General features: G+C 61.0%; 111 protein-coding genes, 1 other RNA gene and 5 pseudogenes (2 of these 117 cut by a window edge). 69 read left to right on the top strand and 48 right to left on the bottom strand.

Annotated elements, in window-relative coordinates; translation table 11 throughout:
- Together tolQ and ybgC are read right to left on the bottom strand one after the other, a co-directional pair.
- Positions 1 to 138: the start of a protein TolQ gene (gene tolQ / locus ACS4RR_RS06755; RefSeq protein ID WP_162118847.1), read on the bottom strand. The gene continues 582 nt to the left of window position 1, outside the view; only the first 138 of its 720 coding nucleotides appear in the window; the start codon lies at positions 136 to 138; its stop codon lies off the left edge, out of view.
- A 375-nt stretch (positions 139 to 513) separates the two neighbouring features.
- The gene (gene ybgC, locus ACS4RR_RS06750; protein WP_017968104.1) at positions 514 to 969 is read right to left on the bottom strand and encodes a tol-pal system-associated acyl-CoA thioesterase; all 456 of its coding nucleotides are present in this window, start codon (positions 967 to 969) and stop codon (positions 514 to 516) included.
- A gap of 119 nt (positions 970 to 1,088) precedes the next feature.
- On the opposite strand from ybgC, the gene ACS4RR_RS06745 reads away from it, so the two are divergent.
- The 7 genes from ACS4RR_RS06745 (at position 1,089) to ACS4RR_RS06715 (ending at position 7,747) form a co-directional block, all read left to right on the top strand.
- The gene (locus ACS4RR_RS06745) at positions 1,089 to 2,309 is read left to right on the top strand and encodes an NAD-dependent epimerase/dehydratase family protein (protein ID WP_260109376.1); all 1,221 of its coding nucleotides are present in this window, start codon (positions 1,089 to 1,091) and stop codon (positions 2,307 to 2,309) included.
- Positions 2,310 to 2,695: 386 nt separating this feature from the next.
- On the top strand, positions 2,696 to 3,520 hold the full coding sequence (locus ACS4RR_RS06740; protein ID WP_260109377.1) for a glycosyltransferase: 825 nt from the start codon (positions 2,696 to 2,698) through the stop codon (positions 3,518 to 3,520).
- A complete protein-coding gene (locus ACS4RR_RS06735) occupies positions 3,517 to 4,434 on the top strand; it encodes an NAD-dependent epimerase/dehydratase family protein (protein WP_170277151.1) in 918 nt (305 codons plus the stop codon). Before ACS4RR_RS06740 ends, ACS4RR_RS06735 begins: the two co-directional genes overlap by 4 nt.
- Positions 4,435 to 4,494: 60 nt before the next feature.
- Entirely contained in the window at positions 4,495 to 5,205 is a 711-nt protein-coding gene (locus ACS4RR_RS06730) for a hypothetical protein (protein ID WP_456189874.1), read from the top strand.
- A 117-nt stretch (positions 5,206 to 5,322) separates the two neighbouring features.
- Entirely contained in the window at positions 5,323 to 5,910 is a 588-nt protein-coding gene (locus tag ACS4RR_RS06725) for a 5-formyltetrahydrofolate cyclo-ligase (RefSeq protein WP_017968109.1), read from the top strand.
- Positions 5,911 to 5,913: 3 nt separating this feature from the next.
- Entirely contained in the window at positions 5,914 to 6,738 is an 825-nt protein-coding gene (locus tag ACS4RR_RS06720; RefSeq protein WP_011653409.1) for a TIGR00282 family metallophosphoesterase, read from the top strand.
- 163 nt (positions 6,739 to 6,901) lie between these two features.
- Complete coding sequence (locus tag ACS4RR_RS06715; RefSeq protein ID WP_260109379.1) at positions 6,902 to 7,747, top strand: MBL fold metallo-hydrolase; 846 nt, start codon at positions 6,902 to 6,904, stop codon at positions 7,745 to 7,747.
- A 136-nt stretch (positions 7,748 to 7,883) separates the two neighbouring features.
- Here the strand turns inward: ACS4RR_RS06715 and ACS4RR_RS06710 are convergent, their stop codons facing one another.
- Entirely contained in the window at positions 7,884 to 8,387 is a 504-nt protein-coding gene (locus ACS4RR_RS06710; RefSeq protein ID WP_017968112.1) for a pyridoxamine 5'-phosphate oxidase family protein, read from the bottom strand.
- A 139-nt stretch (positions 8,388 to 8,526) separates the two neighbouring features.
- On the opposite strand from ACS4RR_RS06710, the gene ACS4RR_RS06705 reads away from it, so the two are divergent.
- Positions 8,527 to 8,961 (top strand): DUF6636 domain-containing protein, encoded by a 435-nt coding sequence (locus ACS4RR_RS06705; RefSeq protein ID WP_456189873.1) that lies wholly within the window; start codon positions 8,527 to 8,529, stop codon positions 8,959 to 8,961.
- A gap of 116 nt (positions 8,962 to 9,077) precedes the next feature.
- The gene (locus tag ACS4RR_RS06700) at positions 9,078 to 9,824 is read left to right on the top strand and encodes a YebC/PmpR family DNA-binding transcriptional regulator (protein ID WP_017968114.1); all 747 of its coding nucleotides are present in this window, start codon (positions 9,078 to 9,080) and stop codon (positions 9,822 to 9,824) included.
- A 103-nt stretch (positions 9,825 to 9,927) separates the two neighbouring features.
- Here ACS4RR_RS06700 and ACS4RR_RS06695 read toward each other — a convergent pair whose 3' ends face one another.
- Positions 9,928 to 10,929, bottom strand: a complete 1,002-nt coding sequence (locus tag ACS4RR_RS06695; RefSeq protein WP_260109381.1) for an LLM class flavin-dependent oxidoreductase — start codon at positions 10,927 to 10,929, stop codon at positions 9,928 to 9,930.
- 125 nt (positions 10,930 to 11,054) lie between these two features.
- The gene (locus ACS4RR_RS06690) at positions 11,055 to 13,370 is read right to left on the bottom strand and encodes a methyl-accepting chemotaxis protein (RefSeq protein WP_260109382.1); all 2,316 of its coding nucleotides are present in this window, start codon (positions 13,368 to 13,370) and stop codon (positions 11,055 to 11,057) included.
- A gap of 245 nt (positions 13,371 to 13,615) precedes the next feature.
- On the opposite strand from ACS4RR_RS06690, the gene ruvC reads away from it, so the two are divergent.
- The 10 genes and pseudogenes from ruvC (at position 13,616) to ACS4RR_RS06640 (ending at position 19,299) form a co-directional block, all read left to right on the top strand.
- Positions 13,616 to 14,125, top strand: a complete 510-nt coding sequence (ruvC, locus tag ACS4RR_RS06685; RefSeq protein WP_260109383.1) for a crossover junction endodeoxyribonuclease RuvC — start codon at positions 13,616 to 13,618, stop codon at positions 14,123 to 14,125.
- Between the two features lie 57 nt (positions 14,126 to 14,182).
- Positions 14,183 to 14,434 carry an AbrB/MazE/SpoVT family DNA-binding domain-containing protein gene (locus ACS4RR_RS06680; protein WP_017961997.1) on the top strand — a complete coding sequence of 84 codons (252 nt, stop codon included), beginning with the start codon at positions 14,183 to 14,185 and terminating at the stop codon, positions 14,432 to 14,434.
- The gene (locus ACS4RR_RS06675; RefSeq protein WP_260109384.1) at positions 14,434 to 14,847 is read left to right on the top strand and encodes a type II toxin-antitoxin system VapC family toxin; all 414 of its coding nucleotides are present in this window, start codon (positions 14,434 to 14,436) and stop codon (positions 14,845 to 14,847) included. The genes ACS4RR_RS06680 and ACS4RR_RS06675 overlap by 1 nt, the downstream gene beginning before the upstream one ends.
- 13 nt (positions 14,848 to 14,860) lie before the next feature.
- The gene (ruvA, locus tag ACS4RR_RS06670; protein ID WP_017968118.1) at positions 14,861 to 15,475 is read left to right on the top strand and encodes a Holliday junction branch migration protein RuvA; all 615 of its coding nucleotides are present in this window, start codon (positions 14,861 to 14,863) and stop codon (positions 15,473 to 15,475) included.
- 54 nt (positions 15,476 to 15,529) lie between these two features.
- Entirely contained in the window at positions 15,530 to 15,790 is a 261-nt protein-coding gene (locus ACS4RR_RS06665; RefSeq protein ID WP_222384610.1) for an AbrB/MazE/SpoVT family DNA-binding domain-containing protein, read from the top strand.
- On the top strand, positions 15,787 to 16,185 hold the full coding sequence (locus ACS4RR_RS06660) for a type II toxin-antitoxin system VapC family toxin (protein ID WP_017968120.1): 399 nt from the start codon (positions 15,787 to 15,789) through the stop codon (positions 16,183 to 16,185). The genes ACS4RR_RS06665 and ACS4RR_RS06660 overlap by 4 nt, the downstream gene beginning before the upstream one ends.
- On the top strand, positions 16,182 to 17,222 hold the full coding sequence (gene ruvB / locus ACS4RR_RS06655) for a Holliday junction branch migration DNA helicase RuvB (protein ID WP_017968121.1): 1,041 nt from the start codon (positions 16,182 to 16,184) through the stop codon (positions 17,220 to 17,222). The genes ACS4RR_RS06660 and ruvB overlap by 4 nt, the downstream gene beginning before the upstream one ends.
- Positions 17,223 to 18,124: pseudogene (locus ACS4RR_RS06650) on the top strand (metallophosphoesterase). It abuts the gene before it with no gap.
- Positions 18,125 to 18,131: 7 nt separating this feature from the next.
- Positions 18,132 to 18,644: an NUDIX hydrolase gene (locus tag ACS4RR_RS06645; RefSeq protein ID WP_260109386.1), complete on the top strand. Its 513-nt coding sequence runs from the start codon at positions 18,132 to 18,134 to the stop codon at positions 18,642 to 18,644.
- A gap of 91 nt (positions 18,645 to 18,735) precedes the next feature.
- Positions 18,736 to 19,299: a DinB family protein gene (locus ACS4RR_RS06640; RefSeq protein ID WP_222384607.1), complete on the top strand. Its 564-nt coding sequence runs from the start codon at positions 18,736 to 18,738 to the stop codon at positions 19,297 to 19,299.
- A gap of 89 nt (positions 19,300 to 19,388) precedes the next feature.
- Here the strand turns inward: ACS4RR_RS06640 and ACS4RR_RS06635 are convergent, their stop codons facing one another.
- Both ACS4RR_RS06635 and mprF read right to left on the bottom strand, forming a co-directional pair.
- On the bottom strand, positions 19,389 to 20,771 hold the full coding sequence (locus ACS4RR_RS06635) for a virulence factor family protein (protein ID WP_456189872.1): 1,383 nt from the start codon (positions 20,769 to 20,771) through the stop codon (positions 19,389 to 19,391).
- Positions 20,768 to 23,371 carry a bifunctional lysylphosphatidylglycerol flippase/synthetase MprF gene (mprF, locus tag ACS4RR_RS06630; protein WP_456189871.1) on the bottom strand — a complete coding sequence of 868 codons (2,604 nt, stop codon included), beginning with the start codon at positions 23,369 to 23,371 and terminating at the stop codon, positions 20,768 to 20,770. Before mprF ends, ACS4RR_RS06635 begins: the two co-directional genes overlap by 4 nt.
- Positions 23,372 to 23,608: 237 nt before the next feature.
- Here mprF and ACS4RR_RS06625 point away from each other — a divergent pair, with 237 nt between their 5' ends.
- Entirely contained in the window at positions 23,609 to 23,986 is a 378-nt protein-coding gene (locus tag ACS4RR_RS06625) for a DoxX family protein (protein ID WP_456189870.1), read from the top strand.
- 6 nt (positions 23,987 to 23,992) lie between these two features.
- Here the strand turns inward: ACS4RR_RS06625 and ACS4RR_RS06620 are convergent, their stop codons facing one another.
- The 3 genes from ACS4RR_RS06620 to ACS4RR_RS06610 form a co-directional block, all read right to left on the bottom strand.
- Positions 23,993 to 26,101: a mechanosensitive ion channel family protein gene (locus tag ACS4RR_RS06620; RefSeq protein WP_456189869.1), complete on the bottom strand. Its 2,109-nt coding sequence runs from the start codon at positions 26,099 to 26,101 to the stop codon at positions 23,993 to 23,995.
- 279 nt (positions 26,102 to 26,380) lie between these two features.
- Positions 26,381 to 27,412, bottom strand: coding sequence for a phosphogluconate dehydrogenase (NAD(+)-dependent, decarboxylating) (gene gnd / locus ACS4RR_RS06615; protein WP_260109388.1), 1,032 nt, complete (start codon positions 27,410 to 27,412; stop codon positions 26,381 to 26,383).
- Positions 27,413 to 27,547: 135 nt separating this feature from the next.
- A complete protein-coding gene (locus ACS4RR_RS06610; RefSeq protein WP_260109389.1) occupies positions 27,548 to 28,030 on the bottom strand; it encodes an SRPBCC domain-containing protein in 483 nt (160 codons plus the stop codon).
- Positions 28,031 to 28,085: 55 nt separating this feature from the next.
- Here ACS4RR_RS06610 and ACS4RR_RS06605 point away from each other — a divergent pair, with 55 nt between their 5' ends.
- From ACS4RR_RS06605 to ACS4RR_RS06590, 4 genes are all read left to right on the top strand, one after another.
- The gene (locus ACS4RR_RS06605) at positions 28,086 to 28,418 is read left to right on the top strand and encodes an ArsR/SmtB family transcription factor (protein ID WP_164563985.1); all 333 of its coding nucleotides are present in this window, start codon (positions 28,086 to 28,088) and stop codon (positions 28,416 to 28,418) included.
- 76 nt (positions 28,419 to 28,494) lie between these two features.
- Positions 28,495 to 29,031 (top strand): helix-turn-helix transcriptional regulator, encoded by a 537-nt coding sequence (locus ACS4RR_RS06600; RefSeq protein ID WP_260109390.1) that lies wholly within the window; start codon positions 28,495 to 28,497, stop codon positions 29,029 to 29,031.
- 97 nt (positions 29,032 to 29,128) lie between these two features.
- Entirely contained in the window at positions 29,129 to 30,112 is a 984-nt protein-coding gene (locus ACS4RR_RS06595; protein ID WP_260109391.1) for an NAD-dependent epimerase/dehydratase family protein, read from the top strand.
- A 247-nt stretch (positions 30,113 to 30,359) separates the two neighbouring features.
- On the top strand, positions 30,360 to 31,847 hold the full coding sequence (locus ACS4RR_RS06590) for an esterase-like activity of phytase family protein (protein WP_456189868.1): 1,488 nt from the start codon (positions 30,360 to 30,362) through the stop codon (positions 31,845 to 31,847).
- 184 nt (positions 31,848 to 32,031) lie between these two features.
- Here ACS4RR_RS06590 and ssrS read toward each other — a convergent pair.
- The 3 genes from ssrS to ACS4RR_RS06575 form a co-directional block, all read right to left on the bottom strand.
- Positions 32,032 to 32,190, bottom strand: a non-coding RNA gene (ssrS, locus tag ACS4RR_RS06585) — 6S RNA.
- 69 nt (positions 32,191 to 32,259) lie between these two features.
- Positions 32,260 to 32,637 carry a cell division protein ZapA gene (locus ACS4RR_RS06580; protein WP_018072888.1) on the bottom strand — a complete coding sequence of 126 codons (378 nt, stop codon included), beginning with the start codon at positions 32,635 to 32,637 and terminating at the stop codon, positions 32,260 to 32,262.
- 15 nt (positions 32,638 to 32,652) lie between these two features.
- The gene (locus ACS4RR_RS06575; RefSeq protein WP_012758879.1) at positions 32,653 to 32,928 is read right to left on the bottom strand and encodes a DUF4164 domain-containing protein; all 276 of its coding nucleotides are present in this window, start codon (positions 32,926 to 32,928) and stop codon (positions 32,653 to 32,655) included.
- A gap of 333 nt (positions 32,929 to 33,261) precedes the next feature.
- Here ACS4RR_RS06575 and tkt point away from each other — a divergent pair, with 333 nt between their 5' ends.
- The 8 genes from tkt to ACS4RR_RS06535 all read left to right on the top strand — a co-directional run bounded on the left by tkt (position 33,262) and on the right by ACS4RR_RS06535 (position 43,292).
- Positions 33,262 to 35,235, top strand: coding sequence for a transketolase (tkt, locus tag ACS4RR_RS06570; RefSeq protein WP_456189867.1), 1,974 nt, complete (start codon positions 33,262 to 33,264; stop codon positions 35,233 to 35,235).
- Positions 35,236 to 35,316: 81 nt separating this feature from the next.
- Positions 35,317 to 36,327 (top strand): type I glyceraldehyde-3-phosphate dehydrogenase, encoded by a 1,011-nt coding sequence (gene gap, locus ACS4RR_RS06565; RefSeq protein WP_024323244.1) that lies wholly within the window; start codon positions 35,317 to 35,319, stop codon positions 36,325 to 36,327.
- 250 nt (positions 36,328 to 36,577) lie between these two features.
- Positions 36,578 to 36,895: a hypothetical protein gene (locus ACS4RR_RS06560; RefSeq protein ID WP_017968139.1), complete on the top strand. Its 318-nt coding sequence runs from the start codon at positions 36,578 to 36,580 to the stop codon at positions 36,893 to 36,895.
- Positions 36,896 to 37,153: 258 nt separating this feature from the next.
- The gene (locus tag ACS4RR_RS06555; protein ID WP_162119434.1) at positions 37,154 to 37,333 is read left to right on the top strand and encodes a hypothetical protein; all 180 of its coding nucleotides are present in this window, start codon (positions 37,154 to 37,156) and stop codon (positions 37,331 to 37,333) included.
- Between the two features lie 487 nt (positions 37,334 to 37,820).
- Positions 37,821 to 39,695, top strand: coding sequence for a potassium/proton antiporter (locus tag ACS4RR_RS06550; protein WP_026154567.1), 1,875 nt, complete (start codon positions 37,821 to 37,823; stop codon positions 39,693 to 39,695).
- Between the two features lie 70 nt (positions 39,696 to 39,765).
- Positions 39,766 to 40,968, top strand: a complete 1,203-nt coding sequence (locus tag ACS4RR_RS06545; protein WP_026154568.1) for a phosphoglycerate kinase — start codon at positions 39,766 to 39,768, stop codon at positions 40,966 to 40,968.
- Between the two features lie 224 nt (positions 40,969 to 41,192).
- Positions 41,193 to 42,218: a class I fructose-bisphosphate aldolase gene (locus ACS4RR_RS06540; RefSeq protein WP_260109394.1), complete on the top strand. Its 1,026-nt coding sequence runs from the start codon at positions 41,193 to 41,195 to the stop codon at positions 42,216 to 42,218.
- Positions 42,219 to 42,368: 150 nt separating this feature from the next.
- Positions 42,369 to 43,292, top strand: coding sequence for a PhzF family protein (locus ACS4RR_RS06535; protein WP_456189866.1), 924 nt, complete (start codon positions 42,369 to 42,371; stop codon positions 43,290 to 43,292).
- 47 nt (positions 43,293 to 43,339) lie between these two features.
- Here the strand turns inward: ACS4RR_RS06535 and ACS4RR_RS06530 are convergent, their stop codons facing one another.
- Positions 43,340 to 43,504 carry a hypothetical protein gene (locus ACS4RR_RS06530; RefSeq protein WP_003542801.1) on the bottom strand — a complete coding sequence of 55 codons (165 nt, stop codon included), beginning with the start codon at positions 43,502 to 43,504 and terminating at the stop codon, positions 43,340 to 43,342.
- 172 nt (positions 43,505 to 43,676) lie between these two features.
- Here ACS4RR_RS06530 and ACS4RR_RS06525 point away from each other — a divergent pair, with 172 nt between their 5' ends.
- From ACS4RR_RS06525 to rcdA, 3 genes are all read left to right on the top strand, one after another.
- Positions 43,677 to 44,975 carry an MFS transporter gene (locus ACS4RR_RS06525; protein WP_017968146.1) on the top strand — a complete coding sequence of 433 codons (1,299 nt, stop codon included), beginning with the start codon at positions 43,677 to 43,679 and terminating at the stop codon, positions 44,973 to 44,975.
- A gap of 191 nt (positions 44,976 to 45,166) precedes the next feature.
- Positions 45,167 to 45,358 (top strand): DUF1192 domain-containing protein, encoded by a 192-nt coding sequence (locus ACS4RR_RS06520; RefSeq protein WP_222280434.1) that lies wholly within the window; start codon positions 45,167 to 45,169, stop codon positions 45,356 to 45,358.
- Positions 45,359 to 45,748: 390 nt separating this feature from the next.
- Complete coding sequence (gene rcdA, locus ACS4RR_RS06515) at positions 45,749 to 46,264, top strand: protease adaptor protein RcdA (protein WP_003542804.1); 516 nt, start codon at positions 45,749 to 45,751, stop codon at positions 46,262 to 46,264.
- 188 nt (positions 46,265 to 46,452) lie between these two features.
- Here rcdA and rpmE read toward each other — a convergent pair whose 3' ends face one another.
- Positions 46,453 to 46,674 carry a 50S ribosomal protein L31 gene (gene rpmE, locus ACS4RR_RS06510; protein ID WP_003542805.1) on the bottom strand — a complete coding sequence of 74 codons (222 nt, stop codon included), beginning with the start codon at positions 46,672 to 46,674 and terminating at the stop codon, positions 46,453 to 46,455.
- A gap of 193 nt (positions 46,675 to 46,867) precedes the next feature.
- On the opposite strand from rpmE, the gene ACS4RR_RS06505 reads away from it, so the two are divergent.
- The 5 genes from ACS4RR_RS06505 (at position 46,868) to ACS4RR_RS06485 (ending at position 52,029) form a co-directional block, all read left to right on the top strand.
- The gene (locus ACS4RR_RS06505; protein ID WP_017968148.1) at positions 46,868 to 48,670 is read left to right on the top strand and encodes an ABC transporter transmembrane domain-containing protein; all 1,803 of its coding nucleotides are present in this window, start codon (positions 46,868 to 46,870) and stop codon (positions 48,668 to 48,670) included.
- Between the two features lie 142 nt (positions 48,671 to 48,812).
- Complete coding sequence (locus ACS4RR_RS06500; RefSeq protein ID WP_017968149.1) at positions 48,813 to 49,805, top strand: Bug family tripartite tricarboxylate transporter substrate binding protein; 993 nt, start codon at positions 48,813 to 48,815, stop codon at positions 49,803 to 49,805.
- A gap of 174 nt (positions 49,806 to 49,979) precedes the next feature.
- On the top strand, positions 49,980 to 50,168 hold the full coding sequence (locus ACS4RR_RS06495) for a YegP family protein (RefSeq protein WP_017968150.1): 189 nt from the start codon (positions 49,980 to 49,982) through the stop codon (positions 50,166 to 50,168).
- A 276-nt stretch (positions 50,169 to 50,444) separates the two neighbouring features.
- Complete coding sequence (locus ACS4RR_RS06490) at positions 50,445 to 50,783, top strand: YciI family protein (RefSeq protein WP_222384593.1); 339 nt, start codon at positions 50,445 to 50,447, stop codon at positions 50,781 to 50,783.
- A 7-nt stretch (positions 50,784 to 50,790) separates the two neighbouring features.
- Positions 50,791 to 52,029 carry an RNA polymerase sigma factor gene (locus ACS4RR_RS06485; protein WP_456189865.1) on the top strand — a complete coding sequence of 413 codons (1,239 nt, stop codon included), beginning with the start codon at positions 50,791 to 50,793 and terminating at the stop codon, positions 52,027 to 52,029.
- A gap of 110 nt (positions 52,030 to 52,139) precedes the next feature.
- On the opposite strand, the gene ACS4RR_RS06480 is transcribed toward ACS4RR_RS06485, so the two are convergent.
- The 11 genes from ACS4RR_RS06480 to ACS4RR_RS06430 form a co-directional block, all read right to left on the bottom strand.
- The gene (locus ACS4RR_RS06480; RefSeq protein ID WP_017968153.1) at positions 52,140 to 53,171 is read right to left on the bottom strand and encodes a peptidoglycan -binding protein; all 1,032 of its coding nucleotides are present in this window, start codon (positions 53,169 to 53,171) and stop codon (positions 52,140 to 52,142) included.
- A 3-nt stretch (positions 53,172 to 53,174) separates the two neighbouring features.
- Positions 53,175 to 54,278 (bottom strand): MotA/TolQ/ExbB proton channel family protein, encoded by a 1,104-nt coding sequence (locus ACS4RR_RS06475; protein ID WP_162117010.1) that lies wholly within the window; start codon positions 54,276 to 54,278, stop codon positions 53,175 to 53,177.
- A 111-nt stretch (positions 54,279 to 54,389) separates the two neighbouring features.
- Positions 54,390 to 55,190 carry an inositol monophosphatase family protein gene (locus ACS4RR_RS06470; RefSeq protein WP_017968155.1) on the bottom strand — a complete coding sequence of 267 codons (801 nt, stop codon included), beginning with the start codon at positions 55,188 to 55,190 and terminating at the stop codon, positions 54,390 to 54,392.
- A gap of 201 nt (positions 55,191 to 55,391) precedes the next feature.
- Entirely contained in the window at positions 55,392 to 56,489 is a 1,098-nt protein-coding gene (locus tag ACS4RR_RS06465; protein ID WP_456189864.1) for a protein-glutamate methylesterase/protein-glutamine glutaminase, read from the bottom strand.
- Between the two features lie 61 nt (positions 56,490 to 56,550).
- Positions 56,551 to 57,417, bottom strand: coding sequence for a CheR family methyltransferase (locus tag ACS4RR_RS06460; RefSeq protein WP_456190135.1), 867 nt, complete (start codon positions 57,415 to 57,417; stop codon positions 56,551 to 56,553).
- 20 nt (positions 57,418 to 57,437) lie between these two features.
- Positions 57,438 to 57,920, bottom strand: coding sequence for a chemotaxis protein CheW (locus tag ACS4RR_RS06455; protein ID WP_456189863.1), 483 nt, complete (start codon positions 57,918 to 57,920; stop codon positions 57,438 to 57,440).
- Complete coding sequence (locus ACS4RR_RS06450; protein WP_260109400.1) at positions 57,917 to 59,605, bottom strand: methyl-accepting chemotaxis protein; 1,689 nt, start codon at positions 59,603 to 59,605, stop codon at positions 57,917 to 57,919. Before ACS4RR_RS06450 ends, ACS4RR_RS06455 begins: the two co-directional genes overlap by 4 nt.
- A 31-nt stretch (positions 59,606 to 59,636) precedes the next feature.
- Entirely contained in the window at positions 59,637 to 60,149 is a 513-nt protein-coding gene (locus ACS4RR_RS06445) for a chemotaxis protein CheW (protein ID WP_456189862.1), read from the bottom strand.
- Entirely contained in the window at positions 60,146 to 62,191 is a 2,046-nt protein-coding gene (locus tag ACS4RR_RS06440) for a chemotaxis protein CheA (protein ID WP_456189861.1), read from the bottom strand. Before ACS4RR_RS06440 ends, ACS4RR_RS06445 begins: the two co-directional genes overlap by 4 nt.
- Complete coding sequence (locus ACS4RR_RS06435) at positions 62,188 to 62,556, bottom strand: response regulator (RefSeq protein ID WP_456189860.1); 369 nt, start codon at positions 62,554 to 62,556, stop codon at positions 62,188 to 62,190. The genes ACS4RR_RS06440 and ACS4RR_RS06435 overlap by 4 nt, the downstream gene beginning before the upstream one ends.
- Positions 62,553 to 62,882: an STAS domain-containing protein gene (locus tag ACS4RR_RS06430; RefSeq protein WP_456189859.1), complete on the bottom strand. Its 330-nt coding sequence runs from the start codon at positions 62,880 to 62,882 to the stop codon at positions 62,553 to 62,555. The genes ACS4RR_RS06435 and ACS4RR_RS06430 overlap by 4 nt, the downstream gene beginning before the upstream one ends.
- Before the next feature lie 340 nt (positions 62,883 to 63,222).
- On the opposite strand from ACS4RR_RS06430, the gene ACS4RR_RS06425 reads away from it, so the two are divergent.
- Positions 63,223 to 64,965: a methyl-accepting chemotaxis protein gene (locus ACS4RR_RS06425; RefSeq protein ID WP_456189858.1), complete on the top strand. Its 1,743-nt coding sequence runs from the start codon at positions 63,223 to 63,225 to the stop codon at positions 64,963 to 64,965.
- A gap of 60 nt (positions 64,966 to 65,025) precedes the next feature.
- Here ACS4RR_RS06425 and ACS4RR_RS06420 read toward each other — a convergent pair whose 3' ends face one another.
- Together ACS4RR_RS06420 and ACS4RR_RS06415 are read right to left on the bottom strand one after the other, a co-directional pair.
- A complete protein-coding gene (locus ACS4RR_RS06420) occupies positions 65,026 to 66,108 on the bottom strand; it encodes a tetratricopeptide repeat protein (RefSeq protein WP_162117002.1) in 1,083 nt (360 codons plus the stop codon).
- Between the two features lie 10 nt (positions 66,109 to 66,118).
- Positions 66,119 to 66,772 carry a thiamine phosphate synthase gene (locus ACS4RR_RS06415; RefSeq protein ID WP_260109406.1) on the bottom strand — a complete coding sequence of 218 codons (654 nt, stop codon included), beginning with the start codon at positions 66,770 to 66,772 and terminating at the stop codon, positions 66,119 to 66,121.
- A 107-nt stretch (positions 66,773 to 66,879) separates the two neighbouring features.
- Between ACS4RR_RS06415 and ACS4RR_RS06410 the strand changes: the two genes are divergently transcribed.
- Both ACS4RR_RS06410 and ACS4RR_RS06405 read left to right on the top strand, forming a co-directional pair.
- On the top strand, positions 66,880 to 67,644 hold the full coding sequence (locus ACS4RR_RS06410) for a sulfite exporter TauE/SafE family protein (protein ID WP_456189857.1): 765 nt from the start codon (positions 66,880 to 66,882) through the stop codon (positions 67,642 to 67,644).
- 139 nt (positions 67,645 to 67,783) lie between these two features.
- Positions 67,784 to 68,044 (top strand): ArsR/SmtB family transcription factor, encoded by a 261-nt coding sequence (locus tag ACS4RR_RS06405; RefSeq protein WP_003542830.1) that lies wholly within the window; start codon positions 67,784 to 67,786, stop codon positions 68,042 to 68,044.
- A gap of 206 nt (positions 68,045 to 68,250) precedes the next feature.
- Here the strand turns inward: ACS4RR_RS06405 and ACS4RR_RS06400 are convergent, their stop codons facing one another.
- Complete coding sequence (locus tag ACS4RR_RS06400) at positions 68,251 to 68,424, bottom strand: YdcH family protein (protein WP_003542831.1); 174 nt, start codon at positions 68,422 to 68,424, stop codon at positions 68,251 to 68,253.
- Positions 68,425 to 68,651: 227 nt separating this feature from the next.
- Between ACS4RR_RS06400 and ACS4RR_RS06395 the strand changes: the two genes are divergently transcribed.
- The 6 genes from ACS4RR_RS06395 to ACS4RR_RS06370 all read left to right on the top strand — a co-directional run bounded on the left by ACS4RR_RS06395 (position 68,652) and on the right by ACS4RR_RS06370 (position 72,670).
- Complete coding sequence (locus ACS4RR_RS06395) at positions 68,652 to 68,855, top strand: YdcH family protein (protein WP_003542832.1); 204 nt, start codon at positions 68,652 to 68,654, stop codon at positions 68,853 to 68,855.
- Between the two features lie 18 nt (positions 68,856 to 68,873).
- A complete protein-coding gene (gene purE / locus ACS4RR_RS06390) occupies positions 68,874 to 69,368 on the top strand; it encodes a 5-(carboxyamino)imidazole ribonucleotide mutase (protein ID WP_017968169.1) in 495 nt (164 codons plus the stop codon).
- The gene (locus ACS4RR_RS06385; RefSeq protein ID WP_456189856.1) at positions 69,365 to 70,441 is read left to right on the top strand and encodes a 5-(carboxyamino)imidazole ribonucleotide synthase; all 1,077 of its coding nucleotides are present in this window, start codon (positions 69,365 to 69,367) and stop codon (positions 70,439 to 70,441) included. The genes purE and ACS4RR_RS06385 overlap by 4 nt, the downstream gene beginning before the upstream one ends.
- A gap of 164 nt (positions 70,442 to 70,605) precedes the next feature.
- The gene (ykgO, locus tag ACS4RR_RS06380; protein WP_003566454.1) at positions 70,606 to 70,731 is read left to right on the top strand and encodes a type B 50S ribosomal protein L36; all 126 of its coding nucleotides are present in this window, start codon (positions 70,606 to 70,608) and stop codon (positions 70,729 to 70,731) included.
- 112 nt (positions 70,732 to 70,843) lie between these two features.
- Complete coding sequence (locus ACS4RR_RS06375) at positions 70,844 to 71,479, top strand: tetratricopeptide repeat protein (RefSeq protein ID WP_026154569.1); 636 nt, start codon at positions 70,844 to 70,846, stop codon at positions 71,477 to 71,479.
- Between the two features lie 114 nt (positions 71,480 to 71,593).
- A complete protein-coding gene (locus ACS4RR_RS06370; protein ID WP_456190134.1) occupies positions 71,594 to 72,670 on the top strand; it encodes an alpha/beta hydrolase in 1,077 nt (358 codons plus the stop codon).
- 50 nt (positions 72,671 to 72,720) lie between these two features.
- On the opposite strand, the gene ACS4RR_RS06365 is transcribed toward ACS4RR_RS06370, so the two are convergent.
- Positions 72,721 to 73,437: an SDR family oxidoreductase gene (locus ACS4RR_RS06365; RefSeq protein WP_456189855.1), complete on the bottom strand. Its 717-nt coding sequence runs from the start codon at positions 73,435 to 73,437 to the stop codon at positions 72,721 to 72,723.
- A gap of 116 nt (positions 73,438 to 73,553) precedes the next feature.
- Here ACS4RR_RS06365 and ACS4RR_RS06360 point away from each other — a divergent pair, with 116 nt between their 5' ends.
- The 3 genes from ACS4RR_RS06360 to ACS4RR_RS06350 all read left to right on the top strand — a co-directional run bounded on the left by ACS4RR_RS06360 (position 73,554) and on the right by ACS4RR_RS06350 (position 77,350).
- Positions 73,554 to 74,408: a helix-turn-helix transcriptional regulator gene (locus ACS4RR_RS06360; protein WP_170277115.1), complete on the top strand. Its 855-nt coding sequence runs from the start codon at positions 73,554 to 73,556 to the stop codon at positions 74,406 to 74,408.
- Positions 74,409 to 74,483: 75 nt separating this feature from the next.
- The gene (gene ggt / locus ACS4RR_RS06355) at positions 74,484 to 76,220 is read left to right on the top strand and encodes a gamma-glutamyltransferase (RefSeq protein WP_260056712.1); all 1,737 of its coding nucleotides are present in this window, start codon (positions 74,484 to 74,486) and stop codon (positions 76,218 to 76,220) included.
- Positions 76,221 to 76,375: 155 nt separating this feature from the next.
- A complete protein-coding gene (locus ACS4RR_RS06350) occupies positions 76,376 to 77,350 on the top strand; it encodes a threonine ammonia-lyase (protein ID WP_456189854.1) in 975 nt (324 codons plus the stop codon).
- A 63-nt stretch (positions 77,351 to 77,413) separates the two neighbouring features.
- Here the strand turns inward: ACS4RR_RS06350 and ACS4RR_RS06345 are convergent, their stop codons facing one another.
- Both ACS4RR_RS06345 and ACS4RR_RS06340 read right to left on the bottom strand, forming a co-directional pair.
- Positions 77,414 to 78,226, bottom strand: a complete 813-nt coding sequence (locus tag ACS4RR_RS06345) for a phytanoyl-CoA dioxygenase family protein (protein ID WP_456189853.1) — start codon at positions 78,224 to 78,226, stop codon at positions 77,414 to 77,416.
- 196 nt (positions 78,227 to 78,422) lie between these two features.
- Positions 78,423 to 79,355, bottom strand: coding sequence for a LysR substrate-binding domain-containing protein (locus tag ACS4RR_RS06340; protein WP_456189852.1), 933 nt, complete (start codon positions 79,353 to 79,355; stop codon positions 78,423 to 78,425).
- Between the two features lie 117 nt (positions 79,356 to 79,472).
- Here ACS4RR_RS06340 and ACS4RR_RS06335 point away from each other — a divergent pair, with 117 nt between their 5' ends.
- The 3 genes and pseudogenes from ACS4RR_RS06335 to ACS4RR_RS06325 all read left to right on the top strand — a co-directional run bounded on the left by ACS4RR_RS06335 (position 79,473) and on the right by ACS4RR_RS06325 (position 80,845).
- A complete protein-coding gene (locus ACS4RR_RS06335; protein WP_456189851.1) occupies positions 79,473 to 79,892 on the top strand; it encodes a tautomerase family protein in 420 nt (139 codons plus the stop codon).
- A pseudogene (locus tag ACS4RR_RS06330) lies at positions 79,889 to 80,284 on the top strand (cupin domain-containing protein); the annotation flags it as partial. The gene ACS4RR_RS06335 and the pseudogene ACS4RR_RS06330, both read left to right, overlap by 4 nt.
- A gap of 3 nt (positions 80,285 to 80,287) precedes the next feature.
- Positions 80,288 to 80,845, top strand: coding sequence for a DUF4865 family protein (locus tag ACS4RR_RS06325; RefSeq protein ID WP_456190133.1), 558 nt, complete (start codon positions 80,288 to 80,290; stop codon positions 80,843 to 80,845).
- Positions 80,846 to 80,847: 2 nt separating this feature from the next.
- On the opposite strand, the gene ACS4RR_RS06320 is transcribed toward ACS4RR_RS06325, so the two are convergent.
- From ACS4RR_RS06320 to ACS4RR_RS06310, 3 genes are all read right to left on the bottom strand, one after another.
- Entirely contained in the window at positions 80,848 to 81,483 is a 636-nt protein-coding gene (locus tag ACS4RR_RS06320; protein ID WP_456189850.1) for a LysE family translocator, read from the bottom strand.
- Positions 81,484 to 81,606: 123 nt separating this feature from the next.
- Positions 81,607 to 83,046: a pyruvate kinase gene (pyk, locus tag ACS4RR_RS06315; RefSeq protein WP_162116990.1), complete on the bottom strand. Its 1,440-nt coding sequence runs from the start codon at positions 83,044 to 83,046 to the stop codon at positions 81,607 to 81,609.
- On the bottom strand, positions 83,046 to 83,531 hold the full coding sequence (locus ACS4RR_RS06310) for a DUF1036 domain-containing protein (RefSeq protein ID WP_222384573.1): 486 nt from the start codon (positions 83,529 to 83,531) through the stop codon (positions 83,046 to 83,048). The genes pyk and ACS4RR_RS06310 overlap by 1 nt, the downstream gene beginning before the upstream one ends.
- Before the next feature lie 201 nt (positions 83,532 to 83,732).
- On the opposite strand from ACS4RR_RS06310, the gene ACS4RR_RS06305 reads away from it, so the two are divergent.
- From ACS4RR_RS06305 to ACS4RR_RS06290, 4 genes and pseudogenes are all read left to right on the top strand, one after another.
- The gene (locus ACS4RR_RS06305) at positions 83,733 to 84,521 is read left to right on the top strand and encodes an N-formylglutamate amidohydrolase (RefSeq protein WP_456190132.1); all 789 of its coding nucleotides are present in this window, start codon (positions 83,733 to 83,735) and stop codon (positions 84,519 to 84,521) included.
- A gap of 32 nt (positions 84,522 to 84,553) precedes the next feature.
- Positions 84,554 to 84,859: a DUF1244 domain-containing protein gene (locus tag ACS4RR_RS06300; RefSeq protein ID WP_003582233.1), complete on the top strand. Its 306-nt coding sequence runs from the start codon at positions 84,554 to 84,556 to the stop codon at positions 84,857 to 84,859.
- 91 nt (positions 84,860 to 84,950) lie between these two features.
- Positions 84,951 to 85,085: pseudogene (locus ACS4RR_RS06295) on the top strand (GapR family DNA-binding domain-containing protein); the annotation flags it as partial.
- 112 nt (positions 85,086 to 85,197) lie between these two features.
- The gene (locus ACS4RR_RS06290; RefSeq protein WP_456190131.1) at positions 85,198 to 85,461 is read left to right on the top strand and encodes a DUF2312 domain-containing protein; all 264 of its coding nucleotides are present in this window, start codon (positions 85,198 to 85,200) and stop codon (positions 85,459 to 85,461) included.
- Positions 85,462 to 85,472: 11 nt separating this feature from the next.
- On the opposite strand, the gene ACS4RR_RS06285 is transcribed toward ACS4RR_RS06290, so the two are convergent.
- Genes ACS4RR_RS06285 through ACS4RR_RS06275 form a run of 3 tightly spaced genes read right to left on the bottom strand, consistent with a single transcriptional unit; the run spans position 85,473 to position 91,106 of the window.
- Positions 85,473 to 86,252, bottom strand: a complete 780-nt coding sequence (locus ACS4RR_RS06285; RefSeq protein WP_456189849.1) for a hypothetical protein — start codon at positions 86,250 to 86,252, stop codon at positions 85,473 to 85,475.
- A gap of 26 nt (positions 86,253 to 86,278) precedes the next feature.
- Positions 86,279 to 89,635, bottom strand: coding sequence for a VPA1269 family protein (locus ACS4RR_RS06280; RefSeq protein WP_456189848.1), 3,357 nt, complete (start codon positions 89,633 to 89,635; stop codon positions 86,279 to 86,281).
- A 1-nt stretch (position 89,636) separates the two neighbouring features.
- Positions 89,637 to 91,106 carry a hypothetical protein gene (locus tag ACS4RR_RS06275; protein ID WP_456189847.1) on the bottom strand — a complete coding sequence of 490 codons (1,470 nt, stop codon included), beginning with the start codon at positions 91,104 to 91,106 and terminating at the stop codon, positions 89,637 to 89,639.
- 1,094 nt (positions 91,107 to 92,200) lie between these two features.
- Between ACS4RR_RS06275 and ACS4RR_RS06270 the strand changes: the two genes are divergently transcribed.
- Genes ACS4RR_RS06270 through ACS4RR_RS06260 form a run of 3 tightly spaced genes read left to right on the top strand, consistent with a single transcriptional unit; the run spans position 92,201 to position 94,301 of the window.
- On the top strand, positions 92,201 to 93,259 hold the full coding sequence (locus tag ACS4RR_RS06270) for a hypothetical protein (RefSeq protein WP_456189846.1): 1,059 nt from the start codon (positions 92,201 to 92,203) through the stop codon (positions 93,257 to 93,259).
- 15 nt (positions 93,260 to 93,274) lie between these two features.
- Positions 93,275 to 93,688: a hypothetical protein gene (locus ACS4RR_RS06265; RefSeq protein WP_130732031.1), complete on the top strand. Its 414-nt coding sequence runs from the start codon at positions 93,275 to 93,277 to the stop codon at positions 93,686 to 93,688.
- A complete protein-coding gene (locus tag ACS4RR_RS06260; protein WP_130732033.1) occupies positions 93,681 to 94,301 on the top strand; it encodes a hypothetical protein in 621 nt (206 codons plus the stop codon). The genes ACS4RR_RS06265 and ACS4RR_RS06260 overlap by 8 nt, the downstream gene beginning before the upstream one ends.
- Before the next feature lie 71 nt (positions 94,302 to 94,372).
- Here ACS4RR_RS06260 and ACS4RR_RS06255 read toward each other — a convergent pair whose 3' ends face one another.
- The 5 genes from ACS4RR_RS06255 to ACS4RR_RS06235 all read right to left on the bottom strand — a co-directional run bounded on the left by ACS4RR_RS06255 (position 94,373) and on the right by ACS4RR_RS06235 (position 102,764).
- Positions 94,373 to 97,912: an HsdR family type I site-specific deoxyribonuclease gene (locus ACS4RR_RS06255; RefSeq protein WP_456189845.1), complete on the bottom strand. Its 3,540-nt coding sequence runs from the start codon at positions 97,910 to 97,912 to the stop codon at positions 94,373 to 94,375.
- 128 nt (positions 97,913 to 98,040) lie between these two features.
- The gene (locus tag ACS4RR_RS06250) at positions 98,041 to 99,204 is read right to left on the bottom strand and encodes a restriction endonuclease subunit S (RefSeq protein ID WP_456189844.1); all 1,164 of its coding nucleotides are present in this window, start codon (positions 99,202 to 99,204) and stop codon (positions 98,041 to 98,043) included.
- Positions 99,197 to 100,660 (bottom strand): type I restriction-modification system subunit M, encoded by a 1,464-nt coding sequence (locus ACS4RR_RS06245; RefSeq protein ID WP_456189843.1) that lies wholly within the window; start codon positions 100,658 to 100,660, stop codon positions 99,197 to 99,199. The genes ACS4RR_RS06250 and ACS4RR_RS06245 overlap by 8 nt, the downstream gene beginning before the upstream one ends.
- Before the next feature lie 37 nt (positions 100,661 to 100,697).
- Complete coding sequence (locus tag ACS4RR_RS06240) at positions 100,698 to 102,191, bottom strand: type I restriction-modification system subunit M (RefSeq protein WP_456189842.1); 1,494 nt, start codon at positions 102,189 to 102,191, stop codon at positions 100,698 to 100,700.
- A 192-nt stretch (positions 102,192 to 102,383) separates the two neighbouring features.
- The gene (locus tag ACS4RR_RS06235; RefSeq protein ID WP_456189841.1) at positions 102,384 to 102,764 is read right to left on the bottom strand and encodes a hypothetical protein; all 381 of its coding nucleotides are present in this window, start codon (positions 102,762 to 102,764) and stop codon (positions 102,384 to 102,386) included.
- Between the two features lie 59 nt (positions 102,765 to 102,823).
- Between ACS4RR_RS06235 and ACS4RR_RS06230 the strand changes: the two genes are divergently transcribed.
- Positions 102,824 to 102,991 carry a DUF6894 family protein gene (locus ACS4RR_RS06230; RefSeq protein ID WP_456189840.1) on the top strand — a complete coding sequence of 56 codons (168 nt, stop codon included), beginning with the start codon at positions 102,824 to 102,826 and terminating at the stop codon, positions 102,989 to 102,991.
- A gap of 211 nt (positions 102,992 to 103,202) precedes the next feature.
- Here the strand turns inward: ACS4RR_RS06230 and ACS4RR_RS06225 are convergent, their stop codons facing one another.
- Positions 103,203 to 104,912 carry an ATP-binding protein gene (locus ACS4RR_RS06225; RefSeq protein WP_456189839.1) on the bottom strand — a complete coding sequence of 570 codons (1,710 nt, stop codon included), beginning with the start codon at positions 104,910 to 104,912 and terminating at the stop codon, positions 103,203 to 103,205.
- Positions 104,905 to 106,056 carry an SIR2 family protein gene (locus ACS4RR_RS06220; RefSeq protein ID WP_456189838.1) on the bottom strand — a complete coding sequence of 384 codons (1,152 nt, stop codon included), beginning with the start codon at positions 106,054 to 106,056 and terminating at the stop codon, positions 104,905 to 104,907. The genes ACS4RR_RS06225 and ACS4RR_RS06220 overlap by 8 nt, the downstream gene beginning before the upstream one ends.
- Positions 106,057 to 106,268: 212 nt before the next feature.
- Here ACS4RR_RS06220 and ACS4RR_RS06215 point away from each other — a divergent pair.
- A pseudogene (locus ACS4RR_RS06215) lies at positions 106,269 to 106,409 on the top strand (CopG family transcriptional regulator); the annotation flags it as partial.
- Positions 106,410 to 106,454: 45 nt separating this feature from the next.
- A complete protein-coding gene (locus ACS4RR_RS06210; RefSeq protein WP_456189837.1) occupies positions 106,455 to 106,649 on the top strand; it encodes a hypothetical protein in 195 nt (64 codons plus the stop codon).
- Between the two features lie 29 nt (positions 106,650 to 106,678).
- On the opposite strand, the gene ACS4RR_RS06205 is transcribed toward ACS4RR_RS06210, so the two are convergent.
- Complete coding sequence (locus tag ACS4RR_RS06205; protein WP_456189836.1) at positions 106,679 to 107,677, bottom strand: DUF4268 domain-containing protein; 999 nt, start codon at positions 107,675 to 107,677, stop codon at positions 106,679 to 106,681.
- A gap of 222 nt (positions 107,678 to 107,899) precedes the next feature.
- The gene (gene ligD, locus ACS4RR_RS06200; protein ID WP_456189835.1) at positions 107,900 to 108,958 is read right to left on the bottom strand and encodes a non-homologous end-joining DNA ligase; all 1,059 of its coding nucleotides are present in this window, start codon (positions 108,956 to 108,958) and stop codon (positions 107,900 to 107,902) included.
- A gap of 58 nt (positions 108,959 to 109,016) precedes the next feature.
- On the opposite strand from ligD, the gene ACS4RR_RS06195 reads away from it, so the two are divergent.
- The 4 genes and pseudogenes from ACS4RR_RS06195 (at position 109,017) to ACS4RR_RS06180 (ending at position 110,835) form a co-directional block, all read left to right on the top strand.
- Positions 109,017 to 109,316, top strand: coding sequence for a hypothetical protein (locus ACS4RR_RS06195; protein ID WP_456189834.1), 300 nt, complete (start codon positions 109,017 to 109,019; stop codon positions 109,314 to 109,316).
- 169 nt (positions 109,317 to 109,485) lie between these two features.
- A pseudogene (locus tag ACS4RR_RS06190) lies at positions 109,486 to 109,791 on the top strand (Crp/Fnr family transcriptional regulator); the annotation flags it as partial.
- A 51-nt stretch (positions 109,792 to 109,842) separates the two neighbouring features.
- The gene (locus tag ACS4RR_RS06185; protein WP_456189833.1) at positions 109,843 to 110,064 is read left to right on the top strand and encodes a hypothetical protein; all 222 of its coding nucleotides are present in this window, start codon (positions 109,843 to 109,845) and stop codon (positions 110,062 to 110,064) included.
- A 477-nt stretch (positions 110,065 to 110,541) separates the two neighbouring features.
- Positions 110,542 to 110,835, top strand: a complete 294-nt coding sequence (locus tag ACS4RR_RS06180; RefSeq protein WP_456189832.1) for a hypothetical protein — start codon at positions 110,542 to 110,544, stop codon at positions 110,833 to 110,835.
- Positions 110,836 to 110,841: 6 nt separating this feature from the next.
- On the opposite strand, the gene ACS4RR_RS06175 is transcribed toward ACS4RR_RS06180, so the two are convergent.
- Positions 110,842 to 111,077, bottom strand: partial view of an alpha/beta hydrolase gene (locus ACS4RR_RS06175; RefSeq protein ID WP_456189831.1) — the end only. Its footprint extends 361 nt past the window's final position; 236 of the gene's 597 nt are visible here — the last part of the coding sequence; the start codon falls outside the window, past its right edge — the gene reads right to left on this strand; it ends in the stop codon at positions 110,842 to 110,844.

Genomic DNA, 111,077 nt, shown 5'->3' with positions numbered 1-111,077 from the left:
GTCGATGACGATCGCCCACGTCCACACCGAGGCTGCGATAAGCCCGAGCATGACGAGCTTGACGACGATGCCGGCCTGCATGAAAAGCGACCAGAGGCTGACGTCCGTCGCTGCTGCTGCCAATCCTACTTGTTCCATTGGTCCAAAATCCCCGAATCCAAACGCCCGGTGCTGGACCGGGCGGCACAAACTGATCTCGCAAGAAGTGTCCGGCGGCCGCCGCCCAAAGCCCTGGTCAAACTTCCAAGCTCATCTTCCGCCTTCTTGCCGTCAAATTTGGTCAAAGGAAGGCGTGCACCGCACAAACTCCGACTTTCCCAGTAAGACACTATTATGGTTAATAGATCGTTAGTGCCGGACTGTGACAGTAAGCCTGTATTTGGAAGATTTCGTTCCATGGATTACTTGACCGGAGCAAAGTCCGGCTGCCGAAAGAGCGCTCATCCTGCGGCGCGGGAATTCCTTCACATAAAGTTCAAGTTTTGACAAGGTCCGATTTTTCGGCAATTCGGACTATAGCGGCGTGCTGCCTTCCAGGAATTTCGCTGCCAGTGTTTCCGGCAACCGCCTCGGCCGCCCTCGAGCGTTGATGACGGCGATGATCACCCTGGCGGCGATCAGCAGCGTCTCGCCCGAGCGGATCTGCTGATTGAGCACCATCTTGGCGCCGCCGGCTTTTTCCGTATGCGTCAGGATCGTCAGGACATCGTCCATGCGCGCCGGGCTCTTGAAGTCGATCTCCATGCGGTGGACGACGAAGACGAGGCCCTCCTCGTCGGCGGTGACGAGCTCGCGCTGCTCGACGCCGAGGCAGCGCAGATAATCGGTGCGGCCGCGCTCCAGGAAATGCAGGTAGCGGGCGTGATAGACCAGGCCTGAGAAGTCCGTATCTTCATAATAGACCCGCTGGACGAGGCGGTGTCCGGCCTCCGTCAGCTCTCCCGAAATGGAAAAAGGGCGTTCCGTCATAATTTTCTCCAAACTGAGGTGCCCTCTTTGGCGCAACGCTTCCAGACAGGCAAGCATTGAATAACTGTCACAATTCCTAACTATTCCCGACAACGAGCGACCAATCAGGAGACGATGCGATGAAGATTGCGGTTATGGGCGGAGACGGTTTCATCGGTTGGCCAACATCGCTGCATCTCTCCGATGCCGGTCACGACGTCCATATCCTCGACAATCTCTCGCGCCGCTGGATCGACACCGAACTCGGCGTGCAGTCGCTGACGCCGATGGATTCGATCCAGGAGCGAACCCGCATCTGGCATGCCGAAACCGGACGCCGCATCCACTTCAACCTGATCGATCTCGCCAAGGATTACGAACTCCTGAAGAACTGGCTTTCCGAACATCGCCCGGATGCCGTCATCCATTTCGCCGAACAGCGGGCCGCGCCCTATTCGATGAAGAGCGACCGCCACAAAAACTACACGGTCAACAACAATGTCAGCGCCACGCACAACCTGCTGAACGCGTTGACGGAGCTCAATCTCGATACCCATCTCATCCATCTCGGCACTATGGGCGTCTACGGCTATTCGACGGTCGGCGCGGCGATCCCAGAGGGTTACCTGCCGGTCGGCATCGAAACCGCAGGCGGCGAGACGGTCAACCAGGAGATCCTCTACCCCTCCAATCCCGGCTCGATCTACCATATGACCAAATGCCTGGATCAGCTTCTCTTCCAGTTCTACGCGAGGAATGATGGTCTCAGGATCACCGATCTGCACCAGGGCATCGTCTGGGGCACGCATACCGAGCAGACGCGCCGCCACACGCAGCTGATCAACCGTTTCGACTACGACGGCGATTATGGCACGGTGCTGAACCGCTTCCTCATCCAGGCGGCGATCGGCTATCCGCTGACGGTGCACGGCACCGGCGGCCAGACCCGCGCCTTCATCCATATCCAGGATTCGGTGCGCTGCATCGAGCTGGCGCTGAAAAATCCGCCGGCTCGCGGCGCCCGCGTCGAGATCTTCAACCAGATGACGGAAACCCACCGGGTGCGCGACCTTGCCGAGATGATCGCGGGGATAAGCGGCGCCAAAATTGCCTGGCTGCCCAACCCGCGCAAGGAAGCCGCCGAGAACGAGCTGATCGTCCGGAACGAAAAATTCCGCGATCTCGGCCTCGACCCGATCACGCTCGAAGCAGGCCTGCTCGGCGAAATCGTCGACGTCGCCAAGAAATTCGCCTATCGCGTCGACCGCGCACGCGTGCCGGCCGTCTCCGCCTGGACCAAGGACATCGCCGCGACAATCAATCACGATCCGGAAGGCAAGCGGCTGAAGTCGGTTTCATGAGTGCGGCATTATGACGAGCGCCAGGCAGCCTGCGGCCAACCCACAAACTCACCCTCATTACGTCAGCTCAATCACGGGCGGGCACCTCATTCGAGCTCGCCAAAGCGGGAAGGTCGCGGCTTGCTCCCTCTTCTCCCCAGCGGGGTCCGAAGGACGGGTCGAGACCCGTGGCTCGACCCCGGTCGGTGGCCCGAAGGGTCGGATGAGGGGGCCACACGGCACGCCATTCATTGCCCTTCGCTTACGCTCAGCGCATTCACTCCTAACGTCGCTCACCCCCTCAACCGCCTGCCGGCACCTTCTCCCCGCCGGGGAGAAGAGACGTGTAGCAACGCCTTGCCGTCTCTGCTTCGCCGGAGCAAGATATATCGGGGAAGCGGAACCCGATGAACCGCTCGTCCGCCTTCGCCTACGTCACCCTTGTCACCAATGCCGACTACGCCATGGGCGCGACCGCGCTAGCCCGCTCCCTGTGCCGAACCGGCACTGGGGCCGACATCGTTATTCTCCACACCGGCGGCGTCGATGCACGCGCCCTCGCGCCCCTGAAAGCGCTCGACTGCCGCCTGATCGAGGTCGAGCACCTGCCGCTCTCTGCCGCCTTCAACGAGCGTCACGCCCGCGGTCAGCTCCATTCGACAGCTCCTTTCACCAAGGGCCGCAAGCCGGATTTTCATTCGCCGCTCGACAATTTCTGCAAGCTCAGGCTCTGGCAACTCGTCGAATATCAGCGCTGCGTCTTCATCGACGCCGACGCTCTCGTATTGAAAAACGTCGACAGCCTCTTCCTCTATCCGGAATTTTCCGCCGCCCCCAATGTCTACGAAAGCCTCGCCGACTTCCGCCGCATGAATTCCGGCGTCTTCGTCGCCACGCCCTCGCATGACACATTCCGGCACATGCTCGAAAGGCTTGACAGGCTGGACGCCTTCTGGCGGCGAACCGATCAGACCTTTCTGGAGACGTTCTTCCCGCATTGGCACGGCCTGCCGGTTTATTTCAACATGCTGCAATATGTATGGTTCACCATGCCGGAGCTTTGGGACTGGAAGAGCATTTCGATCCTGCATTACCAGTACGAAAAACCGTGGGAAAAGGATCATCCCAAAGCAGCGCGGCTACAACCCTTGATCGATCTGTGGCATCGTTTCTACAATGGCGGCGATGTGCCTGAGGTGACGGCGCTGGACAATCCGGAAGGGGCAGCATGAAAGTACTGGTATCGGGTGGAACAGGTCTCGTCGGCCAGTATGTGGTCGAGGAACTGCTGGCCGCCGGATATCAGGTGATCGTCGGTGGGCGTCGCGCGCCGCTGCCCCGCCTCTTCTCCCGCCCGGTCGAGTTCGCAGCGCTTTCGCTCGATCCCGACAAAGATCAGATCGACGTCTTCGACGACGCCTATTTCTTCGTCCACGCCGCTTTCAGCCATGTCCCGGGCAAATATCGCGGCGGCGAGGGCAATGATCCGAAGACCTTCCATAGGTTGAACCTCGACGGCACCGTCCGGCTTTTCGAAGCCGCCAAACGCGCCGGCACGCGCCGCTGCGTCTTCCTGTCCAGCCGCGCCGCCTATGGCGAACACCCGCCAGGAACCGAACTGACGGAGACGATGCTGGCCAAGCCCGAAACACTCTACGGCCAGGTCAAGCTCGATGCCGAACGGGCGCTTGCCCATCTCTCGACGCCGGGTTTTGCCGGCGTGAGCCTGAGGCCGACCGGCGTCTATGGCGATCTCTCGCCGAACAAATGGGACGGCCTCATCGCCGACTACCTCGCCGGCCACACGGTTGTTGGCCGCGTGGGAACCGAGGTTCACGGCCGCGATCTCGGGCGGGCGGTACGGCTGATGTTGGAGACGGAAAGCACCCGCATCTCCGGCGAGGTCTTCAACGTCTCGGACATGTCGGTCGACACGCGCGATATCCTTTCACGCATCCGCCGAGAGACGGGCTGTCGGCACGCGCTGCCGGCCGCTGCCGATAGTGCCGCGCTCAACCCCATGAACACTACGAAAATCCGCGCGCTCGGCTGGGCGCCCGGCGGAGTGCCTCTGTTCGAGGAGACGATGCAGCGGCTGGCCGCTGCGCTTCCCGAATCCCCAAGACACAGTTCCACGCAAGTCTGACGTTGCAGAATGCGCCCGAATTGCAATCGGGGGCCCGAATTAAAGATCGGGGAATTGTCCATGCAGATCGCAACCACGTCTGCCTCCATCATCTTGCGCGGCACGTCTTCGGCGGCAGCCATTTCAGCCGCCGGAACCGAGACCGATCAAGGCGTGCTGAAGCTGCAGCGCGCCACCCAGGCGCTGCAGCAGATGCGCCAGACCTTGGCGAACTCGGGAGACGAGGCCAAGACGAAAGCGCAACGCAAGCTCGAAGAGGCAAAGCAGCAATTGGAGATACTGCGCAGCTCCAACATGGCTCGTGAGGTGGTCGCCCGGCTGGCCGCCGAACTGGCACGCAAGGTCGGCACCGCCGCCTCCGAATTCGCATCATCAGTCGCGACCGGCAGCCCGGCAACGGCTGTTCCACTGGATGCAACAACCACGGATGCGACGGCAATCGCAACCAGCGGGGCCGCCGCTGCGCTGACGGATACTTCCGGAGAAACTGCCGCCGGCGAGACCGGCTCCCAGGAACCGGACGCCGCCACCAACGCCCGTAACGCCTATGCCAGCGTCGCCAAGGATGCCCCGAAATTCTCGGGCATCTCGGCCGATGATCGCGAAACGATGGAAGAATTCAAGGCGGTGGTGCGCGAACTCAAGCAAGTGCTCGAAAAGGCGATGCGCGAGTTGCGGCTGCAAGACCGGCAGGCCGGAGCCAATGCCGTTCCTGATATGGCAGGCTTCTCCATCGCCGCGGCGACAATACCGACAAGCATCATCGTCTGACGATCGCTGCCGTCGGCGGCCGAGGCATGAAACGCGCGTGATACCGTCGCATCCGGCATTTGCATCGGACATCCCGCCGTCTATGCTCGGGTAAATCTCTCAGAACCGGCAGATCCAATGACCGCGAAAGAATTGAAAGCGCAGTTGCGCAACGAGCGGCTGTCCGCCCGCGACGCTATCCCCGCCGAGAAACGCGCCTCCAAAAGCCTCGCAATGGCCGAACATGCCGGCGAGGCCGTCGGTTTTGCACTGGGTACGATCATCTCCGGCTTTCTGCCGATCCGTTCGGAGGCCGATCTCAGGCCGCTGATGGCGCGCTTTGCCGTGCGCGGTGCGCGGCTCTGCGTGCCGGCGATCCTCGATCGGCAGACCATCGTCTTTCGCGAGCTGGCCGAAGGTGCACCCCTCATCGATACTGGCTTCGGCACGGTCGGCCCCGGCACAGATGCCGCCATTCTTGATCCCGAGATCATGCTGGTGCCGCTTTCGGCCTTCGATATCAGAGGCCACCGCATTGGCTACGGCGCCGGCCACTACGACCGCGCCATCAGCCGGCTAAGGCAAAAAGGCCTGCATCCGAAGCTGATCGGCATTGCATTCGACTGCCAGGAAGTGGCACATGTGCCCGCTGAGCCGCACGACATAAGCCTGGATGCCATCCTGACAGAAAGCGGCCTTCGCTTTTTTGCCTCTTGGATTGGATAGGGAATGCGGCTGCTTTTTCTGGGTGACATGGTCGGCAAGACGGGACGCACGGCGGTCTGGGACCGTCTTCCCGGCCTGGTTTCCGACCTCAAACTCGATTTCGTCATCGTCAACGGCGAGAACGCCGCTGGCGGCTTCGGTATCACCGAGGACATCTTTCTGGAAACGATCAATGCCGGTGCCGATGTGGTAACGACAGGCAATCACGTCTGGGACCAGAAGGAAGCCGTCGCTTTTGCCGGCCGGCACGATCAGTTCCTGCGTCCTGCCAACTATCCGCAAGGCACGCCTGGCCGCGGCTCCGGCCTTTTCTACGCCAGGAACGGCGCGCGGGTGCTTGTCGCCAACGTCATGGGCCGGGTCTTCATGCATCCGGAACTCGACGACCCTTTCAAATCGGCGGAAGTCATCCTCGACGCCTGCCCGCTGAAGGAACAGGCCGACGCGATCATCTTCGATTTCCATGCCGAGGCGACAAGCGAGAAGCAGTGCTTCGGCCATTTCGTCGACGGCCGCGCCAGTTTCGTCGTCGGCACCCACACACATGTACCGACCGCCGACGCACAGATCCTGAACGGCGGCACCGCCTATATGTCGGATGCCGGCATGTGCGGCGACTACGACTCCTCCCTCGGCATGGACAAGGAGGAGCCGCTCAACCGCTTCATCTCCAAAATGCCGAAGGGCCGCATGGAGGCCGCGAACGGCCCCGCGACGATCTGCGGCGTCGGCGTGGAGATCTCGGATACGACGGGACTTGCCGAAAAGATCGCGCCGCTCCGGCTCGGACCGCGGCTGGCGGAGACGGTGCCTGAGTTCTGGCGGTAGCAGGCTGCGGGCGCCATCCAACACGCAATTGTGAGCACCCTCCGTCTGGACCCCTGCGGCCTCATGCCGCATCCTCCCGCCATTCGCGCATAACCCCGAAAATCGGAATCGATTTTCGGGGTTATGCGCCGATCAAAGGGTGATAGAGCGCCGGAGGTGTGGCATGAAGCCGCGATATCTTGTCCTCGCTATCGCATGCCTTGCGGCCTTCGCCGCGCCGAATCTTGCCGGGGCACAAGAGCAGCGGCCACCGGCCAGCCAGTGCCAGGCGATCGCGCAAACCATCCCCGAGGTGACCTTCGCAAGCTTTTCCGGCGCTCCGCTGCTGATGCCTGCCGTCTCCGAGGGCGAGGACGTCAAACTCACCTTCCTCGGCCACTCCACCTTCGAGATCGAAACGCCCGCAGGCATCGTCATCGCGACAGATTATAATGGCTGGTACAGGCCGCCGACGATGCCCGACGTCGTGACCATGAACAAGGCCCATTCGACCCACTTCACCTTGACGCCCGATCCCGGCATCAAGCATGTGCTGCATGGGTGGAGCGATATTCCGGGCGAAAAGGCGAATATTAATCTCGTCGTCGGCGATGCTTATATCCGCAACGTCACGACGGATATCCGCTTCAGCTATGGCTTCGGCGGTGCGCACGAGAACGGCAACTCCGTCTTCATTTTCGAAATCGCCGGCCTCTGCATCGGTCATCTCGGCCACCTGCACTACGAACTGACGGATGCCCATTATACCGAGATCGGCCGCCTCGACGTCGTCATGGTCCCCGTCGACGGTGGCCTGACCATGGGCGCTGACAGCATGAGCCGCGTCATCAAGCGGCTACGCTCGTCGCTGATCCTGCCGATGCACCGCCGCGGCCCGCCGGTCGAAGCCTTCGTCTCGATGTTCGGCAAGGATTTCGACGTCGTCAATGCGCCCGATGACAGTATCACCGTCTCGATGCGCACGTTGCCGAAAAAACCGCTGATCTATGTGCTGAAGGGTGTGCAGTAAAAGGCCCGGCGGTTTTCCTTCTACAGCGCCGCGCGTCTTTTTAGACGCGCAAAGGACGCTGTAGCACCTTGAATTGCTGCATAATTCTATCCCCAAATCGATTCCGAATTAAGGAATTATCCAGGAGCCTCGCACATCAGGCGAACTGCAGATGGCGCTTGATGCCGACATCCGGCATCTTGTCGTCGTCGAGATTGGCTTTGGCGATCTCCCAGCCGAATTTCAGCGTGTTGCCTGTGGAAACCCAGATCTCGGCATCGTCGACATGGAGGGACAGCATGGTAAGCTTGGGGTCCTTCTTGCCGCCGTCATACCAGGCCGCGACGATCGAACTCCAGTATTCCTCGATCTTGGAAGGGTCAGGGCGCACGTCGATCACGCCGGCAAGGCAGGCGTGATAGTCGTGATCCTTGCCGATGACGCAGAAATGCGCGCGGCTGCCGGGCTTGATGGCGCGTACGATGTCGGCATCGGTCTTGGTGTAGAACCAGATGGTGTTGGTGGTAGGATCGGCATGCGGTGCCATCGGCTGCATGTGCATGTCCAGTCCGGAAATTCCGAGCATGCCGGCATGAACATCGTTGACCTGATCCCAGAGCTGACGTGCTGGATGTTCCTGCGCCTCGCTGAGACTTGCCATGACCGTTCCTTTCCGTTGTATGGAGTTCGGTTGAAACGTCATCCCATCGCCTTTGTTCCGTTCGGCAGCAGCGGACGGTGCCCTCTTTTCCGCGCAGGGGAATATGCGATAGTGCGCGCCTGACCGGGAGGCGATCACAATGGGAACAGGACATTCGATTCTGGCTTTGATCTTTTGCGCAGCCTTTGCGCCCACAGGCCTTGCGGCGGAAAGGACGTTCAAGCCCGACGGGAACGGTCAGGTTGTCTTCGTCACGCCCACAAGAAATATCGGCTGTGTCTATACGCCAAACGGCGGCGTCGAAATGTATGTTCCCGAAGACGGCGGTCCGGAGCTTGCCTGCAATCGCATCGAGCCGCTCTACGTCCGCCTCATCCTGCCGGCGAGCGGCAAGGCCTATATCTTCAAGATGGTCGGCGACGCCGCCTGCTGCAGCGAAGAGCATGTGCTCGACTATGGCGAGAGCTGGAGGGGCGGGTCCTATTCCTGCACCTCCAGCACGGAAGGGTTGCGCTGCCGACGCCGGGACGGACATGGTTTCTTCGCTAGCCGCAAGCGGCTGACGGTTGACTGAGACAGGCGACAGACCCGTGCATCATGCGGCAAATCTACCGCTTTTTCCTTGAACGGGTGCCGTTTCGCTCTTATAAGGCGGCCCATTCCGAACAATGAGACGTGAACAGGGGTGCCATGGCTGGCCATTCACAGTTTAAAAACATCATGCACCGCAAAGGCCGTCAGGATGCCGTGCGGTCGAAAATGTTCTCCAAGCTTGCGCGCGAAATCACCGTTGCCGCCAAGGCCGGCCTGCCCGACCCGACGATGAACGCCCGCCTTCGGCTGGCGATCCAGAACGCCAAGGCCCAGTCCATGCCGAAGGACAATATCGACCGCGCCATCAAGAAGGCAGCCGGCGCCGACGGCGAGAATTACGATGAAGTCCGCTATGAGGGCTACGGCCCCGGCGGCACGGCGATCATCGTCGAGGCCCTGACCGACAACCGCAACCGTACCGCCTCCAACGTGCGCTCGAGCTTCACCAAGGCTGGCGGCGCTCTTGGCGAAACCGGCTCGGTTTCCTTCTCCTTCGACCATGTCGGCGAAATCACCTACAAGCTTTCCGTCGGCGATGGCGACAAGGTGATGGAAGCCGCGATCGAAGCCGGCGCCGACGACGTCGAAACCGACGAAGACGGCCACTACATCACCTGCGCCTTCGAAGCCCTCGGCGAAGTGGCGAAAGCGCTGGAATCGAGCCTCGGCGAAGCCGAAACCGTCAAGGCCGTCTGGCGTGCCCAGAACAACGTCCCGGTAGACGAGGAAAAAGCCCAGTCGCTGCTGAAACTCATCGACAGCCTGGAAGACGATGACGACGTGCAGAACGTCTATTCCAACTTCGAAGTCTCGGAGGAAGTCCTGGCGAAGCTCTCGGCCTGATCTCCCCAGGCAGGTGTCAAATAAAAACCCGGATGCAACGCCGGGTTTCCTCTTGCCGTAAAGGATTCAGATTTTAGGCCGACCGGCCTAAAATCATCCTGTTCTAAGCGGCGGCTCGCATGAAATTTCCCAGCCCGGCGAATAGTTCCACCGATGTCAGCCGCGCCTCGATGTCGTGGATCGGCATCGAGATGATCACCTCGTCGGCCTGCGTTTCCTGTAGGAACTCCGTCAGTTTCGCCTCCGCCGTCTTCTGCGAGCCGACCACGGCATAACGCAGGGTGTGTTCGACATTCATCTTTTCCATCGGCGACCAGAAGTCCCCCATATCGGCCACCGGACGCGGGAACGGGCCGCGGACGTTGCGGCGCAGATTGACGAATTGCTGCTGGGCGGAGGTGAAATGATAGCGTGCCTCCTCGTCCGTCGCCGCCACCGCACCCATCACGCCGACCATCACATGGGGCTTGTCGAGCGTCGCCGAAGGCTGGAAGCGGTCGCGATAGATCGCAATCGCATCGAGCAGCATGTCGGGCGCGAAATGCGAGGCGAAGGCATAGGGAAGCCCCAGCATGCCGGCGAGCTGGGCGCTGTAGAGACTGGAGCCGAGCAGCCAGATCGGGATATGTGAGCCATTGCCGGGAACTGCGAGGATCGCCTGGTTCTCGACCGGCGTATCGAGGAGTTGCTGCAGCTCCACCACGTCGTTGGGGAAACTGTTTGCACCGGCCTCCAGGTTGCGCCGCAGCGCTTGTGCCGTGCGCATATCCGTTCCCGGTGCACGCCCGAGGCCGAGATCGATGCGGCCGGGGAAGAGCGCCTCCAGCGTGCCGAACTGCTCGGCGATGACGAGCGGCGAATGATTGGGCAGCATGATGCCGCCGGAGCCGATGCGGATGCGCTTTGTCGCAGCCCCGACATGGCCGATGACGACTGATGTGGCAGCGCTGGCGATCCCCGGCATGCCGTGATGTTCGGCGAGCCAGAAGCGCTTGTAACCGAACTCCTCGGCCTTCACAGCCATCCGCGCCGAGCCATCGAGGGACTGGCGCACGGTGCTGCCTTCGGCAACGGGGGAAAGGTCGAGTATGGAGAAGGGAACCATGGGAAACCTGCCGGGCGGTTGGACGATGCCGTCTATGTAGGTTCGCGCCCACACCATTCCAAACCATGCGCGCAACAAAAAAGGCCGCGCGAGCGCGGCCCCTATGCAATATTGAAAGCGCTGAGTCACCGGTGCCGGCGCAGCACGTGCACCTCGGCGCTCGGTTGATGGTGGCCGGGCGGCAGCGTGAAATTGCCGAGCTGGCGGTCCATTTCAAGGGCTTCCGTCGCCAGCCGGTGGATCGCCGCCGTCGTCTCCTCGACCATCGAGGCATTCTGCTGCGTCATCGCGTCGAGTTCGGCGACGGCGCTATTGATCTCGCGCAGCGTATTCGCTTCCTCGCGGGTCGCACCCATGATGTCGTTGATCTGCCCGTTGATCGCCTCGACATGGGCGCCGATGCCCGTCAACGCAACGCCCGCTTTTTCCACAAGCGCAACGCCGCTTTCGACCTCATGCGTCGATTTCTGCAGCAGGCTGGAGATCTCCTTGGCCGCGCTCGACGAGCGCTGGGCGAGTTCGCGCACTTCCATGGCGACGACCGCGAAGCCCTTGCCGGATTCACCGGCGCGCGCTGCCTCGACACCGGCATTGAGCGCCAGGAGGTTGGTCTGGAAGGCAATGTCGTCGATGACGGAGATGATCGTGTTGATCTGGCGCGACGAGGCCTGGATTGCCTCCATCGCCGCGATCGTCTCGCGCATGATCTGGCCTGAGCCGGTCGTCTCCTTCTTGGCGTCGCGGGCGATGCGCTCGGCCTGTTCGGCCCGCTCGATCTGCCGGCGGACCGACTGGGTGATGGCACTGATCGCATTCGCCGTCTCGGTGATCGAGCCGGCCTGGCGCTCGGTGCGCCCGGCAAGTTCGTCGGCGCCGGTGCGCATCTCCTCTGAGCCGGCGCGCACCGCCATCGAATTACCGCCGATTGCCGTCATGGTTTCGCTGAGCGTCGCCAGCGCCTCGTTGAAATTGACGCGTAGGCTTTCGAGCTCGTTCGGGAAGCGGGTATCGATCTGATAGGCGAGATCGCCGTTCGCCAGATGATGCAGGCCCTCGTCAATCGCCTCGACCACCTGCTGCAGCGTCTTCGCCTCGGCGTCGCGCTCGGCCAGATTCTGCTGGCGGTCTTGCTCCGCCTGCAGGCGCGTCTCTTCGCTAGCGGCTTCGAGCTCGCGGCTTTCGATCAGCGAGTGGCGGAAACGGTCGAGCGCGTTGGCCATCGTGCCGATCTCGTCCTTGCGGTTCAGGCTGCCGATCTCGCTGTCGAGCTTGCCGTCGGCGACATCGCGGGTGACGCCGGCAAGCCGCGCAAGCGGCGAAAACAGCAAATTGGTGACGAGCCCGGTCGCAATCGCCATGACGACGAGTACGCCGATGCCGATCATCGTCAGCAGCGTGGCGATCTCGATCGAGCCAGCATTGAGCTCGCTCAAAAGGACGCTTTCGACCACGAGGAAGCGATCGCCGCGATAGTCGATACCGCGGACATAGGCGCGAGCCGCACCATCCGCTCGGCTGAAATCGGCAACGGTCATCGCCGAACTGGCAAGCGCGCTCTTGATGAAGGTGAAGGGCGTCGCTTCAAGCGTCGCAAGCTTGCCGCTTCCGTCGAGCCCAACGGCGGAGCCATCTCCGGAGACGATCGCCGCCCGCGCCGTGCTGCCCTGGACGATGCCCTTAGCGAGGATGCCGGTGACGATCTCATCCCGCACCTTGAAGAGGATGATGCCCTTGGCCGCCCCAAGCTTGACGATCGGCACGGCATAGAAGATCGCCGACTTGCCGCTGCCGGCATCGACGCGAAGACCGGAGAAGCCGGTCGGCGCGGCGTCATCGGTCGCCTTGGCGGTATTCTCGATCGCCTTGGCGAAAGCAATGCCGGCGCCGGTCGCCTTCCAGGCGTCCGACTTCAGATTTTCGGCGAAATCGTCTTGCTTCTTATAGGAATAGAGCACGGTACCCTCGAGGTCGACGATCAGCAGATCGCTGAAGGCGGTATCCTCGAGATCGCGGGCGACTTCGCCCTGCGTCTTCTCGTGGCTCGAATAGTAAAAGCCGCTTGGCCCCTCCGGTTTGATCAGCTTCTCCCGCTGGTCGGCGGGATTGGGGTTGCCTGCTATGAAAACTTTCTTCAGCTCGGCCCGGGCATCGCCCGCGGTCTTCTCGATGGTCTTCCAGCCGCTCTTCAGATTGGTGATCGACATCTGCAGCGCCTCGATGCGCGCGATGGAATTGGCCTGGTTTTCAAGCTGCGTCAGTTGGTCCTGCAGCATGTCGCCGCGAAAGATCAGCACGCTTTCCTTGGCCTTCAGCGCCTGCTCGTCGGAAATGCGGCTGCTGGCGAAATAGGCAAGCACATCGATGACCGCGATCGACAGCACGGTCAGCAGAATGAATGTGACGATGACCTTGAAGGACAGGGATTGAAATCTCCGAGCCATGTACGACGAACCCCTTCTGAACGCACCTGCCAAGCGCGGGCACGCTGCGCATGCCTGATCAACTGACCTATAAACAGAACATCGGGGGCTTAAATCTTCGCGAAGAGAAGCCCCTCTCGTATTCGATGACTAGAATTCAGGCATCTGTTTTAATTCGCGGTAAATGACAGGGCCGAAATCCGGGAATGTTTTTGTTTTGTTCACATATCGATGGCAGTTATTTCGCAATCGCTATAGGTTGAACCATGCAAAACACGATTCGCATCGTCGGCATCGATCCTGGGCTTCGACGCACCGGCTGGGGAATCATCGAGACATCAGGCAATTCCCTGCGGTTTGTGGCGTCCGGAACCGTGACCTCCGATGGCGACATGGACCTTGCCTCCCGCCTTTGCCAATTGCACGACGGCCTGGCGGAGATCGTCCACAGTTACAAGCCGGACGAGGCCGCCGTCGAACAGACCTTCGTCAACAAGGATGCGGTGGCGACCCTGAAGCTTGGTCAGGCCCGCGGCATTGCCATGCTGGTACCGGCGCGCGCCGGGCTGCCGGTCTCCGAATATGCCCCGAACGCCGTGAAGAAGGCCGTCATCGGCGTCGGCCATGGCGAAAAGCAGCAGATCCACATGATGTTGAAGATCCTGATGCCGAAGGTCGAATTCAAGGGCAACGACGCCGCCGACGCCCTGGCGATCGCCATCTGCCACGCGCATAATCGTAGCAGCAACCGAATGCGGCAGGCATTGGCCGGATAGCTTGTTCTTGACTTGTTCCATTGGTAAGGATAATTCTTACTATGAAGGAGCAACAAGATGCGAGTTACGTCCAAAGGGCAGGTCACCATTCCTCGTGATCTCAGGGAACTTGTCGGCATCGAGGCCAATAGCGAGGTCATTTTCTCGATAGAGGGCGGCAAGCTCGTTCTCTCGCCAAAGAACGGCAAGCAGGAGATCGAGGATCGGGGTCGCCTGGATCGTTTCATACAGACGATCCGTCGCCTCGAGGGCACTGGCGATCAGGAGATCGATGCCGAAGACCTTATGTCGATGACCCGTGATCGCTGATGGCCACACTGATCGATACGAATATACTTGTCGATCTGGCCGTGGTCGGTTCGGACTGGCACGGTTGGTCGCGTCGAAGGATGCTTGACGTCTTCAAAGACGGTCCTGTCCTCATAAACCCGATCGTCTATTCCGAATTTTCCGTTCGGTACGACGACGTGGACGAAGTCGATCGACTGCTGCCGCAGGATGAATTCCGCCGCGAGAATCTGCCTTGGCCGGCTGCATTCGCCGCTGCTGCGGCCTTCCGGCTTTACCGTCGCGCCGGCGGTGGGCGCGAACGGATCTTGCCCGATTTCTTCATCGGCGCGCATGCGGCAATAAGGGGCTACAGAATTTTGACCCGCGATCCCAGCGGATACCGCTCCTATTTCCCCTCCGTTGACCTTATAACCCCCGAAACGCATCCTTGAGAGACCGCGACCCATGATCGGCAAGCTGAAAGGCACCATAGACGAGATCGGCGAAGACTATGTGCTCGTCGACGTGCACGGCGTTTGCTACGTCGCCCATTGCTCGGCCCGCACCCTGTCCAAGCTCGGCTCGGCCGGCGAGGCCTGCGTGCTCTTCATCGAGACCTATGTGCGCGAGGACCAGTTGAAGCTCTTCGGTTTCATGACGGCGCTGGAGCGGGAATGGTTCAACCTGCTCCAGAGCGTCCAGGGCGTCGGCGCCAAGGTGGCGCTCGCCGTGCTCTCGACGCTGACGCCAGGCGAACTTGCCAATGCAATCGCCCTGCAGGACCGCGCCGCGGTCTCGCGTGCGCCGGGCGTCGGCCCGAAAGTGGCGATGCGCCTCGTCACCGAGCTCAAGAATCGGGCGCCGGCCTTTGCCGGCGAAGCGATCAATATCGCCCTCAAGCAGGAACTCGGCGAAGGGGTCGCGGCCGCGCCTGTCGCCGACGCGGTTTCCGCGCTGACCAACCTCGGCTACAGCAGAGACCAGGCGGCGAATGCGATTGCCGCAGCAATGAAGACTGCAGGCGACGGCGCCGACAGCGCCAAGCTGATCAGGCTGGGATTGAAGGAGTTGGCGCGTTGATCTCCTTGAATATATCGCAATTCCTTACTAAACTCGAATGGTAAGGAGATGCGCATGAATATCTACTACGGTACGATGACATCGAAGGGCCAGACTACAATTCCGGCTGAAGTTCGTGAATTGCTGAATCTGAAGTCCGGCGACAGGATCCGCTACATCAACCGCGATGGCGAAATCATCATGAAAGCCAAGAACAAACGCGCCATCGACCTGGCAGGCAAGTTTCACGATCCGAACCGACCGACGATTACTTTGACGCAAATGGACGAGGCGGTTGGGGAAGCCATCGCCGATCACGTGACCAGTGCAAGATGATTGGCCTCGACACCAATATTATGCTGCGCTTCCTCCTGAAGGACGATGTCGTCCAGACGGAGAAGGTCACAACCCTCTTCGCGAGCCTGTCCGATACGGCACCCGGCTATATCAGTTGCATCACGCTGATGGAATGCGCGTGGTTCTTGAGACAACGGATCAAGCTGAAGAGAGAACAGATCATGGAGGCGATTTCGGACTTGTTGGACTCGGCCGACCTGATCCTTGAAGATGAAAGAGTAGTCGAGGAGACGCTCGCAATCATGGTGCGGACGAATGCAGAATTCGCAGATGTCTTCATCGCCCTTCGTAATCGTGATGCGGGTTGCGTGACAACCAGGACATTCGATGCCCAAGCCGCAAAAACCATACCTGGAATGGAACTTTTGACATGAGCGAATCCGCCCGCCTGATTTCGCCCGAAAAGCGGGGCGAAGACCTTGATATCACGTTGCGCCCGCAATCGCTGGACGAGTTCACCGGCCAGGCGGAGGCGCGCGCCAATCTCAAGGTCTTCATCGAGGCGGCGAAAAACCGCGGCGAAGCGCTGGACCATGTGCTCTTCGTCGGCCCGCCCGGCCTCGGCAAGACCACGCTGGCGCAGATCATGGCCAAAGAACTCGGCGTCAACTTTCGCTCGACCTCCGGCCCTGTTATCGCCAAGGCCGGCGATCTCGCTGCCCTGCTCACCAATCTCGAGGAGCGTGATGTGCTCTTCATCGACGAGATCCATCGCCTCAACCCCGCCGTCGAGGAAATCCTCTATCCGGCCATGGAAGATTTCCAGCTCGACCTGATCATCGGGGAAGGCCCTGCCGCTCGCTCGGTGAAGATCGACCTGTCGAAATTCACGCTGGTGGCGGCCACCACCCGCCTCGGCCTGTTGACGACGCCGTTGCGCGACCGTTTCGGCATTCCGGTGCGCCTGAGCTTCTACACCGTCGAGGAGCTGGAACTGATCGTGCGCCGTGGCGCGCGGCTGATGAACCTGCCGATCACCGAGGAGGGCGCCCGCGAGATTGCAAGACGCGCCCGCGGCACTCCGCGCATCGCCGGCCGGCTTCTGCGGCGCGTGCGCGACTTTGCCGAGGTGGCAAGGGCAGAAGCCGTCACCCGCGAGATCGCCGACGAAGCGCTGACCCGCCTGCTGGTCGACAATGTCGGCTTCGACCAGCTCGACAAACGTTACCTCAACATGATCGCCGTCAATTTCGGCGGTGGCCCGGTCGGCATCGAAACCATCGCCGCCGGCCTTTCCGAGCCGCGCGACGCGATCGAGGACATCATCGAGCCCTATATGATCCAACAGGGTTTTATTCAGCGCACGCCACGCGGCCGTGTTCTGACCGCAATCGCGTGGAAACATCTGGGAATGCAACCGCCCAAGGATATGGAGGCTGCGCAGTTCCGGCTGTTCCAGGAGGACAACTGAGTGATCACCCGCCGCGGATTTTTCAAGGTTCTGGGCGGCGGTATCGCAGGCGTCATGTCGCTCGGTGGTTATGCCTTCGCCTATGAACCGCTCGCGCGGCTCGCCATCACCCGCTACCGGCTGACGCCGCCCGGATGGACGCCCGGGCTCAAGCTGCGCGTCGTTGCGCTCGCCGATCTCCATGCCTGCGAACCCTGGATGTCGGCAAGCCGCATTGCCGCGATCTGCCACAGGGCGAATGAACTCGAAGGCGACGTCACCGTCCTGCTTGGCGATTACGCCGCCGGCATGAACATGGTGACGCAGTACGTGCATTCGAGCCAATGGTCGAAGGCGCTCGCCACCTTGCAGGCCCCTCTCGGCGTCCACGCGATTATGGGCAACCACGATTGGTGGGAGGACAGGACCGCCCAGAAGAACGGCGGGATGGAAACATTCGGACACCGGGCTCTCGCGGACGTCGGCATCCCGGTCTATGGCAACCGCGCCGTTCGGCTCGAAAAGGATGGCCGCCGCTTTTGGCTCGCAGGCCTCGAAGATCAGCTGGCGCTGCTGCCGGGCCGGAAGTGGGGCCGCACGCAGATGCTCGGCCTCGACGATCTCGAGGGAACGATGGCGCAGACACGGACGATGCGCCCGTCATCCTGCTCGCTCATGAGCCCGATATCTTTCCGCGCGTGCCCGAGCGCGTCTCGCTGACGCTATCGGGCCACACCCATGGCGGACAGATCCGTTTCCTCGGCCGTTCGCCGATCGTGCCCTCGCGCTACGGCAATCGCTACGCCTATGGCCATATCGTTGAAGAGGAGCGTAATATCATCGTTTCCGGCGGCCTTGGCTGCTCCATTGCACCGGTGCGCTTCGGCGTGCCGCCGGAAATTGTCGTGATCGATTTTGGATAAGAATGGCATGACCAAGCGCATTCACATCCGCCTGAATGCAGGCGGTCGGCGTTTCAACTATCGCATCGCCGGCCTCGGTTTTCGCGATGGCCATGTGCTCGTTCATCGCGCCGTACACGAGCCCTTCTGGACTTTTCCGGGCGGTCGGGTGGAGATCGGCGAAACGTCGGAAGAGACACTGAAGCGCGAGATGGTGGAGGAACTGGGCGTCGAGGTGACCGTCCGTCGCCTGCTGTGGATCGTCGAGAATTTCTTCCGCTACGAACAGCGCGATTGGCACGAACTCGGCTTCTATTATCTGATGGACATCCCGCCGAAATTCCCCTTCCGGCCGGGCGAGATCATCCATCGGGTCGAGGACGACGACAACCATCTCGAATTCAAATGGGTGCCGGCAACGCGCCATGCCCTGATCGCACTCGACATCCCGCCGTATTTCATCGCCGATGAAATCGAAACCCTTCCCGTTTCGCCACGTCATCTCGTCTGGCGGGACGGCGATCTCGACGGCAAAGACTGACGCAAGCAATGCAAGGCGTTACAGCGCCCGTTGCGCGCCTCAAAAGGCGCCCGGAGCTGTAGCCAAAAGCGCTTAAAGAGGAGATGCGCCGATGCCGACCTTCGATCCTGTCAGGCCATTCCGCAAACTTGCCTATAACAACACCCTTGCCAACCGCCGGCTGCTTCGGACCTGCGCGACATTGAAGCTTGGCGAATTCGAAGCGCCACGCACAAGCTTCTTTCCCTCGATCAAGGAAACCTTGAACCATATCATCACGGTCGACTGGTTCTATGTCGACGGCTTGGAAGGCGGCACGCTCGGGCTCAAGGCCTTTGTGATCGACGAACCATTCGATGACGTCTTCCCGCTGGCAGAAGCCCAGGCGAAGGTCGATCAGCGCCTGGTGACACTTTGCGAGGCCCTGACGCCGGAGAGGCTCACCTCGACCATCGGCCTCCATCGCGGCGACCGCATTCAAGAAGAGCGGATGGACGACGTGCTCGGCCACCTCTTCCAGCATCAGACCCATCATCGCGGACAGGTGCATGCGATGCTCTCCGGCACCAGCGTCGCTCCGCCGCAACTCGATGAATTCATCGTTGCCGACGATGCCAGGTTCCGCGGCAGCGAACTCGCAGCGCTCGGCTGGAGCGAAGAAACACTGATGCGTTAGCGCGTCCTGCAGGACGCGTGGCACGCTTTAAGTCTTTATCTGATGCCTGTCGTGGTCCGAAACCGCTGTACGGTGTTCGGCATCATGCTCTAATCCTGCAGCCGTCTCTTCAGCCCGTCGATGATCGTCTTGGTGAGAAGGTCGTAATTCTCGTCGAAATGATGGTCGCCGGGCAGCTCGATCACCTCGGCGCCGCTGTCCTTCAGCGCCGGACAGGCGACATCGTCATCGTCGTCCTTGCCGTAGATGCATTGCACGAGCTTCGGATCGATGTTCTTCAGATCGCCGACGGGATCGCCTCCCGCCCCTTCCGTCTTCTGGCCGAGCCAGCCGAGAACAGAGATGACGTAGTCAACTTGGTGCGAAAGCGACAGCAGCGACAATTGCGCCACCGTCGACTTTTCGGCTGGCTTGAGGAGCTGGTAGGTGGCGGGTACGACATCAGCACCGAAGGAATAACCGACGAGCAGCACATGCTTCACCTTCCATTGCTTGCGGTAGAAATCGATGATCTTCGAAAGATCGGCGGCGGTCTCCTCCGGCTTGCGCTCCGACCAGAAATAGTGGAGCAGATCGACGCCGACGACCGGAATGCCTTCCTTCTGCAGCGTGCCACCGACCTCCTTGTCGATGTCGCGCCAGCCGCCGTCGCCGGAATAGATCACAGCCATCGTATCGAAGGCCGGCGTTGCCTCGAGCACCGCCAGCGGCAGGCCGAGCGGGTTGCCGAAGGCGCCGGAGGCGGTGACGAGATCGTCGAGCGTATCGGCAAACGCCGTCTGCGCATCGTCGGCGGAATCGCGGATCTCGATCGCGGCATGGGCCTTCTTCAGCGCCTCGGCGTGCGCCCGGCCATCCTTGTTGGCATCAGGCGTGAAGACAGTAATGATCGGGTCCGGCAAGATCCCGTCGCTGAGGCCATAGACTGTGCGTTCGCCAACGACCTGCTTGGACGCCGGCGTGCAAAGCTCCTTGGCAAGCGGAATGCCGGCGACCGGATTAACGGCAAGTGTCTGGCCGATCGTCGCATCCGGCGTTTGCGCGGCGATCGCCAGCGCTAAGGCCCCGCCCTCGCCGATGCCGGCGACGATCGGCAGGTGATAGGCGTTGTTGCCGGTCGCGCGCTGCACCTGCTGGCTCAGCGATTCGATGTCCGAGACCATGTAGACGCAGCCATCGTTGAGGCTGACGTCGTACCGGCTAAGCGCCTGGATATAGGATGGAAAATCGATGCCGATGACGACGGCGCCTTCGGCGACCAACCTGTCGGCTTCGGCCTTCTCATAGTCGCCCCAGCCGGCGGCATCCGAGATCAGCGTCACCGTGCCCTTCACCTCCCCTTCCGGCAGGAAGATGTGCGGCGACGGGATAAGCCCGGTTTCGAAGGTCTGCGTGGTCTCCTCGGCGGCATCAGCCGGTGCGGCCGCGAGCATGCAGGCGCATGCCGTGGCAAGAAGGATTGTCCTGATCATTTTCTCACTACCCCTTTCAATCCGCCCCCAATCAGCAATGTCGCGTCCATCAACGCGATCATCGGATTGCCCCCTCCGGAGACCGCAAGATAGCGCGGTTGCCAGTGCGGATGAAACTTGGATTTGAATGCCCGAAGGCCTTTGAAGTTATAGAAGCGCTCGCCGTGTTCGAAGACGGTGCTGCCGATGCGGTCCCAGACGGGCGCAGCCTCGCGTTTCGACATGCCGGAAAGAGGCGCCATGCCGAGATTGAAATGGGCAAAACCCTCGCCGCGCAGATATTCCATGATCTGCACGAAAAGAAAATCCATCGATCCCTTCGGCGCGGCCGGCGAGAAGCGCATGAGATCGATCGTGCCCTCCTCTTTGGATTCGGTGATGAGGATGTTGGCGAAGGCGACGATCTTGCCGTCCTTCTTCAGAATGCCGACGGGCTGCGAGGAGACGTAATCGGGATCGAAGGAGCCCAGCGAGAAGCTCTTTTCCTTGGCATTGTGGTCTTCCAGCCAAGCCGTGGAGACGGCGGCGAGATCGTCGATGATATCAGGCACGTCCTCTGGTTGGACCACGGCGAATTCCAGCCCGTCGCGCTGGGCGCGGCTTGCGGTCTGGCGAAGGTTCGCCCATTTGCCGCCCTTCATCTCGAAAGTCCGGAGATCGGCCACCGCTAGTTCGCCGAGCTTGAAGGCGCGAAGGCCGGCATCGGCGCAATGGGATAGCAGCGCCGGCGAGATCTGGTAGAACACGGCACGGCAGCCGGCGGCACGCGCCGCTTCGACGAATCGCCAGACGAGTTCCTGCACGGCGCGATGGTTGCCGACCGGATCGAACAGCGCGATCCAGGAGCGGCCCTGCCGACCATACATGATGAAGGCGTCGCCCTTTTCCGAGAACATGATGCTCTTGTCGCCCATCCGCACCAGATTGGCGTCGGCATTGCCCTGCTTCATGACGATCTCGACGGCGCGCGCCAGCGCCTCGTCCGTCGCCGGTTCCGGCCGGAAGGTCGCCGGTCGGAGCAGGCTGAAGACGGCGATCGCCGACGAGATGATGGTAATGCCGAGCACGGCGCGCAAGCCCCGCGGCGCTTCGGCGGTGAACTCGAACTGCCACCAGAGCTGGTTGCTGTATTCGACGTCGCGATAGACGAAAAGCAGGATGACGACGGCGCCGACGACGATGACGGCGATCGCCATCAGCCAGGACGCCGTCAGCGCTTGGTTGAGCAGCGAGGCCTGTCGGCTAAAGAGCCGGCGGCTGACGAAAAGCCCGAAGATGAGGAAGGCGAGAAAAGCGGCTTCGACCAGCGCGATCGCCTTCAGCAGCGACAAAGTCAACGCGGCAAGCGCCGAGAACACGGCCACCCACCAGGCGCCGTCGAGCCGCTGGCCGAGGCCGCGCGCGGCGACGACGAGTGCCAGCCCCAGCAGGCTGGAGAGGAAATGCGCGCCTTCGACCATCGGCAGCGGCAGATAGTTGGAGAGGAATTCGAGATTTTGGTCAGGCGTCGGCGTGACGCTCGAAAATACCAGCATGACGCCGAGCAGCAGCGCGAGAGCCGACAGCAGCTGCGGCATCAGCCGTCCGCCGATGCGCCGCATGCTGGAGGCGGCCGGATGGTCGACGAAACGACGCAGCTCCGCCGCCGAGACCGCGAGCACCGCGATCAGCAGCGGCAGCACATGATAGATCAGCCGGTAGAGCACCAGCGATCCGAGCACGGCATCGATGTTCACAGCACTGCCGAGCGAGGCGATGATCACGGTCTCGAACACGCCGAGCCCGGCCGGCACATGGCTGAGCACGCCGAGACCAACGGCGATCGCATAGACGGCGAGGAAGACCGGCCAGCCGATCGCCGTCTGCGGCAGCAGCACGTAGAGTACGGACGCCGAGGCGGCGATATCGAAGGCGGTGACGAGGAACTGGCGCGACCAGGTGCGCAGATCCGGCAGGCGGATTGCCACAGGCCCGAGATCGAGCACACGCCCCTCGCGGCCGATGATCATCACCGCGGCCAGAATGGCGACGATCGAACCGGCGATTATCCGCAGAAGGAATGGGCTGACGCTAACGAGCGGGCCGATCTCGTCGGCGATGACGATGAGGGCGATTGCCGCGACGCCCGCAAGCCCCAATCCGAAGGACAGGGTGACGAAGGCGATGATGCGGCCGATATCCTCCGGCGAGAGCCCGAGGCGCGTATAGGCACGGTAGCGGATCGCGCCGCCCGAAAGCGCGCCGAAACCGGCGGTGTTGCCGACGGCATAGGCGCTGAACGCTGTCAGCGCCACATGCGGAAAGGGCAGCTTCTTGCCGATGTACTCGATGGCGTTGAGATCGTAGAAGATCAGCGAGATGAAACTGAGCGCCGTAAAGAACAGAGCAAGCAGGATCGCGCTCGGCCTGGTCGCCGCCAGCGCACCGACGACGTCGTCATAGCGCACCTCGTTGGTGAGCTGCACGATCGCGTAACCGACGAGGCAGAAAGCCACCAGTGACGCGGCTGCCAGCAAAGGCGTTCTGTAACGCCTGAAAAGCCCGCCAAAAGAAAAACCGTCCGCTTCTTCCATCTCTTCCAAATTGCCGTGCCCCGACATTCTCGTACCCTGCTGCAACTGCCAGCTTGGCGGGAATCATTTCAGATGATGTAACATGAGAGGCATATAAGCTCTATGAAGCCATGCCGCCGCTACCCCAGCCCCGCCGCCTGCGCCTCAATCATCCTCAATTGGGGCGAATTTGCGCAGGCGGGGGTCTCCGCACATTGCATTTTCGTAAGCTTCGGCAGAGCCTTGCCCTCGACGGAGATGTGAGAGGCGGGAGAACGGTTCGATATGCAGGATGGTTCGGCCTTTGTGATGCTTGCCCTCGGACGTCTGCTGCTGGGCGGCCTCTATGTCGCTGGCGGCATTCATCATTTTTTCGTTATCGTGCCGCTGACCGACGCGATCGAAGCCCGCGCCATTCCTTTTGCGAAAGGAGTGCTAGTCATGGGCAGCCTGTTCCAGATCGTCGCCAGCATCCTGCTGATGCTCGGCCTTTTCGTCACGGCAGCGGCATTCGGTCTCATCGTCTTCACGCTGGCGGCCACCATCATGCTGCTGAATTTCTGGGACATGCAGGGAACGGCGCGCGACAGCGCGATCAATACCTGGAAAACCAACATGGCGATCATTGGCGGCCTGCTGATCGCAGCCGCCGGCGCCATGTGAGGCGGTTCATGCCGCCGGCTCGCCGCCCGCTCGCGCATGCGCGGCGTAGCGCGCGACGGCAGCATCCACCTCCGCGTCGCGGTCGCCCGCCACCTGCACCGTCGGCACGGCAAATTCGATACCGTTTTCCTGGAAGGCATTGCGGATCATCGCCAGCGCATTGCGGCGGATGACGAATTGCTCGCCTGGCTTCGTCATCATCGACAGCCGGATTTCGATGGCGAATTCGCCGAACTGCTCGACACCCTTCATCTTCAGGGTCTCGATGATATGAGGACCGAATTCCGGATTTTCGAGCAGCGTCTGGCCGATCTGCTTGATCACCTTCTTCGCCTTGACGAGATCTGTGTCGTATTTGACGTTGAGGCTGATCTTGTCGATCGTCCAGTCGCGATTGAGGTTTTTCACTGCGCCGAGTTCACCGAACGGCACCGTCGTCAGCGGCCCGCGATGATGTCTGAGCTTCACCGAGCGCAGGCTGAAGGCCTCGACTACGCCCTTATGGCTGCCGCTTTCGATATATTCGCCAATGCGGAAGGCATCGTCCCAGAGATAGAACATGCCGCTGATGACGTCCTTGACGATCGTCTGAGCGCCGAAGCCGACCGCGACGCCGACGACACCGGCGCCGGCGATCAGCGGCCCGATCTCGATACCGAGGCCGGAGAGCACCATCAGAGCAGCAATGACGGCGATCACGACGGCGAGAATATTGCGGAAGATCGGCAACAGCGTCTGTATCCGCGCGCGTTTGGCCTTCTCTTCATCCGTTGCTCCGCCATCCACGGATGAATCGAGCAGCTTGCCCTCGATATAGGCCTTGATGACATGCCAGAGCAGATCGGCGGCAAGCAGGATGACGATGCCGCCGATCACGCCGCGCGCGATCTTGTCGATCATCGTTTCGCCGGCGGCCATCGTATCGGCACCGACGCCGAGCATATGCCCAAGCCAGACGGCGGCGACGGCAATGATCAGCGCCCGCACACCCCGGTCAAGCAGCACGGCTGCAATGCGGCGCGTAGCAAGGAAGCTCGCTTCGGTCTGCTGCAGCGATTTTACCGCAATCGTCGAGACGGCGAGCACGCGCGGCAGCAACAGCACATAGACGCCGAGCCAAAGCAGCCAGTTGAAGCCTGCGACCCAGAGGCTCCAGAGCACCAGGAAATAGACGGTAAGCGCCCAGGAGGTCCCGTGGCCGCGCTTCTCGTCCTTGTGCGGCCGCGACCAGACCGCCGCGATCGCGATCAGCAGCAGGCCGATGCCCAGGATATAGCCGACGAGGAGCCGCACGCTCGAGGAATAGCCGAGCGGCTCCATCGACTGGATCACCGCCCAGCCGAAAATGAAATAGATGACGAAAGTCGCACAGCGTCGATACCAGAAGAATGCAACCGCGCGCGCCGGCATGATCGCAGCGGTGACACCCTGCCGTTCCTCCTCCATCCGCGCCAACCCGATGAGATCAACCAGGACGCCTCCGAGGCAAATCGTGAAGCGCTGGACCACGAGCGCGACAACGCAAACGATCGCGATGCTCTGGCTGACCGGCGGCCAGCTGACGCTGAGAAGAGCAAGCGCCGTCGCCACGGCAAAGATCAGCGCCGGGATGACGCGCGGGGCAAGATGCATGCCCGCCATCTGCGCCGCCTGGCGGCGGCGGCGAAAGGCATAGCGGGCGATGCGCTCGACGATGGTGCCGAGCAGGAAGATCGCCAGAAACTGCGCCGCCATGCGCGGCCAACCGGCGGCGGCGATTTCACCGAAGAACAGCGAAGAAGCATTGCCGACCTGTGAGGGCAGCATCATCGCCGCATCGGAGACCATCGAGACGTGCCGGCGAGCATGCTGAAGCAGACCCGACAAGACCGATATCTGGTCGCCGGCCGCCGAATCGCTCGCGGGCGCCGCCGTCATCTGCGTCGACATCCATTGGTTGACCTGAGGCGTCTGCATCAGTTCCATCATCTGACGCACCTCGGCCGGCGGACCTGCCGTAACAGGAGCCGCAGGTGAGATCTGCGCAGCACCCGGCAAGTCTGCCGAAAAAAGCGCCGACAGCGCCACTATGCAGAATATGGCGATCCTGGAGATCCCTGCCATGCCACGCTTCATTGCCGTCCTCCGATGGGCCGCCGACCGCCGATGCAGGCCAACGTCTTTCGATAGCATCGATAGCCTCGACCGATGCTGCCAGCAAGGAGGGTGGAGGCGAAGATCATCGGGAAGGCAGGCGGTGGAGCAGCGGGACCTTCGATCTCAAATTCAGAGCCCAAATTCAGTCCCTGAATTCAGGGCCTGAATTTGGGGACGGCGGCCTCAGCTATGACGGCGGGTGCGCTACTGCGCCACGCGTCTTTTTAGACGCATGGCGCAGTAGCGCTTTTTATTGTTTTAGGATTTCGCGACCGGTTTTTCCACGTGGCCACCAAAGCCCGCGCGCATCGCCGACAGTACCTTGTTGGCGAATTCGTCGTTATCGCGCGAGGAGAAGCGGCCGTAGAGCGCAGCGCTCAGCACCGGCGTCGGCACGCTTTCGTCGATCGCCGCCATGATCGTCCAGCGGCCTTCGCCGCTGTCCGAGACGCGGCCGGCATATTTCGAAAGTGCGGGATCGGCATGCAGCGCATCGGCCGTGAGATCGAGCAGCCAGGAGGTAATGACGCTGCCGCGGCGCCAGACTTCGGCGACATCCTGCAGGTTGAAATCATATTGGAAATGTTCCGGATGAGCGAGCGGCGCGGTCTCCGCATCGGCCTCGTGCGAGGCGGCGCCGATATTGGCATGTTTCAGAATATTGATACCTTCGGCGTAGGCGGCCATCAGGCCGTATTCGATGCCGTTATGCACCATCTTGACGAAATGACCGGCGCCATGCGGGCCGCAATGCAGATAGCCTTGTTCCGCCGTGCTGGCTGCAGCCGCTTCAGCGCTCCGGTTCGGCGAGGCCTCCGTCTTGCCGACGCCGGGCGCCAACGTCGCGAAGATTGGGGAAAGATGCTCGACAATACCCTTCTCGCCGCCGATCATCAGGCAATAGCCGCGCTCGAGGCCGAAGACGCCGCCGCTGGTGCCGACATCGACATAATGGATACCTTTGGTGATGAGTTCGGCGCCGCGGCGGATATCGTCGTGGTAGTAGGAGTTGCCGCCGTCGATGACGATATCGCCATTCTCAAGCAGCGGCATCAGGCTCGCCAGCACCTTGTCGACGATCGCTGCCGGCAGCATTAGCCAGATCGCGCGCGGATGGCTGAGCTTCGAGACGAACTCCTGGAGCGAAGCACTGCCGATCGCGCCGAGGCCGGCGAGCTCGGCAACGCTTTCCGGCCTGGCGTCGTAAACGACGCATTCGTGACCGCCCCGCATCAAGCGCTGGACCATATAATTGCCCATGCGGCCCAAACCAACCATGCCAAGCTGCATAATGAATCTCCTGGAAACCGAAATGAAGTATCGACTCCGGAAATTAGCACCCGCAGTGTGACAGGCAAGCAAAGTCTCGGTGATATCGGCGAATGCGACGATTGCACCGCCGACCTCGCTGAGATCGACGTATCGTCAAATGTCCGGCGCGCTGGCCGGCTCACCCTTCATTTCGCTGAGGAACATGCCCTCGCGCAGATTGATGCCATATTCAACGAAAGCCTTCATGCAGCAGAGCATCTGCGTCCAGCCTTCGCAATTGAGATAGGTGCCGCGCCGGCCGGCATCGTCTTCGCGCCAGCCGGTCTCGGCGATCGTCACCAGCGTCCCGCCATCCTCCAGCGGCTTGAAGGTCATCTCCACCAGCGTCTTGTATCTTGCCTCGTCCCCGCCAGTGCCGCCATCCCAGCGCAGCACGATGCGGCTTTCCGGCACGAGTTCGACGACCTCGACTGGCGCATCCTTCCACCAGGTCACCGTCGTGCCCGTCACGAGCGGCGCGCTCGCCCCACCGATCGTGGTGAAATAGCTGCTGAGCTTCTTCGGATTGACGACGGCATCGAACACCTCTGCGACGGGACGGCCGATGCGGCCGGAAACGCGGATTCCGAGAGACATGATACTTCTCCTCTTCTCCATTGTGCCTGGCATCATTATGTTATAAAAATATAACATGTCAAGCGAATCAACCGACGACCCGGTTTTCAAGGCGCTGGCGCATCATCGCCGCCGCGACATCCTCGATCTGCTCAAGGATGGCCCCCGAACCACTGGGAACCTTTGCGAGATGTTTCCGGAGATGGACCGCTGCACGGTGATGCAGCATCTGAAGGTGCTGGAGGAGGCCGACCTGGTCATCGCCAGGAAGGAAGGTCGCGAGCGCTGGAACCACCTGAACAGCCTGCCGATCAAGCACATCTATGACCGCTGGATCAGCACCTATGCCGGCCATGCGCTCTCTATCCTCGACCGGCTGAAAGGCGACCTGGAAGGTCAGCCCGAATAATGACCCGGCTGTCAAACCATCTTGCCGCCCGATCCGTCGAAGCCTTATGCTGCCAAAACGGCACGGGATCAGACAGATGACGATATCGGGAGCCGGCATACGCCGCATGCGCCTGCTGCGCAGCATGAAACAGGGACATCTCGCCGAACTCCTCGGCGTCAACCAGGCGACCGTCTCGCGCTGGGAGCGCGATCAGCTCAGCCTGTCGCCCGAACAGGCCGTCAAGCTGGAACGGATTTTCGCCTCGCCCCGACATGCAGCAGTCGATGCAGCGCTGAAGCGACTGATCGAGGATTCCGTCCGGCCGGTGCATCTGATCTGCGACCGCACCCACCGGCTGCTATCCGCCTCTCGCCCGCGGCAAGCGGAGTGGCGGGCGCCACTCGGCGCCTTTCTCGGCCGTTCTCTGTTCTCCTACGCCTCCGCCGAGATCGCCGCCGCCGAGCAGTCGCTGGAGGAGCGCGGCTGGCATGCGGGCAGGCTCTCGTCGCTGACCCTCGATACCGGCGCCAACGGCAATGCGCTGCTGCCGATCGCCGCCGGCCGCGTGACCTGGGAACGGATCATGCTTTCCGACGGCAGCACCGGCCGCCTTGTCACGACCATCGGCTGAGCCTCAAGCTTTCCTGCATCCCCATGCATAATTTATGCGTTGTCTGGAAACCTCAGTCTTTATAGCGTCCGCCGCCGAAGGGTCAGGAGACGATGTGATGACGATACTGGTGACGGGAAGTGCCGGCCATCTCGGCGAGGCGCTGATGCGGACCTTGAGGGCGGAAAGCCGCTGGGTGCGCGGCATCGATATCAAGCCCTCGGCTTTCACCGACATGGTCGGCTCGATCAATGATCGCGCCTTCATCAGGCAGGCGATGTCAGGCATCAGCCACGTCATCCATGCCGCGACGCTGCACAAGCCGCATGTGGCGACCCACGGCAATTACGATTTCCTCGAGACCAATATCGCCGGCACACTCAACCTGCTTGAGGAAGCGGTCGCTGCGGAGGTCGCAAGCTTCGTCTTCACCAGCACCACCAGCACCTTCGGTGCGGCATTGACGCCGGCTGCCGGCGAACCGGCGGCATGGGTGACCGAGGACGTGCTTCCCGTCGCGAAAAACATCTACGGCATAACGAAACTCGCCGCCGAAGGCTTGTGCGAACTCTTCGCCCGCAAGTCCGGCCTGCCGGTGGTCATTCTCAGGACGTTGCGTTTCTTTCCCGAAAACGACGACGATCCTGACATTCGCAACGGCTATTCGGCAGAGAATGCCCAGGCCAACGAGCTTCTTCACCGCCGCGTCGATATCAGCGACGTGGTCGCCGCCCATCTGCTGGCGCTCGAAAAGGCGCCGGCAATCGGCTTTGGCCGCTACATCGTCTCGGCCACGACGCCGTTTTCGGCAAGTGATCTCGCCGAGATCAGACGCGACGCGCCTCACGTCGTCGAACGACTGTTCCCGGATGCAGGCGCCCTCTACGCATCACGCGGCTGGAAGATGTTTCCGGCGCTCGACCGCGTCTATGTCAACGAACGCACAAGACGGGAACTCGGCTGGCAGCCGCGATATGACTTCCGTTTCGTGCTCGACTGCCTGCGCGACAACAGGGAGTGGCGAAGCCCCTTGGCACTCGACGTCGGCTCTAAAGGCTACCACGACGAGGTCTTTGCCGAAGGGCCTTATCCGGTCGGATAGAGCGCGAGCTGGAATGCGGCCATGCGAAAGCCCGACATCCTCTCCGGCATGGCCTTTTCGCTGAAAAGCGTCATCCAGATATCATGATCCCGTCATAGACCGTCTGCCGGGGATATGGGGCGAAGAATTCCAGGGCGTGTTGTGCCATCGGGAAATCGAATCCAAGGCGGGGGTGTCATTTGAAGCGGTGTCCAGCCTGCGGGCGGGAAGCCGTTTCGAGAGCGCTTTTGACCGAGAGGGTATTTCCATGAAGAATGTCAGACCATACGCATTGCGGCTCTTCGCCGCGGTTCTACCCGCATCCGCCGCCTTGCCAGTCGTCGCAATGGCCGAGAATTCCGCCACCGTCGGTGGCCTCATCTTCGTCAACAAGGGCCTCGTCGGCATTGGCCGCATTGCGGCCAACCAGCGTGACAAATTCGGCGAGACCTTTGGTTCCGGCTCGGGCATGGCGGTCGATCCCGCCGCCTGGAGCCGCGACGGCGCCGGCTACAAGGGCACGCTCTACCTGCTGCCCGATCGCGGTTACAACGCCGTCGGCACCGCCGATTACCGGCCGCGCCTGAACACCATCTCGAGCGGCTTGAAGCCGACCGCTCCGGGTGCGACACCCGGGGCCGGCAAGGAACAGTCTGGCGTCGACGCAAAGCTCGTCGATTCCATGCTCTTCGTCGACGACAAGGGTGGCGACATGACTGGTCTCGACCCGGAATCCGGCGTCCGCCCCGCTGCCGGTGATTTTCCGCCGCTGCCGCAAGCGGTAAACGGCAAGATCGCACTCGACAATGAAGCCATCATCCGCATGGCTGACGGCACCATGTTCGTCAGCGACGAATATGGTCCTTACATCTACCACTTTTCGGCCGACGGCCACCTGCTGTCGGCCACGCAGCCGCCGAAGGCACTTTTGCCGATGCGCAAGGGCGCGCTGAGCTTTGCCTCCAACAATCCCGGCCCCGGCGCATCCGCTCCGGACCCGAAGGATCCGGAGACTGGCCGCCAGAACAACCAGGGTCTCGAAGGTATGTCGATGACGCCTGATGGTAAGTTCATCATATCAGTGCTGCAATCGGCCGCCCGCCAGGACGGCGGCGATTCCAGCTCGACCCGCCAGAATACCCGCGCCATGATCTATGACGCCACCGATCCCGATCACCTGAAACTGGTGCACGAATATGTCGTGTCGCTGCCGGTCTTCAAGGACGCCAAGGACAAGACGACGATCGCCGCCGAGAGCGAAATCGTCGCCCTGTCCGACAAGACCTTCCTGATGCTCGCCCGCGACAGCGGCAACGGCCAGGGTTTGAAAGGCGACACCTCGCTCTACCGCAAGGTCGGTATCGTCGACGTTTCCGCCGCGACCGACATCGCCGGCAGCGATTTCGACGCCGGCAAGCCGATCGCGCCGAAAGGCGTCGTCGATCCCTCGCTGACGCCGGCAACGCCGACGCCCTTCATCGACCTCAACGACAAGGTCGAGCTTGCCCGCTTCGGCCTGCACAACGGCGCACCGAACGACAAGAACAATCTATCGGAAAAATGGGAAGCCATGGGTCTGGCGAGCGTTCTCGACCCGAACCTGCCGGACGACTACTTCCTGTTCGTCGCCAATGACAACGACTTCTTGACGCAGGATGGTTTCCAGGTGGGCGCCGCCTACAAGGCGGATGGCGGTGCCGACGTCGACACCATGTTCCAGGTCTTCCAGGTCACCTTTCCAGGCCTGAAGAAGTAACGGACGCGCAAAAAGGTGGACGCGCAAGCTGCATAATTCGTTAAATCGATACCGATTTAAGGACAAAATTATGCAGCCATTCAAAGTGTTACAGCGTCCTTTGCGCGTCTGAAAAGACGCGCGGCGCTGTAGACGCGCTTCGCCCGCCAAATCCGGGTTTCCTGCCGACGATAAAAAGGAAAAGGTGCGATCCACGACCACCGATGGATGTTTACGATCCTGGGTGCCTACAAACGTAGGTGGGCGCCGTGTGTCCAGGCCCACGGGCCTGGCCAGGGACAGCTCCCTTTGGATCGAGTATGGCCCCAGGGATTGTGGTTCCTGTCGAGAGGCGCAGACCGCATGGCGATATATAAGGTCGTTTGCGCCGACGCGCCAGTGGCGACGGAAGCCCGCCCCTATTTAATTGAGATCAATTGAGTTCGGGAGCAGACCGGCCATTCAACTTGTCGGTGATGCCGCGGATTCGGCTCGACACCTCGCTCAGCGCTGCCGCAAGATTTTCTTCGGTTCGGGCGGTCGCTGCAAGCACCGTATCGCGGTTGCCGCGCAGCGACTCGAGCTCGGATTCCAGCCCGGCGACGCGGCGCGTCAGCTCGGCAATCTCGTCCATGACCATGATGCCGGCCATTACAGTGATCCTGAGATCGCCGATTTCCCCGAACTGGCCCTTGAGATGGCCGACATAGCTGTCGAAACGAGTGGCGAGATCGCTCAGGTGATCCTCCTGCCCTTCCTCGCAGGCCATGCGATAGGCCTTGCCGTCGATCGTTACCGTCACCTGCGCCATGCCAAACTCTTTCTATCAGCGATCCAGAACCGCGCGGATCGTTTCCATCGCCGTCACCAGCCGCCGCGATACCTCGCGATTGACCTCTTCCAGCCGGTTGGCGCGGAATTCGGCCTGGTCGAGCTCCTGCGCCAGCCGGGAACGGTCGGCGTGCACGCGCCGCACCTCGCCTTCGATCTCGCCCTGCTCGCGCTGCCGCTCGACGCGCATGTCGACGGCGTTTTCGAGGCTCGAAATCGCCTGTCTCAACTCGTTGAGCGCTGCTTCCATGGTTTTGCCTGTGGGCATCATGCCTTTCCGATTCCCGCGCAGGATCCGCAGATCGGCACTCCGCGCCGACCCTGCGATTTCAAAAGGATATGCAGCTCGCCGACGGCCCGTCAATAAATCCCGTCACCTGTCCGCCGGCCTATCCTGTGGATGAGCGTTTTACATAGGCTCGTCACATCAGATTCGTCATTTGTACAATCGCGCGATCAAATGTCAAAAATCGCCGTTGCCCGCCCGGATTTGACCTGCCATTTATTGACTTGCCCGTCCCAACTGCTATGTCTCTGCCGCTTTCACTCGATGGTCTTGGAGGCTCGAGGCCATCCCCCGACACCCGGAGCTTGCGGAAAAGCCATGACCTCTCCCGAACAACACGACCGGATGGCGAATGCGATCCGTTTTCTCGCCATGGACGCCGTTGAAAAGGCGAACTCCGGCCACCCGGGCATGCCGATGGGCATGGCTGACGTCGCGACGGTCCTGTTCACCAAATATCTGAAGTTCGATCCGAAGAAGCCGCACTGGCCGAACCGCGATCGCTTCGTGCTGTCGGCCGGCCATGGTTCGATGCTGCTCTATTCGGTGCTGTATCTGACCGGCTATCCGGACATGACGATCGAAGATCTGAAGCAGTTCCGCCAGCTCGGCTCAAAGACCGCCGGCCATCCGGAATACGGTCATGCCAGCGGCATCGAAACGACGACTGGACCGCTCGGCCAGGGTATTGCCAATTCCGTCGGCATGGCGATTGCCGAACGCAAGCTGCGCGAGGAGTTCGGCTCCGATCTCCAGGATCACTATACCTATGCGATCTGCGGCGACGGCTGCCTGATGGAGGGCATCAGCCATGAAGCCATCGCGCTCGCCGGCCACCTGAAGCTGAACAAGCTCATCCTGTTCTGGGACAACAACTCGATCACCATCGACGGCGCCGTCTCGCTGTCGGATTCCACCGACCAGATCGCCCGCTTCAAGGCAGTACACTGGAACACCATCGAGATCGACGGTCACGATCAGGCCGCTATCGCCGACGCGATCGAAGCTGCCCATGAGTCCGACCGCCCGACCTTCATCGCCTGCAAGACGACCATCGGCTTCGGCGCCCCGAACAAGCAGGGCACCCACAAGGTCCACGGCAACCCGCTCGGCGCCGAGGAAATCGCGGCCACCCGCAAGGCGCTGAACTGGGAAGCCGAACCCTTCGTCATCCCGTCGGTCGTCCTTGACAACTGGCGTGCGGCCGGCGCCCGCTCGGTGGACCTCGTCGGGTCCTGGGAAGATGGCCTCGCCAAGGCTCCGGCCAGGGCCGAGTTCATCCGCCGCATGGCAGGCGATTTGCCGGAAGGCTTCGACGCCGCAATCAGCGCATACAAGAAGAAGCTCGCCGAGACCAAGCCGACGGTTGCGACCCGCAAGGCTTCGGAAGACGCGCTCGAGGTCATCAACGGCTTCCTGCCGGAAACACTCGGCGGCTCCGCCGACCTGACGCCGTCGAACAACACCAAGACCAGCCAGATGCATTCGATCACCCCGACGGATTTCGCCGGTCGTTACATGCATTGGGGCATCCGCGAGCATGGCATGGCGTCTGCCATGAACGGCATTGCGCTGCATGGCGGCCTCATCCCCTACAGCGGCGGCTTCCTGATCTTCTCGGATTATTGCCGCCCGCCGATCCGCCTTGCTTCGCTGATGGGCATCCGCGTCATTCACGTCCTGACGCACGACTCGATCGGCGTCGGCGAAGATGGCCCGACGCACCAGCCCGTCGAACAGCTCGCCGGTTTGCGTGCCATCCCGAACCTGATGGTCTTCCGTCCGGCCGACGCCACGGAAACGGCGGAATGCTGGCAGATCGCCATCAAGACGCATAACCGTCCCTCGGGCCTCGCTCTGACGCGTCAGAACCTGCTCGCAGCCCGCACCGAATACAGCGAAAAGAACCTGTGCGAACAGGGTGCCTATGTCCTCGCCGGCAATGCCGACGCCAAGGTGACGATCTTTGCCTCCGGCTCCGAAGTCGAAATCGCTGTTGCGGCTCGTACGGCACTCGAAGCCAAGGGCGTCACCGTCCGCGTCGTATCGGTTCCCTGCACGGAACTGTTCTTCGAGCAGCCGGAAGCCTATCGCAAGGAAATCCTCGGCAACTCGCCGGTCAAGATCGCCGTCGAAGCCGCTGTTCGCGAAGGCTGGGATGCGTTCATCGGACCGGAAGGCACCTTTATCGGCATGAAGAGCTTCGGCGCTTCCGGCCCGGTCAAGGAAGTTTACAAGCATTTCGGCATCACCGCCGACGCCGTCGTTGCGGCCGCGGAAGCAAAGCTTTAATGAGGGCGCCTTGAGGCGCTCTCCATCTCCTCAATTCCAGGCCCTCGCTATCGGGCCCTACTCTATCGGGAGTGAATGAACATGACAGTCAAGGTTGCCATCAACGGTTTCGGCCGCATCGGCCGCAACGTCCTTCGCGCCATCGTCGAATCCGGCCGTACCGACATCGAAGTCGTCGCCATCAACGATCTCGGCCCGGTTGAAACCAACGCCCACCTGCTGCGCTACGACTCGATCCACGGCCGCTTCCCGGCGACGGTGAAGGTCGAGGGTGACACGATCATCGTCGGCAACGGCAAGCCGATCAAGGTCACGGCGATCAAGGATCCGGCAACGCTTCCGCACCGCGAACTCGGCGTCGACATCGCCATGGAATGCACCGGCATCTTCACCGCCCGCGACAAGGCTGCCGCTCACCTGACAGCCGGCGCCAAGCGCGTCATCGTCTCGGCGCCTGCCGATGGTGCCGACCTGACGGTCGTCTTCGGCGTCAATCATGACCAGCTCACCAAGGAGCACTTGGTCATCTCCAACGCGTCCTGCACCACCAACTGCCTGGTGCCGGTCGTGAAGGTTCTCGACGACGCCGTCGGCATCGACCACGGCTTCATGACCACCATCCACTCCTACACCGGCGACCAGCCGACGCTCGACACGATGCACAAGGACCTGTATCGCGCCCGCGCGGCCGCCCTTTCCATGATCCCGACCTCGACGGGTGCAGCCAAGGCAGTCGGCCTCGTTCTGCCGCATCTGAAAGGCAAGCTCGACGGTACCTCGATCCGCGTTCCGACACCGAACGTTTCGGTCGTCGACTTCAAGTTCGTCTCCAAGAAGGCGACCAGCGTTGGTGAAATCAACGAAGCCATCATGGCCGCTGCCAACGGCAAGCTGAAGGGTATCCTCGGCTACACCGACGAGCCGCTCGTCTCCCGTGACTTCAACCACGACAGCCACTCCTCGATCCTCGCAACCGATCAGACCAAGGTCATGGAAGGCAACTTCGTGCGCGTGCTGTCCTGGTACGATAACGAGTGGGGCTTCTCCAGCCGCATGTCCGACACGGCAGTCGCTTTCGCCAAGCTCATCTGAGCGCTCTTGAGGCATCGACATACAAGCGGCCCGGGAAACCGGGCCGCTTTTTGTTGCCGTGCCTCCGAACGAAACCGCCCTTCCCGCATTGGTATCTTTTCATCCATTGCCCGGATGAGATCTGCTAGAATACGTCACCCTGGACATTCCAAAATGCCCAGTTTCCTCACGCCGCATCGGCCACCGGCCAGGTGCGGAATGCCAATACCGTGCGGCAACACTGTCGCCCGGATGAAAATGAGAGAGATGGATGGATTACTTTACCGTTGAAATCGCCGGCCGTGCCGTTGCCAGTTTTCGTTCGGAAAATCACGAGGAAGCGACGCATTTCTTCGAGGCGGAAGACTTTCGCGACGATCTGACCGTCCTGGAATCCGAAGGCAGGCCTCTTTGGGACCGCAAAGCGGCCCTGAGCCTGCGCAAGGCGACCACCGAGGAAGCAAGCGAAGTCGAGCACGCCTATGAATTCGACGATGATCCTGAACGGACCATCGAGGACGAGTTCGTCGTGTTCCTCGTCCCGGTCGCGGATCTGACCGCTGGCGAAGACGATACCGTCGAAGACTGATCGACGATCCGCATCTTTTTCCGGTTTCGAAGTCATATCGAAGCGGCGGGTTCGATATGACGCCGCCGTTCGCAGGACAGGATGGCGGTGCTGACGCTACTCGGGTTCGAATTCGATAGGCGTCTCTACACGAAACCATCGTCGACGAATTCCTTGGCCGCAAGGATGATCACGGGTTGGCAATCCGCTGGCCAAGCGTGCTAGATTGAGGAAATGCACAGCGCTGCACAATGGCTAGTGAGCCAAGGGAGGTGATAAATGGCAGAGGCACAAAAGCGCTTGTCCCACACCACTCTCAAGCGGCGGCAGCGGTTTCACCCCAAGCGGGACGTCAGACCTGCCGTGTTGGCAAGGGCCAATCGCCTGGTCATCTGGGTCGCCGCGTTCATTGGCCTCTCGTTTCTCGCGATCGTCATACTTCAGGCGGTGTTGGGATAGCAGAGCAAGGGTCGGCCGCTTCTGGCGCAAAACTATAGCCGGCTGCTCTCGCTGGGCGGCCGGCACTTCCACCCGATATCGAAATATCTCAGCCTTCATTTTCCCCGCTCTCCGCACCCGCCCATGCAATCCATTCTTCCCGGACAGGGCAAGCGGGCCGCGTGAAAAGAGGAGCGTGTTTTATGTTCTTGCCATTCGCAGATACCGGCAGGAAAAATCCGTGCCTGTCTCTTTTGCCCTGCTCTCGCCTGATTTTCCTATACATTCTTTATAGAGACTTTCTCCCGTAGCATTCCATGTCGGTTGGCCGTCCGGCGGCCGTTCAGCAGCATGATGCAGCATCGCGACGAGGTTAAGCCGCAAGGCCTACCCTTCTCTGACGTTTTGCCGTTTACTGATGGATCGCCGCGCGTGACGGAGGGGTTGAATAAAGGCGGATCGGCCGGGGCGGCTGTGTTCGCGAAGCAGTCGATGGAAAGGGGTGGGCATGGAAGCGTTCTATATCGTGGTGCTGGTTTCGACGGCACTCGTGCTTCTTGCCGCTTTTTCGAGCCTGCTCGCCTTCCGTTTCGGCGCTCCCCTGCTGCTGCTCTTCCTGATGATCGGCCTTGCTGCCGGCGTCGATGGCCTCGGCATCGAGTTCAGCAACAATTATCTCGCCTATATTCTCGGCTCCATCGCGCTGGCCGTGATCCTCTTCGATTCCGGCTTCGGCACGCCGATGCAGGCCTTCCGGCTGGCCGCCGTGCCCTCTCTGGCGCTCGCCTCGGTCGGTGTGCTGATCACCGCCTCGCTCTTTGCCTTGGCCGCCATGTGGCTTTTGAATTTCACTTGGCTTGAAGGCCTGTTGCTCGGCTCGATCGTCGCATCGACGGATGCCGCCGCCGTCTTTTTCCTGCTGCGCATCGGCGGCATCAATATCCGCGATAAGGTGCGCTCGACGCTGGAAGTCGAATCCGGCACCAACGACCCGATGGCGATCTTCCTCACCATCGCCCTCGTCGAGGTGCTGGCAAGCGGCGAGCGTTATGCCGGCATCAATATCGGCATGCTCGCCATGTTCGTGCAGCAGATGGGCCTCGGCGTCATCCTCGGCCTGCTCGGAGGCATGATGATCGTGCTGATCGTCAGCAAGCTCGATACCGATCGCGGCCTGACGCCGATCTTCGTGCTGGCGCTCGCCCTTCTCGTCTTCTCCTTCACCGGCGCAGTCGGCGGCAGCGGCTTCCTCGCCGTCTATGTCGCCGGCATCTACGCCGGAAACCGCAAGATGCAGGCGATCGGCACCATCAAACGCTTCCAGGACGGCATGACATGGCTGGCGCAGATCATCATGTTCCTGGTGCTCGGCCTGCTCGCCACGCCGTCGCAATTCCCTGTCATCATCGTGCCGGCCATCCTGCTCGCCCTCTTCCTGATCTTCGTCGCCCGGCCGTTGGCGGTCTGGCTGTCGCTGCTTCCCTTCGATTACACGCAGCAGGAGATCGGCTTCGTCGCCTGGGTCGGCCTGCGCGGCGCCGTTTCCATCCTGCTTGCCATCATGCCGATCCTCGGTGGGCTTGAGAACGGACAGATCTATTTCAACACCGCCTTCATCATCGTGCTGGTCTCGCTGCTCGTCCAGGGCTGGACGATCAAGCCCGTCGCCAAGAAGCTCGGGCTGATCATTCCGCCGCGCATCGGCGCTGTCGACAAGGTTGAGGTCGACCTGCCGGGCGCAGCCCACCACGAATTGCTCTCCTATCGCGTCATCAAGGATAGCCCGGTGCTGCGCGGCGAGCGCATTCCGCGCTGGGCGACGCCCTCGCTCGTCATCCGCGACGGCAAGTCGATGCGTTATCAATATGCCGGCCGGCTGCGCGAGAACGATCTCGTCTACCTCTTCATCGTGCCGAGCTACTCCCGGCTGCTCGACCGGCTTTTCGCTAGCCGTGCGCCTGTCGATGATGACGATGCCGAATTCTTCGGCGCCTTCGCGCTCTCTCCCGCCCGCCCCGCCGCCGATCTCGACGCCGCCTATGGCCCCGGCCTGCTCAACGAATCCGAAAAAGGCCTGACGATCGCCGAATTGATGCGGCAGCGCCTCGGCGGCAAGGCCGATTATGCCGACCGCGTCCGCCTCGGCTCGATTATCCTCATCGTCCGCGATCTCGACGAGCACGACCACATCACCTCCGTCGGCATGTCGCTCGAAGCGGTCGAACCAGCAATTACGCTGCCGATCTTCATCAATCTCAAGGACATCATCCAGCGCATCCGCGACCGGCTGAACGGACGCCGGAACCGGGAAACCGCAGCCTCCGAAAGCACGCCGAAAGCGCCAGCCGGACGCGACGAAGGCACACGCGAAAACGGCCGTTGAACGCCTTGCGTCTCGAATGATCCTTGCTATGTTCGGCGCAACTTTCGCCAACCACGACAGGATCCTCCCCATGCCTTCTTTCAAGACCCTCGACGATCTTTCCGACCTCAGCGGCAAGCGCGTTCTCGTCCGCGTCGATCTCAACGTCCCGGTGAAAGACGGCAAGGTTACCGATACGACGCGCATCGAGCGTGTGGCGCCGACGATCCTCGAACTGTCCGAAAAGGGTGCCAAGGTGATCCTGCTGGCCCATTTCGGCCGGCCGAAGGATGGCCCTTCGCCGGAGCTGTCGCTGTCGCTGATCGCCCCTTCCGTCGAGGAAGTGCTTGATCATGCCGTGCTGACGGCTTCCGACTGCATCGGCGAGGCCGCCGCCGCCGCCGTTGCCGCAATGAATGACGGCGATATCCTGCTTCTGGAAAACACCCGCTTCCACAAGGGCGAGGAAAAGAACGACCCCGACTTCACCAAGGCACTTGCCGCCAACGGCGACATCTATGTCAACGATGCCTTCTCGGCCGCCCACCGCGCCCATGCCTCGACCGAGGGGCTTGCCCACCACCTGCCGGCCTATGCCGGCCGCACCATGCAGGCCGAGCTGGAGGCGCTGGAAAAGGGCCTCGGCGATCCGGCTCGCCCTGTCGTTGCGATCGTCGGCGGCGCCAAGGTCTCCACCAAGATCGACCTGCTGATGAACCTCGTGAAGAAGGTCGATGCGCTCGTCATCGGCGGCGGCATGGCCAATACCTTCATCGCCGCCCGCGGCACCAACGTCGGCAAGTCGCTCTGCGAACATGATCTCGCCGAAACCGCCAAGCAGATCATGATCGAGGCCGCCACTGCCGGCTGCGCCATCATCCTGCCGGAGGATGGCGTGATCGCCCGCGAGTTCAAGGCGGGCGCCGCCAACGAGACGGTCGATATCAACGCCATTCCCGCCGATGCCATGGTGCTCGATGTCGGCCCGAAGTCCGTCGAGGCCATCAACGCCTGGATCGAGCGCGCCGCAACCCTGGTCTGGAACGGTCCGCTCGGTGCCTTCGAGATCGAACCCTTCGATGCTGCAACCGTCGCTGCTGCGAAATATGCCGCTGGGCGCACGGTAGCCGGCAAGCTCACCTCCGTTGCCGGCGGCGGCGATACCGTCTCCGCGCTCAACCATGCCGGCGTTGCCGACGGTTTCACCTATGTCTCGACCGCCGGCGGCGCCTTCCTTGAGTGGATGGAAGGCAAAGAGCTTCCCGGCGTCGCCGTCCTCAACGCTGCTAAATAGGCACCAAGACTGATTGCGCAGATTTTACATGTGGATAGACCGCGGAAGAAAAGAAGCTTCCGCGGTCTTTTGCTCAGAGGACGAAAAAAATCCCAACTTTCAAACGATTGAATTGAATTCAATCGTTTCAATGACTTAGCCTTGCATTTTCCTCCCTATAAACTTCTGTTATCCGCATTCTATATTCCTGAAGTGCCGATGTTTATTGTTGTGGAGAGAACGAAATGAGCGAACGACTGGAAGACATTGCAGTGCAGATGGTTACGGGCGGCCGGGGACTGCTCGCCGCCGATGAATCGACCTCCACCATCAAGAAGCGTTTCGACGCGATCAATCTCGAATCGACCGAAACGAGCCGGCGCGACTACCGCGAAATGCTCTTCCGCTCCGACGAAGCGATGAAGAAATATATCTCCGGCGTCATCCTCTTCGAAGAGACGCTGTTCCAGAAGGCTGCGGACGGCACGCCCTTCGTCGATATCATCCGCGCCGCCGGCGCCATTCCCGGCATCAAGGTCGATACCGGCGCCAAGCCGATGGCTAAATATCCCGATGAAACCATCACCGAAGGCCTCGACGGTCTCGGCGAACGCCTTGCCAGATATTATGAAGCAGGCGCCCGCTTCGCCAAGTGGCGCGGCGTCATCGCCATCTCGCCGACCTTGCCGACCCGCGGTTCCGTCCGCGCCAACGCTCAGGCGCTTGCTCGTTATGCCGCACTCTGCCAGGAGGCCGGGATCGTTCCGATCGTCGAGCCGGAATGCCTGATGGACGGCAAGCCGGGTGACCACAATATCGACCGCTGCGCCGAAGTGACCGAGTTCACGCTGCGCATCGTTTTCGAGGAACTCGCCGACGCCCGCGTCAATCTCGAAGGTATGATCCTCAAGCCGAACATGGTGATCGACGGCAAGAACGCTCGCAAGGCCTCGGTCGCGGAAGTTGCCGAACGCACCGTCAAGGTGCTGAAGGCGACCGTTCCGCCTGCCGTTCCCGGTATCGCCTTCCTCTCCGGCGGCCAGACGACCGAAGAAGCGACAGCCCACCTTTCGGCGATCAATGCCATCGGCCACCTGCCCTGGTTCGTCACCTTCTCCTACGGTCGCGCCCTGCAGGACAGCGCGCTCAAGGCCTGGAACGGCAAGCAGGAAAATGTCGCCGCCGGCCAGCGCGAATTCACCCACCGCGCCGAGATGAACAGCCTCGCCGCCAAGGGCAACTGGAAGAAGGACCTGGAAAAGGCCGCGTGACTTTTCACGTTCGAGATAGGCAGGGAGCGGCAAACGCAGCTTCCTGCCCTCAGCCCTTTCCTTTCCCCTCATTGTCACGGCGACAAGAAACTGCTTCGTTCCGCGAAAAACCGTGATTACTCATAGCGCCCTGTCACAACAGGAGCCGCCATGAACACCCTCTCCTATGTCACCGTCGATGTCTTCACCTCCACCCGCTTCGAGGGCAATCCGCTTGCCGTCATTTCCGATGCGCGCGGTCTGAGCGACGCGGCGATGCAAAAGATCGCCACCGAGTTCAACTATTCCGAAGTCACATTCGTCCTGCCGCCGGAAGACGCTCAGAATTCCGCCCGCGTGCGCATCTTCACCCCGACGATGGAAATACCTTTCGCCGGCCACCCGAACGTCGGCACGGCCTATGTGCTCGGCCAGCAGGCGGAGATCTTCGGCAAGCCGGTCGGCGATACGCTGCGCTTCGAGGAAAAGGCCGGCATTGTCGAGGTCAACCTGAAACGCAGCGGCGGAAAGGTTACTGCTGCCTCCATCCGCGCGCCGCAGCCGCTGACGATCGGCGATACCATCGCCGAGGAAACCGTCGCCGGCTGCGTCTCACTCGACCCCGGCGTCATCGTCAGCACCACCCATGCCCCGGTCTTTGCCTCGGTCGGCCTGAACTTCGCCGTCGCGGAACTGAACGGGCTCGAAGCGCTGGCCGCTACCCGCCCGAACCTTGCCGGGTTTCAGGCAGCTGCCGGCCGCCAGACGACCAGCGGCCACGACTTCTCGCTCTTCCTTTATGTGCGAACAGCCGAAAATCCATGGAAGATCTGCGCCCGCATGTTCGCGCCCCTCGACAACGTGCCCGAAGATCCGGCAACCGGCAGCGCGTCAGCTGCGCTTGGCGCCTATCTCGTCTCGCTTGCGCCCGAGGTCGATATCAACGTCCGCATCGCCATTGAACAGGGCGTCGAAATGGGCCGCCGCAGCGTCATCACTCTTGATGTCGTGAAATCCGACGGCATCGTCACCGATGTGGTCATCTCGGGAGGCTGCGTTTCCGTCATGCGCGGAGAAATTAGCTTGCAAGACTGACGATCCCGGATCGGGTCGTCGCCCCTGGGTTATATGTAATCCAGGGGCTACATCAGGAAATCGCGCGAAAGCAGAGCCACTGCCCAGACGGCGAAAGCGATCAGCGCGAGCTTCCAGAAATCCATCCGCCGCCTGAGGCCGGGAAGGCCGAGCGGTTTGATCACCTGTATCGCCATGGCAAGGATGAGCAGCAAGGCTATCAGCTTTGTCATGCTTTATTTTTTCCGTTTTTCGGAATGTCACAGGACGGACATTTTTCCGCGCGAACAAGAGGATCTCGACACGCCGTAAAGACATTCCGGGGCACAATCAATCATCTTGAGGCTGGGCTGAAGCAGGTCCTGCCTTATCTCATTGCAAATCGCTAAGACCGAGTCTGGGGAAATGAAGAGAAATCTGCTGTCCGTCGCCGCGCTGCTCTTTGGCACGCTCTTCCTTTTCATGGGCAACGGCCTGCAGGGCATCCTGCTTCCTGTGCGCGGCAATCTCGAAGGCTACGCAACGACGACGCTCGGCCTGCTCGGCACCTCATGGGCCGGTGGCTTCGTCATCGGCTGCCTGGTTGCGCCGAAGATCGTGCGCCGCGTCGGCCATGTGCGTGCCTTTTCAGGCTTCATCTCGATCATCGCCATCATCGCGCTGGTCAGCGGCATCATCATTCATCCGGTCTGGTGGGTGGTTCTGCGCGCCGTCACCGGCTTCTCCACCGCCGGCACGTCGATGATCATCGAAAGCTGGCTGAACGAGCGCGCCAGCAACGAGAGCCGCGGCGCGATCTTCTCGCTCTATATCGGCATCACACTGCTCGGCGTCGTCGGCGGCCAGATGATGATCCCGCTCGAGGATGTGCGCACGCCGGTGCTGTTCATGATCTGCGGCATCTTCTATTGCATCGCCATGCTGCCGACGACGCTGTCGACCGCCGCTTCGCCGCAGCCGCTGAAGGCAGTGCGCCTCGACCTGCCGGCGCTCTATCGCAACTCGCCGGTCTCCTGCCTCGGCATCCTGCTCGTCGGTATCGCTAACGGTGCCTACGGCACGCTCGGCGCCGTTTTCGGTGCCGGCGCCGGCCTTTCCGACACCAGTATCGCCGTCATGATGAGCTCCACCATCTTCGCCGGCGCAGTGATGCAGCTGCCCGCCGGCCGGCTTTCCGATCGCATCGACCGGCGCTACGTGCTCGCCGCCATGTCGGGGATCGCCGCCCTTGCCGGCCTGCTGATCTTTCTGCTTCACCCCACGTCCCCCGCCTTTCTGATCGGGCTCGTTGTCCTTTACGGCGCAGTGGCGAATACGCTCTATCCGATCGCCGTCGCCCACGCGAACGACTTCGCGGCGTCGGAGGACTTCGTCAAGGTCTCCGGCGGCCTGCTGCTGCTCTACGGCATCGGCACGGTGATCGGCCCGACGATCAGCGGTCCCGTCATGTCGGCGATCACCCCGCATGCGCTTTTCCTCGTCACCGCCATCGCCCATGTGCTGATCACCGTTTACGCCATCATCCGAAGCCGCATCCGCGCTGCGATCCCCGCCAGCGACCGCGACGCCTACACGACGATCCCGACCGGCACCTCGCCGATGCTGACACCGCAAAGCATGTCGCTTGCCGACCGCGGCACCAGCAAACCTCCGGAAACCGGAAAGTCTCCCGAAAGCGACGATCCTGCTGTAAAGTTCGGCTAGAAAAGGATGATTTAGGCCGGGTCGGCCTAAAATCTGGATCCTGTTCTACATTATGTAGTGAGAGCGTGATGTCGTCCGAAAGCCGATCACACTTTTCGGCATCATGCTCCGGAGCAATTCCAGCAAAACTGCGAAGCGATTTTGCCGGGAGTTGCGTAACAAGCTATATGCAGCCAACGGAGGACGAACCCATGAGCTTCATCGATGACGACCGGCCGCAGAAGAAGGTCGCCCATGAGATCGGCGCCGATCTCTCTATGCTTTCGGTCGACGAATTGAAGGCGCGGGTGGAATTGCTGAAGACGGAGATCGCCCGTCTCGAGGCTGAGGCCACTCGCAAGGCCTCCGGGCGGCGCGCGGCGGAAAGCTTCTTCCGCTCGTAACCCGCCAAAACTCCGAAAAACAAGGTTATAGGTGGATAAAACGGACCGCCTCAAGTCTTAATTCAGCACAATGTTAATAAAATATTAAGCTTTATAAGGTATTACTATATTCATCCGGATTTTCTCTGGATCTCAGACAATTTTCCAAGCGGTGAATTGGTCTGATTTTTCTCCCTGTTTTACCTTGAGAGCCGCGTCTGCGGCTCTTCTTTTTCCTATGGCCGGCGCACTTCCACGAAACTGTGGAGATTAACCCTTTCTTAAGAAACGGCTTGCGCATTTGAGCTAATGATACCATCTTAAAGTCATAAAGACGGGGCCCGGAAACTTTTCCGTCGGTGCCGGCGTTACCTGAATATATGTAGCTGCGTGCAAACAGGGACTATTGCGATGTCGGAAGTTGGATTGAACACGATCAGTTTTGCAGGCCGCGCCGCTGCATCCTCGCAGTTCAAAGCACTTTACGCGGAAGGCATGTCGCTGGTCGAAGAGACTGCCGCCTACCTCGACGGCCAGGGCCGCGCCGCCTCCAAGGTTCTGCCGCGGATGGCCTCGGTCCTTTACGCCGCGGAATCGATGCGTCTCACCACCCGCCTCATGCAGATGGCCTCCTGGCTGCTGCTGCAGCGCGCCGTCAACAATGGCGAAATGTCCCGCGACCAGGTACTGGCCGAAAAGAACAAGGTCCGTCTCGACGGCTTCAACGTCGACCGCGCTGCGCCCGGCTGGGGCGACCTGCCGGAATCCTTCCGCGACCTCGTCGAGCGCTCACTGCGTCTGCAGAACCGCATTGCCCTGCTCGACCGCGAGATCTACCGCCCGTCCGAAGCCGTGATCGTTCATGATAATCAGAACAGCGTCCAGGCTCAGCTTTCCCTGCTGCAGACCGCCTTCGGCAACAACTGACCGGATCTGCAGCTTCGAAGACAGACCGGCTGCGTCTTACGCGGCCGGTTTTTTGTTTGCCTCTGAACACCGGCATCCCTGGAGCGTCCTTTGCGCGTCTGAAAAGACGCGTGGCGCAGTAGGGCATTGCGAACGCAAAAAAGCCCGGCGTAACCGGGCTCTCTTCGAATTCCGTCGAGCAGAAGCGATTAGAGGCCGAGGCCGCCGAAACGCTTGTTGAACTTGGAGACGCGGCCACCGCGGTCCATGAGCTGCTGGTTGCCGCCGGTCCAGGCCGGATGCGACTTGGAATCGATTTCAAGGTTCATGACAGCGCCCTCCGAACCCCAGGTCGAGCGGGTTTCGTATTCGGTGCCATCGGTCATGACCACCTTGATCATGTGATATTCGGGATGGATGCCTGCCTTCATAACAATCTTCCTGCGATACCGGAGTTCAAATTGCCGCATGCAGTTGCAGCCACCGAACCGATTGAATAAATGAAGCCGCAGTCGTGATGGCTACGGCTTCCCATTAGGATGCGGTGCCTATACATGAAGGACGCCTAGATAACAAGAGCCTACAGGCCGCATTGCGCGGGTCCTGCGGGCGATCGGAGACGATTTGGCAGAGCAGGCACGGGCTGAGGAAAACAAAAGACGATCGCTGCGGCCGCTCGGCAGGCTGACGCCCTACGTCATGCGTTATCGCGCCATGGTGGCCGGTGCGCTGATGTCGCTGGCGCTTGCCGCCGTCACTTCGTTGGCGCTGCCGCTCGCCGTGCGTCGCATGATCGATCACGGCTTCACCCAGTCGGATGGTCGCTTCATCAACAGTTACTTCGCCATGCTGATGGTCATGGCCATCGTGCTCGCGGTCGCCAGCGCGCTGCGCTATTATTTCGTCATCACCATTGGCGAGCGCATCGTCGCCGATCTTCGCCGCGATGTCTTTTCCCATGTGACGAGGCTGTCGCCCTCCTTCTTCGATGTCAACCAGTCCGGCGAGATCGTCTCGCGGCTGACCGCCGATACCACGCAGATCAAGTCCGCCGTCGGCGCCACTGCCTCTGTAGCGCTCAGGAACCTCATCCTCTGTATCGGCGCCATGGGCATGATGATCGTCACCTCGCCGAAGCTTTCGAGCCTCGTCATCGGAGCGATCCCGCTGATTGTCTTCCCGCTCGTCGCCTTCGGCCGCTCGGTGCGCAAACGTTCGCGCGCCGCCCAGGATACGCTCGCCGATGCCTCCGCCTTCGCCAACGAGACGATCGCCGCGACCCGCACGGTTCAGGCCTTCAACGGCGAAGATGCCGCAGCGACGCGTTACGGCACTGCCGTCGAATCCGCCTACGAGGCCGCCCGCGCCGCCATCCGCTCGCGCGCGTTGCTGACGGGGATCGCCATCACGCTGATCTTCGGCAGCGTCGTCGCCGTGCTCTGGGTCGGCGCCCACAGCGTGCTCGCCGGCACGCTGTCGGCCGGCACGCTCGGCCAGTTCCTGCTTTATGCCGTCATCTCCGCCGGTTCGCTGGGCGCGCTGTCGGAGGTCTGGGGCGAACTTTCGCAGGCAGCCGGTGCCGCAGACCGGCTGACCGAGCTTCTCGACGAGGTCTCGCCGATCACAGCCCCCGCCAGCCCTGAGCCGCTTCCTTCGCCCAGCCGCGGCCGCGTCGAATTTTCAGGCGTGCACTTCGCCTATCCCTCGCGCCCCGGCAAATCGGCGCTACATGGCTTAAGCTTCGCCGTCGCGCCAGGCGAGACGGTCGCCATTGTCGGCCCTTCCGGTGCCGGCAAGAGCACCGTCTTTTCGCTGCTGCTGCGCTTTTACGATCCGCAGCAGGGCAGCGTGAGGATCGACGGTGTCGATGCGCAGCTGACGACGCCCGACGAGCTGCGCCAGCGCATCGCCATCGTGCCGCAGGATGTCACCATCTTTGCCGCCTCGATCCATGACAACATCGCCTTCGGCCGTCCCGGCGCCTCGCGTGACGAGGTCCGCGCTGCAGCCCTTGCCGCGCAGGCCGACGAATTCATCGCTCGGCTGGACAGGGGCTACGAGACCGAGGTTGGCGAACGCGGCATCATGCTCTCCGGCGGCCAGCGCCAGCGCATCGCCATTGCCCGTGCCATCCTGAAGAACGCGCCGGTGCTGCTGCTCGACGAGGCAACCTCCGCGCTTGACGCGGAAAGCGAGACGCTGGTGCAGAAGGCGCTCGACGGCCTGGTGGACGGCCGCACGACGCTCGTCATCGCCCATCGCCTGGCGACCGTGCTGAAGGCCGACCGCATCCTCGTCATGGATCAGGGCCGCGTCGTCGAGGAGGGCACGCATCAGAGCCTGATCCGCCATGGCGGCCTCTATGCGCGGCTGGCGCGGCTGCAATTCGACGCCGCCAATGAGGATGTGCTCGCCGCGGCGAAATAGCCGGCGCTACTTCTCCGGCCGACAGCGACTAAAGTCTGAACCCGCCGCACATCTCCGCGGTTGTCTTTCGCGCGTCCCGCCCTAACCTCTTCATTCCCCGGGGTGGGGATATTGCGGCTGAAATCCTTGGGAGGAGATAGGAATGGCGCTTTCCGATATAACGCGACGTACGGGCCTTGCGCTCGGTTTCGCTGTGCTTGCGGCCTTTGCCGTCGGCGCGTCTGCCGCTGCTGCGGATTTTCCCGATCGCACGATCACCATGGTCGTACCCTTCGCGGCCGGCGGCTCAACCGATGTCGTCGCTCGCATCGTTGCGCAGAAGATGTCGGAGGATCTTGGCCAGCAAGTGATCGTCCAGAACGTCGCCGGCGCCGGCGGCAATCTCGGCGCCGGTAACGTCGCCCGCGCCGAACCGGACGGCTACACCATCCTGATGGGCACGGTCGCGACCCACGCCCTCAATCCGCTCATCCTGAAATCGACGCCCTATGACGCCGAAAAGGATTTTGCGCCGGTCTCGCTGCTCGTCGTCGTGCCGAACGTGCTGGTCGTCAATCCGGAACTGCCGGCAAAGACCGTGCAGGAGCTGATCGCCCTGCTGAAGGCCGAGCCCGACAAATACAGCTACGCCTCATCGGGCAACGGCACGCCGTTGCATCTTTCCGGAGAACTCTTCAAATCCATGGCCGGTGTCAGCATGCAGCACATACCCTATAAGGGCGCCGGTCCGGCATTGAACGACGTCATCGGCAACCAGGTGCCAATCATGTTCGACAATTTGCCCTCCTCGTCGAGCCACATCAAGGCTGGCACCCTGCGGGCGCTGGCGGTGACCACGGCCGAGCGTGCACCCTCCTTCCCCGACGTGCCGACTGTCGCCGAGTCGGGCATTCCAGGTTACGAGACCTATACTTGGAATGCGCTTTTCGCGCCGGCCAAGACACCGAATGAGGTGGTAACGCGTCTCAACGCCTCGGCTAAGAAGGCGCTTGCCGACCCTGCCGTCGCTGAACGCATGAAAGAATTCAGCGCCACCATCGTCGGCTCGACGCCGGACGAACTGGCTGCCCATGTAAAGGCCGAACTCGCCAAATGGGGGCCGGTCGTCAAAGGCGCGAATATCCAGATGGAGTAATGTGAAAGAGCATGTACCGGCATCCCTCCTTCACTTGCGTGCAATGGAAACGGTGGCAATTGGACGCTTGGCAACCCAATTCTTATTAAGGCAGTGGAAAAGCTCGCCATTTTGATCTAGCCTCCGCTAAGCTGATGGTTGCAATTCAGCGATTTGGGATTTCGGGAGACATCTATGTATAAATTCGAAGTCTATAAGGATAAGGCCGGCGAGTTCCGGTTCCGCTTCAAGGCATCGAACGGGGAGGCCATGTTCTCGTCCGAGGGCTACAAGGCGAAGGCGTCCGCCATGAGTGCCATCGAATCCATCAAGAAGAACACGCCAAGCGCCGAGGTAGTCGACCAGACGAAGGCCGAGTCCTGAGCAGACCGGCAGCGGCGGCCTGAACTGCCGCCCTGCCCTTTCGCGCCCTTGAGCAGCGCCGGCGCCCTTGAGCCCGGACGCTTGCTTCCGACTTTCTGCGCCATTTCTCTTTTTGCATATTTTTTATGAGGCCATGTCGAAACGACGGGTGGCCGCGTCTCATTGTCACGGAACGGATATCCCGAAAGCCGGGCCGCTCCGCCGGGCAGGAGGTTTCGGATGGAGAATCCGGCCGGCATGCCTGGATCAACGCAACAACGAGATCAGGAGTTCTCCATGCAATATGCTCTCATCATTCGCGAAGCCGCCGAAGATTTCGCCCGCCGCGGCGATCCCGTCTATCGCGACGGCTGGGTCGCCTACAGCAAGGCGCTTGTGCAGGCGGGGATCATGACCGGTGGCGCCGGGCTGACTGGCCCGGAGACCGGCACGATCGTGCGCCGCAAAGGCGAGGAACACGATGTTCAGGACGGGCCTTATCCGGAAGGCAAGGAACAGCTCGGCGGCTTCTATCTGATCGATGTTCCCGATATCGATACCGCGCTCGAATGGGCGACCCGCGTCCCGATCTCTGACAAGGGTTCGGTCGAGGTGCGCCCGCGCCTGCAGATGTGAGGCGGCAATGCCGCCCGATGCCGGACGCGTTGCCGAAAAGGTGGCGCGTCAGTCCTACGGCAAGCTGATCGCCTTCCTCGCCGCCCGGTCGCGCGACGTGCCGGCGGCAGAGGATGCGTTGTCGGAAGCGCTGGCTTCGGCGCTTCGCGTCTGGCCGGAGCGCGGTGTTCCCGGCAATCCGGAAGCCTGGCTGCTGGTGGCCGCCCGCCGCAACCTCATGCAGGCGGCCCGCCACCGCACCGTCGAGGCCAATGCGCAAACGACGATATCGGTCGCCTTCGAGGAAGCGGAGGAACGCATGAACGACGCCGGCAACGCCGTCTTTCCCGATGAGCGGCTGAAGCTGCTCTTCGCCTGCACCCATCCCGCCATCGACAGCTCCGTGCATACGGCGTTGATGTTGCAGACCGTTCTCGGCATCGAGGCAAAGACCATCGCGCGGTCCTTCGTCGTCGCACCAGAGGCAATGAGCCAGCGGCTGGTGCGCGCAAAGGCAAAGATCCGCGACGCCGGCATTCCCTTCGCCGTCCCGCCTCGCCCCGACTTGCCCGGGCGGCTCGCCGCCGTGCTTTCGGCGATCTACGCCGCCTACGGTCTCGGATGGGACGGGCTCGACGGGGAGAACGAACGCCATTCGCTGGCCGGCGAGGCGATCTGGCTCGGCCGTGCGCTCCTGGCGGTGCTGCCGGACGAACCGGAGGCGATAGGCCTCCTCTCGCTGATGCTTCACTGCCAAGCCCGCCGCAGCACCCGGCGCGACAGCAACGGCCAATATGTGCCGCTGGACGAGCAGGATACGGCCGCGTGGAACGCGATCATGATTGCAGAGGCGGATGCGCTGCTGCGCAAAGCCGGAAACTTCGACCGTTTCGGCCCCTTCCAGTGCCAGGCTGCAATCCAGTCCGTGCATGCGGCGCGCCGGTTGTCAGGAACGACTGACTGGCAGGCGTTGACGACGCTCTACGCGGCGCTGGTGATGATGAAGCCGACGCTGGGTGCACGCGTCAGCCAGGCTGCTGTAATCGGCAGGGCCTCGAGCGCCGCTGCCGGGCTGGAGCAGCTCGACAAGCTCGATCGGCGCGACGTCGCAGCCTATCAGCCTTACTGGGCCGTGCGTGCCTATCTTCAGGCGCAAGCCGGCGACAAGGCCGCCGCGGCCGACGCCTATATGACGGCGATCGGCCTCAGCGACAGCCCCGCCGTACGCAACTTTCTCGCCGGCCGGTTAAAGACCGTCCAGCGGTAATGGCAGCCCACTGCATAATTCCTTAAATCGGAATCGATTTGAGGAATTATGCAGTCTTTCAAAGTGTTATAGCGTCGTTTGCGCGTCTTCAAAGACGCACGGCGCTGTAATCACTTCTCGGTCAGCTTCAGCTCGATGCGGCGGTTGGTAGAGCGCGCATCCGGCGTATCGCCCGGCGCGATTGGCTGGAACTCGCCGAAGCCGGCGGCAACCAGCCGATCGGCCGGCACGCCCTGTGCGATCAGGAACTTGACGACCGAAATCGCGCGCGCCGAGGAGAGCTCCCAATTGTCGCGATAGCGGCCCGTTCCGGCAAGCGGCACATTGTCGGTATGCCCGTCGACGCGCAGCACCCAGTTGATCTCCGGCGGGATTTCCTTGGCGAGATCGAGAAGGGCGGCGGCAAGCTTGGCCATCTCGGTCTGCCCCTGCGGGTTGAGATCGGCACCACCCGAGGGAAACAGCACTTCCGACTGGAAGACGAACCGGTCGCCGACGATGCGGATATTCTCGCGATCCGAGAGGATCTCGCGCAGACGGCCGAAGAAGTCGGAACGGTAGCGGTTCAACTCCTGCACCCGTGCGGCGAGCGCTACGTTGAGGCGGCTGCCAAGATCGGCGATCTTGGTCTGCGAGACCCGGTCTTTCTCCTCCGACGCCTGAAGGGCTGCTTCGACGGCGGCAATCTGGCTGCGAAGCGCTGAGATCTGCTGGTTCAGCAGTTCGACCTGACTGAGCGCCCGTTCGCTCACCTGCTTCTGCTCGTCAAGCTCCTGCGTCATCGAGCCGATCCGCTTCTGCGCCGCATCCTGGCCGCCCGAACCGGCATTCAGCAGCGCCTGCAGCCGCGAACGGTCGCCTTCGGCACTGGCAAGCGACGCCTGCAGGTTGGCGACCGAGTCCTGGAGATCCTGGTTGCTGCCCTTTTCGAGCGCGAGAAGCTGCGTCAGCTCGTTGATCTGGCTGTTGAGGCGATTGAGCACCTCATCGCGTCCGGTGATCTCGCGGCTGAGGATGAACTGCCCGACGACGAAGACCGTCAGCAGGAACATGATCGAGATGAGCAGCGTCGACAGCGCGTCGACGAAACCCGGCCAGTAATCCACCGTGCGTTCGCGGCGCCGGTTGCGGGCAAGAGCCATGGCCTACTTGCCCTCGCTCTTTTCCGCATGGCTGGCGCGGTCGCGCATGCGCTCGCCCCTCTCCCCTCCGCGCTCCTGGACGCCGATGCGTTCGGCAAGCCGATCGAGCGTGCGACGCATCGCCTTCGCCTCGTCCTGCTGTGCCTCGATCCAGTCGCGCAGCATCTGCTGCTCGTTGCGCATGTTCTTGACGAGGCCCTGAATACCTTCGGCAAGGCTCGCCATAGCGGCGACGGAACGTTGGCTGCCGGCGCCCCCCTCTTCGGCGACCTTGCGCAAATAATCGGAGAGCGCGCGCATGTCGTCCGAGGAAGCACCGGAAACGGCGTCGAGAGCCGGGGCAAGATCGGAGCCGACATCCGTGACCGAGGACAGCCAGTTTTCCAGCTCCATGTAGAAGCGGTTTTGCGCGCGGCCTGCCTGCAGGTCGAGGAAGCCGAGAATGAGCGAACCTGAAAGGCCGAGCAGCGAGGAGGAGAAGGCCTGGCCCATGCCCGAAAGCGGCGTGGAAAGCCCTTCCTTCAGCGCCGAGAGCACGTCCCCCGTGCCGTTCGAGCCGGCATCGAGCGACTGGATGACGACGCTGATCGAACCGATCGTGCCAATGAGGCCCCAGAAGGTGCCGAGCAGGCCGAGAAAGACCAAGAGGCCGATCAGGTAGCGTGAAACATCGCGCGATTCGTCGAGGCGGGTGGCAATGGAATCGAGGATCGAGCGCAGCGCCGTCGTCGACAGCGCCAATGAGGACTTGCGGCTGCCAAGCAGTGCCCGCATTGGCGCAAGCAGCCGCGGATTGCGGTTGACCTTGTCGGCACTGCCCGCGGCGCGGAACGAATTGAACCAGCGCACCTCGGGGCGAAGTGCCAGTACATGATTGAAAACAAGGATGATTCCGACCGCGAGAACGCCGACGATCAACCCGTTGAGGCCCGGATTGTGCATGAAGGCGGTCTGCGTTTGCCGGAAGAGGATGGCGGCGATAAACCCGACGATGACGAGGAAAAGCAGCATCGTCCAGAGGAAGGGCATTGGGCTCGAAAGCCTGTAGGCATAAGTGCCCGCCGTCTTTTCGGTGGAGCCGATCTCCGCCACATTCACATTTTCCATAGGGTCGCTGCCTCCGGAGTCACTGCTGGCGGAGACTAGAGCAACATTGTGCCGAATTGAAGTATGCCGGGGCGAAAACCGTGACTTTACAACAGCCAGATTTTCGTTCGGTCACTTGGCGGGAACCGGCCGCTTGACGACTTCGATCAGCGCCTTGTGGATGATCTCGTTGCCGGCGACGATCGTGCCACTCTCCAGCATCGTTGCGCCACCGTCCCAGTCGGTGGCGAAACCGCCGGCTTCGCGGATGAGCAGGATGCCGGCTGCCATGTCCCACGGCGCAAGCTCCGCTTCCCAGAAGCCGTCGAATCGCCCGGCAGCAACATAGGCAAGATCGAGCGTCGGCGAACCCAGGCGGCGGATGCCCGCCACTTCGCCCATCACGTGGCGAAGCTCGACCAGGAACTTGCCGTGATTGCGCTTGCCGAGCGCCGGCACGCCGCAGCCGATGACGCAATCCGACAGCGCCCGGCGCGCGGCAACGCGAAGGCGCCGATCGTTGAGGAAGGCGCCGCCGCCGCGCTCGGCGGTATAGAGCTCGTCGGTCGCCGGATTGAAGATGACGGCGGCAACGATCTCCCCGTTGCGTTCGAGCGCGATCGAGACAGCGAAGGCCGGGATGCCATGCAAGAAGTTCGTCGTGCCGTCGAGCGGGTCGACGATCCAGCGATGCGCTCCGTCCGTGCCCTTGATCTCTTCGCTTTCCTCGCCGAGGAAGCCATAGGTCGGACGCGCCTTGAGCAGCTCTTCCCTGACGATCTTTTCGGCCTTGCGGTCGGCGGTGGAAACGAAGTCGCCCGGTCCCTTCACGGAAACCTGCAGGTTCTGCACTTCGCCGAAATCACGCCCCAGCGACTTTCCTGCCTTGAGGGCAGCCTGAACCATGACATTGAGAAGAGCTGAACGAGCCATCGGCGCATTTTTCCTTGGGACTGATACGAGGTGCGCGCGCTGCCAGGGGCGGGAAGTGTCCCTGAACATGCAAGACATGCAGCGCTGCATTGATTGGCGGCCTCAAGACCACAAAATCGCGGAAATTTCAAGGGGAGCCACGCATGGCTGCCCTGCGGTGCCGGAAACCGGCGGCTATGCTCCGTTTCGTCGAAATCGATCTCAGAACTTCTGCTGTGTCATCAGCACTTCGCGAGCGATCTGATCGAGCGGCAGGATTCGGTCGACACCGCCCTTGGCGATCGCCTCCTTCGGCATGCCGAAAACAACGGAACCCGCCTCGTCCTGCGCCACCGTGTAGGCGCCGGCCTGATGCATTTCCAGCATGCCGCGCGCGCCGTCATCGCCCATGCCGGTCATGATGATCCCCATGGCGTTCGAGCCGGCCGAGCGCGCCGCCGAGCGGAAGAGCACGTCGACCGAAGGCCGGTGGCGCGACACCAGCGGCCCGGTCTTCACACTCACATAGTAGCGCGCACCCTGGCGCTCGAGCAGCATATGTTTGTCACCGGGCGCGATCAGCACATGACCGCGCAGCACCGGATCGCCATCGCCGGCTTCCTTGACCTCTACCTCACAGAGCCCGTTCAGCCGCTTGGCGAAGGCGGCGGTGAATTTCTCCGGCATATGCTGGACGATCACCATGCCAGGCGCATTGGCCGGCAGTTCCTCCAGGAACTCGCGCAGTGCTTCGGTGCCGCCGGTGGAGGCGCCGACGCAGACGACCATCTCCGTCGTCTTCGCCATGGCCCGCCCCGTCGGTGGCGGCAGCATCACATCCGCCGTCAGTTTTTTGGCCGGCCCCTCCGCCGAAGCGGAGCGGATAGTTCCGGCGGCGCGGCGGACGTTGGAAAGCCGTGCATGCGAGGCGCTCTTGACGACTTCGCGAATGCGCATCGCGTCGTCGGAAAGGCTGTCGGCGGCGCCGATCTTCGATTTCAGGATGACGTCGACGGCGCCTGCCTCCAGTGCCTGGAGCAGCGTTTCCGATCCCGCCTCCGTCAGTGACGAGCACATCACGACGGGGATCGGCCGCTGCGCCATCAGCTTGCGCAGGAAGGTGATGCCATCCATGCGCGGCATCTCCACATCGAGCGTAATGACATCCGGGATCTCTTCCTGCAGCTTCCGCGCCGCCATGAAGGGATCGGATGCGACCGCCATGATCTCGATATCGGGATCCTGCTCCAGCACATGGGTCAGCGTCTGGCGGATGCTCGCGGAATCGTCGATGATAAGGACGCGGATTTTCTTAGCCATGAATGCCCCTGATGCATGCCGTCCAGAAGTGCGCAGCGGTTTTGGGATGACGCGATGCGCTTTAGATACGCTGAAACACCGTATTCGAGACCTGTTTCAACGGCAGATCGAAGCCGGTGATCGATTCGGAATGGCCGATGAACATGTAGCCGCCCGTCGCCAGGCAGGCACAGAGGCGGTTGAGCACGCCGGCCTGAGTCTGCTTGTCGAAGTAGATTAGCACGTTGCGGCAGAAGATGACGTTCATCAACTCGCCGATCGGGTATTTCTCGTCCATCAGGTTCATGCGGGCAAAGCCGACTTTGCTGCGCAGTTTCGGCGTGATGCGCACCTCCCGCCGACCCGGCTGCTTGGCCGTCAGCACATATTTGCGCTGCAGGTTGCACGGCACCGGCGCGATAAGATCTTCCGGATAGATGCCCCGGCGCGCCGTCTGCAGCACATCGGTGGAAAGGTCGGTGGCCAGCACGCTGTAGGAGACGTTATTGCGGCTTTCAGCGAATTCCGCCAACACCATCGCCATCGTATAGGGCTCGGCTCCCGTCGAGCAGGCCGAACTCCAGGTGCGGATGGTCCGAACGCCACTATTGGCGATCGTTGGCAGCGCGACCGTCTGCAGATAGTCGAAATGTTTGGCTTCGCGGAAGAAGTCGGTCTTGTTCGTCGTCACCACGTCGATCAGGTAGACGGTTTCCTGGTCGAGGCCGTCATGATTGAAGAGGAAGTCGCAATAATCGTCGAAGGTCGCATGGTTGGTTGCGCGAAGGCGGCGCCTCAGCCGCCCTTCAAGCATCGTCAGCTTGGTCGACGGCATCTTGATGCCGCTATAATCGTAGATGAACCGGGCAAGCTTATCGAAATTGCGCTTGCTGATCCGGTCGCCCGGCAATTGGGTTTCCACCGCTGCGCCATGCTCATAGAACGCAATACTCCGAGTTGATGCGCGGGTCAGGCCGCTGATTGCAGTGCCGAGGCGTCCTCGCGCGACAGCAACCGTGCGAGATCGATGACGACGACGAAGCCGTTTTCACGACGAACGACGCCGGCGATATAGTCCGAGCGCCAACGCACGCCGATATCAGGCGCAGCCTCGATCTGCTCGCGCCGGAATGGCGTGACCTCGAAGACGCGGTCGGCAACGAGGCCAAGGGTCAGGAGCCGGCTTTCCATTGGCACGTCGAGGACGAGCACCCGCGTGTGCGGCGTCGGCACGGTCTTCGTCATGCCGAGCTTCAATCGAAGATCGATTGTCGGCACGCCCTGCCCGCGCACGTCGCGCAGGCCGAGCAGATAGTCGAGACCATTCGGAATCTTGAAAGCTTCCGCATAGTCGAGGATTTCCCGCACCACCTCAACCGGTACGGCGAAAATCTCCTCGCCGAGGCTGAAGGTCACGAACTGCGCTTCCAGAGATGTCGTGGCCATGATCATGCGCTTTCCTTGAATTCGGCGTCCCCGTCATCGGGACCGCCCATGGAGAGATCGAGAGCGAAGCCTTTCGCCCGCGCCTGCTGGCCGGCGACGCTATTGGCAGCCGGCTTCTTGGAGATAGGCTTGCGGCCGGCGGGAGCCGCGCTGCGGACCGTGACCTTGGCGGCCGGCACGCGATGCTGGCGATGGCCTGCCGTATCGACCTTGAAGAAGGCAATCGACGTCTGCAGCTCTTCGGCCTGGGAGGCGAGTTCCTCGGAGGTTGCCGACATCTGCTCGGAAGCACCGGCATTCTGCTGTGTCACCTTGTCGAGCTGCTGGATCGCCTCGTTGATCTGCGAGGCGCCGATATCCTGTTCGCGGCAGGCCGCACTGATCTCGGAGACCAGTTCCGCCGTCTTGCGAATGTCGGGCACCAGCCGGCCGAGCATGTCGCCGGCATCGGCGGCAGCTTTGACCGTGTCGCTCGACATCGCGCTGATTTCGGCAGCGGCCGACTGACTGCGTTCGGCAAGCTTGCGTACCTCGGAGGCGACCACCGCAAAACCCTTGCCGTGTTCGCCGGCACGCGCGGCTTCGACGGCGGCGTTCAAGGCCAGCAGATCCGTCTGGCGGGCAATCTCCTGGACGATGCCGATCTTCTGGGCGATCGTCCGCATGGCGTCGACAGCGCGGGTCACCGCTTCACCGCTCATCTCCGCGTCCTTGGCCGACTGGCGGGCGATCTTTTCGGTCTGGGCCGCATTATCGGCGTTCTGCTTGATGTTGGCGGCCATCTGCTCCATCGAGGCAGAAGCCTCCTCGGCCGAAGCGGCCTGTTCGGTTGCGCCCTGTGATACCTGTTCCGAACTCGCCGAAAGTTCCTGGCTGCCGGATGAGACATTGTCGGCGGCCGACAGTGCGTCGGCGACGACGCCGCGCAAGCGTTCGATCATCGTGTTCACGTTACTGAGAAGCTCGCCGATTTCGTCGCGGCTGGTGATGTCGGCCATTTTCGTCAGATCGCCTTCCGACACTTCGCGAACCACGGTGTTGGCCCGGCTGAGGCCTTTGCTGATCGTGCTGGCGATCCAGAAAGCGGTAATGGCGGCGACCAGCAGAGCGACAGCGGCGACGGCAACCATCATTGTGCGCGTCGTCGTGTACTGTGCCTCGGCGCCGTCGTCGGCAGCCTTCATGCGCTGCTTTTCAAGTGCCAGGATTTCGCCAAGCGTCGAGTCGATATCGTTGGCAGCGGCCCGCGCAGCCGTCACGGAAATCGTATTTGCGCCTTCGGCATTGCCGGCCTTCACATAGTCGCGGATCTGATCGTCAGCCGCATTGAAGGTCTTGGAAAGTTCGGCGATGCGCGCCCAGCGCGCCTTGCCTTCGTCCGTTGCCAGCGCCAGCACCTGGCCGAAGGCATCGGTAAAGTCCTTGCGGGCCTGATTGCCCTTGGCGATCGCAGCCGCGGTTTCGTCGGCAGTGCGGGCGGTGAGCAGGTTCTTCTGCTGGCGGATGGCCTCGAGCTGGGCAATGTTGATTTGCTGGGCGAGGTCGAGGCGGGCTGCCGGACCGGCGAGGAGATTGCCAATCGTGTCGTTCAGCGATCCAAGGCTGACGATTCCGTAGGCAGCGGTGCCCATGAGCATGAGGATGATGAAGGTGAACGCGGTCACCAATTTTGTCTTGATTGTCAATCGCATCGGTCTAACTCCAATTTGAACTCAGCCGACATCAGCTGGCGGCTCCGGCCGCATTGTGCCTCGATGAAAAAATCGCCTGCAAATTAGGGAGAATGATGAATTCTCCGCCCCTCTTCACCAGGCAGTTGATGTAGTCGGCGCGCCAGCGCATGCCGATGCTCGGCGGCGCCTCGCTCGCGGACTTTGCAAGTGTCGTCACCTCGTTCACCTTGTCGGTTCTGAGGCCGACGAGCGTCTGCTCGCCCTGCAGATCGATCTCGATGACGATGATGCGGCTGTCGATCGTCGCCTCCGCTGCTTCCATCCCGAAGGCGAGACGCAGATCGGCGAGCGGAATGACCTTGCCGCGAAAGTTGATGACGCTGGCGACAAAGGGCTGGCTGCCCGGCACGGCGGTCTCGGGAAGCAGGTCCAGGATTTCCTGGACGATGACGGCTTCCAGCGCAAAGGTTTCGCCGTTGAGATCGAAGGTCAGGACCTCGACTTCCTCGGCATAGCTCCAGTGATTGTCGAATCGTTCGGCTGTTGCTGCTCTTGCACTCATCCTGCTACACGCAACTGCGCCTCCTGTTGCTGACCCGCGGCAACCAGGTGCCCGACGTCGAGAATAAGCGCGACGCTGCCGTCGCCGAGAATGGTCGCGCCCGAGAAGGTCGCAACGTTGTTGTGCAGTTTCGACATCGACTTGATGACCGTCTGGTGGTCGCCGATGATCTGGTCGACGACGAGACCGACGCGCTCCGTGCCTGTGGATATGACGACGACCTTCTGGTGCACGTCGGGCTTGGTGCCGGTGCGGAAGAGATCGCGCAGGCGCAGGAACGGCACCAGGCTGTCGCGCAGCGAGATGAAGCTGCGGCCGCGCGAGCGGAGATCTTCCTCGAGCGACAGTTCGAGGCATTCCTCGACCGCCGAGAGCGGGATGACGTAGCGGCCGGAACCGACGCGCACCAGCAGCCCGTCGATGATGGCGAGCGTCAGCGGAATGCGCAGCGACACTTCCGAACCCTGTCCCGGCACGCTGACAATGTCGATCGCGCCGCGGAGCGCTTCGACCGTCTTCTTCACCACGTCCATGCCGACCCCGCGGCCGGACAGATTGGTGATCGCGGCAGCCGTCGAGAAGCCAGGGGCGAAGATCAGCTGCAGCAGCTCAGAGTCGGAAAGCGGCTGGCCGGGCTGGATGAGGCCGGGGGATTCCGCCTTGGCGCGAACCCGTTCACGATTGATGCCGCGGCCGTCGTCCTTGATCGAGATGATCACTTCGCCGCCGGCCTGGCGGGCCGAAAGCGTCACCGTGCCGGCTTCGATCTTGCCGCAGGCAAGGCGATCGCCGGGCGTTTCGAGGCCGTGATCGATCGAGTTGCGCACCAGATGCACCAGCGGATCGGCCAGACGCTCGATGACTGTTTTGTCGACTTCTGTGCTCTCGCCCTCCGTCACCAGTTCGATCACCTTGCCGGTCTCGCGGGCGAGATCATGGACGAGGCGGCGGAAACGGGAGAACAGGGTGGCGACCGGCACCATGCGCAACACCATCATCGTGTCGCGCAATTCGCCGGAGAGGCGTTCGATTTCTTCCGAAACGGAGCGTAGCGCGATATCGGTGCTGGCGCTGGCGAGCTGGCTGAGGCGCGATTGCGCGATGACGAGTTCGCCGACGCGATCCATCAGCTCGTCGAGACGTTCGGCCGGAACGCGGACATTCTCGGCCGCCTTCGCCTGGCTGACGGCGGCGGGCGCCTCGCGCTTGGCCGGAACCGCCTCGACAGGACGGAATTCCGGGACAACCGCCGGCGGAACGGGCGCCGCCGATGCCGCGGCGACAGGCGCAGGGGCTGCCTCTTCATCGGCCGGAGCGACGGCTGCCGCTGTCGGCCCGTCGATCTCCTCGACACTGAGTTCCATGTCATCGAGCACGAAGATGAAGACGTCGTCGATCGCCGAACGGTCTTGCTCGCTAGTTAGCGTCACATCCCAGGAAATATGGAGATCCGTCGGAGTAAGCTCGTCGAGCACCGGAATGGCCGAGGTATTGGCGCGCACGTTGCATTCGCCGAGATCGCGCAACTCGTCCAGCAGACCGAGCGGGTTGGTGCCGTTGGCCATCGAATTGGCGGGCAGGCTGAAGCGGATGCGCCAGCTGTTCTTCTTCTTCGCCGGTGCCTCGCGCACGGCTGCGGGTACTGGAACAGCGGCCGGCGCCGCTTCCTTGCCGCCGACGGCGGCCTGCAACTGCGCCAGAAGCTTGTGCCCAATATCGCCATGATCGGCGTCCGGCTGGTCGACGAGGAGACGCATATGGTCCTGAGCGGCAAGGACGGCGGCGACGAGTTCGCTGGTCGCCGAAACCTCGCCCTTGCGGACGCGGTCGAAGGCTGTTTCGCAATGATGGGTGAAGGCAGCGAGCGCCTCGAAACCGAACATCGCGCCGGAGCCCTTGAGCGTGTGGAGCCCGCGGAACACGGCGTCGACGACATCCTTGTTGTCGAGCTGGTGAGTCAGGTCGAGAAGACCGGCCTCGATCGCTTCGAGGCATTCGGCAGCCTCCGTGCGGAATACGGCGACGGGATCGAGCGTACTCATCGTCCGAGAACCTTCTTCACGATCTTCACCAGGCTTTCCGGGTCGAACGGCTTGGTCAGCCAGCCGGTTGCGCCGGCGGCCTTGGCGCGCGCCTTGAGATCGGCGTCCGATTCCGTCGTCAGGAAGATGATCGGAACGCCGGCTTGCGCCGGCAGCTTGCGCAGTTCCTCGATCATCGTCAGCCCGTCCATGACAGGCATGTTGAGATCGGTCACGATCAGATCGAAGCTGCTGCCCTTGGCCGTCGCGAGGCCCTCCGCCCCGTTGACCGCCTCGGTGACGCTATAGCCGGCATTGGTCAGCGTGACCTTGGTGGTCAGACGAATGCTGGCGGAATCGTCGACAGTCAGCATATTTGCACTCATAAAGTCACCTCTTTATGCAACCAGAAATTTGCGTCTTCGTGATCGAAAGATTCGATGAAACCTGCGCGTTCAAGTACCTTCAGAACGGAGCCACTGGCCGGCGAAGAAAGTTTGAACGTATTTCCCTTGGCCTTTGCTTGGCGGCGCGACGATTCGATGAGTTGAATGAAACTCAGATCCGCTTCCGCGCCGTCGGGAATGCCGATGATGATTGTATCACGGTTATGAAATACGTCGTTAAGCTTGGAATATAATTCGGACACGTTACGAATGCTGAGTACGTCCGGCAAATTTATAGATTCGTAATATTGCTTTTGAGTATCCAATGCAGCCTCCCGGGCCAGAGAAATACTTGATAACCCTAAAAGGACTCTCACGGCAGCGTTAATGCGGGGTAAACAGCGGTTGTAGGAAACTGCCGTATAGCGAGCTCGGGGACTCCCAATTCTCATCCGGGATAAGTTGTATTTTTCTCTCAAAATTTAGAAATAAATAGAATAAAAACAATATGTTGAATCATCAAGTCGAGCGTTGGGCTTTCACCGACACGCCATCAACATCTTTCGTTAATCACAACGCTAGCGAGTCCGGCGCATTTACCGGATGTTTCCATCCTACCCGTAAAAATAGAGTGGAATTGCCTGAATTTTAACAAAAGGTATAAAAGTGGCACACGCTCTGGTATCGCCGAACGCTGCAGCCTACACATCAGGACGGGACATCAGCCAGGCCCTGGAATCCGCCCGCGGCCAGGTCGAGGAACGTTTCCTCGAAGGCGGCACCGTGCTGCTGTCGGTTATGGATGTTCTCAACCGCTTGCTGAGCTCGCTCGAGAGCGTCACCACGGCGCTCGACAATAAAGAGGCGAGCGACACCGGTGCCGATCTTCGGGCCACGGTGGCGAGCCTGACGGCGCTGCCGATCAGCGAGGAAGGCCGCCAGCAGGCGCTCGTCTCGCTGGCGCATACCGGCAGGGAGCTGCGCAAGCATGTCGCTGACATGCAGGAGACGATGCGTTATCTCAGAACCTTCGCAGTGACCGTGAAGATCACCGGCGCCGGCATTGCCGAATTCGCCGGCTTCGCCCAGGAGATTCTGGAGCGTATCTATTCCGGCACCGATGAGGTCAACCGTTTCGCCACACACCTCGACAGTCTCGATAAGGAGGTCAAGCTCGCCGCCTCCTTTGGCGCCAGCGTTTCCAAGGGTTATGCCGATACCGTTCCGGCCGTCGCCGGGGCCTTGCGTGATGATGCCGCCAAGATCGCCGAACACCGCAAGGATCTCGGCGTCATTGCGCGCGAGGTCGGCGCGATTGCCCGCGCCGTGCAGAGCAAGGTCGCCTCGACGCTGTCTGCCCTGCAGATCGGCGATATCACCCGGCAGCGTATCGAGCATGTACAGGCCACTTTTTCGCTGCTTGAAGATTTCTTTGCTGGCGAGGATGGCGCAAAGCTCGACGCTGGCGCGCGCCGGCGCCTCCAGAACGTCATTCACCATCTGACTGCAGCGCAGATGAGCGACATGTGTGCAAATTTTCAGCGGGATTCTGAGAACGTCGTCAAGACGATCGCGAGTTTCGACCACGACATGCGGGAGATCCTCAGGCTGCGCGATCAGATGAGCGGTGAGAGCGGCGGGGCCGGCGGTAACTTCATGCGCGCGCTGGAATCCAGCGTTTCGGCCGCCCATGAAATCGTCAAGCAGGTCGACGCGGCAAGCCGTCAGGCCGACCAGGTCAGCCAGTCGACGATCGGCACGGCCGCCAAGCTCTCCGAAGCGATCGGCAACATCCGCGCCGTCAAGACCGATATTCACTATATGGCTTTGAATACCAACCTGCGTTGCAGCCGCCTCGGTGAAGAAGGCAGGTCGATCAACGTCGTCACCGCCGAGCTGCGCATTTTCGCCGGCAAGCTCGACGATTCCGCCGACGCCATCGTCAATGGCCTGCCGGCGCTCGAAGCCGCGGCCGGGCGCGTCGCCCCCGCCGCCGATGCCGGAGCCGGCAACCTGGGAGAGAGCCTGACATCGGCCGTCGGCAACATCCGCTCTGCAGCCAACCTGATGGAAAACGAGCTGAAGGTGCTCGCCGAGAACGGTCGCGAGGTCGCCACCAAGATCAGCCTGCTGATCGGCAAGCTCGATTTCCAGCATGACCTCGGCGAAGTCCTTGCCGGCTGCGCCGATCTGCTCGAAGGCGTCGCCGGCACCGATGTCGCCGATATTTCCGATCTCGCCGAGATGATCGCGCCGCTCGACCGCAAGATCTTCAAGCACTATACGATGGTCCAGGAGCGCAACATTCATCGCGACGTCATCCCGGCAAGCGAGGGCAGCACCCCTGCTCTCGCCGAGATGGCCAAAGTCGAAAATGACGAGGATCTTTTCGCCGACGCGCTTTTCTAAAGCACGTCGCGCAACAGGGTGTAGCGCGCTTTAGGGCAACTCCAGTAAACGGCGCGCCCGCTAACGCCGCCGGAATTTGTTGGCAGCCTCGATCGCCGCCTTCTGCTGATCCTCCTCGATGCCGAGGTAGAAATCCTCGAGCGCCGGATCGGCGAGCCCGGCCCGGCGCGACAGCACGTACCACTTCGCCGCCTCGATCGGATTGGGCGGCGTGCCGATGGCATTGATATAGAGATGGGCGAGTTTGTTCTGCGCAGCGACATTGCCGCCATTGGCGGCAAGTTTCAGCCATTCGAAACCCTTGACGTAATCCTTCGGCCCGCCGACGCCGTTGACCAGCCAGATGCCGAGATCGAGCTGGGCCGTGTCGAAGCCGGCGCGCGCCGCGCGTACCATCCACTCGCGGGCGAGCTTCTTCTTTTCCTCCGGCAGGTCTTTCAGCGTCGCATAGATCTGCGCCACGGCATATTGCGAATCGGCAATGCCCTGCTCGGCCGATTTCTCATAGAACGGCAGTGCGAGCTTCAGTCCCTTGTCGCCGGGATTGTCGGCGATGAGAAGCTGCGCCCAGTTGAATTCCGCCGAAGGATTGCCGGCCTCGGCCGCCTTGCGCATGTAGTCGTCGGCCTTGACCTTATCACGCGGCACGCCCTCGCCTTCCATCAGGATCAGTGCATATTTGAACATTGCCGCCGGATCGCCACCTTCTGCCGCCTTGCCGTACCAGAAGGCAGCATTCTTCACGTCTTTCTTGACGCCGAGGCCTTGCGACAGGATTTCGCCGATCAGTGTCTGCGCCGCCGGATCACCGAGTTGGGCGCGCGGTAGCGCCTTTTCCATTGCCGTCAGGTAATAACCGCGCTGGAAGGCGCCGTAAGCCTCGTCGATCGGCCCCTTGTAATCCTTCTCCGGCGGCAGATCGGGCAGCTTCGCGCCCATGCGGTCGAACACGCCGACGCCATCGGAGGGCCCCGCGCCCGAGGCGGAAGGCCGGTCGGTGCGGAAGGTCGAAGCCGGCGCCGTGCCCGGCTGGCTGACGACGCTGTCCGGCGCCTGCGCCAAGACGACATCCGGTCCGGCCGCAACGAGGACGGCCATGCTGGCAAGGATATATTTCAGGAAGCGGACGGGTGGGATCGGCATGAGCGCGATTTCAATCCTCAAACCGTGGCGCTTTTTCGTCAAGCAACGCATTGATCTCGGCGACGACAGACGGTGCCCGGGCGGGCTCGGCGAAGACCGCCAGCCGCAGCGCCACGAACTCCGCTCCGGTCTCGGCGACGGCGAGCGCCGAGGCCGGATCGGCGCCACCCATGACGATGCAGGGGATCTCGATCATCGAGGCCCACCATTCGCCGAGCGCAAGGTTCTTCGGATGCGCCTCCGGCTTGATGTCGCCATCGAGCTTGCCGAAGAAGATATAGTCCGGCCTGGCTTCGCCGATCTCCAACGCATGGTGCCGGTCGGCCGCGTTGCCGCCGCCGATGATCAGCTTCGGCGCGTGTTTGTCGATCGCTTCCGAAAGCGCCGCTACATTGCCGGAAATGTGCAAGCCGTCGGCTTTCGCGCGGCCTGCGACACGGCTGTCGCCTGCAATCAGCGCGGCTGCTCCAGCATCCTGAATCAATGGCACCAGCTTTTCGGCATGTTTCTGGAAGCTGCCGTCGTCAAGCCCATATTGCGGCACGATCACCGAAGCGACATCGCCGCCCTTCAGCGCGTCGGCGACGACCTTTGCCTGTTCATCGGCATCAGCGATATCAGGTACGATGAGCACAAGGCGGCAGCGGTTTTCCGGTTCGGTCATGAGGTCTTTCCGTTTCCTGCGAATTCCCCTTCGAAATGAGGGATCCGCACTCGTTTTGTGTGAGTAGTTCCGTTAGACGAGGCTTGCAAGAGGAGGACGTCGAAAGCATGCCGCAGGATTTGTCATTCTACTACGCCGCCGTGCCCGCCGTTCTGCTGGTAGGCCTCGCAAAAGGCGGCATGGGCGACGCTTTGTCGCTGATCGGCTTGCCCTTCCTTGCCCTCGTCGTCTCGCCGGTTGAGGCGGCCGCCATCCTGCTGCCGATCCTGGTCTTCATGGACATGATCTCGCTCGTCATCTGGCGCAAGCATGGCGACTGGGCGACGCTGAAGATCATGCTGCCGGGCGCCGTCTTCGGCATTGCGCTGGGCTGGGCGACCTCGGCGCTGGTTCCGGGCAACATGTTGCGCATCGTCATCGGCGCGGTGACCATCCTGTTCTGCCTGCGCTATTTCTGGAACAATTTCGGCCCGGGCGCCGGCAAGGTGATCCCGCCGCGCGGCCAGCGACCGGTGGCCGCCAGCCTCTGGGGGACATTTTCCGGTTACGGCAGCTTCGTTGCTCATGCCGGCGGTGCGCCCTTCCAGATCTATGCCCTGCCGCTCAAATTGCAGCCACGCGAATATACCGGCACCAGCGTGCGCTTCTTCGCGATCCTCAACGCCATCAAGCTGATCCCCTATTTTGCGCTCGGCCAACTCGACAACCAGAATCTTGCGACCTCCGCGACGCTTCTGCCCTTTGCCCCGCTCGCCACCATTGCCGGCGCCTGGTGCGTGCGCCGCATGAAGCCACAGATCTTCTATCCCTTCATGTATGCGATGGCGCTGATCGCCGCCTTCCTGATCGTGCGCGAGGGCCTTGGCTGGTAGAAACCGCTAAAGCATGTCGCGCAAGACTGTGCGGCGGTTTTACGCTAACGACATGCGTAAAAACAAAGACCTAAAGCGCGGCACGCTGCAATGCACAATTTCCTTGCTGGCGCGGCCGGTTTGACGTAGCGTTCCCGCCATGTCGAACACGGACCCTTTCTCTGCAATTGCCGATCCGAACCGGCGGTTTCTGCTGGAGGAATTGCGTCGCGCGCCACGGACGGTCAACGAGCTCGCCGAAGGCCTGCCGATCAGCCGTCCAGCTGTTTCACAGCACCTGAAGGCGCTTCTCGACAGCAATCTGGTCTCCGTGACCTCGGAAGGCACCAAACGCATCTATACGGTCAACAACCGCGGCTTCGACAAGCTCAATTTATGGCTGGATCAGTTCTGGGCCTGATGCAGGTTCCCATAAGATCTGGGGATACGATGTGCATCATAAGAATGCGATGCCAGACGTGGCGGACCCAAAAGCGCCAGCCACGATGCCGGATGCATCGGACTGGCGCAAATATGGTGTCAAATCACCGGTTCTTGCTAATTCTTGGCGGAATGGATGGATTTACCTTGTTGCGCAAGATGATCGCCCGGCGACCCTTGGGAAGATTAGTGGACGGATGATTTAAGACGCTGAATCTCGTCCTTGATGCGCAGCTTGCGGCGCTTGCATTCGGCAAGTTCCGTATCGGAAATAGAGGGAGATGTTCTGAGCGCGTGCAACTCCTCCTCGAGAGCGACATGCTTTTTCTGGAGTGACTCAAGATGAGCTTGAACAGTCATATGACCCTTCCTTCCTCTTACCCTCCCCGGCCAACATCGTCGGGGATCAAGGTGTCAACGGCCGGACTGTGACATATTTTTGAAGGCTTGTCGAAGGCCAAAAGATGAAGACTGGATGGCAATTTCATGATCAAGACTAACTAGCCGTTACCCGTATTTGGTGATAGGAGCTTGCGGAAATCATCGCCAGATCGGACAAGGTCCAGGGACGGTAACGGGGAATGCATATGGCCGATCAGGAACAGGCGGAAATCAGGCTCATAGTGGCGCGCCTGCGTCAGGAGCACGAGGATTTCGATGCCGCGATCAACGCCATGATCCAGACCGGATGCGATGCTCTGCGAATCCAGCGAATGAAAAAGAAAAAACTTGTCATCAAGGACAGGCTCTCCAAGCTGGAAGATCAGATCATCCCTGACATTATCGCCTGAGAGGGAATAGCAGCATCGATGACAGACAGACCACCCGTCGCCATCATCATGGGCAGCCAGTCCGACTGGGAGACCATGAAAAACGCCGCCGACACGCTGGAGGCGCTGGAAATTCCCTATGACGCGCGCATTATTTCGGCGCACCGCACAGTGGACCGGCTGGTCAATTTCGCCAAAGGCGCACGCGCGGAGGGCTTCAAGGTCATCATCGCCGGCGCCGGCGGCGCCGCCCACTTGCCGGGCATGACCGCCGCGATGACACCGCTGCCGGTTTTCGGCGTGCCGGTCCAGTCGAAAGCCCTGTCCGGCCAGGACAGTCTTCTTTCCATCGTGCAGATGCCGGCCGGTATTCCCGTGGGCACGCTTGCCATCGGCAAGGCCGGCGCGGTCAACGCCGCGCTTCTCGCCGCTGCCGTACTTGCCCTTTCCGACGAAGAAATCGCCGACCGGCTCGACGAATGGCGCGAGCGCCAGAGTGCTGCCGTCGCCGAATACCCGATGGACAACCTATGACGGCAAGAACGATCGGCATTATCGGCGGCGGCCAGCTTGGCCGCATGCTGGCCATTGCCGCCGCCCGGTTGAATTTTCGTACGGTCATTCTCGAGCCGCAGGCGGACTGCCCGGCCGCCCAGCTCGCCAACCGGCAGATTACCGCCGCCTACGACGATCCGGCGGCACTGGCCGAACTTGCTGATATTTGCGATGTCGTCACTTACGAATTCGAGAACGTGCCCGTCGCAGCCGCCGAAAGGCTCTCGGCGAATGTCTCCGTCTTTCCGCCGCCGAAGGCGCTGGAAGCCGCCCAGGACCGCCTCGTCGAAAAGCGCTTTCTCAATGACTGCGGCATATCAACCGCCCGCTTCCACACGATCGACAGCCAGGCCGATCTTGAGACGGCACTTGAGGATTTCGGCGGCCAGGGCGTGCTGAAGACCCGCCGCCTCGGTTATGACGGCAAGGGCCAGAAGGTTTTTCGCTCGGCGGCCGACAGCCCGGATGGCGCCTATGCCGCACTCGGCGGCGTACCGCTCATCCTCGAAAGCTTCGTCGCTTTCGAGCGCGAGGTCTCGATCATCGCCGCGCGCGCCACCGACGGGACGGTCGTCTGCTTCGATCCCGCCGAGAATGTGCACCGCGACGGTATCCTTCACACCTCGACGGTTCCAGCCGCGATCTCTGCATCGACGGCGGACGCCGCGCGCCAATCGGCCGAAAAGATCCTTGCCGCGTTGAACTATGTCGGCGTCATCGGTATCGAATTCTTCGTGCTTGCCGATGGTGGCCTGATCGCCAACGAGATGGCGCCGCGTGTCCACAACTCAGGTCACTGGACGGAAGCGGCCTGCGTCGTCAGCCAGTTCGAGCAGCATATCCGCGCCGTCGCCGGCCTGCCGCTTGGCGGTTCTGAACGCCATTCCGACTGCATCATGCAGAACCTGATCGGCGATGATATCCTGGCCGTTCCCGACTGGCTGCGGCGCCCCGATACGCTGGTTCATCTCTATGGCAAGACCGAGTGGCGCCCCGGCCGCAAGATGGGCCATGTCACCACCTTGACGCCGAAATCGCCGGTTTTGGCCTGAGAAAACACCCCCGTGCCTTGGGAAAAACACCTTCATGTGGTTGACACGGAAAAGGTGACGGGGTATCTGCTCCCCCACCTAAACAGCGCGCCCGATGGCGCGCTTTTGATTGTTAAAGATACGGGCGAATGTGAATTCCCCCATAGAGATCGCGGATCAGAAAAATGAAGATCAAGAATTCGCTCAAGTCGCTCAAGGCTCGTCACCGTGACAACCGTCTGGTTCGCCGTAAGGGCCGCATCTACATCATCAACAAGCTGAACCCGCGCTTCAAGGCTCGTCAGGGCTGATTTCGCGCGTCCGGATCGCCCTGCCGCGTGAGCTGGCGCCGGCAGATATATTCAGTGGGTCGCTGCGGTGATCACGTCAAATTTGTTTGATCTTCGGCGCTGGCGGGCTAATATGTCCGCCATGCGCTTTTTTGCTTTGACATCAGCGGCGCTGCCGCTCGCCCTCATTCTCCTCACCGCCTCCTTTCCGGCCGCCGCCGCGGAAAAGCCCGCTGCCGCCGCGAAAAAGGACGTCATCGTCGAGCAGGCGGATACCAACAGTTCGCCGAAGCAGCACCTCGACCAGCTCTTCAGCCAGCTGAAGCGTGAACGCGATCCCGAAAAGGCCAGCGGCATCGCCAATGAAATCCGCATGGAATGGAACGATTCCGGTAGCGCCACCGTCAATCTGCTGATGCAGTGGGCCGACAAGGCGATCGAGGAAAAACGCAATCCCGCGGCCCTCGATTTCCTCGATGAGGCGATCGCGCTGAAGCCCGATTATGCCGAAAGCTGGAACCGCCGCGCCACGCTGAATTTCGCCATGGGCAATTATCGCAAGTCGATGTCCGACATCGAACGTGTGCTCGATCTCGAGCCGCGCCATTTCGGCGCGCTCTCCGGCATGGCGGCGATCCTCAGCAATTCCGGCAACGATCAGCTGACCTTGAAGGCTTGGGAGCGTTTCCTCGACGTCTATCCCGCCGAGCGCACTGCACAGGAACAGGCCAACACGCTTGCGGAAAAACTCGCCGGCAACCGCACCTGATTCCTGGTCTGATATCTTGACGTCGCATCTCGCCGCGCAATTTTAGCATATGGAGGGAACGATATGGCGGTTGTCCGCCAGCAGGTCGTTCCGCAATTATCGCTCGTTGAGATCATGCTTGCAGAAGTTTCCGCTCTTCTCGCCCCGCTCGCCGCCGCCATCGGTTACTCCACTTATAAGGCGCGGCAATTCGAACACGCCTATCCGAATATCGGCGAACTGACGGATGTCGGCGGCTACCGCATGAATGCCGTCCACATCGAGCGTCCCGAAAATGCGGATCTGCCCGCCCTGGTTTTCATTCACGGCGCCAGCGGCAATTTGCTCGACCAGGTCGTTGCCTTCCGCGCCGCACTCGAAGGCCGGGCGGAAATGCTGTTCGTCGACCGCCCCGGTCATGGCTATTCCGAGCGCGGCGGCCCTGAGAACGCCGTCCCCTCTGGCCAGGCCGATGCGATCGCCAGACTGATGGAGAAGCGCGGCATCGAAAAGGCTGTTATCGTCGGCCATTCCTTCGGCGGCGCGATCACCGCCGCCTTCGGCCTGCGTCATCCTGATAAGACCGCCGGCTTGCTCTTCCTTGCGCCCGCCACTCATCCATGGCCGGGTGGCATCGACTGGTACTATCATGTGGCAACCGTGCCGATCGTCGGCTGGCTCTTCAACCACGCGATCGTCGTGCCTCTCGGTCTGAGCCGGCTGGAGCGCGGCACGCTGAATGTCTTCCGTCCCAATCCGCGCCCGGCCGACTACATCGAAAAAACCGGGCCGTCGCTGGTGCTGCGACCCAACGCTTTCCATAACAACGCCGCCGATTTCAAAAGGCTGCGCGCCTATGTGAAGGAGCAGTCGCTGCTCTATTCGCAGATCACCGCACCGACCGTCATCATAACAGGTGACAGCGACGAGATCGTCTGGGAACACTTGCACTCGCGCGGCCTTGCCCGCGATATATCAGGCTCCGAACTCATCACCGTCAGCGGCGTCGGCCACAAGCCGGATTATCTCGCAACCGATGTCGCCATCGCCGCCATGGAGAAGCTATCGGGCAAGCCGCGCGACCTGCAAGCGATCGCCCGCAGGGCCGAAGAGAGGCTTGCCGCCTCCTCACGCGATCGGACGGCCGCGGCCGTACAGTCGTTGGGGTCGACCGGGCCGCGCGTTTTTTCAGACGCGCAGAGGACGCTGTAGCACTTTGAATTGCTGCATAATTTTGTCCTCAGCATTGCAGGAAACCTGCCTCAGGCGCCGAGACGAATGCCGCCGTCGCAGGTGACGACGTGGCCGCTCATGAAGCCGTTTCCGATCAGGAAGGCAATCACCTGCGCGATATCCTCCGGCCTGCCGATACGGCCGACCGGCGTGCGGCCGGCGAAATCCGCAAAGACGCTGCCGCGCTGCTCGGGCGGCAGGAAACTCCACCACGGCGTATCGACGACCCCGGGGGAAACGCCGTTGACGCGCAGCGGCTTCAATTCGGCGGCAAGCACCGGCACCATCGCCTCGATGCCGCCATTGACGGCCGCAAGCCCAGCCGTGCCAGGCATCGCAGCCTGCGCGCTGACCGCCGAAACGAAGGTGATGCTGCCGCCCGGCTGCAGCAGCGGCAGTGCCGCCTGGGCTGCCGCGGCATGCGGAATGAGCTTGGTCTGGAAACCGGCAAGCAGGTCCGTCATGTCAAGCGCCGCAAAAGGTCCGGCGCCGTGACCGCTGCCCATCGCCAGCACGAGATGACCGAATGCGCCGATCCCGGCAAAAGCCTCCCCGAGTGTGGAAAGCTCCACCGCATCAAGCACGACGCTGCGCAGATCGCCATCGAGCGATGCCTTGGCCGCGGCAAGCTTTTCGCCGTCGCGGCCCGCAATGGTGACCGTATATCCCTGTTTCAAAAGTAATTTTGCCGTGGCGAGGCCGATGCCGGAAGAACCGCCGATAACGACCACATGCTGCAAAGACATGATGCTGCTCCTTGAATTGATCGATCCGCAGGCGTTTGAATCACCCGCGGCGCCGGCATCATGCGCGGCCTGCAGACGGCAAACAGTTCCAGTTTTATCCTGGTATCGATACTGATATGATCACCGCCATGGACCAGAGAGCCGACACATTCGAAGCCCGCCGCCGTGAATTCGCAGCCTTTCTGCGCTCTCGCCGCGAGCGGCTGACGCCGTCCGAGGTGGGCTTGCCCGAGGGTTTTCGTCGGCGCACGCCAGGTCTCCGGCGCGAGGAGCTCGCCATGCTCGCCGGCGTCGGCACCACCTGGTACACCTGGCTGGAACAGGGCCGCGACATCAGGCCCTCCGCACAGGTGCTGAACGCCCTTGCCGATGCACTGCGCCTCGACGAGGCCGAACGCCGGCATCTCTTCACCCTCAACAATCGCCATGCGCCGCAGGCTGTATCGTCCGCACCCGAATGCGTCGACGAGCCGCTGCAACGCATGCTCGCCAACCTGACCCACCAACCGGCCTATGTGCTCGGCCGCCGGTGGGACGTGCTCGCCTGGAACCGCGCCGCCGACATGCTGTTCGGTGGTTACGACACGCTCGACCGCGACGAGCGCAACATCATGCATCGTCTCTTCGCCGACCCGGCGCATCGCCGGCTGCTCGTCGATTGGGAATCGGTCGCCCGCGTCTCGCTGGCAATGTTCCGGGCCGACAGCGCGCGTTATGCCGGCGATCCGGATTTCGAACGGCTGATCGCGCTGCTGAAGCAGGCAAGCGACGAATTTCGTGACTGGTGGCAGCGCCACGAGGTCATCAGCCCGCTGTCCGGCATCAAGCGCATCGACCATCCCATCAAGGGCCGCATGTCCTTCGAACATACCGGCCTAACGCTGACAAACCGGCCGGAGATGAAGCTCATCGTCTACACGCCGCTCGATGACGACGATACCAACCGGAAACTCGCCGAACTTCTCGCATAAAGCCAACCCCTTGCATTGCCTCGGGCTGCCGCAGTCCCATATGTTTTTCCATCATTGTCCATAGGAGGGGAAATCATGGGCCGCCTGCATATCTGGACGATCTCCATCATCGCAGCACTGTCGCTGAGCCTGACCTCGGCTTTCGCCGCCTCGCCTGCACCCGTCGAAGCCGAGCACGGCATGGTGGTCACCGCCCAGCATTTGGCGACCGATGTCGGCGTCGAGGTGCTGAAGAGCGGCGGCAATGCCGTCGATGCAGCGGTCGCCGTCGGTTATGCGCTGGCGGTCGTCTATCCCACGGCCGGCAACCTCGGCGGCGGCGGCTTCATGACCATTCGCCTGAAGGACGGCACCAAGACCTTTCTCGATTTTCGCGAACGCGCGCCGCTTGCCGCGACAAAAACCATGTATCTCGATGCCAAGGGCGATGTCGTGCCACGCGCCAGCCTCGACGGCTATCTCGCCGTCGGCGTGCCGGGCTCCGTGATGGGCTTCGAGACCGCACGCGAGAAATACGGCACCAAACCGCGCGAGGAGCTGATCGCACCGGCGCTCCGCTTCGCCAAGGAGGGCTTCACGCTGGAACAGGGCGATGCCGCAAGCTTTGCCGGCAGCGCCAAGCGCCTCGCCAAGGATGAGGCGGCAGCGAAAATCTTCCTGAAACCGGATGGCAAACCCTATGCATCGGGCGAAAAACTCCAGCAGCCGGACCTTGCTGCAGTCCTGACAGCCATCTCCGAAAAAGGTCCCGACGCCTTCTACAAAGCCGCGCCCGCCGAAGCGATCGTCAAGACGAGCCAAGCCAAGGGCGGCATCCTCGCCAAGGAGGATTTCGAACAATATGCCGTGCGCGAGTTGAAGCCGATCGAGTGCAATTACCGCGGCTACGACATCATCTCCTCGCCGCCGCCTTCTTCCGGCGGCGTCATCATCTGCGAGATCCTCAACGTTCTCGAAGGCTATCCGCTCTCCTATCTCGGCTATAACTCGGCCGAAACGGTGCACATCATGGTCGAGGCGATGCGCTATGCTTATGTCGACCGCAATGCGGCGCTCGGCGATCCCGATTTCGTCGAGAACCCGGTCGAGAAACTGCTCGATAAGAAATATGCCTCGGAAATTGCCGCCAAGATCGACCCCTACAAGGCCGGCACCTCGGCGAATCTGAAACCGCTCGGCGGCAAGGAAAGCACCGAGACGACGCATTATTCGATCATCGACGACGCGGGCAATGCGGTCGCCGTCACCTATACGCTGAACGGCTCCTTCGGCGCCGGCGTGGTGGCACCCGGCACCGGTGTCCTGCTCAACAACGAGATGGACGATTTCACCTCCAAGCCCGGCGTGCCCAACCTCTACGGACTGGTGCAGGGCGAGGCCAATGCCATTGTCCCGAAGAAGACGCCGCTCTCCTCGATGAGCCCGACGATCGTCACCCGGGACGGCAAGCCCTTCATGGTGATCGGCAGCCCCGGCGGCTCGCGCATCATCACCATCACGCTGGAAGCAATCCTCAATGTCGTCGATTTCGGCATGGACATCAGCCAGGCGGTCAACGCCCCGCGTCTCCACCACCAATGGCAGCCCGACAAGGTCTTTCTCGAGCCTTATGCACTTTCGCCGGATACGGAAAAGACCCTCGCCGCGATGGGCTACAGCTTCGATGGCGGCAATGACGCGCCGCAATGGGGCCAGGCCGCCGGCATCCTCGTCGGCGGCAAAAGCCTTGCTGCCATCAAAAAAGGCGGTGGCGCCCGCTACAACGGCGCCATGGACAGCCGCGCAGCGGAAGGTTCGGCAAGCGGCTACTGACGCCTCGGGATCGCCTGATCAAACAGTCGGCAGAAGCGCAGCACGGCTGAAGAAGCAGCGGTGGTACCATTCATGTCACCGTGACAAAGTCGCCGTTCACAATTGGCTTGCCTCGCCCTATGCATGGGCGAACCCACAAGCAGAAAGATTCCCGAATGGCCAGCATTGAAATGATTGTCGCAGCCCGCGCCCGTCTGCGCGGTCATATCAGGCGTACGCCGCTTCTCTCCTCCCCTTTCCTCAATGAGATCGCCGGCCGGCGCCTGTTCGTGAAGGCGGAATGTCTGCAGCATTCCGGCTCGTTCAAGTTTCGCGGCGGCTGGTCGGCCGTCTCCGGCCTCGATCCGTCCGTGCGCTCGAAAGGCGTTATCGCCTTCTCCTCCGGCAACCACGCCCAGGGTGTTGCGCTTGCGGCCAAGCTGCACAATGTCCCCTCTGTCATCATCATGCCGAGCGATGCGCCGAAGCTGAAGATCGCCAACACCCGCGCCTTCGGCGCCGAAGTGGTGCTTTACGACCGCGTCACCGAGGATCGCGACGAGATCGGCGCGAGACTTTCGGCCGAGCGTGGGCTGACGCTGATCAAGCCCTTTGACGAACCGCTTGTCATTGCCGGTCAGGGCACGACCGGTCTTGAAATCTCCGAGCAGGCTGGAGAGGAAGGCGTGACATCAGCCGAAGTCCTGGTTCCCTGCGGCGGCGGCGGATTGACCTCCGGCATCGCGCTCGCCCTTGAAGCCAGTTCTCCCGGCTTTCGCGTCCGTCCCTGCGAGCCCAGGGATTTCGACGACACCACCCGCTCGTTGGCCTCCGGCAAGATCGAACGCAACGCAGCGGTATCGGGCTCGATCTGCGATGCGATCGTTACGCCGCAGCCGGGTAATATCACCTTCCCGATCCTCCAGCGCCTCGCCGGCGCCGGCATCGTCGTCACCGACGACGAGGCGCTGCGCGCCATGGCACTCGCCTTCTCGCGGTTGAAGATCGTCGTCGAGCCTGGCGGCGCGGTGGCACTTGCCGCCGCCCTCTTCCATGGCGATGCTCTGGAAAGCGACACGGTCATCGCCGTCACCTCCGGCGGCAATGTCGATGCCGATATCTTCGCCATGGCTCTGGAACGGTTCGGCTGAGACGTCACGCCGGCGCGTCTTCGTGAGGCATCCGGCTCATCGAGCCGGATGCCGGATCAGCGATCAGATAGAGTGATCGTGAAGCGCCCGGCGGATTGCGATCTCGACCGGCGAATAGGCGCCGTCCTGCCGTTCAAGCCGAAGAGGTTCGGAAGGCACAAGGCCGGGCTGCGCCATAAAACGAGGCTCCTGGCCGCGATGCATCTGCGCCCCATGGATGAGGAATGGATGGCATAGATAGACTGTGCCCGCCTGCCCTGTTGCCAACGCCAGCGGCCGCTCTTCCCCGACATGCTCCAGCCAGAGATGCGCCATTCCCGCTTCGCCCGCCGGCGCCAGAAGGCGAGCGATATCCTTGTGCGAACCGACACGGATACGGGTCGGCGCATCTTCCTCCCCGACATCCGAGAACAGGAAGAGCATCAGCAACGCCCGCCCGCGCGAGGTGATATTCACCCGCCAGGTGGAAAAGTCCCGCTGCTCATCCGGATCGGAATCCTCGCCGGGAAAGCTCAGATCGACATGCCAACCGGCATCGCCGGGATCATCGGGATGGGGAAAGCGGACAGGGAAACTGCCAAGTCCATTGCGCGGCTCCCAGCGCCCTTTGCCGACGAGCTGGTCGAAGGCCGAATGCAATACCGGCGTGTTGACGGCTTTCTCGAACGGCCCGCCGCCATAACCGGCAAGCCGCACGACCGGCTGCGTCCACGTGTTTGGATCATCCGCAGCGAAGGGAATGTCACGCCACATGATGGCACGGGCTTCCCTGGCCAATTCGCGGGGAAAGGCGCCGTCGACCCTGATGAAGCCGTCTTCGATGAATTGCTCGATCTGCGCGGCACGCAGCGCTATCGGATAAACATCTGATGTCATGATATATCTCTCTCTATCGCCAATCCTGCCGGCTCTGTCCATGGCCAGACGCAGAGTCATTACGGTCCACGGCAACGGGCCAGCCGCAAAGGCTGGTTAGCGACCGCATCTTCTGATGCCCGAAGGCAGAGCCTTAGAGGCTCAAGAAGAAGGCCGTAGCGATATTGAGAGTGATCATCTTCATAGCGGCCGAAAGCTACAGCCACGCGTCCGAACGGTCAATGCTGAGATCTCGGGCCACCACCCCATGCAACGCGCCATGCACCGATTGAAGCACGAGTTCGGCAAGCCGCGCCGCAGCCGGTTGCGGTTCGGCTTCCGCCCGATGCAGAACCAGGCCGAGCTTCGGCAAATCAGGCAGGCCGATTGCTCCCGGCGCCAGCGGCCGGACCTTCGCCGGCAGGCCGATCGGCGTGCGGATGGTGAGGCCGAGGCCCGCCGCCGTCGCGGCCCAGAGACCGCCGAGACTGGGACTGACGAAGGCGAGCCGCCAGGAGATGCCCGCCTCATCAAGTGCCTTGGTCGCCGCGCTCCGCAACAGACACGGCGCCTCCAACGAAGCGAGCGGCATCGGCTCGCCGCTTGCGGCATGCCAGTTCGGCTGCCCCTCGGCAGGTCCGATCCAGCGCATCGGCACTTCGCCGATCCGCTCGCAATGCGCCGTCAGCGTGCCATCGCTCCAGGCAAGCGCCAGATCGAGCTTTCCCGATGTGACGCGCTGAAGCAGCTCGGCATTTCGCACCACCCGCGCTTCGATCCGGACCTTCGGGTGCGCACGCGCAAAGCGACCGAGCACATCCGGCAGCAGGGTCTCGCCAAAGTCCTCCTGCAGGCCGAGCCGCACCCAGCCTTCCAGCTCGACGTTGTTGACGGCGGCAGCCGCCTCGTCGTTGAGTTCCAGCAGCCGCCTGGCATAACCGAGCATCGTCTCGCCGGCATCGGTCAGCGCCAGCCCGCGACCCGCCTTACGGAAGATCGGCGTGCCCGCCTGCTCCTCCAGCTTCTTCAGTTGCGCACTCACTGCCGAGGTCGAACGCCCGAGCCGCTCGGCCGCCTTGGCGAAATTGCCAAGCTCCATTCCGGTCGAAAAGGTTCGAAGCACATCGAGATCGAAGATCGTCCGTCGCATGAGATAATCCTATTTTTCAGGATCATTAATCCATAAAATTCTGATTTTCAGCATCATCGTGCCGTGCGATGCTTCTGCTGTCAAGGCCGACGGACGGCCTGAATCATGGAGATCCCGATGCCCTTCGTTCGCATTTCCCTTCGCAAAGGCAAGTCGGCGGACTACCTCGCGGCGCTGGCCGACAACATTCAGCGCGCCCTGGTCGAGACCTTCGACGTGCCCGAAAACGACCGTTTCCAGACCATCCACCAGCATGACGAGAACGAACTGATCTTCGATCGCAGCTATCTCGCCGGCCCGCGCTCCGACGATTTCGTCTACATCTCGATCACGATCGGCAGGCCTCGCACCGGCGCGATGAAGGCAGCACTCTATCGGCGGCTTGCCGATCTCCTGGCGCAATCGCCGGGCCTCCGCCCCGAGGACGTGATGATCGTCATCAGCACCAGCGCACCGGAAGACTGGTCCTTCGGTAATGGTATTGCCCAGATGACCGACCCAGACTGGCGGCTTCGTCTGGCTGGAGCCCGGCAATGAGCGCTTCGAACCCGAAGACCATGACCATCAGGCGCCCCGGCAGGGCAGTCCGCTCGCCTGAGGGCGTCGCAACTTCGCCTTTCTGGGTCGAGATGCTGCTCGAAGGCAGCGCCGATGGCGAGAACACCGCAATGCGCGCCATGCTCGATCCCGGCACCATCACCCGCTGGCACACGCATCCCAGAGGCCAGCTACTTTATGTACTTTCGGGCCATGGGCTGGCGCAGAACGAGGGCGGCCCGGTTGAAACATTGCGTGCCGGCGATGCCGTCTGGTTTGCGCCCGGCGAGCGTCACTGGCATGGAGCGGCCGATGACAGCACCTTCAGCTATATCAGCGTCCAGCCGACCGAAAACGGCGGCATCGTCGAATGGCTGCGACCGGTGGAGGCAGTCATGATCACGATGCAGTACAGCTTCACCCTGCCCGCCGATTACGACATGTCGATCATCGACCGCCGCATCCGCGACAAGGGTCCACTGCTCGACGGCTTTCCCAATCTCGGCTTCAAAGCCTATCTCAGTGCCCTCAAAGGCGAGTTCGGCAGCCACGACAATCTCTATGCGCCCTTCTATCTCTGGCAGACGCCGCAAGGGGCAAGCGACTTCCTCTGCGGCCCGGGCTTCGAAACGCTGACCGACGCCTTCGGCTGGCCACAGGTGAGAACCTGGATCGTCTGGCAGGCAGAAATCTCGCCTGATATCGCCCCGGCCAGGTTCGCCACACGCGATATTCTGCAAACAGAGGCCTACACGCTGCTCGCCGACATTCGCCGCGCCGAAAGCGCGGCGACCGAAGCAGACTTGGCGACAGGTGGCGCGCTCGCCTCCATTTCCGGCTTCGAACCGACGAGTTGGACGCGAGTACGCTTCAGGCTATGGCGAGAGATTCCCGAGATCGGCGAGCACACCCAGGCCTATCGCGTCGGCCACCTATCCCTGCCTCAACCCTGAAGTCAGACGGTTGTCCGGCGATAGAAGGCCAGCGAGCCGGCAAGCGCCAGCAGCGCGCCACCGCAGGCTCGCTCCAGCCACATGGCGCCTGAGGTTTTCAGGAAACGCACCGCCTGCGAGCCGAAGAAGGCGTAGCCGAACATGATGAGGAAATCGAGCGCGGCAAAGACAAGGGCGAGCAGCATATATTGCGTCGCCTGCGGCAGGATCGGGTCGATGAACTGGGGCAGGAAAGCCGAGAAGAACAGATAACCCTTCGGATTGGTCGCCGCGACCATGAAGCTCTTCAGCCCGATCGAGAAGGGCGATGTCACTCCCGCAGGCGCGCCAGACTTCAACGCCGCATCGATCGTGCCCTTCGAGCGCAGCAGCATGATACCGAGAAAAGCGAGATAGGCGGCACCTGCCCATTTCAGCATCGAGAACCAGAATTCCGATGCGGCGAGCAGCGCGCCAAGCCCGATCGCCACAGCGCCGATCAGCACGAAATCGGACAGCACCGCGCCGATCATGCCGGCAACCGCGCGGCGCAGGCCGTGCCGCGAACCGTTGGTCAGCGCCAGCAGCACTGTCGGCCCCGGTGTCGCGATACCAACAAAGGAAACCGCTGCAAAAGCCAGAAGCGTGACGAAATCCATGACGATCCTCCCCATCCAGAGACCGAAACTTGCATGCGCCATTGCCGTTGGCAATGCCGGCCCATCAACGAAAAAGGCCCGCCGCCTTCTCAGGCAGCGGGCTTTCGGATGCATGCGATCGGATCAGATGCCGCTCTGGCCGTCGGAACCGATATAGGCGATGCGGATCATGTTGGTGGCGCCGGGCGTGCCGAGCGGCACGCCGGCCGAGATGATGATGCGGTCGCCCGGCTTGCCGAAACCTTCGTCGGCGACGATACGGCAGGCGCGGTTGACCATGTCGTCGAGATCGGTCGCGTCATGAGTGACGACGCAGTGCAGGCCCCAGACGACGGCAAGACGGCGTGCCGTCTTGATGATCGGCGACAGCGCCAGGATCGGCACTTGCGGACGCTCGCGCGAGGCGCGAAGGCCTGTCGTGCCCGACGAAGTGTAACAGACGATCGCCGACAGCTTCAGCGTTTCGGCGATCTGACGGGCGGCCAGCGAGATCGCATCGGCACCGGTCGCTTCCGGCTGGGCACGCTGGGCATAGATGATACCGGGATAATGCGGCTCGCGCTCGATGGCGGTGGCAATTGACGCCATCGTCGTGACAGCTTCGACTGGATAGTCACCCGAGGCCGATTCGGCCGAAAGCATGACGGCATCCGCACCTTCGAAAACGGCGGTCGCGACGTCGGAAACTTCGGCGCGTGTCGGCACCGGCGCGGAGATCATCGATTCCAGCATCTGCGTGGCAACGACCACCGGCTTGCCCGAACGGCGGCAGGCGCGGATCAGCTGCTTCTGGATGCCGGGAACCGATTCGAGCGGCATTTCGACGCCGAGATCGCCGCGGGCGACCATCAATGCGTCCGACAGTTCGATAATTTCCTCGATGCGCTCGAGAGCCTGCGGCTTCTCGATCTTCGACATCAGGCCGACGCGGCCGCGGGCGATCTTGCGCACTTCGGCGAGGTCGTCGGGACGCTGGACGAAGGAAAGCGCCACCCAGTCGACATCGTCGGTGGCAAGCACTGCGTCGAGATCGGCGCGGTCCTTGTCCGTCAGCGCGCCGACGCCGAGCAGCGTGTCGGGAAGGCTGACGCCCTTGCGGTCGGAGATGCGCGTGCCCGAAATAACAGTCGTGACGATGCTCTTGCCGTCGCATTTTTCTGCGCGCAGGGCGAGCTTGCCGTCATCGATCAGCAGGCGATGGCCAGGCTGCACCGATTCCAGGATCTCGGGGTGCGGCAGGTAGACGCGGCTCTGGTCGCCGAGCGCTTCGTTGTTGTCGAGCGTGAACGTTTGGCCGGGCTTCAGGTCCACCTTGCCGTCGACGAACTTGCCGACACGCAGTTTCGGTCCCTGCAGGTCGGCGAGAATGCCGATCGGCCGGCCGGAGCGCGCTTCGACCGAGCGGATGCGCTGGATCAGCGTACGCATCATGTCGTGGCTCGCATGGCTCATATTGATGCGGAAGACATCGGCACCGGCCTGGTGCAGCTTCTCGATCATCGATTCCTCGGAGGAGGCTGGCCCGAGGGTGGCGAGGATTTTAATTTTGCGATTACGCTTCATCAATTCTGGCTTTCTTGCGTCCCTGGGGTGTCGGAGAGTTGAACCATCCAGCTACCCTGGCGGCCCGTATCATATTCCTTGAATCCCATCTTCTGGTAACCGCGGGCATAACAATCCTGCACACCCGTGATCTTGAATTCGTTTTCCGCCACGCACATCTGCACGTCACCCGTCCATCGGCCTCCCCGGGCGGCGTCCTCTGCGTAGAGGTAATAATAACGCGACTGCAACTCTCCCTCGATCAACACGGCGCAGGTCGTTGCCGGCACCTGCCACCAGCCCTCCGTCACCCAGCCATCCTTGGCCCGGTATCCGATCGCGACGCCGACGAGGTTCTGCGTTCCGTTGCAGACGCGAAAATCGGCGCGTGCAGCATCTGCGATGAAAAACGGCATGGCGGCTGCAAGGGCGAATAGAGCGAGACGGACCAGCGGCCCGGACCGCGTGAGGAAACTTGGCGCGGCTTGGATCAACACGGCTCCCAAATAGCTCCACGGTTATTCGTATCCGTGTCTTCTTGCGCCGCCGTCAAGCGAAAGTCAACGCAATGCTAATCGATTATATTTCCTTTCATAACCACCCGTCGAGGGTCCGGCTCAACCTCTCGCCGCCTGTCGCGCTTGAACCCGCCGTAGCCGCATGCGATCACTGCGCCCGATGGCGCAATGACGAACGGCAATTCCTTGATGGACGACTTCCAATCCTTCGAAATCCTATCCGGCAAACATGACAAAGGCATGGTGATCCTCGCAGATCACGCGATGAACCGCCTTCCCGCGCGATATGGCCGGCTCGGACTTCCCGACGCGGCCTTCGCCCGACATATCGCCTATGACATCGGCATCGAGGGCCTGACGCGGCAGCTTTCGGCAAGGCTCAGCGTTCCCGCCGTGCTTGGCGGCTTTTCGCGCCTGCTGATCGACCCCAATCGCGGCGAAGACGATCCGACGCTGATCATGAAGATCTCCGACGGCGCCGTCATATCAGGCAATCATCCGATCACGCCGCAGGAATGGGACTACCGCATCGAAACCTTCCATCGCCCCTATCACCATGCCGTGGCCACAACGATCGACAGCGTGGCAAATGCCACCGGCAGGGCGCCACTGGTGCTGTCGCTGCACTCCTTCACGCCGGCCTGGAAAGGTATTCCCCGTCCCTGGCACGCTGCCGTCCTCTGGGACAGCGACCATCGCGCCGTCGGTCCGCTGCTTGACATGCTGCGCGCCGATCCCGATCTCGCCGTTGGCGACAACGAACCCTATGACGGCGCGCTGAAGGGCGATACCATGTACCGCCATTGCATGATTACAGGCATTCCGCATGCGCTGCTCGAGGTGCGCCAGGATCTGATCGGAGACGAGACCGGCATATCGGCATGGGCCGAACGCCTGGCGCCGATCTTTGCGGCGATGAATGCCGAACCCGCCTTGCACGAATACGACGTTCACCTGTCACGCACCGGCCCCTATTGAACGAAAGGCCCCATTTAACGAAAGGAAGCGAGATGACCGCGCTCAGCAAGGAACAACAGACCGAATTCGAAGCTGCCGCCTTTCGCCGCCTCGTCGCACATCTTCGCGAACGCAGCGACGTTCAGAACATCGACCTGATGAATCTGGCCGGCTTCTGCCGCAACTGCCTGTCGAACTGGTATCGCGAAGCCGCCGAGGCCGAGGGTGTCCCGGTGACCAGGGACGAATCGCGCGAGATGGTCTATGGCATGCCCTATGAGGACTGGAAGAATCTTCACCAGAACGAGGCCTCGCCTGTGCAAAAGGCTGCTTTTGAACTGAACAATCCACACAAATAGCTTGGCTGGCCGCGAACAGGCTTGACCGTGACGCCGCTTCGCGGCAGTCACTGGCATCCAAAATCGATCACCGAAAAACCAGGAGAACACGATGTCTGATGCTCACGGCGTCGCCCGCGATCAGCTTCGCGCTTTCATCGAGCGCATTGAACGGCTGGAAGAAGAAAAGAAGACCATCGCCGACGATATCAAGGACGTCTATGGCGAAGCCAAGGGAACGGGCTTCTAAGACCCCCAAATGTTATGTTATTGTAGCGTAATCAATAACTTAGCAGCAACATACACGGTGGCAGCATTATGTGCAAGCCCCTGCCGGCCGGACGCGACAGAAAGGAAGAATAATGGAAGAAGTGGCAACGACAGGAACCGTCAATGTGGCCGCGGCCGAGCTGCGCCAGTTCATCGAGCGGATCGAACGTCTCGAGGAAGAAAAGCAGACAATCGCCGACGACATTAAAGATGTGTTCGGGGAAGCCAAGGGCCGAGGCTATGACACGAAGGCGATGAAGACTATCATCCGCCTGAGAAAGAAGGACGCCAACGAGCGTCTGGAGGAGGAATCGATCCTCCAGACCTATATGTCCGCCCTCGGCATGGAATAATCCGACTGGTCCTAGCCGACCGACCCCAGGCTGTCCGGATTCAGTCCGGCCAGCCTGATAAGGACCGCCATTTCGCTGCGTTCGACCAGCACGCTTCGCAGTCCGTCGTACATTCTGACCTTTCCCTTATCGATTATCAGGTTCATCTCCATAAGGCGGACGTCGTCGTGGAGCCTGTCGACCAAGCTCGCAAGCGCCTCGCGATCGTCGCGACTGATCTGAGCTCTGATCGAGCGCGCGACGTCTTCGAAGGAAAAGGCGTCGTGGCTCCGCAGATCGACGCCGAGCAGCTTGTGGAAAAACGACGCCAATGTGTCGAACTGCCGTTTAGCCAACCGGCCGCTTTCCAGCGCCGCGCGCACGATGGCCTGGTCTGTGAAGTCGAGCTTCTCCGTCACGATGTCGTCTGCCCGGCGGGCGCCGGTCCCCTTGCGGGGTGGCTTTTTGGATGTTGCACGTTCAGCGTCACGGCAGTTCACGTAAGACGCGAGTTCTTGGTCATGGGCGATCGTGTCCTTGGTAGGCCCCGTCCACCCGCCCTTCGGTTCAGCGTAGCGCATCATCCGCACGTACTCGTCGACACTGGCAGCAACGAGCCTGCGGTGGGCCCGGAAGCGGGATCCGTCCCAGCCATGCTTCCGGGCCAGTTCCAAGGCCCTGCCGGAGACAACGTCGTCGCAAGCCTGTTCAAGCCGTGCGAGAGTAGCCAGGCGCCTCGCGCTCTGCGCCAGCCTAGCCTCGCCCCGCAGCCTGGTCATCAGCTCCGTCGAAGGTGTTGGTGCGTCCTTCATCCCGCTCTCCCCGCCGTACGGTTCCGTTACGACCCGATCATCGTCGGATTGCTGGCAGCGCCGCGAATGGCTGCCGCCAGCTTCGCGACAACCGCATCCGGGATGTCGTTCTCCGAGGCCTCGACCAGCCGCTGGAATTCGTCGGGATCACCAAAGGCGTCGAGAAGTAGATCGCCGATCGCCACCAATGCTTCGGTCTTCTGTGCCGACGGAATGCGTCGAAGGACCTCGTCTTGTCGGCTGGCGGCCAGAATCTGCCTCATCTGGCGTTCGAATTCGAGCGGCACGCTCGGCGGAAGCTCCAGCAGCGCCGCGGGCATAAAGAGTGCATCCTTAAGCACCGAATGCAGCAGCTCGAAGTCATGAATCTCAGCTCGTGTAGTCTCGACCCGATCATAGTCGAAGGTACCGTTTGCGAGGACCACGCTCGAGGGCGATCGGCCCGCCTGACGCGCGGCATGCGCCGCGACATCCACCTTCCGCAGCCACTCCTGCTCGAGCCGGAGCTCGTTCGAAAGATTTCTATAGAGGTATTCGGCCGAACGTCTCGAGCGCTCGAGAGAGTGGACCGATTCTCCCCTCTTTTCTGCGTCGTCGATCGCTCGTTCCAAGTCCGCCCGCTGCTGCGCGGCCAGGCGTATCTCGATTGTGAGGATGCGAGTGCGGGCAACGATGCCGGCTCGGTGCGCCCAGCTCGATGCTCTATGGCAGCAGCCACCGCATGCCCTTGGCCTGAATACCGGCTGTCGCACGCCATTGACTATTCGCCCCCCGGTGTTGCAGTCTCCAGATACACAGAGGCAATGCAGGAGAAGGTCGAGGAACGCGGCGCGCGCACCTGTCTGCATCTCTTTCAGCCGCCGCGTAGCTGGCGCGTCCTTCCCCATGGTCGCCGAAACTTGTGCCACCATTTCTGAAACCGCCTTCGGATCGTCCTGGGCGACGCCTTCCAGAAGCTCGCGATTGTAGCTGACCTGCTGCACCTGAGAATGGATGCGATGATCGCGGACGCGGTTGTAGACGTTGACCATTGCATTGGTCTTCATGCCAAGATGTACGCGCATAACGCTAATCGGAATGCCGGCCTCGTCTCCGTTGGTCACGAAGCTGCGACGATGGTCATGTATCGTCGTTAGAACCGTGTCGAGATCGACGTCGACAAGAGGGTAGGGACGCCCGAGCCGGGCTTCGATGATCGGCTGCCCGTAGATTAGGAGCGCCTTGTAATATCCCCTGACTTTCTCTTCGGTGATGCTCACGGCAAGGTCTTCAGGCTCTCGCAGCAGGGGAAAAACCTCAGCAAACAGGGACTTGTCGGTATCTGGTCTGAGCGACTTGTTATCTATCGCGGGGATGGGCCGCCGCATTGGATTGTAGCGTATCTGCAGGTCGCGCATCCTGCAGACCGGCTCAACCAGTTCATCTGGAAAATAGGGAGAGTGATAGGGCCCTCCCTTAGCGACGTTGACGAACATGCCGTTGACTTCCGTGCGCTGCACGTCGTCGAGGACCGTCTTCTCGATGAAGAACTGCTGTCGGCCTTCAACCGCGCAGGCTAGCGGGTTCGGTGTGTAGCTCATCGTAGTCGGATCGTACCACTCCTCGTCGCCTTCGCCGCTGTCCAACCAACGGGTCGAGCGAAGCCGCAATCCAAGGCGTAGGCAGATTTCCAGGGCGATCGCCACGGCCGGCCAGAACACCTTCTCATAGCGCCCATCGCGATCACGGACCACAAAATGATACCGTTCGATACTTCTGGCGAACGCGTAATCGCCCTCCCTATTCAGTTCGACGAGCAGGTCGATGACAACCTGTTCGAGCGCACGCCCGGCGCGCGCGGCATCACTCTTTTTGGCCCCAAAAGTGTCCCGACGCGGATCGAAGGGGCACTCGAGTTCAGTCGCGAAACCGTCGCGAATCGACGCGGCCTGCCATAGCTGCCGCATTTTCGACATCGTGGACTCCTTCGCCTTGCTGTAGGGGCAGCGCTCGCTGAGGAATTGCCAGTAGGTCTCGTGGGGCGATGCGAACGACCTCACGTGTTTCTCCGCCTTGATGTCGCGAAGGCGCTTTGGCGCCTCGTCAGGTTCCAAAACTAAGGAGTAAATAAGAAACAGGTTCAATGCGGCCTCGACGGGTTTCAGATGCTGCACCTTGAAAGATCCGAGTAGGCTGCGAATTTCCTCGGCCAATATCCGCGTATGCTCGGGGACATGCGTGATCGGGTGTTTGAGGAGCTTCGCCGCAAGCCGTGTGTTCGACGGCGTAGGGCTGTTCGTCCAATGGAAAGCCTCGATCGAATTGATCTTCTTCCGTCCCCTGAGAAGCATCGCCTCATCTCGACTTCTGAGGTCGATCTCGAAGACGTCCGAGAGGAGCTTGAAGACATGATTTATCGATGCCGAGCGGAACGCATTCTCGGTCCCGTAGAAAATCTTCATCTGATGGAGCGGCGCCGGGCAGAATCGCCGCTGGGACCACATCGTGCTAGATAGCGCCGCCATGACAAACACCCCGAGGGATTGTTGCAGCGTTGTCTTCGATGGAGGCGCGCTTCCGATGACCGTATCCGCGATGTCGCGTGCGTGGAGAGGAACAGAGAGCAGAGGAAGTATAGGCCGCAGATGGTCTGGATAGAACGCCAGCAAGCGGTCAAAAAAGCGCATCGGCAGAAGCCAGACGCCGCGCGACGCGAGGAATTGTCCGAACCAAAGCGGCGCGAAAAGCTTGCCGCTTCCTTTTCCATGAAAGGCGTCAGCGGACCTGTCCGGCGTGGCTACCTGGCGGTCGATCCAGTCCGCCAAGGTCGCAAGCGCGTCGAGCGGATCCCGCTTCTCCAGCAGCATGATGCGCAGCGCGCCCATGCCGATCTCGTCCCTCTGATTCGTCAGGAGGACGCCGTCCAGATCTGCCTCCAGCAGGTTGCCGATAATTTGTTTCTGCTGTTCGTAAGGCAACCCGCACAGCATGTCTCCCATCGCGCCGCTCTCCCGCGGATACCGCTTGCGCACCAATCCATGAGGTGTCTTCCCCGGCACCATACCGAGACGAACCAGCGCCGACACCACCGCCTGGTCCTTGAAGACCGCGAGCTTCGTTCCTGCTCCCCGAAGCAGGAAGCCAACCGGAACCTGACGACGCTCCTCGAGGAGGCTGGCGTTGAAGTTGAGCAGCCCGTAGCGGTCAACGGCCTCGCCGTACTTCATGGTAAGAAGGACGAGAAGTTCAGCGCGAAGTGCAGCATCGAACTCCTTGAACAATGCTACAAGGTCGATGGCGTCCGTCTTCTTGAGCAGTACGATCTCATCCGACACGTTGACGACGCAACCGCCGTCCTCGTCAAAATATCTCACGTTCGATTCGGCATAGACTTCCATCTTCATCTCATCTTCCTCTTTCCGTCATCTTGGTATGCAGGTCGGCCAGCCTCCGCCCATAGTCCTCCTGAGAGTCCTGGGATCGCTGTCGAAGAACGAGTTGGCGCTCCGCCGCGTCGAGGCCGTTGATCGCCTCCGCGTACCACGCGCAGAAGTGCCGACTGCCATGCGGGTGTCCCCCGGTTTCCATGATGGGTTCGAGCCCCACCCTCCGGCATGCGGCGCCATAGGCGCGTTGGAGATTTTGCTTCGTCATCTGCTCCGCGACGTGTTGGGCGTTCCGGAAGTTGACGAAGAAATAGGGGTGCCGGCGATCGGTACCGTGCTCGTCGTGAAAGGCCCAGATCGTTGGAAGCAGTCGTTCGAATTCGCGGGCGTAGCGTTCGACCATCCAGAAACCCCACGAGAGCTTGCGGGCGTCGAACAGGAGCATAGACTTCCAGCCGAGCCTCTCGTTGGGTTGCGTGCTGTGGATGCGCGAAACGCTGCCGTGGTATTTTGTGGCCAGCACCGTTTTGCGGTTGACTACACCTCGGCGATCGAAGTTCTCACCGGTGTATATGCTCTGCTCGGGGTGCGCGTAGATCAGGAAAGGATGGCCGTCCGGCCTAGACACGAACCGCGCTGCCAGAGATGGCGGGAGTATATCGCACCTCCACATGTGCAGGAGGTCCGAGAATCGCGGTCCCTGCGCGGCCAGGACGCACCAGGCCGCCCGAAACATTGGGTTCCGTTCAGCATCTATAAGATCGTCCATCTGCTGCTCGGTCGGAAAGCTGATGATCTTCGCAACGCTGGAAAGCATCGGCGCAGCGAGTTTCTTCAGGTCCCTAGGTATGTCGGGCTCGAATTCCTGCAGTTCGAACCACCGACGCCGGTGAAGGTCCAGATGCTGCAGGAAACCTCTGGTCTTGCGCACAGGCATCTGGTCTTCGAAGAGCTTGCTGCCCTTTGCCAAGGCCTTGCCGAAATGGGACTTGATTCTCGGGTTCCGGCGGCAGAATTTCACGAAGCTGCATATGTCGCGGAAATCTGTCCGGGCGGTTTCATAGGCGACTGGAGCTGGCCGCGTCAGCCTGCCGTAGAGGTAGTTCCAGATGACGGTGTCGGCGTCCTCTGCGCTGTCGAGCGGTATATGGGAAGCCCGCCACTCGTCATGGAGCCGACCAACCGTCGCCACCATGCGATGGAGAGCTTCGAACTTTTCGACCGCTGCACGATCGACCGCGAATTCGTACGTATCGGATGGAACAGTCGCCTCGCCGTCATGCATGACGATCAAGATCGGCAGCGGGACAACCATCTGCTCCCCTAGATGCGTGACCCACGCGGGGATATCCATCACGACGCTGATCGGGATCTCGACCGCTGACGTGCCGTCGGGAATCTTCGTCGTGGCGGCCGGCCCTGAGACGCCGCCCAGCCGTCTGCCATCCTCTGCCCGTATGTCCGTATCACTCCCGCTACCCTGCGTCATCGTCGTGGCCTTCCTCCGGCGCGTCTGCACGCGTAGGAGCCGATCACAGTTCGCAGCACATCTCAACGAGGAAGATCCGAGAAACTCTCCGAATAAGCCTTTGAAACTAAACGATATTCCAAGGATTCGCGTCAAGTTGTGCTGACGGTCATGAGGATGCGTGAATCCTTTCGTAGGGCCTCCGGTCGAATCCCTCCCACTCGATTAAAATCAAGCACTTGCACGGCGGCAATCGAGCAGCCCGTCCATACGGACAACCTCGACCGAATCCTATGGTGCACCGCACAAGAAACGCGGTACGTAGACTTCGTCCGGCCAACCAAAAAAATAGCGAAAAACAGAAAACGTGCGAGACGGAGCATCTGAAAACCGCTCCGATCACCGGACCTCGCTCAGCTTTCCTGACGATAAAGGGCGAATGACGTGATTCGCCACCGGTGCCGGAAGGAGGTGTCGAACGAGAATAACAATGCCCGGCAGACCTGGCACTTCGACAATTCGCCGAAGGGGTCTCCCCTAGGGGGACTTGGGGGACGTGCGTTGCGCCCAGGCAAGATGGAGGGCAGCCTGGTTCTTATTCCGACGCCTCGAAACGAGTCTCGACTTCCAGATCTTGCAACTTCCGAAGCAACATACCCTGCATGCTCCGTCGGCTGCTGCTCAGTATATTCATCGACAATTCCCTCACCATCCTGTCTTCCGGGTCGCCGGACGCGGGCGCCTTCCCAATGCTCCATGGTCGGCCGCGTCCGGAGCACCCAGGAACGCCTTCCATCTCCGAGACGAGACCGCCCATAATTTCCGATGCATCCGACCGCCTCCGTCAAAGGGCATTGGTCGTCCACCTGCGTCATATCGGCGAACCATGCGTTAGTGGACATCCCGAGGAACCAGGCAGACCGTTGGCGATCGTCTGGCGGAAACGCGCGCCCGGATGAGAAACCTCGTTACGCTCGCAGTACCCGCGGATAAAGGATTTGGGCGTCGCAAGCACAGACGTGGAACTCCCTGTGAATGACAGGGCTTGCCGCTGGAGAAACGCAATAGAAAACCGTAAGTTGACCTAAACCGATCGTACATCGAGGTCACACCGCATGAGCATCCACGTTCTCGACATCCTCAAGAGCCTTCGCGACAGAACTCCATGGCCCGTCGCAAGGCGGATACTCCAGCAGATTGGCGTCGAGCGAAGCAAAGGCTGGGATCTGACCTTGGAACGGGCCGACAAGGCGATTGGGAGGTTCGAAAGCAAGGAGGACGATATCTTAGAAGCGTTGCGGCTGCATGCGATTTCCGGGGAAAAGCTTGCGAGCTTCTACGAGGTCGGCGCCGAGACCATGGCGACGATACGGGAGAGGGCTGCCGAGATCGTCCCGCCGTCGAACCCGTTCTCCGAGTCCTATCCGGTCACGCTCTCCGAGACGGCACTGAAGGGGATGCCTGCTGGCCTCGTTCTGGCCGCTGTCGAGCGGACCGAAACCGGCACAGGGCTGGTGTTTGCCTCCGCTCGCGTCGTCACGGTACGCGAGCCCATCAGCCTGTCGTCCCTTGGCAACGAGATCGCGTCGGAACTGGACGACTACGAGGAGATCATCGGCGTCAAGACGGTGAGCTTTCAGGCTTTCGACGTCGTATGGATTCCCGATAAGGGCAGCACGATGGATGTCCGCGTCGACTTTCCGGAGGGCACGCTTGGAGAAGTCGCTCTCGCGGCTCGGAAGCTCTCCGTGGAGGCTTTTGAATCCGCAATCGGCGTGGCGCTGCCGGAGCCGACGAACGTATTCGCGCTTATCGATCGGATGTACGGCGACGGCTCCGAAGGAATCGTCGTTGAACTCGGCTTCGGCACCACGACCGCTTCCATCAAGCGTGAGAAGATGCGACGCAAAAAGCTCGATCTGCGCAACGAGACATATCACAAGGGAGGCAAGGCCGCGCTCGGCACCCCGATCGAGCCGTTCAAGGTCAGCATCATCTGGCGGCGTCCGGTGGGACCCAAGCTGTTTTCGGAACCGGAGTTGTCCTTGAACAGCAACTCGCGGGCGGCGGGCTCCGCCGATCCTGTCCTTGACCGTGTTGTAATCCGCAAATGCATGGGCAATGATGATTTCGACTACGTTCGATCTCGCATCGCCCACCATCTTGGATGGTAGGGTTCGGAGCAGGCTGTGACCCTGAATGAAATCCGCGAAGAGTATCGCAAGATTTGGGGAGACCTGCCCGTCGGACCACTGTGCCTTGAGATCATCGACTTCGTGGCGTCGACGCCACCGGAAGAGCTTCATTTCCTGACCTTCAAGACGCTGTCGACGGCCGTGGGCAAGGACGGCCCGGACTACGACGTCATCGCCGCCGTGACCATTCTTACGTCTTCCAGGCTGGCGATCTTCGACGCCCATGCGATGCTCGTGGACGACGACGAGACGGAGCATGAGCTTACGCCGGAGGAATTCGCGGAGGCAAAGCGCACCGGAACCCTGATTCACCCTGAGACGGGAAGTCCGGTGCCAGATTTCGAATCCCACGTCGTCCCGTTCTTCGCTCCGACCGACGCCCTCTACCGCGAGCTGTCGCATGGCTGAGAAGGAATTCACGCTGGCCGCAATCAAGGCAGCAGCGTCAAACCCGACGCCGGTCGGCATCATGCTCGATATGGCGCTGTCCGAAACCCATGAGGAACGATTGGCGCTCGTCGAACGAGCGATCGACTACATCGCCCAGGAACTGGTGAAAAACCGCCATGTCCAGCAGGACAAGTCGGAGGACGCCCTTACCATCGACATCGTCAGCCATCTGAGGACAATGGGCTTCCAAGCCAGCCACGACACTCAATACGGCGGACACTGCGACGTCGTCGTCGAAGCAAGAGACGAGTTCCTATGGATCGCCGAGGCGAAGAAACACACCAGCTACGACTGGCTGCTGGGCGGCTTCGAACAGCTTGACCGGCGCTATAGCACCGGTCTCTCAGGGCAGGATTCCGGGGAGATGATCATCTACTGCTTTGGCGCCCGCCTCGACAAGGTCATGGCCGAGTACCAAATCCGCCTGACGGAACGCAGGCCCGACGTCGCGTTCGAGGTGGCGGGCGACAACGCCATCGTCCTTCGCTCGACCCATGCGCATGAGAACACCGGGAGACCATTCAGGGTCAGGCACAAGGGAATACCGCTGTATTTCAAACCGACCGTCTGAACTCCGATACAGGTATGACATAGAAGCTTCGCGGATGTCTCCGCCCCAGTAAATCTAGCGGTCGGCGGGAGTTAATAATACTCGCGAATGTACCCATAGGCCTTCTCGAACAGCTCGGCATCTTGATGAAGCTTGTAGCGGAAAAGCGTCTGTCGCAGAACCTTTCTAACCTCACGTTCACCAGCATGCGTGGCCTGCCAGCCATCGAACCTGACCGCGCGCACGATCTCGTCAATGTCGTCCACAACCCGCTTGACCATCACGGGCGTGTCGCCGTTCCGCGCCTCTTCGAACAGCTCCGTGAGGGCAGCCTTGCCGCGGTCAATGTCCTCTTCCTCGGGCGTCTCGCGTTCCGTCTTCACGACATCCTGTGCCAGCGCCAGAAGCTCTTTTAGGAAGTCGATCGACAGTAGCAGTCCCTGCTGATGCCGATTTTTCAAATCTTCCAGACGCTCGCCCAACGCCTTGAACTTTGGGTTTCCGGCATGCTTCCGCAGACGCCCTGCCAGTTTAACTGAAATCTCCTTGGCCTTCTTTTCCGGGTCAGCACCCAGCACAGCCTCAAGCAAATCGGCGTCCAATATCAGCGTGTCGAGATCATCGCGGACCGCGTCCACGTGAACGTTCTCATGGATTAACTCTATAGTCTTGGCGCCCAACCGATGCCAAAGCAAACGTCCAGTCCCACTGGAGGGCTTCAAGGACTCGTAGACTTGTCCCAGCCAGCGGTAGTCTGCCTCGTATTGCGTCAAAATAGGATCTGGAGACAACGCCTCCCATATCCGAGCGAGCACGCTGAAATCTGCTGCGAAGGCGTCGCGAAGTTCGTTATTGGGAATGCAATCTTGCGCAGCGATAAGCCCTTCATATCCGGTCAGGCCGCGTTCCACGCCTGTGAAATAGGCCAGGCACTTCTGCAACGCAGTCGGCAGGGCATTGAGCAACTCGGCGATGTTCGACACCGCCTTTTTCATCCCCTCTTCATCGAACTGCAGTGCCTGCGCGACGTCATCGAATATGCCCAGGTAATCGACAATCAGACCATGCGTCTTCTGTTCGCCGTACGGGCGGTTCGTCCTGCAAATTGCCTGCAAGAGCGTGTGGTCGCGTAACGGCTTATCCAAGTACATCGTCTGCAGGATCGGCGCGTCGAAGCCTGTCAGCAGCTTAGACGTCACAATGATGATCTTCAGTGGGTCCTTCGGATCGCGGAAGCGGTCGAGCAGCTTTTCTTCTGAATCTCGGTCGCGCTTATAAGGTGCATATTCCGGTTCGCCACTGTTCACGGACATCACGATGTCCGACACTTCGGGCGGCAAGTGTCGGTCAAGTTCCTGTTTATAGAGCAGGCAGCTTTCCCGGTCGAAAGTGACCACCTGCGCGCCGAATCCATTCGGGGCGACTTTCTCCCGGAAGTGTTTGGCGATGTCACTGCATATGGCGCGGATCCGGTCGGGTGCTTTCACTAGGATCGACATCTTGGCCGCGGCTTTGCCCAACCGATCCTTGTCCTCGTCGGTCAGGCCCTGCGTCAGTTCCGAATAGGCTTCCTCAATGGCCTTCTGGTCGATGTGCAAATTCACCAAACGCGGCTCGAAATGGAGCTCTTTCGTCGCGCCATCGCGGATCGAGTCGTTGAGTCCGTAGCGACTCATGTATCCGCCTTCGTCCGAGTCGGCGCCGAAGGCATAGAAGGTGTTCTTGTCGGCGCGGTTGATCGGCGTGCCGGTCAGGCCGAACAGGAACGCGTTCGGCAGCGCTTCGCGCATTTTGCGGCCCAGATCGCCCTCCTGGGTGCGGTGCGCCTCGTCCACCAGTACGATGATGTTGTCGCGGTCGTTTAGGACGCCATCGGCCTCAGCGAATTTGTGGATCGTGGTGATCACCACTTTCCGCGCATCCTTACCCAGCAGATCGGCCAGTTCCTTGCGGCTTTCGGTGCGCACCATGTTGGGCATGTCGGCGGCATAGAACGTGCCGGAAATCTGGCTGTCGAGGTCGATGCGGTCGACAACGATCAGCACCGTGGGGTTCTTTAGCGCCGGGTGCAGCCTCAGCTTGCGCGCGGCGAACAGCATCAGTAGCGATTTGCCCGACCCCTGGAAATGCCAAAGAAGACCTTTGCGCGGCTTGCCCGCCACCACACGAGCAACGATCTTGTTGACGCCATCCACCTGCTGATAGCGGGCGATGATCTTGATGCGGTGTTTGCCCTTCTGAGTGGCGAAGGCGGTGAAGCTGTCGAGCATGTCGAGCACCATCGCCGGTCGCAGCATGGAGGTGGCGGCCTTTTCTACCGCACCCAGTGTCTGCGCCCCCTCGTCATCGCGCCAAGGCCCCCACATGTCGACTGGCATCCGGACTGAGCCATAGCGGAACTCCTTGCCCTCGGTCGCCACCGAAAAGACGTTGGGCACGAACAGCTCAGGCACGTTCTTTTCGTAATCGTCATGCACCTGCAAGGCGGCGTCGAGCCAGCTCTGGCTGGACCGCACCGGCGTCTTGGCCTCGATCAGCACCAGCGGAATGCCGTTGACCAGCAGCACCAGATCGGCGCGCTTTTCGGTCTTCCCTGAGCGAATGGTGAACTGCTGGGTGACGACGAAGCTGTTCTTCTCGATGTCATCGAAATCGATTGGGCGGATGGTGACGTGTTCGCCATTCGGGCCGAAAGGCATCGATCGTTCACCCAAGAGCCAGGCGGCGAATTCCTCATTTGCCTTCACCAGCCCGTCCGAGCGCGCGCCCATGACGATGGCGCGAAGGCGGTAGAGCACGTCATCGACCCGGCCAGGGTTAGCGGCGATGTCGGGGTTCAGGCGAACCAGGGCGTCGCGAAGATAGGATTCGATCAGCACCTCCTGCGGCTGGCGTGGAAGGTCAGCGGGGCCGACGTAGTGCCAGCCGAGCCCCGATATCCTGGCACCTGAGCGGGCAAGGCCGACGACAAACTCTCGCGGGCGTGAGGTCGACGGACCTGTCAGGATATCGCGCAGGTGCGCTTCAACAGTATTCCCTTCATTGAAGCTGGCGATACGACGGGCGCGCTCGTCCGGAAATGATGCGCTATCCGCACCGGGTTCGATCCCAGATAACTTGATTGTCCCCAGCAGCGCCTGCAACTCAGATTGAGTTTCCGCCGAATGCAGCAGCCGGCCGGCCCCATCAGCGGGAACCGCAACAGTCAGAAGAATGCTGCCCCGTTTCACGGACACAGTAAGCACATCCTTGGGCGAAGCGTCGATAACCGCCGCAATTGCGACAAGTACGCGCTCCTTTTCCCTCTCGTAGTCGTCTTTGGTGGTGTCTAATTCTAGCGTTACGAGCTGTTTTGGGCCGAAATCAGCCGGAACGCCTTTGTAGCGAGCGACCCACGGCTTTTTCTTGTAACCTTCCAGCGTCTTCGCATCCCACTTCTGATCGTGCGAAAGCTTGTGGCACAAGCTGCAGAGTACCACCAGATTTTCGAAGGAATGGTCCTTTGTGGCTGACCACGGGATGATATGCGCTTTCTCGAGCGAGATCGTCTCTCCGCAAGCACAACAGCGGTGCCCGCACTCAATCATCAAGTCGCGCTGCGTTTCTGCAGGGATTGACGGGCGGGCCGACATCACAATCGCTCCCTGCAATCTAAGTCCATGCTACCGCCTGCGCGGCCGCCGGAAGCTTGCGCAACTGCGGCCGCGAAAAGGTCACGCAAATGGGCTTCGACGGTTGTGTATACAGTGAAGGTCATTAATTAGACGATGTTGCTCAACATATTGGACTTAATAACCGACAGGTGCAAAAGTCTCGCGTCGATCTTTCGAACGGATTCTTCGGTCGCCTCCAGGCGCTCAATGAGTTGACGTTGCTCATCAATGCTTGGCAGCGCGATAGGCATATCAACAAGTGTATCTTTCTTCAGCTTGAGTCTGCTTGCACCCTGTTTAGTGAGCCAGACGCGAACGTTTCTGTACCGGTAGTACCTGTCGAACCAATCGGTTAAGCACCGCTCTGTACCAGAAATGACATGCGCGTGGTTATTCACGTTGAACTTTCCAGAAACGCGCTGGGTCATAGGTTGAATCCGATACTTCAGGAAGTGGTCGCCGTCTTCGCCTATCAGCGAAAACAATCCTTCAAGTCGGTACTCTTTGATCCTATCTATTTCACCGGTCGCCCCGTAATACGGATAATCGCCACGCATAGTTTCACGTATCTCGGAACTAAGCGGTTTACGCAAATTGTTGGAGATGGAGACCGCCTCCCTCAGTGGCACGACCTCCCAAAGGCCATCACCTTTTCGTCTAAAGTCTTGGTCGGGATGGAAGAGTGACACCTCACGCCCCACCACGTCATCATAATTCGCCAGATTTGCGGTCCAAGCACTTCCTCGAAGAATCTGATTAGCGGCAATGGCTGTTTCAATCGACACAAGTGCCTCCACCAACCGCACCTGCTCCTGGATCGGCGGCAGCATGAATTCAAAACCGGCTAGACTCGTCCAATTGGTGCGGGGCGATAGCGAACCGGCCGAGGTCCCGACGGCATGATCGAAGAATGCATCGGTCTGGCACAGGAACGGTAGCAGTTCGGGCATCAGTCGATCGTTCGCAGGTTCCAGCACATAGATGTCGCCCGAACAGACCCCTTCGAAATCCGCCACCGCCACCTTGCGCTGATAGGCGCGGCGCTTGCCGAATAGAACCTGCCCCGGTTTGAATAGCGTGGTGAAGGTCGTGCCCTCGGCCACGTTGCCCCAGCGCCGGATGCGCAGGTTGCCGGGTTCGATATGCTCCAGCCCGACGACACGTTCGATCCCGGCCACCTCGGGATCGACCACTCGCGCTTTCGACAGGCGCACCACATCACCAAACGCCACGCGCGTCGACCCTGGCTTCGAAATCGGCCGCTCAAGCATCGGCGTCCTCCGCAGGCATCAGGCCATCAAGCATGTCTACCATCGCGTCCATGCCCGACCAGAAGTCGCGCCCTTCCTCGTCAAACGCCGCCCAGGTCGCCGCCAGCGTGGCACCCCCGCCCACCACCGCCGGCTTGGGCCGCTTCACATAACGGGCAATCGACAGGTTGCCGTCGGCCGCCAACACATCGTCCACTTCTGCCACCGCAGCCAATCCGGGTTCACCGGCAAAGGCCTGATAGGCTGATAGGATGCGCGCCTGATGATCCGGGCGCAGGAAGCTTTGCGCCCGCTCGCGCGCAATCTCGGCCACAGCGTCAATGAACAGGATGCGCCCCCTGCGCACCTCAGGCTTATGCGACCGGCAGATCACCACGCAAGCCTCCATTGGCGAGTTGTAGAACAGCCCCGGCCCCAGCCCCAGCACGCATTCGACAAGGTCGGATTCCACCAGCCTGCGGCGCATCTCGGCTTCTTCATTGCGGAACAGCACCCCATGCGGAAACAGGATTGCGCAACGCCCGGTTTTCGGGTCCATCGACGACAGGATGTGCTGGAAGAAGGCGTAATCCGCCCGCCCCTGCGGCGGGGTGCCAAGGAAGTTGCGGCCCCAGGCATCCTGTTCCCACGCGCCGCGGTTCCATTTTTTGATGGAATAGGGCGGGTTTGCAAGGACCATATCGAAGGTGCGCAGCCGGTCGCCCTGCACGAACGCGGGCGAGGCCAGCGTGTTGCCGCTGGCGATGTGGAAATCGTCGACCCCATGAATGACCAGATTCATCCGCGCAATGGCCGCGGTGACGGTGATGAGCTCCTGCCCGTAAAGGCCGGTGGTGCGTGTGTCACCGCCTCGCCGCTTAACCTCGGCCAGGCACGAGATCAGCATTCCGCCCGTGCCGCAGGTAGGATCATAGATGCTCTCGCCCGGCTGGGGTTCCAGCATCTGTGCCATCAGATGAACGAGGGTACGGTTTGTGTAGAACTCCTGCGCGGTGTGACCGCTATCGTCGGCAAATTTTTTGATTAGGTATTCGTAGCCATTGCCAAGCTCGTCCTCGGGCACGGCGGCGAGTGTCAGCTCGTGCTTAGAGAAGTGCTCGATAAGGTTCTTTAACGTGCTGTCCGGCATTTGGGCCTTGTCGGTCCAGTTCGCGTTGCCGAAGACGCCCCGCAGGCGCTCGAGGTTCGCAGCCTCAATCGCGAGGAAGGCCGTCAGCAATGCTCTCCCGACGTCCTTTGGCGCGGCACGAACATTGCTCCAGTGCGCGCCCTTCGGTATGACGAAACGGTCATTGGCGGTGTCCGTCGCATAGCCATCATCGCTGGTATCTGCGCAAGCTTGCTGGTAGTCCTCATCCCAGACGTCGGACAGCCGCTTAAAGAACAAGAGCGGGAAGATGTACTGCTTGTAGTCACTGGCATCGATGAGCCCGCGCAGCAGTGTTGCGGCCCCCAAAGATAGCTTTCGAGTTCGCGTTGGGTTAGCCCGCTCATTACAGCCATCCCCCTTCTACCAGCACCTTGCGCAGGTGATCCTCGGCCGCACGGGCGTCAGCGAGCGCGGTCTTGAACGCCTCGACGGCTTCCGGAAGCGGCGGGATGTCCTGGCCGATGGGCGGCAAGACATAACGCGAGATGTTCAGCGTCCAGGCTTCCTTTTTGATCTCGTCCAGTGTCGCGACCTTGGCGCGATCTTCAACGTTCGCGAAAGCGCGATACCAGGTGACGATCTGCTCGCTGTGCTCTTGATCGAGGAAGTTTTGCGCCCGGCCTTTGCGGAACAGGCTTGAGGCGTCAATGATCAGAACCTTGTTCTTGCGCTCTTCCGGCTTCTGGCGGCGCAGGATGACCACACATCCCGCGAGTTGCGTACCGTAGAACAGGTTCGGCGCAAGACCTATAACCGCCTCGACCATGTCCCTTGCAAGCAGAGCCTGCCGGATGGAGCCTTCAGCAGATTTTCGAAACAGCGCTCCCTGGGGCAGCACAACGGCCATGCGGCTGGTTCCTGATGATGCCATGGACGCGATCATGTGTTGAACAAAGGCGTAGTCGCCATAGCTCTCGGGCGGGATGCCGTACTGAGCGCGGCCCCAAGGATCTGCCTCCCATAGATCACGCCCCCATTCCTTGAGCGAGAACGGCGGATTCGCGATGACGCAGTCGAAGGTAGCCAGGCCACCTGTGCTGGAATCGGTGAATGCCGGAGTTCGCAATGTATCCTCGCGAGCGACCTGAAAGTCCTCAATCCCGTGCAAGACGAGGTTCATGCGCGCGATAGCGGCTGTGGTCAGGTTTTTCTCTTGACCGTAGATCTTCCCGTAGAAGGTCCGGGGATCGCCGCCCTTGCGCATCACGTGCTCGATGGCCCCCAAAAGCATACCACCCGTCCCGCAGGCCGGGTCATAGATGCTCTCGCCCTCTTTCGGGTCGAGGATCTCCACCATCATGCGCACGACGCTTCTGGGCGTATAGAATTCGCCGGCCTTGTTACGCCTCGTTACGTCAGCGAACCTTCCGACGAGATACTCGTAAGCGTCTCCAAGGACGTCGGTACTCACCGCCTTGTTGCCGAGTTGAATCTCTGAGAATCCTTCAATCAGGTCCTTCAGCAGCTCATCACTGAATTTCTCTTTGTTGCCCCAATCAGCGGAGCCGAAAACCCGAAAGAGGGTATCCTGATTGGCGCGCTCGATCTCCTGCATCGCCTTCTGCAACACGGTCCCCACGTTAGACGATACGCTCCGTAGATCATTCCAATGACAGCCGTCCGGAAGAACGAAGCGATGCACTTCAGGAAACTGAGAGGGATCTGCGTCGCCGTAGATCTCTTTTGCCTCTCCTGTCTCCTCATCCCATACATCCGAGATCTGCTTAAAAAATAGGAGCGGAAGGATGTACCCCTTCCAATCGGTCCGATCGACTGCGGACCCTCGCAGCGTGTTTGCCGCGTCCCAAAGGGCAGATTTCAATTCATGTATGCTCACGTCTTAAATGCTCATTGGCTTTTTTTCAGCTCAGACCGTCAACTTCTATGTAACTGCCAACGTCTTGCCTAGCCCCCTAAACTCGCTGTCTCGTTCCCGAGCGGCTGCCGTTCAACGTGTTCGCTATTTTCTCAACAAAGCGGTGGGATTAACCGCGGCTTTGGCAACGCCCCAAAATACGGAGCAGTTTCATCATCGTCGGAGTCGGCCCACGATCTCGCCGAAGCGGAGCGTTAGAGCCTTCACGAGACCAACTTCGAAACCGCCGCGGAGAGCTACCTGATGCTTGGCGGTTTCGACCGTTTGAGCACCGTAGCGGAATGCGAACTCGGTGGCATCCTCGCCTTCATCCTTCCACCGGGTAACGCCATAATGCTTTCCGAGCTTTTGTCGGCCGCCGTTTGTCCAGGACTGCAAAGGCTCGTAGGAGCCTATGTATAAGACTTCCACCTCATCGCTCGAAGAGTAGTAATCGACGCGAAACGAACCATATTCGCCAAAGCGCCCCTGCCACGAGGTTTTCTCTCTTCCCCGCTCCATTGGGGACCATTCGACCGTTGGAATGTTTTTCATTAGGATCCTCAATAACATCTGCCTTCGCCGAGGTACCACAGCAGGGTAAAGAGATCGTGATGGAGCACACCACGCCGAAGTATTTCTTCCACGTCCGCAGGAACGATGTCTTCGACGAAGATCTGGAGGGCATCGACCTGGCCTCACCTGAACAGGCACGCGAGGAAGCAACCGCCGCCGCCCGCGAAATGGTCGCGGAGCAATCCCGTCGGCGGAGACGTGTTTGAGATCATGACGGAAGACGGCACGTTGGTCGCGACGGTTCCCTTCCGGTCAGCGGTTCAGTTGACCTAGCGCCTTTGGCGCAGGTGCTCAGAAGCCCATAATGTCAAAATCGCACAGAGCGTGAAGCTCCCGAACGATGGGGACTTCCAGGCTGCCTAGTCCTGAGAACCTCCAATGTAGTCTCCATGGAGAAACTCCGGAGGCCTCGCCACGCTACGGGTTCATCCAGGTCCTTTCGACATCCTGCTCTAGGCGCGGTCGGTGCCGGGGCGCCGTCATCATGATGGGAAGTGGCATGATAGAGTCTGCGCAGACGATGAGCGCCTCGCCGTCACGGAGACTGGGGAGGAAGGCGGCGGTGGTTGCGTCGAGAATACCACTCGCATTTATCACAACCGCCTGGTCTCGTTCGTTTATCAGGCGATGGACAATGAACATGCCGATCTGTGACAACACGTCCTCAGGGATGTCGCGCGGACGCTGCGTTGCTAGGAGGCAGTTGAGGCCGTACTTTCGTCCCTCCTTGGCGATGAGTCCGAAAGCGTCCAAAAGGATCCTGTTGTTGTCGTCGCCGACGGATTTGCTGAGGAACTGGTGGGCCTCGTCAATGGCCACGACAAGCGGCGTCTTCTGAAACTTTCCGTTCCTGGCCTGGCCCAACAAGTACCGACCGATCGCATTCACGACCAGTTCGCGAGTATGGTGTTCGAAAGCAAGGTATCGCATCGAGACGCGAAGGACGCTTGTGACAGGATCATCGACGAACCGCGTGATAACTTCGGTAAGATCAGTCATGTAGGCAGGCGGTGCAAACACAGGAGCAAGATGCGCGGACTTGAGATGGGTCGCGATCCGCATGCACAGAGTGACACAGCTATCGTAGGATTGTGGATGGCGATCTCCCCAGTAACCGTCGGCACCCTGCGGATAGACACACTCGTTGAATACCTGATGAACCAGATCCTCGATGTTGAAACGCGCCGATGGTGCGTGGAGTGTTTTGTCGTGCTGGACAAGCGCAGCGTTGATTGGTCTCTTTTCCTTGAAGCGCTTGATCAACCGGGATGAACCGGGCTCAGCAAGTCCCGGCTCAAGGAACGTAAGCTTCAAGCTCTGGATGGCGTCACGCAGCTTCGGCGCCTGCACGCCCGGACTCGGTTGCAGGAAGGCGAAAAGGTCCATTTCAGTGAGATGATGGTAGGGAAATGAAACAAAGTTCCGCTTGTCCTGAGCACCGTCCCGGCCGCCGCCGAGATGGACATGAACCACGCCGTCCTCATCAAGCGTCTGATACTCGCCTGTTGGATCAAGAAGAATTACCTTGCCTTTGCGCCTGGCAACTTCTTCAACAAGCCTGGCCGTCGACCAGCTCTTGCCCCCTCCGGTCGATCCAAGGACGGCGCAGTGCCTGCCGAATATCGAGATCGGCGGTAGCGCGATGCGGGTCTCCGGCGCGCCGCTAAGATGGCCGAGATCGACGAGACCATCCAGCGTGCCCTGGGTCGTGACGATGGCGTAGCGAACGAAATCGGGGTGTGCGAGATAGACATAGTCGCCAACCCTCGGAGCCTCGCCGATTCCGCGGCTGGAATGGCTGGAGCTCACGTCGACGGATCCGAGGAGCCGGATTGTGCAGATTGGATTCGCAAGCTCCTCCCCCTCGCTACGCTCCGGCTCTACTGACAGTCGGTCTCGATCCGGGAGCTGGATTTCGGTGATCCGGCCGATAATGGCGCTTCCGTAAGATTCGATGACCACGAATTCGCCCACCTGCCCTCGAGTCACGCGATGCCCCGCGTATTGCGAAGGCGCCACCTCCGTTGCGAAGGGAAAGTTGACCCGTACGCTAAGCGGAGTGACCCGCGACACCGAGCCCAGGTAGCGGGACCTTTCGAAGGGATAGCTTGGGATCGCCTCAGGCATTCAGCTTTCCCATGTTTCGGATCCGCTCCCCGTGCTTCTCGAGTTCGGTCTCAGCGATGACATCGGGAACGAGCGGCACGATATCCTCGAACGTCGCGGCTATGAGGGCGAGACGGGCATCGCCGTTGTCGATCAGATTTGCCATCGCAGCCAGATGGGCGTTGCCGCCAGCACCGCTCTTTTCTTCGACATCCGGATTGATGACGACGACGTTCAGGGAAAGATTGCCCTTGATCGCTGCCAATATCGGTTCGGCGATGTGCTTGTCGTTGAAGCCGAATCCTATGGCCACGAGGGTTGTGTTCGGAGCGCGCAGACTTGCCTGCAGCGCGCCCATCATTTCGATGTACGGCTGGCTGAACGCCATCTCGTACTTGGAGGATCGAGGATAGATAAGCAGCGGCTTTTCCGTTCCTGGCCTCTTGGCGATCTGGTTTGATGGAGTCAGTTCCCAGTCCACGGACCCGTGAATCTTGTGCAGGTGGAAGAGGTTTTCGATGAAATCCGATTTCTCCTCACCTGCGGACCGCCGCACGACATCGTAGGAAAATTGCGTGGAGTCAAAGTAGGATTCGCTACCAAACGCGAATCCATCGACGACCACAAATCCGGATCGACGGGCGGCGATCTCAAAGCACAGGTCGTAGTTTGTCGTGAATACCTTGGTTCTGGCGCGCCTCGACGAACGTCTCGCCACCCTGCGGAGAAACGCCTCGTGGACCGGAAGGTCGATCGATTCATCCATGAAGTTGACTTGATCGCGTATCGTATCCTCGGCGATGGCCACCAGACGCTTAATGATCTTGGCGTCGTCGCCACTGAGGAACTCGGATGCGACGGTAGCACGGGACATTATGTATTCGAGGTCGGTCATTTTCGGATCGACGTTGGCGAGCTCTTTGAACGTACTCCAGAGGGTTCCAATCGCGCTCCCGTCGACCTGGTCCATCGCATCGAAAAGTGCCTTGATCTTGTCCAGAAGGCTTCCCATCGTTGGAGCCACCCGCTGTCCGTTCTTGGTGACGCACAAAGAGGTGCCGAGTCCTGTCAGGACGATTAGGTTCTGGGATCTCACGGCCGATGAGAGAACCCGGCGCACGTCCATGGATGCCGGATCCGGATTGTTATCGACGGGTGGCTTCATCTCCCGCCATTGTCCCGAATTCTGAGAGCTCTTGATCTTCAAACTGATTCCCCCTGCATCGGCAGAGTTGCACAGTTCCTAGACTATTCAACCTTTCTCCGCTCGAAACCGAAAGGAGCCAGAGCGCGAGTGACGACGAGCCTTGTTTCGGAGATCGTGTGGGCATTACTATTTGGGGCGGCATGAACGCCGGCGCGGATAACTTCGACAATGCTTTGTGCAACTTGGTCAGCGAGTTCGGCGTGACGCGCAACGACATGATCAGGTTCATAGTGCGGGAGTGGATGGAGAAGAACACCTATCTGCCGGTGCACAACCTTGATGAAGACGGCGATGTTGATGGGAGTGCCTGAGACGCATATCAAGATGGGCACCGACTCGCCAATAGGAGCATCAGCATGCCAAGCCTCGCGCAAATGAACGGCTCATTGCACATTCATCAGTTCTACATAGGCAAGTTGAGGGCTAAGCAGGAACAGCTTTACGAAAGCGACCCCGAATTGGCTCAGCTTCTCGACAATGTGGCTGAGGTTCTAAGCGAGCACGTAGTCACCTTGGCAGATGAAATAGCCGAGCTGGAATACGAAGAGTAGTGACACTTCGGTTTGATGCCGCTCTTGGCTCAGCGGTCGGCGACTTCCTCGGGCTGCCAAGCGCTCGCATCCAGCCCCTTAACTCGGTTCACAAACACACGATAGAAATCGTTCATTCGCGTGACTAGCCAATCGTGTTGGCGAGGCCAATCCGCGCGATTCTCCGGATCGGCCTCGTTGAGATGCGTCGATATCCGCGTGTCCCTGCCCTCGGGCAGTTCGGCCCAATCAAGAGCATAGCCGAGTTCCGTCTCGATCTCCGATTTCTGTTCATGGAGCAGATGGAAAAATGCTTTAGCATCAGGATTGGAGATATAGAGCTCGGCGCGCACTTGCCGTTTCGGCCGCACCATGGCAGCGGAAATCACAAAACCGCTGCGCCCGAACGAATACCACATCCACGATTGCTTTTGTGGCTTACGCTCTCTCGCCAGTGGGCCGCCCCTCGCCATCAGAACACTGCCCAATGCCCTCCAATAAGCAAGTTGAAGCGCCTTGGTAGCGGTGAGCTCAGCTTCGTCCATCGCTCGCGCCGCCTGCGTGACGAGTTTGTTCCAGTTGTTCGGCTTGGATACGATGTTGAAGCGGGGAGCGGCGGGCGATTCACCGATCCTCCAAAGCTCGACCTCCACCCCAAAGAATCGGAAGGTCTCGTCGGTGATGCGATTCAGCCAATCGAGTGTGGAGCGGTGCTCTTCCGTGAATCTCGCGGCAATCCAAACGATCGTCACGGCCTCGAGGCCAGAGGCATAAGTCAGCAACTGCCCAAGATGAGAATGGTCGGTGCGCTCAAGCTGATTCTCAATCAGCACCCAAGCATTGGTGCCGATGTCCTTACATAGTATGTCAGCGCGAAAAGGCCCTACGGCTCTCTCTTGCGCTTCTAGTTCAAGTTCAAGCCCAAGCGTTTCGCCGAGTGTGAGAAGGTTTTCTTCGCGCGCCAGCCATGGCGTGAAGTGAGATGATTCACTCGTCCAGATATCACGAAGCTCGATCTTTTCGAGCTTGCCGAGATTATATCCGCTCATCCTTTTCCCCTCTTGGGCGATCCCGACACGTTCCCCTCACATGAAGTTGGCTGGCCACCAGGGAACAACTCAGATGAGATAGAAGACACAACTGATTAATTGCTCGTTACTTTCGTAGGAGTCCGCACTGGATTGCGGACACCACTGAGGATTGCTTGCTGGCGCAGCAGTTTATCGAGAGTCATGTCCCGGCCGCTTTTCGATCGATGGCACAAGGCCGTCTTAGGATGCCACAGATCGCTCCATCTGGTAGACTGCCGCATTCTCCTGCGGCTCTCGCAGGCCCTTAAACGACCCATGCCGCAGCTTGCTGTCATGAGTCCATGCGCGAAACTCGATCTCGGCAACAAGCTCCGGCCGGACGAAGACGGCATTTCGCTTTCTTTCGGTGTCGACGGCTGGCTTGGCGATGATCAGCTTATCCATCTGCTCCCTGAGCTCGGCGGCGGATCGTTCGTTGAAGCCGGTCCCCACTCCCCCGACATAGACGAGCTCGTTTCCCTTGCGTGCGGCGAGCAACAGTCGGCCGATGCCACCAAATGATGCTGTCGACTTCTCATATCCAACGATCAAAAAGCCGTCACTCTGGATGCATTTGATCTTCAGCCATTCCCCGTCGCGGCCGCTGCGATAGGTGCTGTTGCGGTCTTTCGCGATGATCCCTTCGAGCCCATGCTCGCAAGCGATGCGCAAGAGCACATCTCCATCCGCCTCGATTTCCTCCGACAATCGGATGGCCTCCTCGCCGCCGGCAGGTACCAAGCCCTCGAGGAGATGGCGCCGCGCACCGAGCTCGGTCTGCCTCATGTCCCGGCCGTCAAAATAAAGCAGATCGAACGCCATAAGGACCGCCTCGCGCGACATCCTCTTGCCGCCGCGGCCGCCAAGCGACTGCTGCAGCCTGCCGAAATCCGACCGGCCACGCTCGTCGAAGACGACGGCCTCGCCGTCCAGGATGGCCGTGGCGACAGGAAGGCGGCGTGCTTCGGCGGCAATCGCGGGGAAACGATCCGTCCAGTCATGGCCGCCGCGCGTCAGGATGCGCACGCGGGACGGCTCGATGTGAACTGCCAGGCGATAGCCGTCCCACTTCACCTCAAAAGCCCATTGCGGGCCTTTGGGCGGTTTCGGCTTGAGCAGAGCGAGACACGGATCGATGCGATCCGGCATAGGGTCGAGGGGAAGGTTCGGCTGTGCGGGGTCTCGCGGCTTGCGAGGCCGGGATCGAACCGGCTTATCGGCATCCTGCAGGAGCGGTTTTGACTTCGGAGCTTTCGTCATGGAACCATCACATCAGCAAGTGCTTAGAATGCCGTCTACCGATGAGTGAGTCCACGCAATGGAAGATGTGTACCAGCCGATCTACAAATGGCGCGAGACCTGGCCAGGAGGAGGACAGCAGGACTTCAGCGGTTTCGACGGCGAACAGTCGTTCGGCCGCATCCAGTTAGACCAAACGAGCCTTGGCAAAGTAGGTATGTGGAAGTGGAACATCACCCACATCCCCTGGGTCCGAGAGCACATAATGCCCCACAGCGGATGGGCGGAAACATCGCGGGAGGCGTGCCGGATGGTCGAGCAGCACTATGAGAAGCTGCTGGAATTGCATGGTCGTCCCCAAAACAGCTCTTCGAGATGATCGCTGAACTGTTCGTCTGCGCCTCGCTGACTGTCGTCGACAGCTACAAAGAAGTACGGAAGGCTTCGCGCCCGACGAGCCGTTTCGATTGTCAAAACCGGACAGAGTGTGAAATCCCTGAACCATAGGATTAACTCCGCGTTGATCATTCGGCCGGGGGTGTAAGATCATGAGAATAATAACCCAGAGCGGAGTGAAGAACAGACTGTCGCGCCGGTTTCCGAGGGATGCCTTCGAGCGTCTCTCGCCTCTTCTCGAGCCTATCAACCTTCCCGTCAACCGGTCGCTCGTGCTGCCGCGCCAGCCGATCGAGCATGTCTGTTTTCTTGAAAGCGGCCTCGCCTCGATGGTTGTGGAAAGCGCCGACGGCAAAAGCGTCGAAATCCGCCACATCGGACACGAGGGCCTCGCCGGCTACCCGGTCGTCCTCTGCGTCGACCGAACCCCGAACAAGACCTTCATGCAGGTGCCGGGCCAGGTATACATCGCTCTCGTTTAACTTGTGCCAACGGAGCCTGGCTAAAAGATGTTGATGAATTCGGACGCTCCGATCACGGTGCACAACTGGCTCCCCGGCACTGCGAACAAAGAGTTCATTTCTCTGCAAGCGGCCATCGAATACGCGAGGGAGCAATTAGACGAGCTTTCGGCGATCGAGATCCTAATCCGCACGGGCCGGCATCGTTATGCAATCGTTGGAGGTGATCAACTTGCCGACTTGATCAAGCGGGTTTGCGTTCCTCATTGAAGCAACGCTTCGCCAGGACGTGGAGCCCGCGGCAGCGAAAGACTGGTGCGACTTGCTAAAGCGTACGAAACCGTACCGGAACCTCGCAGATCGCTTTTTGTTAAACAAACTGGGTCGCACGGGTGGCCCTGAAAAGGGCCTATAGTTCCCGCCACAGTACTGTGCGATCCCGACTTTCCCAGATCAGAACTGTCTCGGCGGGGCTTTTTTGAATCGAGCGCCGCGGAGTCAGTATTTCCGCCCCCAGCGCTGGGCCTCTCGTCGGCCGGCTGCGGAGCCAGCGCCCTCGTATCGGAAGTCGGGCCAGGCAATTACCCAATTCGTGTTATTGACTCCGACCAAGACGAGAACATATTAGCAACATGCTCGGGCGGGAGCGAAATCTCAATTCATCGACATGCGGCGGCGATCCTTGCAAGGACGAACCATGCGCTGTTTTCAAAAGATACGACACTGGTCGCCGGGGGATTTTATAAGATGGCAGATCGACGCGAGAATCCGCTTGCGCGCTGGCTGCTCGACAGCGACCTGCCGCACCATGTCATCATCTGGTGGGGCAACTATCAGAGCGGCGAATCTGCTTACACCTCTCGCGAAAGGGGTGACGTTATCACCTCTGCGGTTGCGCTCGACCAAACTTCGAAGTCCTATGCTGCTTCGATCGAATGGGATGATTATTGTCTTTTGCTTCAGCAGCCGCGAAGCTGCCCGCCAATTCAGGGACCGCTGGAACGGCCAATTTATCGACACGAACGCCACAGATTGGGTTGATCAAAGCTACGCGAGCGTCTGCTTCAGAAACGTGAGCGCCCTCTCCGCCCCTGAAGAGGATATCGTGTGACCGACCGCTGGTTCGATATCCAGCTCAACCTTGAAGCCAGCCGCTCCGAGTTGGGCCGCGGCAAGCGTCGAGGCGGTTGCAGGGATCGTCGTGTCACGTTGGCCGTGCACCAGAAGCACTGGGGTGTCCCTACTCGCGGAGGATATCTGCTGGGGCGGAAGAAGTCCGGCGA

This window comes from Rhizobium zaerense (assembly GCF_051810725.1).
Lineage (GTDB): Bacteria > Pseudomonadota > Alphaproteobacteria > Rhizobiales > Rhizobiaceae > Rhizobium > Rhizobium leguminosarum_I.
This window is presented reverse-complemented; position numbering and strand designations above follow the sequence as displayed.

Coding starts and splice junctions, on each gene's coding strand:
- ACS4RR_RS06575 (WP_012758879.1), bottom strand. CDS start 32,928: ATGATGCCCACAGGCAAAACCATGGAAGCAGCGCTCAACGAGTTGAGA.
- ACS4RR_RS06635 (WP_456189872.1), bottom strand. CDS start 20,771: ATGATCAGGACAATCCTTCTTGCCACGGCATGCGCCTGCATGCTCGCG.
- ACS4RR_RS06580 (WP_018072888.1), bottom strand. CDS start 32,637: ATGGCGCAGGTGACGGTAACGATCGACGGCAAGGCCTATCGCATGGCC.
- ACS4RR_RS06660 (WP_017968120.1), top strand. CDS start 15,787: ATGATTGGCCTCGACACCAATATTATGCTGCGCTTCCTCCTGAAGGAC.
- ACS4RR_RS06280 (WP_456189848.1), bottom strand. CDS start 89,635: ATGAAGATGGAAGTCTATGCCGAATCGAACGTGAGATATTTTGACGAG.
- ACS4RR_RS06320 (WP_456189850.1), bottom strand. CDS start 81,483: ATGGATTTCGTCACGCTTCTGGCTTTTGCAGCGGTTTCCTTTGTTGGT.
- ACS4RR_RS06250 (WP_456189844.1), bottom strand. CDS start 99,204: ATGCTTGAGCGGCCGATTTCGAAGCCAGGGTCGACGCGCGTGGCGTTT.
- ACS4RR_RS06675 (WP_260109384.1), top strand. CDS start 14,434: ATGGCCACACTGATCGATACGAATATACTTGTCGATCTGGCCGTGGTC.
- ACS4RR_RS06405 (WP_003542830.1), top strand. CDS start 67,784: ATGTCGAACACGGACCCTTTCTCTGCAATTGCCGATCCGAACCGGCGG.
- ggt (WP_260056712.1), top strand. CDS start 74,484: ATGGGCCGCCTGCATATCTGGACGATCTCCATCATCGCAGCACTGTCG.
- ACS4RR_RS06485 (WP_456189865.1), top strand. CDS start 50,791: ATGCCGCCCGATGCCGGACGCGTTGCCGAAAAGGTGGCGCGTCAGTCC.
- ACS4RR_RS06745 (WP_260109376.1), top strand. CDS start 1,089: ATGAAGATTGCGGTTATGGGCGGAGACGGTTTCATCGGTTGGCCAACA.
- ACS4RR_RS06545 (WP_026154568.1), top strand. CDS start 39,766: ATGCCTTCTTTCAAGACCCTCGACGATCTTTCCGACCTCAGCGGCAAG.
- ACS4RR_RS06345 (WP_456189853.1), bottom strand. CDS start 78,226: ATGACATCAGATGTTTATCCGATAGCGCTGCGTGCCGCGCAGATCGAG.
- tkt (WP_456189867.1), top strand. CDS start 33,262: ATGACCTCTCCCGAACAACACGACCGGATGGCGAATGCGATCCGTTTT.
- purE (WP_017968169.1), top strand. CDS start 68,874: ATGACAGACAGACCACCCGTCGCCATCATCATGGGCAGCCAGTCCGAC.
- ACS4RR_RS06645 (WP_260109386.1), top strand. CDS start 18,132: ATGACCAAGCGCATTCACATCCGCCTGAATGCAGGCGGTCGGCGTTTC.
- ACS4RR_RS06735 (WP_170277151.1), top strand. CDS start 3,517: ATGAAAGTACTGGTATCGGGTGGAACAGGTCTCGTCGGCCAGTATGTG.
- ACS4RR_RS06620 (WP_456189869.1), bottom strand. CDS start 26,101: ATGAAGCGTGGCATGGCAGGGATCTCCAGGATCGCCATATTCTGCATA.
- ACS4RR_RS06450 (WP_260109400.1), bottom strand. CDS start 59,605: ATGCGATTGACAATCAAGACAAAATTGGTGACCGCGTTCACCTTCATC.
- ACS4RR_RS06730 (WP_456189874.1), top strand. CDS start 4,495: ATGCAGATCGCAACCACGTCTGCCTCCATCATCTTGCGCGGCACGTCT.
- ACS4RR_RS06740 (WP_260109377.1), top strand. CDS start 2,696: ATGAACCGCTCGTCCGCCTTCGCCTACGTCACCCTTGTCACCAATGCC.
- ACS4RR_RS06700 (WP_017968114.1), top strand. CDS start 9,078: ATGGCTGGCCATTCACAGTTTAAAAACATCATGCACCGCAAAGGCCGT.
- ACS4RR_RS06470 (WP_017968155.1), bottom strand. CDS start 55,190: ATGGCTCGTTCAGCTCTTCTCAATGTCATGGTTCAGGCTGCCCTCAAG.
- ACS4RR_RS06610 (WP_260109389.1), bottom strand. CDS start 28,030: ATGTCTCTCGGAATCCGCGTTTCCGGCCGCATCGGCCGTCCCGTCGCA.
- ACS4RR_RS06195 (WP_456189834.1), top strand. CDS start 109,017: ATGGAAGATGTGTACCAGCCGATCTACAAATGGCGCGAGACCTGGCCA.
- ACS4RR_RS06725 (WP_017968109.1), top strand. CDS start 5,323: ATGACCGCGAAAGAATTGAAAGCGCAGTTGCGCAACGAGCGGCTGTCC.
- rpmE (WP_003542805.1), bottom strand. CDS start 46,674: ATGAAGGCAGGCATCCATCCCGAATATCACATGATCAAGGTGGTCATG.
- ACS4RR_RS06335 (WP_456189851.1), top strand. CDS start 79,473: ATGCCCTTCGTTCGCATTTCCCTTCGCAAAGGCAAGTCGGCGGACTAC.
- ACS4RR_RS06590 (WP_456189868.1), top strand. CDS start 30,360: ATGAAGAATGTCAGACCATACGCATTGCGGCTCTTCGCCGCGGTTCTA.
- ACS4RR_RS06225 (WP_456189839.1), bottom strand. CDS start 104,912: ATGCCTGAGGCGATCCCAAGCTATCCCTTCGAAAGGTCCCGCTACCTG.
- ACS4RR_RS06185 (WP_456189833.1), top strand. CDS start 109,843: ATGTTGATGAATTCGGACGCTCCGATCACGGTGCACAACTGGCTCCCC.
- pyk (WP_162116990.1), bottom strand. CDS start 83,046: ATGAAGCGTAATCGCAAAATTAAAATCCTCGCCACCCTCGGGCCAGCC.
- ACS4RR_RS06695 (WP_260109381.1), bottom strand. CDS start 10,929: ATGGTTCCCTTCTCCATACTCGACCTTTCCCCCGTTGCCGAAGGCAGC.
- gap (WP_024323244.1), top strand. CDS start 35,317: ATGACAGTCAAGGTTGCCATCAACGGTTTCGGCCGCATCGGCCGCAAC.
- ACS4RR_RS06445 (WP_456189862.1), bottom strand. CDS start 60,149: ATGAGTGCAAGAGCAGCAACAGCCGAACGATTCGACAATCACTGGAGC.
- ACS4RR_RS06495 (WP_017968150.1), top strand. CDS start 49,980: ATGTATAAATTCGAAGTCTATAAGGATAAGGCCGGCGAGTTCCGGTTC.
- rcdA (WP_003542804.1), top strand. CDS start 45,749: ATGTCGGAAGTTGGATTGAACACGATCAGTTTTGCAGGCCGCGCCGCT.
- ACS4RR_RS06260 (WP_130732033.1), top strand. CDS start 93,681: ATGGCTGAGAAGGAATTCACGCTGGCCGCAATCAAGGCAGCAGCGTCA.
- ACS4RR_RS06555 (WP_162119434.1), top strand. CDS start 37,154: ATGGCAGAGGCACAAAAGCGCTTGTCCCACACCACTCTCAAGCGGCGG.
- ACS4RR_RS06440 (WP_456189861.1), bottom strand. CDS start 62,191: ATGAGTACGCTCGATCCCGTCGCCGTATTCCGCACGGAGGCTGCCGAA.
- ACS4RR_RS06210 (WP_456189837.1), top strand. CDS start 106,455: ATGCCAAGCCTCGCGCAAATGAACGGCTCATTGCACATTCATCAGTTC.
- ACS4RR_RS06255 (WP_456189845.1), bottom strand. CDS start 97,912: ATGTCGGCCCGCCCGTCAATCCCTGCAGAAACGCAGCGCGACTTGATG.
- ACS4RR_RS06325 (WP_456190133.1), top strand. CDS start 80,288: ATGATCACGATGCAGTACAGCTTCACCCTGCCCGCCGATTACGACATG.
- ACS4RR_RS06535 (WP_456189866.1), top strand. CDS start 42,369: ATGAACACCCTCTCCTATGTCACCGTCGATGTCTTCACCTCCACCCGC.
- ACS4RR_RS06340 (WP_456189852.1), bottom strand. CDS start 79,355: ATGCGACGGACGATCTTCGATCTCGATGTGCTTCGAACCTTTTCGACC.
- ACS4RR_RS06500 (WP_017968149.1), top strand. CDS start 48,813: ATGGCGCTTTCCGATATAACGCGACGTACGGGCCTTGCGCTCGGTTTC.
- ACS4RR_RS06220 (WP_456189838.1), bottom strand. CDS start 106,056: ATGAAGCCACCCGTCGATAACAATCCGGATCCGGCATCCATGGACGTG.
- ACS4RR_RS06370 (WP_456190134.1), top strand. CDS start 71,594: ATGCTTGCAGAAGTTTCCGCTCTTCTCGCCCCGCTCGCCGCCGCCATC.
- gnd (WP_260109388.1), bottom strand. CDS start 27,412: ATGCAGCTTGGCATGGTTGGTTTGGGCCGCATGGGCAATTATATGGTC.
- ACS4RR_RS06285 (WP_456189849.1), bottom strand. CDS start 86,252: ATGAAGGACGCACCAACACCTTCGACGGAGCTGATGACCAGGCTGCGG.
- ACS4RR_RS06705 (WP_456189873.1), top strand. CDS start 8,527: ATGGGAACAGGACATTCGATTCTGGCTTTGATCTTTTGCGCAGCCTTT.
- ACS4RR_RS06710 (WP_017968112.1), bottom strand. CDS start 8,387: ATGGCAAGTCTCAGCGAGGCGCAGGAACATCCAGCACGTCAGCTCTGG.
- ACS4RR_RS06530 (WP_003542801.1), bottom strand. CDS start 43,504: ATGACAAAGCTGATAGCCTTGCTGCTCATCCTTGCCATGGCGATACAG.
- mprF (WP_456189871.1), bottom strand. CDS start 23,371: ATGTCGGGGCACGGCAATTTGGAAGAGATGGAAGAAGCGGACGGTTTT.
- ACS4RR_RS06305 (WP_456190132.1), top strand. CDS start 83,733: ATGGACGACTTCCAATCCTTCGAAATCCTATCCGGCAAACATGACAAA.
- ruvC (WP_260109383.1), top strand. CDS start 13,616: ATGCAAAACACGATTCGCATCGTCGGCATCGATCCTGGGCTTCGACGC.
- ACS4RR_RS06490 (WP_222384593.1), top strand. CDS start 50,445: ATGCAATATGCTCTCATCATTCGCGAAGCCGCCGAAGATTTCGCCCGC.
- ACS4RR_RS06625 (WP_456189870.1), top strand. CDS start 23,609: ATGCAGGATGGTTCGGCCTTTGTGATGCTTGCCCTCGGACGTCTGCTG.
- ACS4RR_RS06365 (WP_456189855.1), bottom strand. CDS start 73,437: ATGTCTTTGCAGCATGTGGTCGTTATCGGCGGTTCTTCCGGCATCGGC.
- ACS4RR_RS06595 (WP_260109391.1), top strand. CDS start 29,129: ATGACGATACTGGTGACGGGAAGTGCCGGCCATCTCGGCGAGGCGCTG.
- ACS4RR_RS06375 (WP_026154569.1), top strand. CDS start 70,844: ATGTCCGCCATGCGCTTTTTTGCTTTGACATCAGCGGCGCTGCCGCTC.
- ACS4RR_RS06690 (WP_260109382.1), bottom strand. CDS start 13,370: ATGGCTCGGAGATTTCAATCCCTGTCCTTCAAGGTCATCGTCACATTC.
- ACS4RR_RS06560 (WP_017968139.1), top strand. CDS start 36,578: ATGGATTACTTTACCGTTGAAATCGCCGGCCGTGCCGTTGCCAGTTTT.
- ACS4RR_RS06360 (WP_170277115.1), top strand. CDS start 73,554: ATGATCACCGCCATGGACCAGAGAGCCGACACATTCGAAGCCCGCCGC.
- ACS4RR_RS06550 (WP_026154567.1), top strand. CDS start 37,821: ATGGAAGCGTTCTATATCGTGGTGCTGGTTTCGACGGCACTCGTGCTT.
- ACS4RR_RS06665 (WP_222384610.1), top strand. CDS start 15,530: ATGAATATCTACTACGGTACGATGACATCGAAGGGCCAGACTACAATT.
- ACS4RR_RS06680 (WP_017961997.1), top strand. CDS start 14,183: ATGCGAGTTACGTCCAAAGGGCAGGTCACCATTCCTCGTGATCTCAGG.
- ACS4RR_RS06520 (WP_222280434.1), top strand. CDS start 45,167: ATGAGCTTCATCGATGACGACCGGCCGCAGAAGAAGGTCGCCCATGAG.
- ACS4RR_RS06270 (WP_456189846.1), top strand. CDS start 92,201: ATGAGCATCCACGTTCTCGACATCCTCAAGAGCCTTCGCGACAGAACT.
- ACS4RR_RS06410 (WP_456189857.1), top strand. CDS start 66,880: ATGCCGCAGGATTTGTCATTCTACTACGCCGCCGTGCCCGCCGTTCTG.
- ligD (WP_456189835.1), bottom strand. CDS start 108,958: ATGACGAAAGCTCCGAAGTCAAAACCGCTCCTGCAGGATGCCGATAAG.
- ACS4RR_RS06205 (WP_456189836.1), bottom strand. CDS start 107,677: ATGAGCGGATATAATCTCGGCAAGCTCGAAAAGATCGAGCTTCGTGAT.
- ACS4RR_RS06525 (WP_017968146.1), top strand. CDS start 43,677: ATGAAGAGAAATCTGCTGTCCGTCGCCGCGCTGCTCTTTGGCACGCTC.
- ACS4RR_RS06180 (WP_456189832.1), top strand. CDS start 110,542: ATGGCAGATCGACGCGAGAATCCGCTTGCGCGCTGGCTGCTCGACAGC.
- ybgC (WP_017968104.1), bottom strand. CDS start 969: ATGACGGAACGCCCTTTTTCCATTTCGGGAGAGCTGACGGAGGCCGGA.
- ACS4RR_RS06475 (WP_162117010.1), bottom strand. CDS start 54,278: ATGGAAAATGTGAATGTGGCGGAGATCGGCTCCACCGAAAAGACGGCG.
- ACS4RR_RS06540 (WP_260109394.1), top strand. CDS start 41,193: ATGAGCGAACGACTGGAAGACATTGCAGTGCAGATGGTTACGGGCGGC.
- ACS4RR_RS06275 (WP_456189847.1), bottom strand. CDS start 91,106: ATGACGCAGGGTAGCGGGAGTGATACGGACATACGGGCAGAGGATGGC.
- ACS4RR_RS06395 (WP_003542832.1), top strand. CDS start 68,652: ATGGCCGATCAGGAACAGGCGGAAATCAGGCTCATAGTGGCGCGCCTG.
- ACS4RR_RS06715 (WP_260109379.1), top strand. CDS start 6,902: ATGAAGCCGCGATATCTTGTCCTCGCTATCGCATGCCTTGCGGCCTTC.
- ACS4RR_RS06300 (WP_003582233.1), top strand. CDS start 84,554: ATGACCGCGCTCAGCAAGGAACAACAGACCGAATTCGAAGCTGCCGCC.
- ACS4RR_RS06455 (WP_456189863.1), bottom strand. CDS start 57,920: ATGATCATGGCCACGACATCTCTGGAAGCGCAGTTCGTGACCTTCAGC.
- ruvB (WP_017968121.1), top strand. CDS start 16,182: ATGAGCGAATCCGCCCGCCTGATTTCGCCCGAAAAGCGGGGCGAAGAC.
- ACS4RR_RS06420 (WP_162117002.1), bottom strand. CDS start 66,108: ATGCCGATCCCACCCGTCCGCTTCCTGAAATATATCCTTGCCAGCATG.
- ACS4RR_RS06435 (WP_456189860.1), bottom strand. CDS start 62,556: ATGAGTGCAAATATGCTGACTGTCGACGATTCCGCCAGCATTCGTCTG.
- ACS4RR_RS06230 (WP_456189840.1), top strand. CDS start 102,824: ATGGAGCACACCACGCCGAAGTATTTCTTCCACGTCCGCAGGAACGAT.
- ACS4RR_RS06350 (WP_456189854.1), top strand. CDS start 76,376: ATGGCCAGCATTGAAATGATTGTCGCAGCCCGCGCCCGTCTGCGCGGT.
- ACS4RR_RS06605 (WP_164563985.1), top strand. CDS start 28,086: ATGTCAAGCGAATCAACCGACGACCCGGTTTTCAAGGCGCTGGCGCAT.
- ykgO (WP_003566454.1), top strand. CDS start 70,606: ATGAAGATCAAGAATTCGCTCAAGTCGCTCAAGGCTCGTCACCGTGAC.
- ACS4RR_RS06720 (WP_011653409.1), top strand. CDS start 5,914: ATGCGGCTGCTTTTTCTGGGTGACATGGTCGGCAAGACGGGACGCACG.
- ACS4RR_RS06235 (WP_456189841.1), bottom strand. CDS start 102,764: ATGAAAAACATTCCAACGGTCGAATGGTCCCCAATGGAGCGGGGAAGA.
- ACS4RR_RS06415 (WP_260109406.1), bottom strand. CDS start 66,772: ATGACCGAACCGGAAAACCGCTGCCGCCTTGTGCTCATCGTACCTGAT.
- ACS4RR_RS06385 (WP_456189856.1), top strand. CDS start 69,365: ATGACGGCAAGAACGATCGGCATTATCGGCGGCGGCCAGCTTGGCCGC.
- ACS4RR_RS06400 (WP_003542831.1), bottom strand. CDS start 68,424: ATGACTGTTCAAGCTCATCTTGAGTCACTCCAGAAAAAGCATGTCGCT.
- ACS4RR_RS06640 (WP_222384607.1), top strand. CDS start 18,736: ATGCCGACCTTCGATCCTGTCAGGCCATTCCGCAAACTTGCCTATAAC.
- ACS4RR_RS06600 (WP_260109390.1), top strand. CDS start 28,495: ATGACGATATCGGGAGCCGGCATACGCCGCATGCGCCTGCTGCGCAGC.
- ACS4RR_RS06480 (WP_017968153.1), bottom strand. CDS start 53,171: ATGGCTCTTGCCCGCAACCGGCGCCGCGAACGCACGGTGGATTACTGG.
- ruvA (WP_017968118.1), top strand. CDS start 14,861: ATGATCGGCAAGCTGAAAGGCACCATAGACGAGATCGGCGAAGACTAT.
- ACS4RR_RS06465 (WP_456189864.1), bottom strand. CDS start 56,489: ATGGCTAAGAAAATCCGCGTCCTTATCATCGACGATTCCGCGAGCATC.